The following is a 111,190-nucleotide window of genomic DNA, read 5'->3' as shown; positions in this document are numbered from 1 at the left end:
CCGGGCGGTGCGCAGGACGTCGCGGAGGCCGTCGTCCAGGTCGGACTCGTCGAGGAGTTCGGCGTCGTCCACGACCACGGCGTAGCGGTGCTCGTCGCCGATCGCCTCCTCCAGGTCGTCGGTCGTGGAGTTGGCGGTGAGCAGGCCGAGGACGCCCTGGCGCCCGGCGAGCATGCGCAGCGGGGAGCGGCGCGGCGTCACCAGGACGACCGGGACGAGCCCGCCCGCGACGGCCGGGTCCAGCAGCGACTCGACGATCGTGCGCAGCGTGGTCGAGCGGCCCGAGCGGGCCGGTCCCGCGACGACGAAGGCGGGGCCCTCGTTCAGCAGGTCGACGCCGGCCGGGGCGAGGGTGTCGCCGCCGACGCCGACCAGCGACCAGAGCGCGGACGGCGGCATGAGGTCCGGGTCGAGTTCCATCGCCTCCCGGTAGGTCACGCGCACCGGCAGCTCGTCCACGTGCAGCGGACGCCGGCCGCGCGGCAGGCGGCCGTAGCGGGTGGACGCGGCGCGCGCGATCTCCTGGAGGGCGGTGACCTGGGCCGTGCCGGACGGGTCGTCCGCGAGCAGTCCGATCTGCGACTCGCGCGGCGGGACGCCCGGCGCGACGACCTCCAGGGCGCGTCCCGGCGGCATGGACGCGGGGACCTGGCGTTCCTGCAGCCCGGCGTACCCGTAGTCGTTCGGGTCGGCCATCCGCAGCACCAGCCGCCGGTCGAAGACCGTGGAGACCTGGCCGGTCAGGCCCGTCCTGTCGCCGGTGAAGACGGCGCGCAGGCCGACCGCCGCGCCCTCGCGCAGCAGCCGCAGCGCCATGTCGATCAGGCGGCCGTAGTCATAGGTGTCGAACGCGCCGACGAACCCCTCCCAGCGGTCGAGCAGCAGCACCATCCAGGGCAGCCGGTCGGCGGCGGCGACGGTGGCGCGCTGCTCGGACAGGGACGCGAAGCCCGCCTCGGCGAGCAGCTGCTGCCGCCGCGACACCTCCGCGCCGAGCGCGGTCAGCAGCCGTTCGCAGCGGTCGAGCTGGTCGCGGGTGACGACCGCGCCGCAGTGCGGCAGTGACACCAGCGGCAGCAGCGCGCCCGCGCCGCAGTCGATCGCGTACAGGTGCGCGTCGAACGGGGAGCAGGCGGCGGCGAGCGACCCCGCGAACGTGCGCAGCGCCGTCGAGCGGCCGGACCGGGCCGTCCCCGCGAGGTACAGGTGGCCGCCCTTCACCAGGTCGGCGACCAGCGGCTCGCGCGACTGGACGGACGGCAGGTCGGTCACCCCGAACGGGATCGCCGGGACGTCCACGACCGAGCCCCCGGCGGCCGTGCGCGGCTCCAGCCGGACCCGCTCCGGGAGCGGGGTGAGCCAGGGCGACGGCTGCCGCGCGATCCCGGCGCGGCGCGCCGCGTCCTCGACCGCCCGGACGAGGACGGCCAGGTCGGTGACCGATTCGGCGGACGCGTCGTCCAGCGCCCCGCGTGGTCCGGGCAGCGGACGACCGAGGCCCTGCCAGCCGATCGTGTGAATGTCGGCGCGTCCGGCGGGGGCGCCCGGCGCGGGGCGACGGCCGCCGACGCGCGCGGTCTGCACCAGGCGCGGCTCGTCCACGCCGGACCGGACGTAGCAGCGGCCCGGCGTCGCCTTCCCGATCTGCGCCGCCTCGGGCGCGTCGATCACGTCGGTGGACTCGTCCGGGTCGGTGACGCGCAGCGCGATCCGCAGGTTGGTGTTCGCGCGGATGTCCGCCGTCACCACCCCGGCCGGACGCTGCGTCGCGAGGATCAGGTGGACGCCGAGGGACCGTCCCCGCCGTCCGATGTCCACGAGCCCGGCGACGAACTCGGGCAGCTCCGCGACCATCGCCGCGAACTCGTCGATGACCAGGACGAGGCGCGGCAGCCCGCCGCCGCCGTCGGCCTGGTAGTCGTCGATGTCCTTCGCGCCCGCGCCGAGCAGGATCTCCTCGCGGCGGCGCAGCTCCGCCGACAGCGATTCGAGGGCGCGCTCGGTGGCGTGCCCGTCCAGGTCGGTGACCATCCCGACGGTGTGCGGGAGGCGGGCGCAGTCGGAGAACGCCGCGCCGCCCTTGTAGTCGATCAGGACGAATGTCATCTCGTCCGGGCGGTTCGCGACGGCGAGCGACGCGATCAGCGACTGGAGCAGCTCGGACTTGCCCGCGCCGGTCGTCCCGGCGACGAGCCCGTGGGGGCCGTCGTAGCGCAGGTCGACCGAGAACGGGCCGTCCGCGCTGATCCCGATCGGGACGCGGGTGGCGCGGCCGTCCGTCCGCTGCCAGAAGCGCAGGACGGCGTCGGCGTCCGGTTCGGGCATCGCGAGCAGGTCGAGCAGGCGCGTGCTGACCGGGACGGCGTCCTCGGAGGCCTGCCGCGACACGTCCCGGACGGGCGCGATCGCGCGTCCGACCCGTTCGGCCCACGCCACCGGAACCCGGTCGGCCAGCACCGGGCCGATCGCGTCGAGCCCGTGCCCGCGCAGCCGGACGGTCGGGCCGTCTTCTTCCTCGAAGGCCGCCACGACGTTGCACTCTTCGGGGAGCAGCCGCTCCTCGTCGTCCAGGCAGATCGCGTGGATGCCGTACTCGGCGCCGCGCGCGAGCAGCATCGGCATGCCCGGCTGGCGGCGCAGCGCCCGCGCCCCGTCCAGGACGACGAGGATGTTGTACGGGATCGCCTCGGGCGGTTTGCCCTGCCCGAAGAAGCTCTGCGCGGCCTGCGCGGCCCGCCGCCGCTCGCTCACCCGGATCGCGAGCTCGGTAATACGGTGAGCGAGCGATTCCGGATCCGACCCGACCAGGGCCGTGCACTCCTCGCCCTCGCGCGGGCGCGTGTGCGGGAGCCACCGCACCCAGTTCCACTCCTCGCCCGCCTCGGCGTCCGCCGTGAGGACGACGATCGCCAGGTCACGCGGGCTGTGCAGGGCCGCGGCCTGCGCCACCAGCCAGCGCGCGAGCCCCCGCGTCGCGGCCCGCGGCCCGGTGATGCCGAGCACGCCGACGTCCGGCAGCGGCAGCGCGACCGGGACGAGCCGGGACATCGGGACCTCGGGCGCGGCGTCCCCGTCCGCGCCCAGGGCCCCGCCCGCGTCGGGGGCGAGGACGCGGCCCGCGCCGCTCGCCATGGGGTTCGCGCTGGTCGCGAGGCCGCCGCTGAGGCTGGAGGACGGGCGTCCCGGATGCGGTCCGTCGCTGCGGATCTCGATGAGCGAGGGCAGGTCGGCGAGGCCGAGGCGCAGGTGCAGCGCGTCCGGGTCGGTCATCCGCCGCTCCCAGAGGCGGCGGCGCGGACCGGTCGCGGTCAGCAGGATCTCGGCCGGGTCCGGGTCGGCCTCGCGGCGCTCGCGCTCGTCCTCGCGGCGCAGTTCGGCGAGGCGCGTCCCGAACGCGGCGCTCTGCGCCTCGTACTCGCGCAGCGACTTCTTGTACGACTTGCGCCCGTACATCCGGTCGCCGATCCACTCGCCGACCGTCATCACCGGCCACGCGAGCGCGAACAGCGCCCACCACCACTGGCCCATCCCGAACGCCATGACCAGGCCGAACGCCGAGAACAGCAGTGCGCCGAACAGCCGCAGCCGCTCCTTCGGATCACGCTCCGGACGCTTCGGGACGTCGATCCGCCGCTTCCGCACGGCGGGCTTGAGCCGCGGCGGACGGTTGAACGCGAGCCCGCCCTCGGCCAGCGGCTCCAGGTGCGTGTCCGGCTGCGCGCTGGCCGCCAGCATCAGGACGCTCGACCCCACGGCCAGGACGCTCCCGACCGGCCACACCTGCTTCGCTTCGAGGGGCGTCCCGGAAAGGACGGCGTGCCCGATCGTGTGCGCGGACGGCTCGACCTCCGCACCGTCCCGTCCGACCGTGACCCGCAGCGACACCTCCGGGACGGACGGGTCGTCCAGCGTGAGGTCGGCGCGCCCGCCGGACCCGACGGTGATCGTCCCGAACCCGAGCCGGTGCACCGGACCCGCCGACGGCCCGCCGACGACCCGCACCTCGACCAGCCCGGACGGCTCGGCGAGGTCCGTCGCCGCCGCCGTCCGGCGCTCGACGGCGACCACGGCGCCGTCCCGCAGCTCGCGGGCCGCCGGGGCCTGCGGATCGAGCATCCGGCCGTCCGCCCAGAGTCCGTCGCCGCCCGCCGTGAGCGCCCGCGCGACCCCGCCGACGGTGGCGCGGTCGTCCACGTCCGCCACGACGTCCCGGGGTCCCTCCTGGGTCAGCGCCGTGAACGAGATCCGCATCCCAGCCCCTCTGTCCTGCGCCATTGAACGTCGACCGCGACCTGTTCGCGCTCCGCGCGCCTGTGGGGCCACGCTCCGCGCGCCCGTGCAACATGTGCGCGCGCGTCGACCGGGCCTCACTTTAACGAGAAGGAAGGACGCGGTCCCGGCGGGCGCGGAGGTCGCCCGCCGATCGGCGGGATATCGACGGAATCCGGGCGACGTGCGCCGCCGATCCGGACGCGCCGTTCCCGCCACTCCGTCAAATTCGAACATATCGCCCTTATTGGGTGTCCGATTCGGTGGTGTCAGTGACGGGTGTGACCCAGGGTAAGCCGCGAAGTGGTCGGCGAAACGGCTGGTCACCTGCGCTTCATAGGTCACGTCCCGGGTACGTCCGGCCGAATCCGTTGACGGGGGCGCGTTCGTCCCGCGAGCATGGATCGCCCGACGATTCGGAGATCTCCACTTCCGAGATTCCGGCGGGCGTGAAAGGAGCACGTGGCTGCCCCCATGAAGAGCGACCAGCGGGCGACGAGCGGACGGGGCGGGCTCACGACGAGCCCGGCGGGCGGCGGACTCGGGTCCACAGGGCTCGGCACGGCGGGCGGCCAGCGGCTGCCGAGCGCGCCGCGCGAGCGCAGACCGGCGCTCGCGGCGCTGGCCGTGCTGCTCGTCCTGGGCGGCGCGCTGGCCAGCGCGTACCTGGTGATGGCGAGCGGGCAGCGGGTGTCGGCGATCCGGATCGCGCAGCCGGTCGCGGCCGGGCAGCGCATCCCGATGTCGGCCCTCCAGGAGGTCCAGGTCGGCGACACCGGCATCGAGTACATCGCCTGGTCCGAGCGCGCCAAGGTCGCCCAGACGTTCGCGGCGGTGCCGCTCGTGCGCGGCTCCCTCCTCACCAACTCGATGGTCAGCCGGACGAACGGCGCCGCGCAGGGACGCATGATCGTCGGCCTGTCGCTGAAGCCCGGACAGTTCCCGGCCAAGGGCCTGGAGTCCGGCAAGCACGTCAGCCTGTACGCGGTGAGCAGCGGAAACGGCGGAGCGGCGCGCGGAGGCACGGTCCTCGCCGCGGACGCGATCGTCATCGGCGTCTCGTCCGGAGGCAGCGGACGGCTCGGCAGCGACGGCCTCAGCCTGGACGTCGCCGTCCCGCCGGGCCAGGTCGCGGCGGTCACGCAGGCCGCCTCGGGCGGGCTCGTCGCGGTCGCGCTCATCCCGGACGGCACGCAGCCGCAGGCCGGCTCCGACGTCCCGCCGTCCCCGAGCGGGGACTCGCCGTCCGACGGCGCCGGCTCGCCGTCGGGGAACGCGCCGTCCGGGACGACACCGACGACCCACCCGTCGGAGCGCACCAAGAAGTCGCCCGGAACGGGCGGGGGCTGATCGTGGCTCTCATCGCGCTCGCCGCCGACAAGGGGTCCCCGGGCGTCACGACGGCCGCGGTGGCGCTCGGCGCGGTCTGGCCGCGCCCGGTGCTGGTGGCCGAGTGCGACCAGGCGGGCGGCGACCTGGTGTACCGGCTGCCCGCCGACCCCGCGACGTCCGGCGAGCCCGGCGCGTCCGGCGGGCCCACCATGCTGAACCCGTCCCGCGGCCTGCTCAGCCTCGCCGCGACCGCCCGCCGCGGCCTGCGCCCCGACCAGATCGCCGAGCACTGCCAGCGGCTCGTCGGCGGCCTGGACGTCCTGGTCGGCATCACCAGCGCCGAGCAGGCGCAGGGCATGACCTGGCTGTGGAGCCCGCTCGCGCGCGCCTTCCGCGGCCTCGGCGAGGTCGACGTCATCGCCGACTGCGGACGGCTCGGCGCGGGCAGCCCCCTGAACGAGCTGCTCCGCGAGGCCGACATGGTCGTCCTGCTCACCCGCGCCACCCTCGAACAAGTCGCCCACCTGCGGGAACGCGTCACCGCCCTGACCGGCGAGCTGCGCGGCGGACCGCCGATCGGCGTCGTCGTCCTCGCCGACCCGCGCGACTTCCGCGCGTCCGTCGCCGAGGTCGACCGCGTCCTCACCGGCACCCGGCAGCGGATGGAGGCGCGCGGCGGCGTCCCGTCCGCGCCCGTCTCCGTCCTCGGCGGCCTCGCGCTCGACCCGAAGGGCGCCGAGCTGCTGTCCGGCCAGTGGGGCGGACGCCTCGACCGCACCCTGCTCGTCCGCTCCGCCCGCGAGCTCGCGTCCACCCTGCTGACCAGGGTGAGCAGCAACCCCGCGGGGGCCGAGCCGATGCCCGCCGGGGGGCGGTACTGATGGACCACGCCCTGGTCAAGCGGCTGCGCCAGGAGGTCGGCGACCGGCTCGCGCAGCAGCGCCGGCTGGACGCCGCCAACGGCCTGCCGCCGATGTCCGGCGAGGACGAGCGGCAGTTCGCCCGCGCGCTGATCTCCCAGGTCCTGGAGGAGTTCGCGCGCGGCGAGATCACCTCCGGACGCCGTCCGCCGAACGCCGAGGAGGAGGAGGCGCTCGCGGCGGGCGTCCACGCGGCGCTGTTCGGCGTCGGCCGCCTCCAGCCGCTGCTCGAGGACCCCGAGATCGAGAACATCGACGTCAACGGCTGCGACCGCGTCTTCGTCGGCTACGCCGACGGACGCGAGGTCATGGGCGAGCCCGTCGCCGAGACCGACGAGGAGCTCGTCGAGCTCATCCAGATCCTCGCCGCCTACTCGGGCCTGTCGTCGCGTCCGTTCGACACCGCCAACCCCCAGCTCGACCTGCGCCTTCCCGACGGCTCGCGCCTGTCGGCCGTGATGGACGTGACCGTCCGGCCCGCGCTGTCGATCCGCCGCGCGCGGCTCGGCAAGGTGTTCCTGTCCGACCTCATCGGCAACGGGACGTTCACCCCCGAGGTCGGCCGGTTCCTGCGCGCGGCCGTCCTGGCCCGCAAGAACATCATGATCGCCGGGGCGACCAACGCCGGGAAGACGACCCTGCTGCGCGCCATCGCCAACGAGATCCCGACGCACGAGCGCCTCATCACCGTCGAGCGCGCCCTCGAACTCGGCCTGGACGCCTTCCCCGAGCTCCACCCGAACGCCGTCGCGTTCGAGCAGCGCCTGCCGAACTCCGAGGGCCAGGGCGCGATCACCATGGCCGAACTCGTCCGCCGCTCGCTGCGCATGAACCCGTCCCGAGTGATCGTCGGCGAGGTCCTCGGCGACGAGATCGTCACCATGTTGAACGCGATGTCGCAGGGCAACGACGGCTCCCTGTCGACGATCCACGCGAACTCGTCCATGGAGGTCTTCAACCGCATCGCGACCTACGCGATCCAGTCCGAGGAGCGCCTCCCGGTCGAGGCCACCCACATGCTCATCGCGGGCGCCATCGACTTCGTCGTCTTCATCGAGAAGCGCAACGACTACGCGACGGGCGGACGCCTGCGCCGGTACGTCGCGTCCATCCGCGAGGTCACCGGCGTCGACGGCCGCGTCCTGTCGTCGGAGGTCTTCGCCCTCGCCCCGGACGGCCAGGCCCAGCCCGCAGCCCCGATCGCCTGCGCCGCCGAACTCGCCGAGCACGGCTACGACCCCACCGCCGGAGGCTGGTGATGTTCGCCTCGGACGTCCTGCTGGCCATCGTCGCCGGCGCCATCGCCGGAGGCGGGCTGCTGCTGCTCGGCGTCGCGCTGCGCGGCCTTCCCGCTCGTCCCGGCCCGGTGAAACGCAGCCGCGCGGACATGCTCCGCACCCTCACCACCCGGACGGGCATCGCCGTGCTGAGCGCGGTCGCCGTCCTGGTCGTGACCCGCTGGGTCGTCGCCGCCGCGGGAACCGCCGCCCTCGTCCTCGCCTGGGACGGCCTGGCGGGCGGTGCCGCCGAGGAGCGCCGCGCGATGGCCCGCCTGGAGGCCCTCGCCGCCTGGACCGAGTCCCTCCGTGACACGATCGCGGGCGCCGTCGGCCTCGAACAGGCCATCCCCGCGTCCCTGCGCGCCGCCGGCCCCGCCCTGCAGCAGCCCCTCCGCGTCCTCGTGGACCGCCTGCACACCCGCGTCCCGATGCCCGAGGCCCTGCGCCGTTTCGCCGACGACCTGGACGACCCGTCCGCCGACCTGGTCGTCGCCGCCCTCATCCTGAACGCCAAGCTCCGCGGCCCCGGCCTCCGCGACATGCTCGGCGCCCTCTCCGCCTCCGCCCGCGCCGAACTCGACATGCGCCGCCGCGTCGAGGCCGACCGCCGCGCCACCCGCCGCAGCGTCCGCATCGTCGTGGGGGTCTCCGTCGGCACGGCGCTGGGGCTGGCGGTCTTCAACCACTCCTACGTGAAGCCCTATGACGGGTTCCTCGGGCAGCTCATCCTGGTGCTGATCATCGCCCTCTACGCGGGCGGCTTTCTGTGGCTCCGGCGCCTGGCCAGGTACCAGCTGCCCGACCGCTTCCTGAACTCGGCCGCGCAGACCACGCCGGGAGTGCCTCGTGAGAGGCCGTCGACGGTCTCGGACTGGAGCGGCGGCAAGCCGCGAGGCCGGCAGACGACGGACGCCGGAGGTGGTGGCGCGTGACCGGGGCCCTGCTCGCCGGAGCGGTGGTCGGCTTCGGCCTCTACCTGCTCTCCCGGGCGCTCTTCCCGTCCCGTCCGGGGCTCGCGTCCCGGCTCGCGGCGCTCGACTCCGCCCGGTTCGACGCGCAGGGAGCCCGGTCGGGACGCGTCTCCCCGACGACGGACCGCGTGGGCGCGCTGCGTGCGCGCCTGGGCAGGCAGCTCGTGCTGTGGTGCGACGCGCGCGGGTGGCAGTTGCGTTCCATCCGCGCCGACCTGGCCATCACACAACGCTCGCTGGAGGGCTTTCTCGCGTCGAAGGTCCTGCTGCCAACCGCCGCCATTGTGTTCACCCCCGTGGTGGTGGCGTACTTCGCGCTGCTGGGAGCGGGGGTCTCCTACGCCGTCCCGCTGTGGGTCTGCCTTCTCTTCGCGGCGGCGTTCTTCTTCTTCCCGGACATGCAGCTGAAGCAGGAGGCCGAGGCCCGGCGCCAGGACTTCCGCCACGTGGTGGGCGCCTTCCTGGACCTGGTCTCCATGAACCTCGCGGGGGGACGCGGCGTGCCCGAGGCTCTGATGGCCGCCGCCTCGGTGGGCGACGGCTGGACGATGCTCCGCATCCGGGACGCGCTGTCCAACGCCCGCATCACCGGCCAGACGCCGTGGGAGGCGCTGGGCGGTCTCGGCGACGAGATCGGGATCGCCGAGCTGCGCGACCTCGCCGGCGCGCTCACGCTCGTCGCCGACGACGGGGCGCAGATCCGCAAGTCCCTGACGGCGCGCGCGGCGTCCATGCGCAGCCGCGAACTGTCGGAGATCGAGGGCAGGGCCGGGGAACGCTCGCAGTCGATGCTGGTCGCCCAGCTGCTCTTCTGCGCCGCCTTCATGGTCTTCCTCATCTTCCCGGCGTTGATGCGCGTCGTCGTGTCTACGTGACCGTCCCGCCCGAAGGAGTGCACATGTTTCCGCTCAATCCCCTCGCCGACCCCCGCGTGGAGTACCTGCGGCTCATGCTCGCCGTCCGCGTCGACCGGTTGCGGTCGGGAGAGGACCGCGGTGTCGGGGCGTCCGCCATCGAGTGGGCGATCATCACCGCCCTGCTCGCCGCGATCGCCGCCGCGATCGGCATCGTCATCAAGACCCAGATCCACAAGGCGGCGGACAACATCAAGGTGGACACCCCGCAGGGGTGACGGCCCGATGTCGTCTGAGCCGCCCGCCCTGGAAGCCCACCGCGCCCGTCCCCGGCTCGTGGGCCGTGTCCGCCGGACGCGCCGGGCTGAGGGGGACAGGGGCGCGTCCGCCATGGAGTGGGCCATGCTCACCCCCATCCTGATCCTCGTCATGCTGCTGGTCGTCCAGTTCGCGATGGTCTTCTTCGCGCGGCAGGTCGCCCTCGCCGCCGCCCAGGCGGGAGCCCGGACGGCCCGGACCGATCCCGGCGGCGACTGGAACGGGTCGGCGGTGGAGCGGGCCACCGCCAACGTGGACCAGGTCGGCAGGAACCTGCTGAACCCGGTGACGGTGCAGGCCGGGCAGGAGGGCGACGAACGGTGGGTCGAGGTGCGGGGGACGGCCGTCCGGGTTATCCCGTTCATGACCTTCCACGTGGCGCAGCGCTCACGCGGCCCGATCGAGTGCTTCCGGCCGGACGTCGGCTCGGGCACCGCGTGCCAGGGCGGCACCCGATGAGGCCGTGGCGCCGGAACGACGACGGCTCCATGTCGCTGGAGATGGTCTTCGCCACGCCCGTCGTGGTCGCGTTCCTGCTGCTCCTCGCGGGAGCCGGGCGCATGGTGGACGCCAAGAGCCAGGTGGACGGCGCGGCCAGGGACGCCGCGCGCGCGGCCTCGACGGCGCGCGGAGCCGGCGAGGCCGAGCAGCTGGGGCTGCAGGCGGCCCAGGCCGACCTCCAGGGTCACCATTGGTGCGCGGGCGGGCCCCAGGTCACCACCGACACCTCCGCATGGGGCGCGGGAGGACGCGTCGGGGTCACCATCACCTGCCATGTCGACCTCTCGGACCTGGCCTTCATCGGCCTGCCGGGGACCAAGTCCATCACCGGCAAGGCCATCGCCCCCATCGACACCTACACCTACCGGGGCGAGGGCACGGCGAACGGACAGGGCGGGGCGAGCGAATGAGCCCTTCGAACCGCCCCCAGCCGACGGACCGGGGCCGCCGATTCGTCCGGTGGCGCCTGCCACGGGGGGAACGCGACCGCGGCACGATCACCCTCTACATCGTGCTGTTCACACCGATCGTCTTCATGCTGGCCGGGCTCCTGGTGGACGGCGGCCTGGCGATCCACGCCCGCCAGCACGCCGCCGACATGGCGGAGCAGGCGGCCCGCGCCGGAGCCAACCAGATCGACACCAACGCGCTCCGCGACGGCGGCAAGGTCCAGATCGACACCCAGACCGCGTGCGCGAGCGCGTACTCCCTCCTCGACGACTACAGCCAGCAGGTGGACGCGCGCAGCTGCGACCCGACGCAGGACGAGGTCCGCGTCTCCGTCGAGATCACCGTCCACCCGCAGCTGCTCGGCATCATCCCCGGCATGGGTTCGTTCCACATGAGGTCCCAGGCGTCCGCCCATCCGGTCACCGCCGACAACCCCCGCTGACCGGTCAGGACACCCGCGTCATCCAGACACCCGCCTGAGGGTGGCCGTTGACGATGTCACTGAACTGGGTGGTCCGGTGCCAGATGACGAAGGAACCGTCGTCCGGGACGTCCATGTTGATCTCGCCTTGGGACGTGACGCCGGGGAGGCCGACGGTCGAGGCGTCCGCCGCCCGGTAGACGTAGCCGTGCGTTCCGGGGGTGGTCGCTCCGAAGAGGAAGGCGTAGGCGCCGCCGTCCCGGCTCATCGCCTCCGGATAGATCCAGCCGAGGCCGTTCGCGTCCCCCATGACGGTGTTCGACTTCTGCGTCCGGGTGCCGTCGAGCCGCTTCCAGACGTCGCCGTAGTAGCCGATGGACGAGTACCGCGCCCCGATCGTGCTGCCGTCCTTGGAGAGGACCGGGTAGTTGAACCATTCGTCGGCGGTCCGGTCGATCGGGTCGGTGAGGTCGGTCGTGGATCCGCTCGTGGAGTCGTAGAGCATCATGTGGAGCTGTCCGCCCCCGGTGTCCTGGCCGTCGGACTCCGGATAGGCGATCCTCGTGCCGTCCCCGGACATGTCCAGGTAGCCCCAGGTGGCGCAGCCGGACCCGAGTGCGCACGTGTCGACCTGCTGCGCCGGATCGTCCAGATGCCTGCGCATGACCGTGTGGAGGAGCCTGTTGTCGCTCGAGAGAGCGCACCACGTGTAGGCCACGGTGCCGCCGTCGTCGCTGATGGCCAGGTCCGGATCGTCATGGCAGAACTGCGACTGCACGATGCGGGTGGTGTTGTGGACGAGGTCGGTGGCACGTATCTCGTAGTCCCCGCCTCCCGGCGGTCTCGCGATGTAGGCGACGACCGAGCCGTCCTTGTCGGCGGCGATCTCGCGCAGCACGTCCTCGGTGAAGGCATAGTCGTCGGCGGGGGCCGGGGTCACCCCGTCCGCCGCCCGTGACGCCACGATGGTCTCTCCTGTCGTCAGGTCGCGCCGAAGCAGGTACTTCGTCGTTCCGCCCGAGGTGAAGACGGACGCCGGAGCGAGGTTGCTGCCGTCGTAGGTGAAGAAGAACAGGTAGCGGCCGTCACGGGAAAGGGCGGTCTCGTTCTGGCCTGCCTGCCCGGTGCCGTCCGGCGCGCCGGAAGCGTCGACGGCCACGTCCGTCGCGGGCGGCTGGCCGTAGTAGGCGAAGACGTCGACCCAGAGGGTGACCGTCACGCTTCCGGTGTTCTTCACCGTGAACTGGCCGTTCTTACCCAGGCGTACCTGGGTGAAGCTCGCGTAGTAGTCGTTCGCGAGGTAGGACTGCGCGCCTCCCGCCGGAACACTGGCCTGGCCGTTCGGGTAGACACGGAGTTGCCCCGCGGCCGTGCTCTTCGCGGTCAGGTTCGCGCCGACGCCGGAGACGCCGGCGGAGGGGATCCCGCCCTTGCCGAGCGGGGCGATCGTGGAGGACGCGCCTGCCGCGATGTTCACCGCACTGACGATGCGGGTCGGAGTGACCGGAGTCGTCCGGGAGCCTTCGGCCAGAGCCTGGGGCGACACGTAGTAGCCCGACGAGTCCACGTAGAGCGTCGCGGCCTGGGCGCCGTCGTTGGAGACCGTCACCTTGCCGTCGGCCCCCACCGGGATCACGGCGTGGTTCGACAGAGGGGATGAGGGGCGGTAGTCCAGGTTCGCGCCCGAGGGCTGGGCGGCTCCGGAAGCGTAGGCGAAGAGGCGTCCCGAGCCGGTGCTCTTGGTGACGAGGGTCGCCGCGACGTGGGCGACGTTCGCGGTCGGGATGCCGCCCGTCCCGGCGACGGCGAAGGTGAGCGTGCCCTTGGCGGGGACGGTCAGGCCGGACACGATGCGGGCCGTGGGCAGCGGAACGTAGGTTGCCCCGGGTGTACCCGCCGTCGCCCTGGTGCAGCCGTGCACGTCGGCGTACACGGTGGCGGCGCCCGTGCCGGTGTTCTTGAGCTTGACCGAGCCGTCCGCGCCGACCTTCACCGTCAGCACCGTGTCGTCCCAGACGCCCTTGTGGAAGGGCGCGCCGGTCACGGCGGGGGCGGCGGTCAGCTCCGAAGGGTAGGGGACGACGCCGCCCGACCCCGCTGCGCCGCTGACCGCGAGGTTCAGCGTGACGGTGCCGAGTCCGGAGGCGGGCAGGTCTCCGACCCCGGCGACCTTGACGGTCTGCGTGGCGCCGGCCGCGAGGGAGGTCCCGTTGAGCAGCCGCACCCTCGTCCCGAAGTACTGCCCCGGCGCCGCGGCGAACCCGGCCGTGTACGGACGTGGGGCCGCCTGCGCCGACGCCCTGATTCCGAAACCTGTCAAGGCCATGGGCAGGACCGCGCACATCAGGAGGGCGAGTAGACGTCTCATCAGGAACTCCCGCATCGCGAGTGACCGATCGCTTCGATGATCAAACCCTTGACGTGAGGTCAGGACAAGCAGTGCGGGAGGCCGGAAACGGACGCCGGTCGAACTGGACGTCGCATTGCCGCCAGCGCCCCGTCCCGCCCGTCGCCCATGCTCGGAGCATGACGAACGAACCGGACGCCTGGGCCGTGATGCAGAAGTTCTACGAGGCTGAGGCCGCCTATGTGGCGGCGGGCGGCTACGGCAAGGCCGACTTCGCGCCCGTCGCCGCGTACCTGGACCCGGAGGTGGTGCTCTACCAGGCTCCCGGAATGCCTTTCAGTGGCACCGGTGAATGGCGGGGACACGCGGGGATGGAAGGCTTCATGGCGGCCTTCAGTGACGCCTGGGAATCGATGGAGTTCCTGGAGCAGGAGCACTGGGGCGACGCCGACACGGTCGTGGTGAGCAACCGCGTCCGCTTCCGCTCCAAAGCCACCGGACGCGGCGTCGAGACCCGGATCGTCCAGCTGGTCAAGGTCCGCGACGGCCGCATGCTCGAATGCAGCCCCTTCTACTGGAATCCGGTCGCGATCAGCGAGGCGTGCACTCCGTGACGTAGTCGCCTTATCAATTTATTACAAACGTAGACGCTCACTATGTGAGTGATGGCGTGATGTGGCCAGCGATGGTCGAATCCGCCTCTTGAAAAGAATGTCGAGGTGGCTGATGGTGACGTGAATCGGCGAATGCGGTGAAGTGATTCGATCTTCGCCGGCAAGGAAAGGGAGAGTGATGGGGCGAGGAATTCGTTTGGCGCGCCGAATAACGGCGGGTCTTGTCGGTGTCGGGAGCGTGGTCGGGCTCGCCGCCGTTCCCGCCGCGGCGGCGACGTGGACGGTCTCGGGCGGGCCGGGTGGTGCCGCACATGGAAGCACGAACTTCGTCGACACGACTTCCGGGGCGTCGATGTCGATCTGTGGCGACTCGGGCTTCACCAGCTCGTTCCCGAGTGGCACGAACCTTCCCGGGGCGGGGCTCGGGCAGGTGTCGTCGTGGGCCTTCCATGGCACGGGCGCCCCGGTCGGAGCGTGTGGGATGGGACCTACCGGAGGCACGTCGACGTCCCTGGCGACTGGACTGCCGTACCTGTTCAACGCGGCGAGCTACAACGCGCTCACGGCGACCACGACCGGGACGTTCACCGGCCTTCGGTTCACCGTCAAATTCCTCGACGGATGCTTGCTCCAGATCGGAGGCCCGGGCGGGACGACCGGGACCCTCAACTGGAGCCTTCATGGAAGTCAGCTCGCGTTCTCCGGTGGCAATCTCACCTTGAGTGCGAACTTCGCCTGCGACCCGCTCCTGTACAACTCCGGGGACTCCGTCAGCGCCAACGGGACCTACACGCTCACGGCGCCGCCGACGATCACCAGTCCGTGATCGGCCCAGGTCAACGGTCTCTCTGAGTAGTCGCTCGGCTACCTTGGGTTCATGGGGAGCGAGCGGGTCACGCCCGTGCCGTTGATGGAGATGATCACGGGGTTCTGGGTGTCGAGGACGCTGGCCACGGCCGTCGAGCTGGATCTGTTCACGCGGTTCGGCGTGGAGGGGTGCTCGGCGGCCGAGCTGGTGGACGGGCTCGGGATCGCCGAGCGGCCCGCGGAGATGCTGCTCACCGGGTGCGCGTCGCTCGGGCTGCTCGAGCTGCGGGACGGACGGTACGTCAACAGCGCGCTCGCGGCGGAGTTCCTCGTCCGCGGACGGCCGTACTACTTCGGCGGGTTCGTCGACATGCTCGACCGGCGGCTGTACGGGCCGTGGGGCGAACTCGAGCGGGCCATCCGGACGAACCGTCCGACCAGCTGGGATCCGGCTCAGGGGACGAGCATCTTCGACGGCTTCGACGCCCTGATGCTGGACACGTTCTGGGAGGCGATGCACTCGCTGTCGTCGTTCACCGCGCGAGTGGTGGGCGAGGTCGTCGACCTGTCGCGGGTGAAGCGGCTGCTGGACGTCGGCGGCGGCTCCGGCGCGTACGACATCGAGCTGTGCCGAAGGTATCCGGAGCTCACGGCGACCGTGTTCGACCTTCCGGAGGTGTCCGAGTTCGTCGAGGCGAAGGTCGAGGCGGCGGGGTTCGCGCAGCGCGTCGACGTCATGGGCGGGGACTTCCTCGGGGACGATCCGCTCCCGGACGGGCATGACGCGGCGCTGCTCTCGAACGTCCTGCACGACTGGAACGACGAGCACTGCCTGGACATCCTGCGGAAGGTCCACGCCGCGCTCCCGCCGGACGGCCTGCTCCTCGTCTGCGAGCTGTTCGTCGACGACGACAAGACCGGCCCCGCCTCGGCCGCGCTCATGAGCCTGAACATGCTGGTCGAGGCCGAGGGGCGCAACTACACCGCGGCCGAGGTCTCGGAATGGCTCACCGAGGTCGGCTTCGCGCCCGAGCCGGTCGTCCGGTTCGACGCGCCGGGGGCGAACGGAGTGATCGCCGCCCGGCGCCGCTGACGCGCCAGGGCTGACGCGCCGGACGCCGCAAGCACGCCAGACGATGCCGACGTGCCGGGCTGCGGCTCAGTCGGTCGGGGGCGTCCAGGCGGCGACGAGGGCGGCGAGGCCGGGGAAGCGGGCGTCGAGGTCGTCGGTGCGGACGTGGCTGCGCCGTTCCAGCCCGTACTGCCGCTGCCGGATCACCCCGGCCTCGCGCAGTGCGCGGAAGTGGTGGGTCAGGGACGACTTGGGACGGTCGAACCCGAACCAGCCACAGGTGTGGTCGAAGTCCTCGCGCTCCAGCAGCAGCCGCTGGACGATCTCCAGCCGCAGCGGATCGCTCAGCGCGCCGAGGACGGTCTCCAGGCGCAGATCGTCCACGTCCGGCTCGGGCAGCGGCTCGGGCGCGCCGTCCGGCACGGGGATCTCGCGGATGTCGAGCATCACACAACCTCCTTGTACGAGTTTGATCGTACTGCATGTTAAGTTCGAAAAAATTCGTACAAGGAGGACCCCCTCATGCTCCTGACCCGACCGGCCCGGCAACCCCGAACCGCCGCGACCGCCGCGACCGCCACGTCGCCCGCGACCGCCGCGACCGCCGCGACCGCCACGTCCGCCGAGGCCGCGGCCGTTCCGCCGGCGCGCTGGATGTGGCTCGCCGCCTGGCCCATCACGGCCGTGTTCGTGCTGTCGAACGCCGCGACCCCCCTCTACGTCCTCTGGCAGCACCGGATCGGGTTCTCGCGGGGCACCCTCACCGTGGTCTTCGCCTTCTACATCCTCGGGCTGCTCGGCACGCTGCCGGTGGCGGGCATCGCGTCCGACCGGCTCGGGCGCAAGCACGTCCTCCTGCCCGCGCTCGCCGCCGCGCTGGTCGCGTCCGGGCTGTTCGCGACCGCCTCGTCCGTGGTCGCGCTGATGGCCGCGCGCCTGCTCACGGGCATCGCCGTCGGCGCGGCGGTGTCCGCCGGGATGGCCGCCGTGACGGACGTGGCGGGTCCCTTCCGCCGCCACCGCGCCGCACTGCTCGCCTCGACCGCGATGGTGTTCGGCGCGGGTCTCGGGCCGCTGCTCTCGGGTCTGCTGTCCGAGGCCGGCCCCGCGTGGACGGTCTTCGCCGTCGAGGCCGTCCTCCTGCTCACCGCGATCGCCGTCGTTGTCCGCATGCCCATCGAACGCCCCGCCAAGGCGGCTCAGGGAGCGAGGTGGGTCCGGGTTCCGGGCGTCCCGCGGCCGAACCGGCGCGACCTCGCGATGGGGATCGCGGTGTTCGCGCCCGGCATCACCTCGACCTCGTTCGTCCTGTCGCTCGGGCCGTCGCTGCTCTCCGGGATGCTCGGCACCGACAACCGGATCGTCGCGGGCGCGACCGCCTTCGTGATGTTCTCCGCCGCGACCGGCGTGCAGTTCGCCGTGCGCGGCCTCGAGCGGACGAAGGTCCTGCTGATCGGGGCCGCGAGCACGCTCGCCGGCATGGCGATGCTCGTCGTGGCCGTCCAGACGAAGGAGATCGTGCCGCTGGTCGCGGCGGCCGTCCTCGCCGGGGCCGGGCAGGGGCTCGGGCAGCTCGGCGGCCTGTCGCTGCTGAACGCGAACGTGCCGCCGCAGCGTCTGGCCGAGGCCAACGCGGCGCTGAACGTCGGTGGCTACCTGCTCGCCGGGACGCTCCCGGTCGCCGCCGGGTACCTCAGCGACCCGCTCGGCCTCGCGACGGGGAGCACGCTGTTCGCGGCCGTCCTCGCGACCCTCGCGGTCATCGGCGCGGCCGTCGTCGCCGTCAGCTCACGCCGTCGCCGACCCTGACGGCCGGGCCGAGGACGCCGGTGACGATCGCGTTCGCGAGCGTGGCGGCGGTCTCGGCGGTCAGCCGATCGGACGGCCCGGTGAGCAGCCCGAACAGCGTGCTGCCGTAGAGGACGATCAGGTTCGCGACGTCGTCCGGCGAGGTGTCGAGGCCGAGCCGCCGGTGCAGCCCGACGGTCATCGTGACGGCCGCCTCGTGCATGCGGGTCAGGACCTCGCGCAGCGCCGGACGCCGGGTCGCCTCCAGCGTCAGTTCGTAGACCGCCAGGTAGCGGACGCGTTGCTCGGTCGCCGAGTACAGCAGGGACGCGCCGATGATGCCGACGAGCTCGGCGCGTCCGATCGGGGCCGTGACGAGCGATCCGGCTTCCATGTCCGCGCGGTGCAGGCCGGCGATCCGCTCCATGGCGGCGACGAGCAGCGCGTCCCGGCTGCGGAAGTAGTTGGACGCGGTGCCGGACGGCAGCCCCGCGCGTTCGTCGACGTTGCGGTGCGTGAGGCCGTGCACGCCCTCGCGGCCGAGCAGGTCGATCGCCGCGTCGGCCAGGGCGCGGCGGCGTTCGGTGTTCTGCGGGGCCATGCCGGGATTCTATCCAGGCCTATGGTCGTACAACGATCGTAGTGATAGGAAGGAGGTCATGAAGCTGATCGTGATCGGAGCGGGGGTCGGCGGGCTCGCCGCGGCCCGCGGACTGCGCGCGGCGGGCCACGAGGTCGAGGTGTACGAGCGGGCCCCGGCGCCGCGCACCGGCGGCGCGGCCGTCACCCTGTGGAGCAACGGGACCGGGATCCTGGACGAGCTCGGCGTCTCCCTGGACGGCGTCGGCGCGCCCATCGACGTGCTCGAACAGCGCACCGCGGACGGCCGCAGGACGACCCGCGTCGACGTCGCGCGCGCCGCGCGGCGCTTCGGCCGCCCGCACGTCTCCCTCCCGCGCCGCCGCCTGCTCGAACGCCTCGCCGACGGCCAGCCGGACCCGGTCTTCGGCAAGGCCGCCGTCCGGGTGTCCGGCGACGGGCGGCGCGTCGAGTTCGCCGACGGATCCACCGCGTCCGCCGACGCCGTGATCGGCGCGGACGGCCACCGGTCCGCCGTCCGCGACACGGTGTGGGGCGGCGACCCGACCGTCCCGTCCGGCTGGACGACCTGGCAGGGTCTCGCGCCGGTCCCCATCGGGGTCACGTCCGGACGCGAGGGCCTGGTGATCGTCGGACGTGAGGGCATGTGCGGCCTGATGCCCGCCGGGGAGGGCCTGCTCCAGTGGTGGTTCGACATCCGGGACGCGCCGTCCGAGCCGTCCACCGCCGAACTGCGCCGCCGCTTCGGCGACTGGGCCTCACCCGTTCCCGAGCTTCTGGACGCCGTGGCGGACGAGCCCGTCGATGCCTTCCCGCACCACCGGCAGCCCGTCCGGCGGTCCTGGGGCGCCGGTCACTGCACGCTCGTCGGCGACGCCGCGCACACCATGCCTCCCACCCAGGCCCAGGGCGCGAACCAGGCCCTCGAGGACGCCTGGGCGCTGACCGTCGCGCTCCGCGACGCGCACGGTGACGTCCCCGAGACCCTCCGCCGCTACGAACGGACGCGTTCGAAGCGCGCCAACCGCGCCGTGCGCGCCGCTGGTACCCAGCTCACCGACCGTCCCGGCTCCCTCCTGATGGGCAGGTTGACGCCGGACGGCCTGATGAGCCGCGCCTACACCCGCTGGCTCCTGACGATCAGCGACTATCTGCGAGCTGCCTGACCTCGGCCGACGCCGCGCCGGGCACCTCGCGCGCACGTCCCCGGAAGGCTTCCGGGAGGAGCATGGCCAGCCCGGCGACCGCGAGGACGGCGCCCACCCACAGCGGCGCGCGCAGCCCGTGCGCGTCGATCAGGGCTCCTCCGACGGCCGACCCGATGATGACGCCGCCCGTGATGAACGACGCGTGGACGGTGTTGACCAGCGGCCCGGTGTTCCCCGCGCGCTGGACGCGGGTCGCCATCGCCGGGTTCATCGTGACGCCGACCAGGCCGATGCCGAGCATGAACGCGACGGCCGCGACCGGGACGTCGGCGAGCAGCGCGAACCCGGTCAGGAAGCCGATGTTCAGCACCAGTCCCGCGACCTGGACGCTCATGGTGTGCCGGTCGGCGAGCCGTCCGACGACCATGTTCCCGACCACGGTCGCCGCGCCGTAGGCGATGAGCAGCAGCGGGACGGTCCCGGTCGAGAACCCGGCGACCTCGGTCAGGATCGGGTTGAAGTAGGAGAAGGCGGCGAAGGTCGCGCCGATGATGAACGTGCTGGTGACCAGCGCCAGCCACAGCCGCGGACGGCCGAACGCCGCGCGGTCGCCCTCGGTGGAGGCGCCGTCCGCCCGCTCCAGGTCGGGGAGGGCGAACCGGGTGACGGCGGCGACGAGCAGGGTGAGTGCGCTGATCGTCCAGAACGCGGCGCGCCAGCCGAACCGCTCCCCGACCAGCGTGGACAGCGGCATGCCCAGCAGCGTCCCGACCATCAGGCCGTTCAGGACGACCGCGACCGCCCGTCCGCGCCGCTCGGCCGGGACGAGCCGGACGGCGGTCGTGATCGACAGGCCGAAGAACACCTGCGACGCGACGCCCGTGATGATCCGCGCCGCGAGCATCACCGGGTAGGACGGCGCGAGCGCGGCCAGCACGTTCCCGGCCAGGAACACCGCGAACACCGAGAGCAGCGCGGAGCGCGGACGGAGCCGTCCGGCCACCAGCACCGCCGGGGGACCGCCGAGCGCCATCGCGGCGGCGAACGCGGTGATGAGGTAGCCGATGTTCGGGACCGTGGTGTGCAGCCCGCGCGCCATCTGGGGCATCAGCCCCGCGACGACGAACTCGCTGGTCACCATGGCGAAGACGCCGAGGGCGAGGAGATGGACTGCGCGTGGCATGGGGGAGGGCTCCATTCTGCATCGATCGGTGTAAAACGTGCGCATGCCAAAGCCGCGACCGGACAGGACATGGTTCAGGCTGCGCGGTTCAGGGGGCGAGCTTCAGGGCGTGAAGTTCAGAACGTGAGGGTGAGTGCGCGCGGTTCAGGGGGCGAGGGCGTCCAGTGCGGTGTCGGCGATGGCGGTCAGGGAGTCGAGGGGTGCGCCGCCCTGGCTGGAGACCCTGATCCCGGCGACGACCGCGTTCACGTAGCGGGCCAGGTCGGCCGGGTCGCGAGGGGACGTGATCGACCCGTCGCGCCGTCCGGTCTCGACCGCGGCGCGCAGGGACGCCAGGCGCCGTTCGGTGTCGCGGGCCAGGTGTGCGGCGATCTCGGGGTCGCGTCCGGCCAGTTCGACGGTCGTGTTCACCGTCATGCAGCCGACGCCGTGGCCGTCCCGGAAGGTCTCCCGCTCCTGCTCGACGATCACGTGCAGCAGGCGGCGGATCCGGTCGAGGGCCGGGACGCCCGGCTCGTCGAGGATCTCCAGCTGGCGCTCGGTCATCAGCTCCGTGTACCGGACCAGCGCGCGCCGGAACAGCTCGTGCTTGCTGGCGAAGGCGTTGTAGACGCTGCTGCGGTCGAGGCCGAGCGCCGTGCACAGGTCCCGGGTGGACGTGGCCTCGTAGCCGTTCTCCCAGAACAGCCGCATCGCGACGTCCAGGGCCCGGTCCTCGTCGAAGGTGCGCGGTCTCGCCATGGGACGTGACCCTACCCGTTTTGCATCGACTGGTGCAATATTGTCGTCGCGGGATCGTTGTCAGCGTGGGATTGCCAGTTCGGCGTGCCTGTCTACGATGGCCATGCGACCTCAGGACCCGTAGACATCCCGACTTCGAGGGGCGCCATGGCGACGAGACAGGCTGGCGGGCCGGGCCTCGGTCAGGGGCAGCGGCGGCCGACGCCACCGCGGCACCGGCGCGGCCCCGGCGACGTGCTCACCGGCATCGGGGCGCTGGTGGCGCTCGCGGCGCTGCTCATCGGCGTTCCGTACGCGCTGCTGACGCTGTTCGGGTCGCCCGTCCCGAGCCACGTCCCCGGGATGTCGGACCTCACCCAGCGGATCGGTCCGTCCGCCCTCCTCGCCATCCTCGTGGTGCTGGTCTGGCTCGCCTGGCTGCAGCTCGCCGCCTGCGTCGTGGTCGAGGTGTACGCGGGCGTCCGCGGCGTCGGCGTGCCCGCGCGCGTCCCGCTCGCCGGGGGGACGCAGTCGCTCGTCCACCGGCTCGTCGTCGCCGCGCTGCTGTTGTTCACCGCGACCAGCGCGATCATGCCCGCCTTCAGCGGCCGTGAGCTGGCGGCCAAGCCGCAGGTGACGACGCAGACCGAGCAGTACCACCGGCTGCCCGTCACCGCCGTCCCGGACCGTCCGGCCGCGCCCGCCACGACGAACGCGACCCCGGACCGCGAGGTCACCGAGACGCTCGCCGGGACCCCCGTCGAGAAGGCCGCCACCACCAAGATCTACCGCGTGAACCCGCCCGAGGGACGGCACCACGAGAGTCTCTGGGAGATCGCGGAGAAGTGCCTCGGCCAGGGCCGCCGCTACAACGAGATCTTCGATCTGAACAAGGACCACGTCCAGCCGGACGGCAGCCGCCTGCACACCGCCGGGCTGATCCGTCCCGGCTGGATCCTCGAGATGCCCGCCGACGCCAAGGGCGCGCAGGTCGTCCCCGTCCACCAGCTCCACGACTACTTCCGGCACGGCCACCCCGTCCCGCACGAACAGCCCAAGCCGGACGTCCCGAAGCCGCCCGCCAAGACCCCGCCGCCCTCGACCAACCCCGCGCCCGCGCCGAGCCAGTCCCCGAGCAAACCGGCGCCTGCGCCCAGCCAGACGCCGACCCAACCGGCCCCTGCGCCCAGTCAATCCGCGCCCGCGCCGAGTCACTCCGCACCGGCCCCCGTGCCCGCTCCGTCCAAGCCCACGCCTTCCAAGCCCGCCCCCGCGCCGTCGCAGCACACGCCCGCGCCGACGCGACCCGTGCCCGCGCCGAGCCACCAGACGCCGGGCCAGCCCGCACCCGCGCCCAGCCATCAGCTGCCGAGCCACCAGCCCGCGCCGGCCCCCGCGCCCTCGCACAGCGAGTCGGCTCCGGCGAAGGTGCCGCCCGCGCACCAGCAGACGCCGACCGAGGCCCCGGGGAAGCTGTCCCCGAGCGGCGAGGGGACGGCCGACGGCCACCACAGCCCCAAGGCCGGGGCGAACGTCCAGGACGAGGGACGGCACGAGAACGGCGTCCCGACCAGCCGGAACGTCTCCTGGCCGCAGGGCGTCGCCGCCGCGTCGCTGCTGGCCGCCGGGCTGCTCAGCGCGCTCGGCCGCCGCCGCCGGACGCAGATGTGGCACCGCGCGTTCGGGCAGATGATCGTCCGGCCGGAGGGGGAGGCCGCGGTCGCCGAGCAGGCGCTCCGCGTCGGCGCGGACGACCAGGGCACACGGCTCCTCGACCTCGGCCTGCGGATGCTGTCCCGGGCGCTCGCCGCCGCCGACCGCGCGCTGCCGACCGTCTACGCCGTCCACCTGGGCTCCGAGAGCATGGACCTGTGGATCGCGCCCGCCGATCCGGAGCCGCCCGCGCCGTGGCACGCCTTCGACGGCGGCCAGGTGTGGCGGCTGCGCGCCGCGGACGTCTCGGAGGACGGCCTCGCGGACGTCCTCGCGCCCTACCCCGGCCTGGTGTCGCTCGGCACGAACGAGACCGGCCGCATCCTCGTCGACCTGGAGGCCGCGCACGGCCTCATCGCGATCCGCGGCGACGACGCGAACCGCCGCGCCGCGCTCGCCGCGCTGGCACTGGAACTGGCCACCAACCGCTGGTCCGACCACATGCGGATCACGCTGGTCGGGTTCGGGCAGGAGCTCGCCGAGGGCCTCGCGGACGTCGCGCCGGACCGGGTCCGCGCCGTCCCGACGCTGGTCGAGGCGCTGCCCGAGCTGGAGGCGCGCAGCGCGGAGGTGCGGCAGGCGCTCGCCGCGTCCGGCGTCGGCTCGGTCCTCACCGGACGCGCGAAGGGCGTGTTCGGCGAGGCGTGGATGCCGCACTACCTGATCATGTCGGACGCCCCCACCGAGCAGGAGGCCGACCGCCTGGTCGCGCTCGCCCGCACCGGCACCCGGATGGCCGCCGGATACCTCGTCGCCGGCGACGTCCAGGGCGCGACCTGGACCTGGGACGTGGACGCCGCCGGACGCCTGCAGGCCGGCGTCCTCGGCTTCGAGGTGGACGCGCAGCTCGTCCCCGAGGAGCAGTACCGGGGCGTGTTCGAACTGTTCCGCACGGCCTCCGACCTGCGGTCCGTCCCGATGCCCGAGCCGACGGCCGAGGACGCCGCCGAACCGCCGCTCGAAGGCCGCTCGGCCGTCGACATCCGGCTGCTCGGCCGCATCGAGGTGGACGCGCCGGGCCCGATGGACGACGAGCGCCGCGACCTGTGCACCGAGGTCCTGGTCTACCTCGCGACGCACCCGAACGGCGTCCACCCGACCGTCCTCGGCGGCGCCGTCTGGCCGCGCGGGGTGAGCCAGGCCGTCCGGGACGCCAGCATCGCCCGCGTCTCCGACTGGGTCGGACGCGACGCGCGCGGCCGCCCGAACCTGTACCACGACGACAGCGGGCGGATCCGGCTCGGCTCGGAGGTCCGCGTCGACTGGTCGGTGTTCCGCTGGCTGATCTGGCGCTCGGCCGCCGAGCCGTCGTCCGAGACCGCCTACATGTCGTACGCGCTCGACCTCGTCCGCGGGCCGCTCCTGGCCGACCGCCCGCGCGGGCGTTACGGCTGGCTCGCCACCGAACCGCTCGAGTTCGAGGCCGGGGCCCGCATCGTGGACGTCGCGCACCGGCTGACCGTCCTGCGCCTGGACGGCGGCGACGTGCGCGGCGCCCTCGGCGCGTCCCGCGCGGGACTCCGCCACGCGCCCCGCGACGAGGGCCTCTGGCGCGACCTGCTCCGCGCCACCAAGGCCTCCGGCGACGACGAGGCCGTCCGGGCCGTCGTCGACGAACTCCACGCCCACGCGGGCTACGACCCCCTCCAGCCCGAGACCGAAGCCCTCCTCGAGGAACTCGTCCCGCACTGGCGGCCCGTCCCCACCCGCTGACCACCCCGGACGGACGTCTCCGCCGCGCGGGGGAGACGAGGGATCGCCGACGTCGGCGATGTGCGGGAGGGGGTGCGCGGACGAGCATTGAGGGCATGAAGAACACACGCTTCGCGCTCGTCGCCGCTCCCGCGCTGATCTCGGTCTACGGCATCGTCCGGCTGCTGGACGGCTTGAACGGGAACCGTGGACCCGGCCCGCTCTGGGTGCTCGGGCACCTCGCCTTCCTCGTCTCGCTCGTCCTGTTCGTCCCGATCCTGCTGACGCTGCGACGGGCCGCGACCGGCGGACGCGGCACGGCGAGCCGGGTCGTCGCGACCGTCGCGACCGTCCTCGGGCTCGGGGGCGCGGTGGCGGCGATGGCGCAGATCGCCATCGACATCTGGGTGGGGGCCACGGCCGCCGACAGTGCCGAGATGGCGCGGATGTTCGACGACGTCAAGTCCGTGCCGGGCGTCCCGGCCATCGTGTACGGACCGGGGCCCGCGCTGTTCTACCTGGGCCTTCTCGCGCTGCTGGTCGGCTGCGCGGTCGCCCGCTCGATCCCCGCGTGGACGCCCGTCCTCGCGTTCGCGGGCATCGTCGCGTCGCTCGCGTCCCTGGACCTGCTGCCGGTGACCGGCGTGCTCATGCTCGCCCCGCTGCTGCCGCTGTGGCGCGCGGGCGCCCAGAAGGACGCCGCGATGCTCCCGACGCGCCACCAGGCATGACAGGATGCGCCATGTGTCCGAAATGCCGGTTGTCGTGCGGCTCCGCCGCTGGTCCGGGACGTGGGCGTCGGACGCCGTCCTCGCCGCCGCGATCCTCCTCGCACAGCTCTGGCCGCTGCTGAGCATCTCGCGCCCCGGCGGCGGCCACTGGCCGTGGTGGGGGTACGCCGCCGTCACCGCGTCGGTGCTGCCGCTGGCGTTCCGCCGCCTCGCGCCGGTGCCCGTCCTCATCCTGACGGTCGGGTTCGGCACGTCCTACGACCTGGTGTCGCCGCTGGCCTGGCAGCCCATCTGGTACGGCCCGATCCTCGCCTACTACACGCTCGCGACCCACTCCGGCCGGACGGCGCGGATCGGCGTCATCACGACGCAGCTCGTGCTGACGGCGGTGCTCCGTCCGTCCCCGGACACGCTGTTCCGCGCCGTCTTCATGTGCATCACCGCCTACGCGGTCGGCCGCGCCGTCGCCCTCGGGCGAGCCCACGCGGCCGCCCTGGAGGACCGCGCCGCCCGCGCCGAGAACGAACGCCGCCTGGAAGCCGCCCGAGCCGAAGCCGAATCCGAGCGGGCGACCGCCGAGGCGGAACGCGCGGCGGCTGAGTCGAGGCGGGCGACGGCGGAGGCCGAGCGCGCGGTCGCCGAGGCGGAGCGGGCCGCGGCGGCGGAGCGGGCGCGGATCGCGCGCGACATGCACGACATCCTGGCGCACGCGGTCAGCCTCATGATCGTCCAGGCCGAGTCGGGGCCGCTGCTCATGGCGTCCGACCCGGAACGCGCGTCGGCGGCGTTCGACGCGGTCGCCGAGGCCGGACGGGACGCGATGACGCAGCTCCGGCGCGTCCTCGTGCTGCTCAAGGACGGCGAGGACGCCTCCCGCGCCCCGCAGCCCACCCTCGCCGACCTGCCCGAACTCGCCGGACGCGTCGCCGGGGCCGGGCTCGCCGTCGAGCACCAGGTGATCGGCGAGCCGCGCCCGCTCCCGCCGGACGTCGAGCTGGCCGCCTACCGGATCGCGCAGGAGGCCCTCACCAACACCGTCAAGCACGCCGGAGCGGAGCACGTCGAACTGACGCTGCGCTGGCACGCCGACGCCCTCGAACTGACCGTCCGCGACGACGGACGGGGTGCCGCCGCAGTCGCACGTCCCGGCGCACGGACGCTGCCGTCCGGCGGCAACGGCCTGATCGGTATCCGGGAGCGCGCGGCGGCCTGCGGCGGGACGGCCGAGACGGGCCCGCGCGACGACGGCCGCCCCGGCTTCACCGTCCACGCCGTCCTCCCGCTGCCTCTCGTTCCGACCACCCCCGCGCTGACCTCGGTGTCCTCCACGGCCACCCCGGTGGACGGGCCGGCGGCGGTGTCCGCGAAGATCTCCGCATGACGCTGCGCGTGGTGGTCGCCGACGACCAGGAACTCGTCCGGGCCGGGTTCGCGCTGATCCTCTCGACCCAGCCGGACATCGAGGTGGTCGCCGAGGCCGGGGACGGGTTCCAGGCGGTCGCGGCCGTCCGCGAGCACGCCCCGGACGTGGCACTGCTCGACATCCGGATGCCCGGCATGGACGGCATCGAGGCGGCCCGCACGGTCTGCGCCGAGTCGGACTGCCGGGTCGTCATGCTCACCACGTTCGACCAGGACGACTACGTGTTCGCCGCGCTGCGCGCCGGGGCCAGCGGGTTCCTGCTCAAGGACGTCCGCCGCGACGATCTCGTGCACGCCGTCCGGGTGGTCGCGGCGGGCGAGTCGCTGCTCGCGCCGTCGGTGACCCGGAGGCTGATCTCCGAGTTCACCTCCGGCGCGGTCGTCCGCGCGCCGTCCGACGACCGGCTGGCCGTCCTGACGGCGCGCGAGCGCGAGACCCTGCGGCTGCTCGGACGCGGCCTGTCCAACCCGGAGCTCGCGGCGGCCCTCGTGGTCAGCGAGCACACCGTGAAGACCCACGTCAGCAACGTGCTGAGCAAGCTCGGCCTGCGCGACCGCGTGCAGGCCGTGATCGCCGCCTACGAGACGGGCCTCGCCGTCCCCGGCGACGGCTCCTAGTCTTCGCCGCCCGCGGGAACGACCTTCTCGCCGCCCGCGGGGGCGGCGTTCTCGCCACTGGTGGCGGCGACGTGCTCGCCCTTGGCGGGGACGACCAGCGCCCACGACTTGACCGACCCGTGCCCGCCGTCCCACGGCAGGTGGTCGGCGATGTGCGCCATGGACGCGCTCGCGTCGTCGTTCAGCACCGTGACCTCGGTGACCGGGCCGTCCGGCATGTTGCCGCAGAACGTGTACGCCCAGATCGGACGGTCCGGGTACGCGTAGCCGTCGAGCAGCGTGTGGACGGCGCGCATCGTCGGCGGAAGCTCGGCGGCCGTCTCCCGGACGGCGTCGGTCATCCCGCCGAAGTCGCGCATCGCGAGCGGGCCGAAGTAGACGTCCGCGGTCTGCGTGCCGTTGCTCATCGCGTACGGGTGCACGTGGCCGGTCAGGTCGCTGCCGGGGACGTACGCGGCGGCGAACACCGGGAACACGTTGTGCAGCCAGCCGTCGAGCGCGTCCATGGCCGGGGACCGGTCGCCGCCGCCGATCCCGACGGCCTGGTCCCACGCGGCGACGCCGCCCCACTCGGGCATGACCACGCCGATCGGGACCCGGACGACCATCCCGTTCGACTGGAGGTCGGGCGCGCCCACGACCACGCGGAGCCCGTGCTCGGGCAGGTCGACCGCGTCGCCGTCGTGCTCCGCCGCGATGTGGTGCCCCTCGGCCAGCAGCCTCGCCAGAAGTCCCGCCAGACCCGTCGCGCTGATCTCGCTCATGATCGTCAACGTACCCGCGCGCAACGCCGCACGGCATCCCGGGTCGTTGCGTTTCCGCTCAGCGGTAGATGCCGGGCCCGCCGAGCGCGCGACGTCCGGGCTGCGGGAACGGGAGCGGCGCCGCCGGATGTCCGCCGAGGCGCACGGTCCGGTCCGCGGCACCGGTGCGTGTGTCGAGCGCGATGAGCATCCCGGCGGACGGGCGGGTCAGCCACAGCGTCCGCCCGTCGACCGACACCCCGCCCGCCGCGAGCGCGCCGTCCCCGGGGACCCGCCAGTGCGCCGCGACCCGCCGCGACGCCACGTCCAGCACGGTCACCTCGGACGGCCCGACCACGTACAGCGACCGCGCGTCGCGGCTCAGCACCAGCGCGGACGCTCCCGGCGACGTCCGGACGAACCGGGCGTTCCGGAAGTCGCGCGCGTCCAGCAGCCGGACGCCGCCCGAGCCCGCGTCGGCGACGGCGAACTGCGAGCCGTCCGGAAGCAGCCGGACCCCGGACGGCCGCGACCCCGCGGGGAGCGCGCGCGTCGCCTCGACCACCCCGCGCCGCGGATCCAGCAGGACGAGCCGCCGCGCCGCCGCGCACGACACGGCCAGCGACGACGCGTCGGCAGAGAAGTCCGCCGAACTCCCCGCGCAGGGCAGCGGGATCGTCGTCCACCCGCCCGACGCCGCCGACCTGACGTCCACCTGCCGGCCCCGCGCGGAAACCACCAGCGCCGCCTGCGTGTCGTCCGGCGCGAAGTACAACGTCCCCGGCTCGGGCAGCCGCCGCGTGAACGCCCGGACCTCGGCGTCCGCGTCCGCCCCCAGGAGCATGGGCGCCGCCGTGGCCGCACCGCTAGTGCCCGTGCCCAGGAGCAGGGGAGTCGCGCCGCGCATGCCTTCGCCCATGTGCGTGCCCAAGAGCACGGGTGTCGCGCCGCTCATGCCTTCGCCGGTGCCGCTCGTGCGCGTGCTCAGGAGCACGGGTGTCGCGCCGCGCATGCCTCCGCTGGTGCCGCGGGTGGACGAGCTCAGCAGGGGGCTGAGCACGCCGTCGTCCGAACGGCCGCCGCTCGGGCCCGTCCCGCCTGAGCCGGGGTCGCGCCAGGTCGGACGCGGGCGTGTGCTGTTCGGGGTGCGGGTGTCGGCGCCCTGGCGCGTGACGCGCGGGCGCACGGTGTTCAGGCTCGGGCTCGGGCTCGTCCCGCGCTTGCCGGAGTCCGGCCGGGGGCCGATCGTGCGTCCGCTCGTCCCGCTGCGTGTGCTGTGCGGACGCGTGGCGGGGACACGCCGGGGCCCGCTCGTCACATCCGGGGCGGGTGTTCTCGCCGTCTTCGGTTTCGTCGCCGGAGACGTGGACGCGGTGGGCGAGGGGCCGGCCGTCGGCAGGGGCGGGACGCCGCCGGGGCGCTCGATCTCCGGCGGCAGCGAGACGACCGCGCCGTGCGTCGTGTCGTTCAGCCAGAGTTCCCGCAGGTCGGGGGCCGCGGTCAGCTGGACGGGCCCGCGCGGCGTCGCCCGCAGCGACCCGACCGGACGCAGCGTCTGAGCGTCCAGGACGGTGACCCCGCCGGTGAGCGAGTCCGGGACGTACACGCGCTGCGGCAGGTGGCGCAGGGATTCGGCCAGCGAGGACGGACCGGTCGTCCCGGCGTACACGCCCGCCGCGTCCTGCCCCGGCCCGTCCGGAAGGCCGGCGCCCGGCGGCGTCGAGACGAAGGGGGCGGGCGCGCCGAGCGCGATGACCGGGGCGCCGGACGGCCCGTGCCCGGGACGGTAGAACGTGACCGGTGAGCGGCATCCCGCGCTCAGGAGCGCCACCGACGCCAGCAGCGCCGTCGCCCTCCGCAGGGACGCGGCGGACGGAACGGGCGCGGGGTCCGCGGTGGACGCGGAGCGCGACGGCATGGTCACGGGCGGGACACTACCGTGAGGGCACGCACGGTGTCCGAATAATCACGGGCCGGGGCTCAGTCGGAGGTGCCGATGCCGATGCCGAACTCGCGGTACACCCGCTCCCAGAAGCCGTCCCGCAGCCAGGTGCGGGCCTCCTGGTAGGGGCGCAGCGACCCGCCGAGCTCCTTCTCCGCCTCGATCAGCAGCTCCTTGTCGATGACCGGCGGCAGGATCGGGCCGGGCAGCAGGTCCCGGATGTTGTCCCGGCCCCGCTCGAAGATCCACTTCTGGGCGACGTGCTCGCCGATCTCCAGCATGTGCGCGCGGTCCGGGCCGAGCTTGCCCTCCGACAGGGACGCGGCGGCGGCGTTCAGCGCGGCGGCGACCGTGGCGGGCGTGGCCGCCGGGGCGACGTGGTTGCCGCGTCCGGCGGGCGCGGACGGCTCGCCCGCCGGAGCCGGGGCCCCGGGCGCGGGACGCACCGACGGCACCCGTCCGGCGAACACCTGCGACGGCGACGGCACGACGGGCTTCCCGGGGGCGGGCGCGGTCTCCACGACCGTGACGGCGGGGACCGGCAGCACCTTGGCCTTGGTGAAGTACGGGCGCAGGAAGTCGGCGGGCAGCACCTCGACCGTGTCGGACTCCCAGACCAGCCATTCGGCCTGGTTGGAGCCGTGGGTCGGCTCCACGCCCCACAGGTGCACGCGGACGCCGTAGCGCTGCGCCGCCTCCACCGCGGGCAGCATGTCCTCGTCGCCCGCGAGCAGCACCGCGTCGGTGATGGCGCGGTGCCGGGCGAGGGCCTCGAGGTCGGCGCGGAGCTGCGCGTCCACGCCCTTCTGCTGGCCCTGCGCGTTCAGGTTGCCGAGCCGTAGCTTGACCAGCGGCAGGTTGGCGATGACCCGCTGGTCGACGGTCGGCTGCCGCTTGGGCGCGGCGTCGAACCAGTACAGCCGGAGCAGCTCACCGACCAGCTGGTCGTCGGCGCGGTCGGTCAGGGCCTGGATCAGCTTCTCGGCGGCGACGCGGTACTCGCGCCGCGAACCGCAGCCGAGCAGCAGCGCCCCGGAGGCCGCGTAGAGGTACCCCGCGTCGACGAAGATCGCGTATCGCGCGGGCTGAGGAACGAACTCCGAGGTGGCCATCGTCACACACCTTATTCGTGCACCCCCCGCTCCTGCGGGTGAACGACGGTTACGTGTCGCGCCGGAACAATGCCCTCCAACCTCCCGAGATCACCCCATCCGAGGGCGTGTTCCGGCTCCGGATCCGGGTCACGGCAGGGCGCTCGCACGCCAGGCCCCAGGGCCCGGACGGGGCGGAGGCGGGGTGCGCGTGAGGCGGGAGCGGTCGGCCCAGTGCGAGACCGGGCCGCCGGGCGCGTCGTCCCGCGCGGCCGCGGCCGCCTGGGCGCGCGCCGTCAGCACCGCGACCAGCGCGGCGACCTCCTCGGCGGACGGGTCGCCGCGCACGATCCGCAAGAACGCCCCGCCCTCGTTCTGGCCGTCGTCCATGAACGCCCTCCTTCGGAACGCCTGAGAGTCGGATGCCCGTGAACAGGGCACCCGAAAACCGCACGATCAGTGCGGTTAGCTCAGAGCGGGATGTTGCCGTGCTTCTTCGGCGGCAGCGTGCGGCGCTTCTCGCGCAGCGAGCGCAGCGCCCGGACGACCTGCCCGCGCGTCTCGGACGGCTTGATGACCGCGTCGACGTAGCCGCGTTCGGCCGCGATGTACGGGTTGGCGAGGGTGTCCTCGTACTCGGTGACCAGCTCGGCGCGGCGCGCGTCCGGGTCGTCCGAGGCGGCCAGCTCGCGCCGGTACAGGATGTTCACCGCGCCCTGCGCGCCCATGACGGCGATCTGCGCGGTCGGCCAGGCGAGGTTCACGTCCGCGCCGAGGTGCTTGGACCCCATGACGTCGTACGCGCCGCCGTACGCCTTCCGCGTGATGACCGTGACCAGCGGGACCGTCGCCTCGGCGTAGGCGTAGAGCAGCTTGGCGCCGCGCCGGATGATGCCGTTCCACTCCTGGTCGGTGCCCGGCAGGAAGCCAGGGACGTCCACGAAGGTCAGCACGGGGACGTTGAACGCGTCGCAGGTCCGGACGAACCGGGCGGCCTTCTCCGAGGCGTCGATGTCGAGCGTCCCGGCGAACTGCATCGGCTGGTTGGCGACGACGCCGACCGGACGGCCCTCGACCCGGCCGAACCCGACGATCATGTTCGGCGCGAACAGCTGCTGGACCTCGAGGAACTCCCCGTCGTCCAGGACGTTCTCGAGCACGCGGTGCATGTCGTAGGGCTGGTTCGGGGAGTCCGGGATGAGGGTGTCGAGCTCGTCGTCCACCTCGTCCGGGTCGACCGGGACGTCGTAGGCGGGCGCCTCGGACAGGTTGTTGGACGGCAGGTACGCCAGCAGCGCCTTCACGTACTCCAGGGCGTCGTTCTCGTCGGACGCCTGGTAGTGCGCGACGCCCGACTTGGTGTTGTGCGTGTGCGCGCCGCCGAGCTCCTCGAACGTCACCTCCTCGCCCGTGACCGTCTTGATGACGTCCGGGCCGGTGATGAACATGTGCGAGGTCTGGTCCGCCATGATCACGAAGTCGGTGAGCGCGGGGGAGTACACCGCGCCGCCCGCGCACGGGCCGAGCACGACCGAGATCTGCGGGATCACGCCGGAGGCGTGCACGTTCCGCTTGAAGATCTCGGCGTACAGGCCGAGCGCGACCACGCCCTCCTGGATGCGCGCGCCGCCGGAGTCGTTGACGCCGATCACCGGGCAGCCGGTCTTCAGCGCGTGGTCCATGACCTTGGTGATCTTCTCGCCGAAGACCTCGCCGAGCGAGCCGCCCATGACGGTGAAGTCCTGGCTGAACACCGCGACCGGACGGCCGTCGACCGTGCCGTGCCCGGTGACCACGCCGTCCCCGTAGGGCCGCCGGGCCTCCAGCCCGAACTGGGTGGAGCGGTGCCGGGCATAGGTGTCGAACTCGACGAACGAACCGGGGTCGAGCAGCGCGTCGATCCGCTCCCGCGCGGTCATCTTGCCCTTGGCGTGCTGCTTCTCGACCGCGGCCGCGGACGCCGCGTGCACCGCCTCGAAGCGTCGCCGTTCCAGGTCCGCGATCTTGCCCGCCGTCGTGTGGATGTCGATGTCTTCCACCGCGGGCTCAGGAGCTTCCATCGCCATGCGGTGAAGCGTAACCGGCCGCTGACCCCCTCCCGGCGGCCGGGGGCCGGTTCCCGGCTCCGGCCGTCCGGCGCCCGGGGTCCGGCTCCCATGTCCGGTGGTCGACGATCGTCCGGCGGGCGGGGGCCGGTTCGGCGTCCGGCGGATGAAGTGCGTGGTCACGCGCGTGCTTCGCGCGCGCGTAGAGGGGGGCGCGGTGCTCAGGGCGTTCAGGGCCGCTCACTACTGTGGGCCCGTGGCTGACATGACGCGTGAAACGCTCCGGCATGACCTCCCCGACGCGCTGCGCCGGGACGTCCGGTTGCTCGGTGCCATGCTCGGGGACGGGCTCGTCGAGTACGGCGGGCCCGACCTGCTCTCCGACGTCGAGCGGCTGCGGCACGCCGTGATCGCCGCCCGGCGCGGCGAGGGCGGCGCGGACGAGCCCGCCGCGATCGTGGACGGCTGGTCGCTGGAGCGCGCCGGGCAGGTCGCCCGCGCGTTCACCGTGTACTTCCACCTCACCAACCTCGCCGAGGAGCACCACCGGATCCGGACGCTGCGCCAGCGGGACGCCCGGGGCCGCACGGTGCCCGGCTCGGTGGCCGCGGCGGTCGAGACCGTCCGGGCCGAGGCGGGCGAGCAGCGGCTCGCGGCGATGGTGGACGGCCTGGAGTTCCGCCCGGTGTTCACCGCGCACCCGACCGAGGCCCGCCGCCGCGCGGTCGTCACGTCCATCCAGCGGATCAGCGACCTGCTGTTCGCCCTGGACGACGCGCCCGAGGACGGCGAGGAGCACGCCGAGACCGAGCGCCGGATGCGCGAGGAGATCGACCTGCTCTGGCGCACCGCGCTGCGCCGGCACACCCAGATGGACCCGCTGGACGAGGTCCGCACGGCGATGGCCGCGTTCGACGAGACGATCTTCCGGGTCGTCCCGCAGGTGTACCGGACGCTGGACGCCGCGCTCGACGACGGCCGCACCGGGACGCGCCCGCCGCGCGTCCGGCCCTTCCTGCGGTTCGGGTCCTGGATCGGCGGCGACCGGGACGGCAACCCGTACGTGACCGCGCAGGTCACGCGGGAGGCCGTGATGATCCAGGCGGGGCACGTGCTGCGCGCGCTCGCCGCGATGGCGACCCGGGTCGGCCGCGAGCTGACCGTCAGCGAGGCCACCACGCCCGCCTCGCCCGCACTGCGCACCGCGCTCGGCGCCGCCCGCACCGCGAACCCCGAGCACCTCGCCGAGATCGCCAAGCGCTCCCCGGACGAGCCGCACCGCCAGTTCCTCCTGCACGTCGCCGACCGCATCACCGCGACCCTGGAGCGGAACGCCGACCTCGCCTACTCCGGCCCGGACGAGCTGCTCGCCGACCTGGGCGTCCTGCGCGACTCGCTCGCCGAGGCGGGCGCGACCCGGCAGGCGTACGGACGCGTCCAGGACCTGGTCTGGCAGGTCGAGACGTTCGGCTTCCACCTGGCCGAGCTGGAGATCCGCCAGCACTCCGAGCTGCACGAGAAGGCCCTGAACGAGGTCCGCTCGGGCGGCCCGCGCAGCGAGATGACCGACGAGATCCTCGAGACGCTCCGCGTCGTCGGGTGGATCCAGAGCCGGTTCGGCGTGGACGCCTGCCGCCGCTACGTCGTCTCGTTCACGCGCTCCGCGCAGGACATCGCGAACGTGCACGAGCTCGCCGCCTCGCTCGGCGACGACGCGCCCGTCCTCGACGTCATCCCGCTGTTCGAGACGGGCGAGGACCTCGAACGCGCCGCGTCCGTCCTCGCGGGGATGCTGGAGATCCCGGCCGTCCAGAAGCGGCTGGACGACACGGGCCGCCGCATGGAGGTCATGCTCGGCTACTCCGACTCGGCCAAGCAGCTCGGCCCGACGTCCGCGACCCTCCGCCTGTACGACACGCAGGAGGCGCTGGCGGAGTTCGCCGCCGAGCACGACATCAGGCTCACGCTCTTCCACGGGCGCGGCGGTTCGCTCGGACGCGGCGGAGGCCCGGCGCACCGCGCGATCCTGGCGCAGGCGCCCGGCTCGGTCGCGGGCCGCTTCAAGGTGACCGAGCAGGGCGAGGTGATCTTCGCCCGGTACGGCCAGCCGAAGATCGCGCACCGGCACCTGGAGCAGGTCACCAACGCGATCCTGCTGGCGTCCACCGACGCCGTGCAGGACCGCGCCCGCGACGCCGCCGCCCGGTTCCGCCCGCTGGCCGACCGGATCAGCGACGCCGCCAAGCGTTCGTTCCAGTCGCTCGTCGAGAGCGACGGCTTCGCGACCTGGTTCGGGCGGGTCAGCCCGCTGGAGGAGATCGCCGAGCTGCGCATCGGGTCCCGGCCGTCCCGGCGGAAGGCCGCGCGCGGCCTGGAGGACCTGCGGGCCATCCCGTGGGTGTTCGCCTGGACGCAGACCCGCGTGAACCTGCCCGGCTGGTACGGCCTGGGCAGCGGCCTCGCCGCGGTCTCCGACGACGGCCGTGACCTGGACGAACTCCGCGAGGCGTACGCCGAGTGGCCGCTGTTCCAGACCCTGCTGGACAACGCGGAGATGAGCCTCGCCAAGACCGACCGCGCGATCGCCGAGCGCTACCTCGCGCTGGGCGGGCGTCCCGAGACGACCTCGACGGTCCTGGAGGAGTACGACCGGACGCGCCGTCTCGTCCTCGCCGTGACCGGCCACGAACGGCTGCTGGAGGACCGGCACGTCCTGTCCCGCGCGGTCGAACTCCGCAACCCGTACGTGGACGCGCTCTCGCACCTCCAGCTCCGCGCGCTCGGCGCCCTCCGCTCCGGAACGGTCACGGACGAGTCCGAGCACGCCCACCTGGAGGACCTGCTGCTCCTGTCCGTCAACGGCGTCGCGGCGGGCCTCCAGAACACCGGCTGACGAACCGTTCGCTCCCCGAGATCGTCCAAACCGCTATGGACCGGACGACCTCGGGGAGCGATATGACAGCGCGGCTGGCGGCCACCACGACGATCATCCTGACCGGGGCGGTGGCGCTCTCGGCCTGCGGAGGCTCGGGCGGCTCGGGCGGCAAGACGAAGGCCGACCCGAGCACGCCGCCGCCGTCCGCTCCCGCCACGGCGCCCGGCGCGGCCGGATTCGCGTCGGGCGAGCCGGCGCCGACGCGCGGCGTGCCGACGCTCGGGCCGTCCGGGTTCGGCGCGCTGAAACTCGGGATGACCACGGCGCGCGCCAAGGCGACCGGGCAGATCGTCCTCAAGTCCGCGCCGCAGGGCGCGGGCTGCGGCACCTTCTCCCTGAAGGCCCACCCGGCCGGGGCGAACGCGGTCGGCGGCTACGTCTCACCGCACTACGGTGTCGCGTCCATCGCGGCTCGTCCCGGTATGCGGACGCCCCAGGGCATCGGCCTGGGCTCCACGCTCGCGCAGGTCAAGCACGCGTACCCGCACCTCCAGACGGGCGTGAACGGCTCGTCCGCGCCCGTCCCGGGGAACGCGAAGGCCGTCTACTCGTTTCTGGTGACGAATGACAAGATCAAGGAGCTGTCCCTGGACTTGAAGACCCAGGACTGTCACAACTAGGAGAACCACCGCATGCCGGACATCAGGCTCGCCGTCCCGTCCGACCGTCCCGCGATCGAGGGGGTCGTCGAGGCCGCCTACACGCCCTGGGAAGAGATCATCGGGACCCGTCCGCTGCCGATGGTCGCGGACTACGCCGCGCTGATCGACGCGGGCCGGGTCTTCGTCCTGGACGACCTGACCGGCCTGATCGTCCTCATCCCCGAGGAGGGCGTCCTGTACGTCGACAACGTCGCCGTCGACCCGTCCGCCCAGGGCGGCGGCCGCGGTCGCCGGCTGCTGGACTTCGCCGAGGACAAGGCCCGCGAGCTGGGCCTTCCCGCGCTCCGCCTGATCACCAACGAGAAGATGGCCAGCAACATCGCCCGCTACGAGCGCCGCGGCTACCTCCAGACCGGCCGCGAGACCATCGAGGGCCGCCACGCCGTCCACATGTCCAAGACCCTCTGACGGTCGTTCTTCGGGCTTCCACCTGGGCGGCTGCGTAGACTCGGTTGCATGACCGCTTCCGTCCCGGAGCCGCCCGCTCCCGTCCCTCCCGGCAGGGACCTCAAGGCCATCAGGGCCGCGCTGCTGCCGGAAGATCGCGCGGACTTCGACTCCGGGCTGCGCCGGGCGATGAACACGGCGGCGGATCACCTGGACCTTTCGCCTGTGCACGAATTCATCGAGACGTGGTGGCGTATCGCGGTGTCGTCCATGGATCCGGGACGACACCGCGCGGCCCTTCGCGCCTCCGAGGCGTTGGTGCGGGGTGAGGCGGTTCCCACGGTGGACGCCACCGAGATGATCCGGCGGCGGCTGGCCGGCGGCCGGTGATCTACCGGGTCGAGGAGACCGAGGAGGTCCTCGCCGACCTCTCCGTGCTGCCCACCGAGGCGTTGACCGCTTACCTGGAGTTGCGGTCGGCCCTGGAGCTGTCGCCCTGGAGCGGCGATCAGTACAGGCCGGACAGCCCCACCGGCGGCAACATGCGGACCGCCGCTTTCGGCGGAGGGCAGGGGCTCGCCATCTACGTCATCATCGAGCACTCCGAGATCGATGAGTACCGGGTCGTCATCACGAGGGTGACCTGGATCTGACGACCCGGCGCCGCAGGTCAGGCGGGGGTGGGCCAGTTGGGCTTGCGCTTCTCGGCGAAGGCGGCGATGCCCTCGCGGCGGTCGGGGGAGAAGGCGACCGTGCGCCAGGCGTTCTCCTCGACGTCCAGGCCGGCCTCCAGCGGGAGGTCGCCGCCGATGCGCATCGCGCGCTTGGCCGCCCGGACGGCGATCGGGGAGTTCTTCGCGATCTGGGACGCGATGGACAGGGCCTCGGCACGCGCCTCGCCCTTGGCGACACGCCGGTCGGCCAGGCCCAGCTCGGCGGCCTCGTCCGCGGTCAGGCGGCGTCCGGTGAGGACGAGGTCGGCGGCGCGGCCGGAACCGATCTTGCGCACCGCCAGCTGCGTGCCGCCACCGCCCGGGACGAGCCCGACGGTCACCTCGGGCAGCCCGAACACGGCCGTCTCGTCCGCGACGATCATGTCGCAGGACAGCGCGAACTCGCAGCCGCCGCCCAGCGCGAAGCCGTGCACCGCCGCGATCACCGGCTGCGGCAGGTTCAGCACGCCGCCGAACGCGGCGCGGAACACCGGGCGCTGCGCCAGGATCTCGTCGTCGGTCATGGCGTTGCGTTCCTTGAGGTCCGCGCCCACGCAGAACGCCTTGTCGCCCGAGGCCGACAGGACGACCGCGCGGACCGAGCCGTCCGCGGCGACCTCCGCGCACACCGCCGCCAGGCGCCGCGCCATCGCGGTCGACAGGGCGTTGAGGGCCTCCGGCCGGTCGAGCACGATCTCGGCCACATGTTCGTTCTGCTTGTCGCGCTTAAGCGTCACTCCGTCCACAGAGTGCACCTTAGATCGCGTGCTGCCGGTGGGCCATGGGGCGGGGTGAGGTTGGATGGTGGTGTGACTCGCTATGGGGACCTCGACCGGCCGCCGCTCCACGAGGCGGCGCTCTCGCGCGCGCTCATCCGGCCTGGTGGGCTGTGGCGGAGCGTCCGGGTGGTGGAGGAGACCGGTTCGACCAACGCCGACCTCGCCGCTCTCGCGCGCGCGGGGGAGGACGAGGGCGTGCTGCTCGCGACCGAGCTACAGACGTCCGGACGTGGTCGCCTCGGCCGGACATGGACCGCTCCAGCCCGCTCCGGGCTGGCGTTCTCGATGCTGCTGCGGCCGGACGTCCCGATCGACCGGCTGGCCTGGGTGACGCTGCTGACCGGCGTCGCGGTCGCGTCGGCGGTCCGGCGGCTGACCGGGTTCGGCGCGGCGGGCGACCGGTTCTTCCCCGGCGCGGACGGCGACACCGAGGTCGAGGCCGTCCTGAAGTGGCCCAACGACGTGCTGGTCAACGACCGGAAGCTCGCCGGGATCCTGGTCGAGAAGATCGACGACGCGGTCGTCGTCGGAGTCGGCCTGAACGTGTCGATGCGCGAGGACGAGCTGCCCGTCCCGACCGCGACGTCCCTGGCCATCGAGGGCGCGCCGCTGACCGACCGCGCGTCCCTGCTGCGCGCCGTCGCCCGCGAGATCGAGGGCCGGTACCGCGAGTGGGCCGCCGCGTCCGGCGATCCGGAGATCTCCGGCCTGCACGCCGACTACCGGGAGCTGTGCACGACGCTCGGCCGCGAGATCCGTGTCGAGCTGCCCGGCGGGGCCGAGCTGCACGGCCACGCCAAGGACGTCGACCTGGAAGGACGCCTCGTCGTGGCCGGCCCCGAAGGGGTGCAGCCGGTCAGTGCGGGTGATGTGGTGCATGTGCGCTGAGCGGCGCGATCCGCCACGATGTTTCGCGTGACGTTGAAAGGGGGGAAATGTCGGACGCGGGCCTGCCGGACCCCAAGGAGATCGAGGAACTGCTCCTCGGCGGCGAGCTGAAGTACAACCGGGTGGACGCCGTGCGCCTGTCCGGGGTCTCAGCCGAGTTCGCCCGGCGGCTGTGGCGGGCTTTCGGCTACCCGTCCACGCCGGAGGACGCCGTCGCCTACACCGAGGGCGACGTCGCCGCGCTCTGCCGCATCCGCCGTCTCATGGATGACGGCGTCCTGGACGAGAACGGCGGGATTCGCCTGGTCAGGGCGTTCGGCCAGACGATGACCCGGCTCGCCGAGTGGCAGGTCAACCTGCTCACCGCGATGCTCGTGACCGACCCGCAGGAGCAGCCGTCCGCCGAGGCCGTGTCGTCCATCGTCGACATCGCCGAACGGCACATCGACGAGTTCGAGCCCCTGGTCGTCCACGCCTGGCGCCGCCAGCTGGCCGCCGCCGGCACCCGCGCCATGGCCGCCGCCGCGTCCCGCGAGGCCGACGACGAGCCCCACATGCCCGGACGCCTCGTCACCACGGTCGGTTTCGCCGACATGGTCTCGTTCACCCAGATGAGCCGTGAGCTGAGTGAGATCGAGCTGGCCCGCGTGGTCGAGTGGTTCGAGGAGACGGCGGCGGACATCATCGCCACCTGCGGCGGACGCCTGGTCAAGACCCTCGGGGACGAGGTCCTGTTCGCGGGCGACACCCCCGAGATCGGCGCCGAGATCGCCCTCTCCATCGCCGCCGCCATCCAGGATGAAACCGAGATCCCGGACGTCCGGGTCGGAGTGGCCCACGGCCCGGTGCTGCCGCTCATGGGCGACGTCTTCGGCACCACGGTCAACCTCGCCGCCCGCCTGACCGCCCTGGCCAGGCCCGGGACGGTCGTCATCGACCAGTCCCTCGCCGAGGCCCTGGGCGAGGACGAGGACTACAAGATCACCGGCATGGTCCGCCGCCCCGTCCAGGGCCTCGGCATCATCGAGCCGTACGTCCTGCGCCGCGCCAAGCCCTAGTACTTGGGAGTGGGCAGTTCGAGCTTCGTCAGCAGCCTGGCCAGGCTGCGCGAGCTCTTGGCGTCGCCGCTGTCCTTGACGAAGGTGTGGAGCGCGAGGACCAACCTGCGACCGCGCTCGTAACGCTCGTCGCTCCATTCCCTCAGACGTTCCAGAGCCGCGTGGACGAGCTTGAACTCCGCGAAGAACAGGAACAACCCGAGGTCGGCGAGTGCCGGAGCACTGACCCTCTGCCGGCCGTTGGCGGACTCGAACGGCTTCCGGATCACCTCGCCCTCACTCACGCCGCGTCTCTCCATCCGGTTCTGGACGAAGTCCACGCAGGGCTGACCGGCCAGCAACTCGCCGAACCGGAGGGCGACCCAAGGGTGCAGCCCCTCGTCGCCGCCCCGCACCGGGTGGGAGCTGCGGTACGCGTGCGAGAGCACCTCACACGCCGGTTCCACCTCGTTCTGCCCCATGAGGACGTGGCTCTCGAGATGACCCGCGTAGGCCGCGAACGTGCCGTTGCACCCCTCTCGTGAGTGGCTGAGCGGTCGCAGGGCCGCGTCCTGGTCGCCGCTCTGGATGAGGAGGTTGCCGAGCAGGAACCCGGCGACGTATCCGGGCGTCGTGCCCTTGTGGGCGTCGAAGGCGGCTGCGAAGCCGTCCCGGGCGGCGTCCGTGGCACCGGTGAGCTGGGACGCGAGGCTTGCGAGGATCTGTCGTCCCACGTCCGAGGACATGGCCGACCGGAACTTCCGGTTGAGCATCACCGTGGCCAAGGGCCCGAGCCAAGGGTCCTCGCCAGCGGCGACCTGCTCCAGCCAGAGCCGATCGGAGCCGTCCAGGCCGTTCTCGCTGATCTCGATGCCCGCCAACGCCATCGCCGCATGCCCGGACGTGCTGCTACGTCCCGTCCCGGCGAGCGCGGTCAGCGCCTCCCGAGCCCGCGCGACGTCACCCGCGCGGTAGGCGGCCAGCTCGTTTTCGACCACACCCGGCACCGGGCTCAGCGGATCGGGAGGCAGCGGAAGGGGCCGTCCGTCAGAGTCGAGCAGGGATGGATCAGTCACGTCGTTCGCCTTCTTCGGGGGGCGTTCCCACGCGAGCATGCCAGGCCGGACCGACATCGATCGCGGGTGCGCTGTCTGTCCAAATTCCCGCCACGGTTGGTGTTCTCGTGACTACGCTCGTGCCCGAGACCCAGGACTGTCCGGCTTTGGTGACAGTGGAGGTGCGGTGTGATCAGTCCGTACGTGCGACGGTTGCGTCTCGCGCAGGAGCTGCGTGACCGGCGTCAGGCCGCCGGGATCACCAGCCAGGAACTCGCCAAGCGCGCTGGGGTCCACCGCCAGATGGTCTCCCGCCTGGAGAACGCGCACGTCCCACCTGACCAGGACGATGTGCTCGCGTTGCTGGACGCCCTCGGTGTGGAGGGACGCGAGTGGACCGAGCTGGTCACCATTGCCAACGAGGCCGCATCCCGTGGCTGGTGGGAGGGCAGCGCGAAACAGATGGGCGAGCGGCAGGCGCTCTTCGCCAATCTTGAAGCCGGTGCGGACACGATTCGGGACTACGCCCAAGCCCTCATCCCTGGCCTCCTGCAAACTCCCGAGTACACACGTGCCCGGATCGAGTTGAGCGATGACCGTCCCATGGCCGCCGGGGCCACACTCGACGGCGTGCTGCGCGGTCGCGCGAACCGTCAGCGTCTGGTTCGCCGTTCTGGGAGCGGGCCGGAGTACGAGTCGGTCATCGACGAGATCGCGATCCGGCGGCTGGGTGTGCCGTCGGACGTGCTGAGTGACCAGCTCATCAGCATTGCCAAGGCGTGCGAGGAGGACGAGCGAATCCGCGTCCGCGTGCTTCCCGTGGACGCGCGGTTCGACAACTACGCGGTGCCCGTGTGCGCCTTCGGCATCTACACCTACGCCAACGGTGATCCGGGCGTTGTCGCGATCGAAGCGGTGACGGCGGAGAACGTTCTGACGGAGAAGTCGGATCTCGGCGCCTACGAAAGGATCTTCGAAGGGCTGTGGAAGGGCGCCCTTTCGGCCGACGCCAGTCACGACTACCTCATCAAGACAGCCGAAGGGCTACGGCCTTGCTAGGAGGAGCGAATGTCGATCAACCGCAGCCAATTCCACGGATGGCGCAAATCATCCCGAAGTGGCACAGACAAGGACTGTGTCGAGGTTGGAACCGGTGTTGACCTGGTAGGTGTAAGTGACACCAAGCTCCATGGGGCTGGCCCAATCATCACTTTGAGCCCGACCGAATGGCGTGCACTCATGGTGGCCGTGAAGCGGGCCTGAGAAAGCCCCACCGCGCGCTGAAGGTGCAGGTGGAAGCGGGTCGCGACGTTCAGCGTCGCGGCCCGCTTCGCGTTCTCCAGTGATCAACTCATCACTGATCGTCACGAATCGCTTGCGGGGTGCCCTGGACATTCAGATACTTCGGAATGTCAGAGCAGGCGGGGATTCCTTGACTTCGATCCTCGCGGCCCTGTGCAGTCCGGAGCCGTGTGGGCCGTGGGGTTCGCAGGCAGGGGTTCGCCATGGATGTACGTCGCGACAGGGAGTGATCGAGTGATGACGCCAGCGCAGCTTGCCGCCGCCTTCCCTGGCTGGTCGGTGTTCCGCTCACAGGGCCCGGACGGCTCGTCCGCCGCCTGGTACGCGACCCGCCATCGCCGCCTGTCGGATCGCGAACTCCACCGCGGACGCGCCGCGACCCTCGTCGCGGACACCGGCGACGCGCTGGCCGAGCTCCTCGGCGACGACGCCGGAGTCCCGTCCGTCCTCCCGGACGAACTCCTCTTCTCATGCGTTGAGATCCCCGGCCAGGAATCGGGCGTACCGTGCGTCCGCCGCTGGGCGCGGAACCTCCTCGCCGACCCCCACACGCAGAACCTCGCGGGCGACGCGGAGCTCATCGTCAGCGAGTACGTCACGAACGCGATCTGGCACTCGGCGAGCGGCCTCGCGGGTGGGCGCGTCCGCGTCGAACTCCTCCTGACGGCCGCCGTCCTCCGCGTCACCGTCTACGACGACGGCCCCACCGATACCGTCGCCCCCGACGACGCCGACGAGCACGGCCGCGGCCTCCTGCTCGTCGCCGCCTGCTCCGACGACCACGGCCACCGCCACCTCCCCGACGGGCAACACCTCTCCTGGGCGTCCGTCAACCGCTAGGACCGCGGACGCGCCGACCGCCCGGCAACCTCCCACGCCGGTGGCGAACGTCGGTCGGCGCGTCCGCTCACTTCAGAGAGGGGAACCCTCATGGGCCTGGACCTCACCGCCGTCATCGTGGACTGGGCGCGCGTCCTGAACGTCGTGCCGGAGTCCCGCTACGAATTCCTGGAGAACGCCGTCTGCGCCCTCATCCCCGAGGACGCCTCGTACGACCCACCGCCCGGCCTCGTCTGGCCTGAACGTCCCGAAGTGGGCTGGTACGCCCTCTACGAGTTCCGGAACGCCGCTGGTTCGTACAAACCGCACTTCTGGGCGGGACGCTGCTGGGACTACATGCGCGACGCCGTCGACCCGTCCCTGCGCGCCGACGGCGACGCCTTCTTCGGCCGCCTCCTGGCCGGAGACACTGGCGACCACCTCGAACCCGGTGTCTTCCCGGATCAGGACGTCCGCCACGTTGCGATGCTGGTCGCCTGCGCGCCCGAAACCGTCCAAGCCCTCGCGGACGTCTGGACGCGCCTGGCCCCCCACCTGCACGAACTCCGAGAACCCTTCGACGTCCACGCTGCCCAGCCCGGACGCTGGATCGGAACGTTCGAGGAGTTCGAAGCCCTCACCCTTCAGTGGGCCCAAGTCGTCGGCGAAGCCGCCGACCGAAAATGGGCCCTGGCCGCGATCAACTTCTAGCGTCGCATCAGGGGACCAGCGGCCCGGCCAGCACTCCCAGTCCCGCCTCACGGTCCCCGGCCCAGGTCACCGACGCGGTGTCCCGAGGCTTGCGCCCCCACAGCATCAGCAGCAGGTCCTCCGCGATGCCCGAGAGCTCCGCGACCGGCTCACCGGCCCCGAAGGTCCAGGAGTGGCCGGAGTCGGTGGCGGTGATCCGCACGGCCTGCTCGGGATTGACGGCGGCGCCCCTGGAGATCATGCTCGGCGCCATGGTGTCGAAGACCTCGGCGACACCGTCGGCGGCGAGCGCCACGTTCAGCGGCGTCGTCGAGCCGAGGGCGTGCTCGGCGTCCCACCGGTGCATCAGCGTCTCCTGGCAGCGGCGCCGACGCCAGAACCCGACCGTGTGCGGTGGAGCGATCGTCCACGCGGGGGTCGAGGGATCGACCGACAAAGCCTCCACGAGCGTGTCCGCCGTCGTGGCGTACCAGGCCCTGAGGGCGGCCGGCTCACGGGGCGCGGCATCCTCGTCATAACTGTCGCCGTGTCCCTCTCGCACCGCCGTGGCGACCCACAGGTTCCCCGCTCCCATGTGCACGGCCAGGTCCACCAGCCTCCAACTGCCGCAGGTTTCGACCGGGGTCGACAAGTCACCGTCCAGTGCGGCGCCGAACGCATCCAGTTCACGCCGAAGCTCATTCAGGAAATCCACGCCGCGAAGATACCGCCCACCAGCCAAGGAGATCCGCCGCGCCAGCAGGGCGAACGTCGCCCGAGGCGGCACCGGCTCGGCTCACTCACGCGTGCTCGCCATGGGGGACCTCCCGTCCGCTGACTCCTCCTCCCGTCCGGGACCCGATCGCGTCCGCCGTCAATGCCACAGACGTTCTACTGAGCGATCTCGTGCGAGGCTCCGGTTTCAGCCGAGCGTTCGATGGTCGCGAGAAGCCGGTGGAGGCGGGTGGCGGTTTGGAAGCTCGGGGTCGGTTGGCGTCCCTCCGCGATCGCGTGGGCGACCTCCTTGTAGACGGCGGCGACGTTGGCGGCCGGGCCCTCGGACGGGTGGAATGGAACCGTCCGGTACTCGTCTGGCACCTTCACCGGTTCGCCGTCGACGCGGATGTCCCAAGCGGACCAGTGCATGTACGCGTTCGCCTCGGGCGCAGGGGAGATGGCCAGCGTGCCCCCGGAGCCGACCAGCTTGATGAGAAAATCGTCGGCGCTTCCGTTGCCGCCGTGGACGGTGACCGACGCCGTGGCCCCGTTCTGCAGGACGCCGTGGAGCAGCACATGGCTGGGCACGCGGTTGTCGACCGTCCGGTCCGTCCCCGCGACGGTGACGCGGTCGTGGAGCCGGGGCAGGCGTGCGGCGACCTCCGCGAACGGCCCGGCTACATGGTCCAGCGTCGCGAGGAAGTGGCCGGCCATGATGGTCAGGACCGTCGTCCCACCTGCGGGTTCGGTGCTCCACTCCATCCCGGCTGGAATGGTGCTGCCGCCCAGGGGAGCGCCCGAGGCGACCATGATGGCCGACTCCAGCCGCCCGATCCGGCCCTCCGCGACGAGATCCGCGACGAAACGGGAGTCGGGGGACTGGTACCCCTGAAGGGACACCGCGTGGACGACTCCGGCGGAGACGGCGAGTGCGGCGAGTTCGTCCGCCTCGTCCGGATCGACGGTCAGTGGCCACTCGGAGAGCACATGCTTGCCCGCCTCCAGTGCCGCCCGGATCACCTTCGCGTGTTCGGGCGCCTTCACCGACACCACGACCAGGTCCACGTCAGGGTGCGCGACGAGCGTCCCGGCGTCGGCGAACGCGAGCGGGACGCCGTGGGCGGCGGCCTCCTTGTCGGCGCTCTCCTGCCTGGTCGTCGCCACTGCAGTCACCTCGAACTCCGCCAGTCCCTCCAGGGCGGGGAGGTGTGACGCCCCTGCCCAGCCGCTCGCCCCGACGACTCCGACCTTGATCATGAGCGCACTCCGTCCAGTTGTGTACCGATCGGTATGAAACTAGAGCGTGACGAACCGAAAGATCAAGGGGTAACGTACCGATCGGTAAAAAACTTGGAGGTGACCCCGGCATGGCAGGTGGACGTCCGCGCGCCTTCGACGCCGACGCCGCGCTCGACCGCGCGCTCGAGGTGTTCTGGCGGCAGGGCTACGAAGGCACGTCGCTGTCCGACCTGACGACCGCGCTGGGCATCAACCGCCCCAGCCTGTACGCGGCCTTCGGCAACAAGGACGAGCTGTTCGCCAAGGCGCTGAACAGGTACATCTCCGGTCCGGGGGCCTGTGCCTCCGTGGCTCTGGAGGCCCCCACCACGCGTGAGGTCGTCGAGCGCATGGTCGACTGCGCCATCGAGCTGACCGCCGGGACGGACACGCCGTCGGGATGCCTGACCGTGAACAGCGTCCACGCCTGCGGTCCGAACTCGGCGTCCGCCCGCGACGCGGCCCTCGCTTACCGCAAAGCGGGCGAGGCGGCCCTGCGCCGACGGTTCGAGCAGGCGTCCGACCTGCCCGAAGGCTATGAACCCGGCACCCTCGCCCGGCTCGTCCACACCATCACGGACGGCATCGCGGTCCAGGCGGCGAGCGGTCGCACCCGGGACGAACTACGCCAGGTCGCAGACCTCGCGCTGAACGCCCTACTGCCCTGACCAGGGCGAACTAGGCATTCAGAGGCTCGGCGAGGACGGCGTCCTCCGGCGCCTGAGCTCGTCCACCGTCGGTCCTGAGGACGGCGAGGGCGAGCAAGACGGCGGCGAGCACCAGTCCACCGCCGATCGTCAGCGCGAGGGCGTAGCCGTTGCTCAGCGAGGACGGCGAAACGGCGTGGCCCGTCCGGTGCTGGGCGACGGTGCCGAGGGCGGCGAGGCCGAGGGATCCGCCGATCTGACGTGAGCTGTTGAGCAGGCCGGACGCCGTCCCCGCCTCGTCCGCGGCGACCCCCGCGGTGGCGATGGAGACGATCGGGCCGAGGCAGATCCCGAACCCGACCCCGAGGACGATCGAGGGCCCGAGAACGTCCACCGCGAACGAGACGTCCGGGCTGATCAGGCCGAACCAGCCCAGCCCGGCCGCCGTCACGAGCCCGCCGATCACCAGCAGGGCGCGCGGGGCCAGCCGGTAGCCGAGCTTGACCGCGACCACCGACCCGGCGACGACCGCGAGGGACAGCGGCAGGAACATGATCCCCGTCGACGCCGCCCCGTGGCCCAGGACGCGCTGCATGTAGAGCGACATGAAGTAGAACGCCGAGGTCATGGCCGCGCCGACCAGCAGGTTGTAGGCGTTGGCCCCGGCCACCGACCGGTTGGCGAACAGGCCGAGCCGGACCAGCGGCTCGCGCCGGGTCGTCCGCTCGACCAGGACGAACGCGGCGAGCAGCACGACGGCCGCCGCGAGCGTGACGAGCGTGGCGGACGACGTCCACGCGTTCCGGTCGGTCCGGACGATCCCGAACACCAGCAGCGTCATGCCCGCCGTCGCGAGGACGGCCCCGAGCGCGTCCGGACGTACCGCGCGCGACACCGCCGGGTGGGACGCGACGCCCCGCCAGGCCAGCGCCGCCGCGACGGCGACGATCGGGACGTTCACGAACATCACCCAGCGCCAGCTGGCGTACTCGGCGAGCAGGCCGCCGACCACCGCGCCGAGCGCGCCGCCGGACGCGTTCATCGCGCTCCAGATCCCGAAGGCCCGGACGCGTTCCCGCCCCGAGGGGAACGTCGCGGCCAGCAGTGCCAGCGCGGACGGAGCCAGGGCCGCGGCCCCGACCCCCTGTGCGGCGCGGGCGGCGACGAGCTGCCCGGGGCTCTGCGCGAGGCCGCCGAGCAGCGACGCGACCCCGAAGAGCCCGAGCCCGAACACCAGGACCCGCTTGCGCCCGTACCGGTCGGCCGCCTTGCCGCCGAGCAGGAGCAGCCCGCCGAAGGCGAGCGCGTACGCGTGGATCACCCAGGTCGCCCCGGACGCGCCGAACCCCAGCCCGGCGGCGATCCGGGGCAGTCCGACGTTCACCACCGACAGGTCCAGCGACACCATGAACTGCACCACGGCCACCGCCGCGAGCGTGAGTCCCGGTCTTCCGTCCCGCATGCCCGACCTCCGCGCATCGACTTTGCGAACATGTTCCGAACGCGTTCGCAAAGTAGCATCGAGATCCTCCGGCGTCCACCGGCCCCTGGCATGATGGGACCCATGTCCCGTCCCGCCGCCTCGTCTGGCCGCACCGGCCGCCCGCCCCTGACCTCCCGTGCGGAGATCCTGGAGGCGGCCCGCCGGCTCATCGGCCGCGACGGCTGGGAGACCCTGACGATCCGGCGGCTGGCCGCCGAACTCGGCATCGGCCCGACCACCCTGTACCGCCACATCAAGGACAAGGAGGACCTGCTCGTCCTCCTCCTGAACGACCACCTCGACCGCCTCGAACGGCCCGCCCTCCCTGCCGACCCGAGGGACCGCATCGTCGCCGCCGCGACCGCGATGCACGACGTCCTGGCGGACTGGCCCTGGGCCGCCGAGGTCCTCGCCGTGGACGGCTTCATCGCGCGCCTGGACGAGTCGGCGCTGTGGATGGTCGAGGCGATCCTGTCCGGGGCGTCCGAGCGCGGATGCACCCCTGACCAGGGCATCGAGCTCTTCCGCGACCTCTGGTACTACACGGTCGGCGAGATCCTCGTCCGCTCCCGCTCCGCCCGCGTGGTGACCGAGGAGGAACGCCGCACCTTCGTCCGGCGCTTCGACGCGTCCCGCACCCCGCACCTGGCCGCCGTCGGCGACCGCTGGGGGACCGTCGCCGGCCGCGACACCTACCCCGCCGCGCTCCGCACCTTCGTGGACGGCCTGCTCGCCCAGGCTGCCGCGCCCGCCGGCGACTGACGCCGGCCGCGCGGGCCCTGCGCACGCTTCGGCCACAGATCCGTCACTGTACGGATGCAAACCGTCGCGAAGCGAAGCACTCGACGGCGCGGAAAGCTGATCCTTAGGGGGTGAAAACAGAGGGGTTGGGGTCGTGGTGAGCGCGCCCCGTCATGTCGCCTGCGTGATGGACGGGAATGGCCGCTGGGCCAGGCAGAGGTATCTCCCGCGGACGGCCGGGCACCGGGCGGCGGAGGCGGCGGTCATCGACGTCATCGAGGCGGCGCGGTCGGCGGGCGTGGGCTGGCTCAGCCTGTACGCGTTCTCCACCGAGAACTGGCGGCGGCCGAGCGACGAGATCGATTTCCTGATGGGCCTGATCCGGCGGACGCTGCGCAAGCACGCGCTCTCCATGTGCGCCCGCAACATCCGCTGCCGCTTCCTCGGCGTCTCGGACCCCCGGATCCCGTCCGGGCTGGCGCAGGACATCTCCGACCTGGTGGAACTGACCCGCGACAACCGCGGCATGACGCTGACCGTGGCGTTCGACCACGGCGGACGCCGCGACATCGTCGAGGCCGCGCGGGCGCTGATCCGCGACGGGGTGCCCGCCGACCTGGTCACCGAGGAGAGCTTCGCCGAGCACCTGCCGCATCCCGACACCCCGGACGTCGACCTCGTCATCCGGACGTCGGGGGAGCAGCGCATCTCCAACTTCATGCTCTGGCAGGTCGCCTACGCCGAATGGGTCTTCCCCGAGGTCCTGTGGCCGGACTTCCGGGCCGAGCATTTCCACGAATGCCTGCGCGCCTACCGGAATCGCGAACGAAGGTTCGGTGACGTCCGGTCGCCGAATCCCATCCTGAAAGGGAGCAGATGAGCGCCGAAACCATCGCCGAACAGCCCGATATCTCGATTCTCTGCCCCGACGCGCTGCTGGCCGATTACTGCCAGGATGCACGGTGGGGGCTTGCCGTCGTCCGCGCGACGGTGCTGGAGGCGGCGCATCCGCAGATCGGCGCGGCGCTGATCGAGAACTCCACCTTCGTCACGCATCCGTGGCGGCGGGTGTTCAACACCCTGCTCAGCGTCCAGCGCATTCTGGACGCCGATCCGCGCGTCCGGGACAAGGAGGGCGCCCGCCTCAACCGGATGCACGCGCGCATCGCCGGCGTCGACCCGAAAGGCCGTCCCTATAACGCGATGGACCCGGATGCCCGCGCCTGGGTGGTCGGCTCGCTTTTCGAATCGACCGTGAACCTGAGCCGGATGAGCGGCGTCACCATGAGCGCGGGCGACATGGAGCGCCTCTACGAGGAATTCAAGGCCTTTCTGGTGCTCCTGGAAGGGACCGCCGACCATCTGCCCCCGACGGTCGACGACTTCTGGCCCTATTTCGACGAGACCATCGAGCGCGGCCTGGAGAACACCGAGGCCATGCGCATCATCCTGTTCGAACTCTTCGGACGGATGCCCGCGCCGCCCCTGCTCCGCACCCACCCCGCGCTCTGGGCCGTTGGACGCGCCATGGCCGGGCCGGTGATCGGCGAGTTCCTGAAGGGGACGCTGCCCGAGAGCGTCCGGCAGCGTGCGGGCCTCGCCGACCTGCCCGGCTCGCACATGCTGGCCCGCGGCGTCTACATGGGGACCGGCGTCGCCGCCCGCGTCCTGCCGGAGTCCTGGACGCGGACCGACACCGTCGTCGGCCTCCTCGACCCCAGCCTGGCGAACGGCGGCTCCGGATCCCACCTGCTGTCGGCGCTGCGCCGCCAGCAGACCCGCGCCGCCGCCCTGATCCGCCTGCTCTCCCCGATCTCGGGCGACGACTCGTCCTCGGCCGGAAGCGCGGCGCGGTCGGCCGACCGGTTCTTCGCCGAGGTGCTCGACCAGACCGGCGACGGCTACGTGTCCTGGCCCGACATCGCCGCGATGGCCCGCGAGGTCGCGTCCCGCCTGGACCTCGAGGCGGACGGCGAGGAGCGCCTGTTCGACGCGTTCGCCGGCTGGTGGCGCGAACTCTCGTCCGCCCTGGACACCGACGGCGACGGCCGCGTCAGCCGCGCCGAGTACGCCGCCGCGGCGTCCTCCCAGGCGAGCCCCGCCCTGGTCAGGGTCGCCGAGGTCCTCTTCGACGCGACCGACGCCGACGGCGACCAGACCATCAGCGCCGTCGAGCACCGCGCCCTGTTCCGCACCGCGTTCTCCCGCGACGTGCGGACCACCGGCCAGGACGCCCGCTACTCGCGCAGCGAGTTCATCCGCGAGTTCCTGGACTTCATGGCCGGCCGCCACGACGACTCCGCAGGCTACGACTCCCTGCTCGCCCAGGCCTGACCACTCTCCGGTTCGGCCCGCATTGAGATCAACGGGCCGAACCGGTCGGGCCGTCGACCAACGAAACCAGCAGGCCAGCCCGACGAACCAGCAGGCCAGGCCGCCGAGCCGACAGGTCCGGCCGCTGAGCCGACAGGTCCGGCCGCTGAGCCGACAGGTCCGGCCGCTGAGCCGACAGGGCTGGCCGTCGAGTCAACGGGCAGGCCGTTGAGTCGACGGGCCAGGTCGTCGGTTCGACGGGGCAGGTTGTCGAGCCGGTGGCCTGGCTGTCGAGCCGACGGGTCAGACCGTCGAACCGGCGGGTCCCGCGGTGGTGAGGTCGTCGAGCCAGCGGGTGAGGCGGGCTCCCTGCCGGGTCATGATGTCCGGGTCGTGGAGGGCGTTGCTCAGCAGCGACATGCCCTGGTAGGCGCCGACGAGCGTGAGGGCCAGGTCGTCCGGGTCGTCCAGGCCGAGTTCGCGGAACTGGCGTTCGACCCAGGTCAGCAGCAGCCGGATGACGCGCCCGGCCTCCTCGCCGAGCCCGCCGTCCTCGCGTTTGCCCAGCTCGGTGGCCAGGGTTCCGGTCGGGCAGCCGTAGCGGGCGGCGATGTCACGCTGCCCGACCCACCCGTCGACCAGGGCCTTCAGCCGGTCGAGCGGGTCCGGCAGCGCGTCGAGTTCGGCGGTGATGGCGGCCAGGTGCCCGGCGTGCTCGGACAGCGCGGCCTCGACCAGGTCGTCCTTGGTCTTGAAGTAGTAGTAGACGTTCCCGACCGGCACGTCGGCGGCCTTGGCGATGTCGGCGATCGTCGTGCGCTCCGCGCCCTGGCGGTGGACGACGTCGGCGGCCGCCGCGGTGAGGCGCCGCCGCTTGTCGGCTCCTCGCGTTCTCGTTGGTGAGTTGGTCACCTGACTCACTATAGACAAACCCCCGTCCGGTCGTGCTAACGTCTAGCCCAGCAAGTCAGTCAGTCAACTAACTAACTTTCGGAGCGGGATATGGAGATCGTGGTGACCGGGGCTACGGGCAACGTCGGTGGCGCGCTGGTGCGGATGCTCGCGGCGGACGGCGAGCAGGTGACGGCGACGTCCCGGAACATCTCGGCGGCGGACGTTCCGGACGGTGTCCGACACGTGCGAGCCGACCTGACCGACGCGGACGGCCTCCGGCCCGTCCTCGACGGCGCGGACGCGCTGTTCTTCCAGAACGGCGGGGGGAGCGCGCACCTGATCGACACGCACGCCGTTCTCGACGCGGCCAAGGCGGGCGGCGTCCGGCGCGTGGTGCTGCTGTCCTCGCAGGGCGTGGCGACCCGTCCGGACTCGGCCTCGCACGGCGTGGTGACCAAGGCCATCGAGGACGCCGTGATGGCCTCGGGCCTCGACTGGACGATCCTGCGGCCCGGCGGCTTCAACTCCAACACCTACGCTTGGATCGAGTCCGTGCGCGCGTCGCGGACCGTCGCCTCACCCTTCGGTGACGTCGGGCTGCCGACGATCGATCCGTCCGACATCGCGGCGGTCGGCGCGTCCGCGCTTCGCGAGGACGGTCACGCCGGGCAGGTCTACGTGCTCACCGGGCCCGCCATCGTCACGCCGAAGCAGCAGGCCGAGGCCATCGGTGAAGCGCTCGGGGAGCCGATCCAGTTCGTCGAGCTGACGGCCGACCAGGCCCGCGCCCACATGGCGCAGTTCATGCCCGAGCCCGTCATCGAGACGACGCTGTCGATCCTGGGCGAGCCGAACGAGGCCGAACTGCGCATCAGCCCGGACGTCGAGCGCGTCCTCGGCCGCGCCGCGCGCAGCTACGCCGACTGGGCCCGGGACAACGCCCCCGCGTTCCGCTGACCCGCGGGTGCGCGTTCGAGCGGTCAGCCGGCCGGGACGTGCCGGGTGAAGCCGATCGACTCGTAGAGGCGGCGGGCCCGCACGTTGTCCTCGGTGACGGCGAGGGACAGCACCTCGTGGCCCTGGTCGGCGAGGGCGTGCATGGACGCCGCCACCAGGCGGCGCCCGAGCCCGCGTCCGAGGTGGCCCGGCGCGGTGAACAGGTAGGCCAGCAGCGGGACGCCCTTCCACAGCGTGACCAGGGATGCGGCGGCCGGACGTCCCGCGTCGTCCTCGGCGACGAAGGACGCGGTCGGCACGAACCGGCCGTGCTCGCCCTCGAACACCAGCCCGATCTCTTGGGTCGCGGCGGTGACGTCGGCGCCCGCGTCGGCCTGGTCGGGCGTCCCCCGGTAGGCGTGCCACATCAGGTCGCCGAGCGCGGGGACGTCCGACGGCACGGGGTTCCGGAACCCGTGCTCCTCCGGCGCAGGCAGAACGTCAAGCAGCGCATCAAGCCGAAACCGCCGAGGCCCCACCTCCTCCACTACACCCGCGTCCACGCCCGTGCCTGCATCCGCGCCCGCGCCCACGTCCATGCCCGCCTCCTTCACCATGCCCGCCTCCTTCACCATGCCCGCCTCCTCCACCGTGCCCGCGCCTGCGCCCACGTCCATGCCCGCCTCCTCCACCGTGCCCGCGCCTGCGTCCGTGTCTGTGCCCGCGTCGGTGTTCGTGCCTGCGGTGGTGCCCATGCCCATGTTCGTGGTCGTGGCGGGGGACAAGGTGGCGAAGGCGCGGTCGATGAGGGCGGCGCGGTCGGCGGTGCCGTCCGTCCGGAGCCATTCGCGGGTCGCGGCGTCCAGGGCGGCGCCCGCGGCCGCCGTGAGCAGGTCGGCGGTGAAGGCGTCGAGGTCAGTGCCCGGACGTTCGCGAAGCGCGGCGGCGACCAGCGACCGCAGCTCATCGCGCTTCTGGTGGAGGCGGGCGCGTAGCGGCGGGGTCGTCTCGATCAGGCGCAGGGCGTCCAGATCGCGCTGGGCGGTGTGGATGCGCGGCTCCCACTCACGCAGGACGGCGTGCAGGCAGGCCCAGGCGCCCTCGTCGCCCGGACGCGCCCGAACCTCGTCGGCGATCTGTTCGGCGATGTCCTCGACGTCCCCGAACAGGACGTCCTCCTTAGCCGGGAAGTACCGGAAGAAGCTGCGCTTGGACAGCCCCGCCGAGGCGGCGATGTCCTCAACCGTCGTCGCCTCGTAGCCGCGTTCCACGAACATCCGGAGGGCGAGCTCGGCGAGCTCCCGCCGTACCGCGCGCCGCGTCCGCTCCCGCAGCCCCATCGTCTCCGCACCGCTCATGCACGAAGGGTACTTTATGCAACCATGTGCCTAACATGGCACTCGGTGACACTGTCGGCGTCACATGCCGACAACGCCGACGCGAGGAGGACGACATGCACGGGAAAACGGTCATGGTGACCGGCGGAACGGCGGGGATCGGCCGGGAGACCGCGCGCGGCCTGGCCCTCCTCGGCGCACGGGTGATCATCGTCGGGCGGAACCCGGACCGCGCGAAGGCCGCGGCCGCCGACCTCGCCGCCGCGACGGGCGCCGAGGTCACGCCCCTGATCGCCGACCTCGCCCGGCTGGACGGCCTGCGCGGCCTCGCCGCCCGCTTCGCCGACGACCACGACACGCTGGACGTCCTGGTCAACAACGCCGGAGGCATGAGCCCCGAACGGCGGCTCACCGAGGACGGCGTCGAGCTCACCTTCGCCGTCAACGTCCTCGCGCCCTACGCGCTCACCTGCCTGCTGCTCCCGCAACTCCGAGTGGCGGACGCGGCGCGCGTGGTCAACCTGACCGGTGGCCAACCGGACGGGACGATCGACCCCGCCAACCTCCAGGCCGAGAAGCGGTTCCTGGGCTGGACGTTCTCGCACTACAACCAGGCCAAGACGGCGCTCATGGCGATGAGCCACCGCTTCGCCACGCGCCTCGCGGACGAGAGGATCACCGTCAACGTCGCCTTTCCCGGCCACGCCTACACGCCCGGGAACCGGGCCACCCCGGTGCGCGCGTTCCCGTACCTGTTCCGGCCGGTCGCGCCGCTGATCAGGCTCGCCGGCCCGCTCCTGCTGTCGGACCTCGCGAAGTCGGCGCGTTCCAGCGTCCACCTGGCCTCGAGCCCCGAGGTCGAAGGACTCACCGGCGTCTACGTCGACGCCAAGGCACGCCGCGCCACCTGGCCCGACGGCGCCCTCGACCCGCGAGCCCAAGACGCGGTATGGACCCTCTGCGAACGCCTCACCACCCTGACCGTCTAACAACCCCCACACCCGCCCCACCCGTCAGACCCCACACCCCTCGCCCGTCAGGCTCCGTGCTCGGCCCGCGGCCGCCAGGCCCCGTGCCCGCTCCGTCCGCCAAGGCCCGTGCCCGCTCCGTCCGCCAGGCTCCGCGCCGCCCTGTCAAGCGGACCGCGTGGTGGATCATCCGGCGGGATCCGTGGCCGGCCCGTCTGGCGTGCCCCATACCCGGCCCGTCAGGCAGGTCTCGTGCCCGAATTGTCTGGCGTGACCCGTGCGGGCCGTCCGGTGGGACCTGTGCCCGGCCCGTCAGGCGGGTTCGTGCTGGACCTTCCGGTGGGCTCCGTGCCTGAGCCTGTCCGGCAGGTTCCGTAGGCCGTCGAAGGTGTGCAGGACCAGGCCCGGCGCGGACGGGGCGGTGTCGGCAGGGCCGACGACGGTCGTGGGCCGGAGCCGGTGGATCACATGTGCCCGCCCGCTCGGCGGTATCTGTTCCTGGCTCGTTTGGCGGGATCCGCGCCCGGATCGTTTTGGCAGGGCCCGCGCTCGGGCCGCCTGGTGGTTTGTGCGTCTGGCTTGGTGGCCGACGCGTCGCGCGGGCTTCCGGGTTCTGCGAGCGGGCCCGGCACGTGGGGTGATCAGGGCTCTGACGTGCCGGGACGCGTTGCGGCGGCGGGAAGGCTCAGTCGGAGCCGGTCTCCTCGGGGCCCTTGGTGAGGCGCTGGAGGTAGTTCTGCTCGCCGAGCATCTCGACCAGCCCGAGCTCGGTCTCCAGGTAGTCGATGTGGTCTTCCTCGTCATCGAGGATGTCCTCGAAGAGGCGCGCGGACGTGATGTCCCCGCGCGAGCGCATCAGCTCGGCGCCCGGACGCAGCCGTGCGACGGCCTCCAGTTCGATCTGCAGGTCGGCCCGGAGCTGCTCGACGATCGTCTGCCCGATACGGAGAGTGCCTATCTTCTGGTAGTTCGGCAGGCCCTCCAGGAACAGGATCCGTTCGGTCAGCCGCTCCGCGTGCCGCATCTCGTCGAACGACTCGTCCCGGCTCTTCTCGGCCATCCGGTCGAAGCCCCAGTCCTGCTGCATCTTGGAGTGCAGGAAGTACTGGTTGATCGCGGTCAGCTCCGCGGTGAGCTGCTCGTTGAGCAGCGCGATGATGTCCTTGTCGCCTTCCATGGCCGCCATGGTTCCATGACGCTCCGTGATCGGACAGTGTCAGGCGGCGGTGTCGCGCAGCCAACGCGAACGCACCGGCGCGAGCACCCGCTCCGGCGGAACGAGCACCTCGGACGGCACGGACCCGGTCACGCCGCACGCGGGCGTGCCGCCGGGCGCGTCCGTGGCGCACGGTGGCTGGGGCGTGGCCGTAGCCAGCGCGTTCATGATGCACGCGGGCTGGTCGGCGCCATCCGCAGGCGCGGTGGCAGTGTCGCCCAACGCGGTGCTGCCCAACGTGGCGGTGCTGACCGGCGTGGCGGTGACGCCCGACGTGGCGGTGCTGACCGGCGTGGCGGTGACGCCCGACGTGGCGGTGCTGCCTGGCGTGGCGGTGCTGTTCGGCGTGGCGGTGACGCCCGACACGGTTGTGCTGTCCGACGCGGCGGCGCCGTCTGACGCGGCGGAGGTGGCCATGGAGGCAGGTGCGGACGTGGCGGGGACGCCGAGCGGCGGGACCGGGGCGTCGGCCGGGAGGACGGGCGGAAGCGGCCCGCCGGTGATGGCGTCGACCAGGTCCACGGCCGTCTTCACCTCGCTGACCAGCGAGTACAGTCGGCGGGTGCAGGACCCGCAGCCGGGCTTCCAGCCGCAGGCGTCCTTGACCTCGCGGACCCCGCCGCAGCCGCCGTCGAGCATGCAGCCGCGCACGTCATCCTCGGTGACGGCGTTGCAGACGCAGACGTACATGCGGGCGGGAACCTCTCGGTGGTCAGGTAAGGGCAGCCTCAATTAGGTAAGGCAAGCCTAATGTAGGCGACGGATGTCCGGTATGGCCAGTCCCGTCCGGATCGGTGTGATCTAACCCTCAGCGGGAAAGGCTCCCTCCCAGCGACGGGAGGGATGGCCGGTGGCGCACGGACGGTCCGGTGAGGTCAGGCTCCAGAGCGGGCGTCCGGACGCGCCGTCCGGGACGTACCGCCTCCAGCTCCGCCCGCCCCACTTCGGCTTCGCCGAGGCGGCGGCCCTCGCGCCCTACCTCAAGGACCTCGGCGTCTCCCACGTCTACCTGTCGCCGGTGCTCCAGGCCGCGCCCGGCTCCACGCACGGCTACGACGTCGCCGATCATGGCCGGATCTCCGCCGAACTCGGCGGCGAGGACGCGTTCGCCGCGATGGTCGGCCGTTTCCGCTCCCGGGGGCTGCGGGTGCTGCTGGACATCGTCCCGAACCACATGGCGTTCCACGGACCGGCCGTCGAGTCCGTCCTTGCGGACGGCCCGAAATCCCCGTACGCGCACTGGTTCGACGTGGACTGGGACGCGGGCGGCGGACGGCTCGTCCCGCCCGGCGAGGGCGAACCCAACTACCGCCGCTTCTTCGACATCTCCGGCCTGATCGCCCTCCGCCAGGAGGATCCGGACGTGTTCGACGCCACGCACGCGCTGGTCGTCCGGCTCGTCCGGGACGGCCTGGTGGACGGCCTCCGCGTCGACCACCCCGACGGCCTCACCGACCCCCGCGCCTACCTCCGCCGCCTCTCCGACCGCATCGGCTCCGACCGCATCGGTTCGGACCGCATCGGCTCGGGCCGCATCGGCTCAGGCCGCATCGGCTCGGACGGGCACGGCCGCCGCTGGACTCTGGTCGAGAAGATCACCGCGCCCGGTGAGGAACTGCCCGCCGGATGGGTCTGCGCGGGCACCACCGGCTACGACGCGCTCGGCATGGTCGGCGGCCTGTTTCTGGACCCGGCCGGGGAAAAGCCCCTGACCGAAATCCACGCCCGCTTCACCGGACGGCCGTCCGCCTTCCCCCGGATCGAGCGCGAGTCCCGCCGGTACGTGGCCGAGAACACCCTGCGCCCGGAGATCGACCGGCTGCACCGCGTCCTCGTCAGGAAGCGTCCGGCCGACGACCCGGACGCCCTGCGCGAGGCGCTCCTCGAACTGCTCGTGGAGATCAAGGTCTACCGCGCGTACGTCGTGCCCGGCGCCGGGCCGTCCGACCAGGCGCTTCGCGTGCTGGACGAGGCGTCGAGGCGCTGCGGCGCGCCGCTCGTCCCGGTCGTCGTCCGCGAGGCCCTCTACGGCGACCAGGAGTTCGTCGTCCGGTTCCAGCAGGTCAGCGCGCCGCTGGCGGCGAAGGGCGGCGAGGACACCGCGTTCTACCGCTGGTCGCGCCTGTCCGCGCTGAACGAGGTCGGCGGCGACCCCGCCCGCTTCGCCGTCCCGCCCGCCGAGTTCCATGCGTTCTGCGGGCGCGTCGCCGCCGACTGGCCGCTGACCATGACGACCCTGTCGACGCACGACACCAAGCGCCAGGAGGACGTCCGGGCGCGGCTGGCCGTCCTCGCCGAGATCCCGGACGCCTGGGAGGCCACCGTCAGGGCCTGGCACGCGACGGCGCCCTCCCCGCTGGAGCCGGACCTCGAGTACCTGATGTGGCAGACGCTCGTCGGCGCCTGGCCGATCACCGAGGAGCGGATGCGCGGCTTCCTGATCAAGGCCATGCGTGAGGCCAAGACCGCCACCAACTGGACGGATCCGGACGAGGCGTACGAACAACAGGTTCTCGACCACCTCCACGCCGTCCTGAACTCCGGTATCGCGGACGAGATCCCCCGATTCGTCGCCCGCCTGGAGCCCCGGACCCGCGTGAACGTGCTGGGCCAGAAGATCGTCCAGCTGACCATGCCCGGCGTCCCCGATGTCTACCAGGGCTGTGAGCTGGTCGGACGTGCCCTGGTAGACCCCGACAACCGCCGTCCGGTCGACTACGGACGTCGCCGTGCCCGCCTCGCCCGCCTCGACGGCAACGGCGCCCCCGGCGGCCTCGACGACGAGAAACTGCTGGTCACAGCACGGTCGCTGCGCCTCCGCCGCGACCATCCGGACTGGTTCGCCCCACCCAGCCCGCACAAGCCGCTCACCGCCGTCGGACCCGCCGCCGATCACGTCGTCGCCTTCCGCCGCGGACGCGCCCTGACCGTCGCCACCCGCCTGCCCGCCACCCTGGAACGCCGCGGCGGCTGGGCGTCCACGCTGCTGGACGCGGGCGACGACGGCGACGACGGCAACGACGGCCTCTGGCGCGACGTCCTCACCGGCTATGTTCACCAGGGCCCGCTGCTCGACCTGGCCGCCATCCTGGACCGCCTGCCCGTCGCCCTCCTCGTCCCCGAGGGGCAGGCATGACCCGTTTCTCCGTCTGGTCCCCGTCCGCCCGGAAGGTCTCCGTCGCCGTCCTGACGCCCGACCTGCCCCGCGTCGAGCCGCTGACCCCCACCCCGGACGGCTGGTGGACGGCCGACATCCCCCACGCCGCCCATGGCACCGACTACGGCTTCCTCCTGGACGATCGCGACGACGTGCTCCCCGACCCCCGCTCCAGCTGGCAGCCGCGCGGCGTCCACGCCCCCAGCCGCGTCTACGACCACTCGCGTTTCCGCTGGTCGGACGCCGCATGGCGAGGCCGTCCACTCCCCGGATCCGTTCTGTACGAACTCCACATCGGCACGTTCACCCCAGAGGGCACGCTGGACGCCGCCACCGCGCGCCTCGACCACCTCGTCGACCTGGGCGTGGACGTCGTGGAGCTGATGCCGGTCGCCGCGTTCTCCGGCGACCGCGGCTGGGGCTACGACGGCGTGTGCCTGTGGGCCGTCCACGAGTCCTACGGAGGCCCGGACGCCCTGAAACGCTTCGTCGACACCGCGCACGCACGAGGACTCGCCGTCGTCCTGGACGTCGTCTACAACCACCTCGGACCGTCCGGAAACCACCTCAAGGACTTCGGCCCGTACTTCACCGACGCCTACGGCACCCCCTGGGGCGACGCGGTCAATTTCGACCGCGCCGGCTCAGACGGTGTTCGAGCGTTCATGGTCGAGAACGCCCTCATGTGGCTGCGCGACTTCCACCTGGACGGCCTGCGCCTGGACGCCGTCCACGCCATCCGCGACCAGCGGGCCGTCCACATTCTGGAGGAGCTGTCGGCCGCCGTGGACGCCCTGGCCGCCCGCCTCGGTCGCGGGCCGTTCCTGGTCGCCGAGTCCGACCTGAACGACCCGCGATCGATCACCCCGCGCGAGGCGGGCGGCCATGGGCTCACCGCCCAGTGGGACGACGACGTGCACCACGCGCTGCACGCCCTCCTCACCGGCGAACGCCAGGCGTACTACGTCGACTTCGGCTCCACCCGGACCCTCGCCAAGGCTCTGACCAGCGCATTCGTCCATGACGGGAGCTATTCGACCCACCGCGGCCGCAGCCACGGCCGCCCGGTCGACCGCGTCCGCACCCCGGCCCACCGCTTCGTCGTCTCCCTCCAGAACCACGACCAGATCGGCAACCGCGCCACCGGCGACCGCCTCTCGTCCCCCTGCGGTCGAGGACTCCCACTCGAACGGCTCAAGATCGGCGCGGCGCTGCTCCTGCTCGGACCGTTCACGCCGATGCTGTTCATGGGCGAGGAGTGGGGCGCGTCCACACCCTGGTGCTACTTCACCGACCACCGCGAACCGGACCTCGCCCGGGCCGTCAGCGAGGGCCGCCGCCGTGAGTTCGCGGACCACGGCTGGGACGGCGAGGTTCCCGATCCACAGGCTGTGGATACTTTCCTGCGCTCCGTCCTCGACTGGACGGAACCGGACAAGGGGCGCCATCGCGACCTGCTGGACTGGTACCGCGCGCTGATCGCCCTCCGCCGCGCGCATCCCGAGTTCACCGACCCCGACCTGACCCGCGTCCACGTCGAGACGGGCGACACCTGGCTGATCATGCGCCGGGGCCGCTTCCGCGTCGCCGCGAACCTGGGCGAGGACACCCTCGTCCTCGGCCCGGCCGAACTCCTGCTCACGTCCGGAAAGCGCACGGACGATCGAACGGTCAGCGTCGCCGGGACCGGTGTCGCGGTCGTGGCCGACGGTGGCGTTCGAGAGCAGAGGTGACGGGCGGGACGTCGAGGCGGCGATGGCGTTCCGACCAGAGCGCCCATACGGACAGAAGTGCCAGGAGTGCGCTCAGAACCGGGAGCAGACGCGCCCAGCGTCCCCATTCGCCGATGTCGCCTTCCGCCAATGGCATGCCCCAGGTCATGGCATAGGTGACTCCGAGCACATTCGCCACCCCTTCGGTAAGGGCGTACCACCACATCCGACTTCGGGTATCCGCAAGGAATCCGGCGGACCCGCCGAGGGACATCAGCATGGCAAGGATCAGGCAAACACCGACATATGACGCATGCTCGAAACCAACGGGCACCAGCAGGAACTGGATGGAGCCGAGCAGCACGAACAGCACGGCGCCGACCGGCCGCGCGACGGCCGGTTCGAGGGGCGGCACGTGCGTATACCTCCGGGGACGGGAAGATTGTCTGCATTCGAGGATGTACTACGAGTGGCAAACCGCAGGTCAAGAGCGCGGCGGTAGCCAGGAAACGTTCATGAATGGCCATACGATCGGTTCATGACCTCAGTACTGCTCGCCGAGGACGACACGTCCATCTCCGAGCCTCTCGCCCGCGCGCTGCGGCGCGAGGGGTACACCGTCGAAGTCAGCCCGGACGGCCCGCAGGCCCTGGAGCGGGCCCTCGGCGGAGGCGTCGACCTGATCGTGCTGGACCTCGGCCTGCCCGAGCTGGACGGCCTGGAGGTCGCGCGCCGGGTCCGCGCTGAGGGCCACGGTGTGCCGATCCTGATCCTGACCGCCCGTGCCGACGAGGTGGACACCGTCGTCGGTCTGGACGCCGGGGCCGACGACTACGTGACCAAGCCCTTCCGGCTCGCCGAACTCCTCGCGCGAGTCCGGGCGCTGCTGCGCCGCGGCAGCACCGAGACGCCCATCGTCCAGGGCGTCCGGATCGACGCCGAGTCCCGCCGCGCCTGGATGGGCGACCAGGAGCTCCAGCTCACCACCAAGGAGTTCGACCTGCTGCGCGTCCTCGTGCGGGACGCCGGGAAGGTCGTCACCCGGGAACAGATCATGCGCGAGGTGTGGGACACCAACTGGTGGGGTTCCACGAAGACCCTCGACATGCACATCTCCTGGCTACGCCGCAAGCTCGGCGACGACGCCGGCAGCCCCCGCTACATCACCACCGTGCGGGGCGTCGGCTTCCGGTTCGAACGCGGCGACTGACCGGCCCGCCGATCGGCGCCCGCACCAGCGGAGCCGATCGGCGGCCGCCCGGCGTCCGCGGACGCCGAGCACTCCGTGCGAGCCGGGCAGCCGTCCGCACGCCGGACGGAGCCCGCGTCCACCCACTGATCAGAATCCGGCGAACCGGCCGCCTCCGACCGCGCCACCTCCAATGGCCCCGGTCACCGGCCACGCCCAGCACCCACAGCCCGCGACCACACCCAGCGGCCGCACCCGGCGGCCACTTTCAGCAGCCACCTCTAGGGGCCGCACCCAGCGGCCACGTCCGGCGGCCACGTCTACAGGCCGCACCCAGCGGCCACGTCCAAGAGCCACGTCCGGCGGCCACGCCTAGGGGTCACAGCCAGCGGCCACGTTCAGCGGTCACTCCTAGGGGCGCAGCCAGCGGACGTGTCCAGGGGGCGCACCCGGCGGCTACGTCCAGGGGGCGCGTCGGCGGTCTCATTTCCACACGAACAACGTCCAGAGACAGAACAAGCCCGCTGAGCGACCCGCGCGCGCGGTGTGAGCCACCGCACCGGCCGCGCGGGTGCGAGCCAGGTGATTTGGGTGGAGCGCATACGCTGCGTGAAGAGCGCGGGGCGCATCCGCCGTCCTCGTGTGTCCCCTGGGGCGCACGGGGTTTCCATGTCACGCCGGCCCGTCACGCCAGACCGGCACGCGTGTCCGCTCGCCGCCCGCGCGACCCGCTCACGCGTGCCCGACACGCCGCCTTCAGGGGCGTGCGGGCTCCGTCCGTGTGGTGTGCGGACGCCGTTCGCGCACCACCGTCCGCATCGCCCGGGGGAACGGGGGTCGTCCCCTCCGGTGACGTGGATCTCGTCCAACCCGACCGGGGGCCGGGCCGTCCCGAGCGGTTCCGGCGCACCGCCTCTCCCCGAGGAGGCCCGATGAGGCGCCGACTGCTCCTGTCGACGCTCGCCGTGGCGATCGTCGCGATTCTGCTTCTCGGCATACCCCTCGCCTACGCCACGAACAAGCTGATCTACGAGGAGGCCCGGCAGTCGCTCGAACGCGAGGCGTCGTCCATCGTCGGCGGCGTCGGCTTCAGCCTGGAGTCCCGCCAGCCCATCACCCGTGACAAGATCGCTCAGGAGTACCCCGGCCGGTACATCGTGATCACCCTGCCGGACAACCGGACCATCGCCGCGGGCACGCCGCCGCGTCACCCGGCCGGCCAGCTCACCGCGACCGCGACCGTGTCCGGCGTGCACGTCCAGGTGTCCCAGCCCGCCCAGCAGGTCCGGGACGAGGCCCTCCGGCAGATGCTGCTGATCGGCAGCCTGGCCGCGCTCGGCGTCGCGGTGACCGTCGGCCTGGCGATGTTCCAGGCCCGCAAGCTCACCCTTCCCCTGGTCGACCTCGCCGAGACCGCCGACCGGCTCGGCACCGGGAACGCCCGTCCGCGCCGCCGCCGGTACGGGATCCCCGAGGTGGACCGGGTCGCCGAGGTGCTCGACAACAGCGCCGTCCGGATCGCCGACCTGCTGGCCGCCAGCCGCGAGTTCGCCTCGGACGCCAGCCACCAGCTGCGCACTCCGCTGACCGCGCTGACCATGCGGCTGGAGGAGATGATCGAGGCCGCGGAGTACCCCGACGTCGTCCGGGAGGAGGGCGCGGCGGCCATCGCGCAGGCCGAGCGCCTGGTCGCGGTGGTCGAGCAGCTGCTCGCCCGCGCCCGGCACGACCGGACGGGCGGGGCGGTCGCCGCGCCGATCGACCAGATCATCGAGCAGCAGGTCGAGGAGTGGCGGCCGATCTTCCGCCGGGACGGCCGGGACATCCGGATCGTCGGCGAGCAGGGCCTGGTCGGCATGACCACGCCCGAGGGACTCTCCCAGATCGTCGCGACCCTGCTGGACAACTCCCTGGTGCACGGCGACGGCGTCGTCACGATCAACACCAAGCAGGGCGCCGCCTCGGTCGTCGTCGAGATCGGCGACCAGGGCGCGGGCATCCCGGCGGACCTGGAGCCCCGCATCTTCGAGCGGAGCGTCAGTGGCGGCCACGGCACCGGCCTCGGCCTCTACCTGGCCCGTTCCCTGGCGGCGGTGGACGGCGGGCGGCTCGAGCTGATCCAGCCCCGTCCGGCCACCTTCGGCATCTTCCTGCGCCAGGCGTCCGAGGCGCGCCTGGCCGAGGAACGCGTGGTCATCGGCCCCGTCTGACCCCGGACCGGGCGCCCGGAAAGCGGGCCCGACGGGCCCCGGGCCCCGGGCCCCGCGTCGTGCGAGACCTCAGCGGGCGCGGGGCCGCTGATCGGCCAAGTGCGCGGCTCACGGAGTGCGGGACCTCACGGAGCGCGGGACCTCACGGGGCGCGGGACCTGCTGATGGCGTGGCTCACCGATCGGCCGAGTGCGCGGCGCACTCAGCGTGCGGCTCAGTGGTTCGGGACCTGAGCGGTGCGGGGCTCGCTGATCGGCTGAGTGCGGGACTCGGCGGGTGGTGGGACTCAGTGGCGGGTGAACTCCGCCAGGCCCTCCGGCTGCGCGCGGGACTGCTCGAGCGGCGGCGTGTGGTCGGCGGTGCCCTGGGCGTGGGCGGCGGACGGGTCCGGGAGGCCCGTGGTCGGGGTGACCGGCGGGGCGTCCTCCGGCAGGAAGACCCACTTCTTGTAGGCCCAGAAGCGGAACAGGGTCGCCACCGCGGTGCCGATGACCAGGGACGCGTTGTAGGCGATCCAGCCGCGCTGGTCGAGGGCGAACTTGGTGAACCCCTGGATGAGCCAGGTGATCAGCAGGCCGACGCCGTTGAGGACGAAGAAGGTGACGTACTCGCGTCCCATGCCGCTCTGCTCGCGGTGCCGGAACGTCCAGTAGCGGTTGGCGATGTAGGAGAAGGTCGCGGCGATCACCGTGCCGACGCCCGTGGAGGTCAGCTCGCCCACGCCCAGGCCGACGTGGAGCACGTTGCCGACGCCCGTGGTGATCACGAACGCGAGGGCGCCGATGCTGCCGAACTTCGCGAGCTCGTGCACGATGTGCGCGAACCGTCGGTAGAGACTGGCGACAAAGCTCACGTAGTGGACCCGTCCTTCCGGACCTCGGCTACAGGCGGTGCGGTCGGCGGCGACTGGGCGCTGGCTCCATGACTCCGGCCGGTGCGCGAACCGTCGAGGCATATCGAGGATAGACGCAAGCGGCGTCTGAGGCGTCAGAACATGAACGTTTCAACGTACCCGTCCAATCCACATGTATGCCCCGTGCTTGCCGGGTTCCACCGGGTTGGACGTACGGATTGCCCAAAGAGTTCGCATATGTCGATTCCGGTCCCGGTCCGAGTGCTCGCGGTGGCCGCGCCCTATACCCTTCTCTGCGTGAGAGACGCAGCTCAGAGCGGTGCCGCGGGCCGCACCCCCGTGGTCGGCATGGCCGGAGGCGGGCAGCTCGCCCGGATGACCCAGCAGGCCGCGATCGCGCTCGGCGTGTCGTTGCGGGTCCTGGCCGGTTCGGCGGACGACTCGGCGGCCCGGGTGACGCCCGGAACGGCCGTCGGGGACGACCGGTCCGAGGCCGACCTGCTGGACTTCGCCGCGGGCTGCGACGTCCTCACCTTCGACCACGAGCACGTCCCCGGCCCGCACATCGCGGCCGTCGAGGCGTCCGGGGTGCCGTGCCGTCCGGGCGCGGACGCCCTCCGGCACGCGCAGGACAAGCTGGTCATGCGGGAGCGGCTGAGCGATCTCGGCGCGCCCTGCCCGGCGTTCGCCGCGATCACCGGCGAGGCGGCCCTCAAGCGGTTCGCGGGCGACCACGGCCTGCCGCTCGTCCTGAAGGCGACCCGCGGCGGCTACGACGGCAAGGGCGTCTGGGTGATCAAGGACCTGGACGACCCCGCGGTCGCCGAGCTGCTGGGGCAGGACGTCCCGCTGATGGCCGAGGAGATGGTCTCCTTCCGGCGCGAGATCGCCGCGCTGGTCGCGCGTTCGCCCTACGGGCAGGGCGCCGCGTACCCGGTGGTCGAGACCGTCCAGGAGGACGGGATCTGCGTCGAGGTGATCGCGCCCGCGCCCGGCCTGTCCGCCGACCGCGCCGAGGAGGCGCAGCGCCTCGCGCTGGACATCGCCGAGAAGCTGGGCGTGACCGGGCTGCTCGCGGTCGAGCTGTTCGAGACCGAGGACGGCCTGCTGGTCAACGAGCTGGCGATGCGTCCGCACAACTCCGGCCACTGGACGATCGACGGAGCCCGCACCTCCCAGTTCGAGCAGCACCTGCGCGCCGTCCTGGACCTGCCGCTCGGTGCCACCGAGCCCAACGCCCGCTGGACGGTCATGGCGAACGTCCTCGGCGGCGACGACCCGGACCTGTACTCCCGCTACTTCCACGTGATGGCGCACGACCCGGGCGTCAAGGTCCACTTCTACGGCAAGCACGTCCGGCCGGGACGCAAGATCGGGCATGTGACCGTCCTCGGTGACGACCTGGCCGACCTGCGGGAACGCGCCCGTCACGCCGCCGACTTCCTACGCTGGGGGCCCGCCATGGGCCCCGCGACGACGACCGCTGAGGAGATCGCCGAATGAGCAACCCCGTCGTCGGCGTCGTGATGGGCAGCGACTCCGACTGGCCCGTCATGAGGCTCGCCGCCGAGGCACTGGACGAGTTCGGCATCCCGTTCGAGGCGGACGTGGTGTCCGCGCACCGGATGCCGCACGAGATGATCGCCTACGGCGCGGACGCGGCGTCCCGCGGCCTGAAGGTGATCATCGCCGGGGCGGGCGGCGCGGCCCACCTGCCCGGCATGCTGGCGTCGGTCACGCCGCTGCCGGTGATCGGCGTCCCGGTGCCGCTGAAGTACCTGGACGGCATGGACTCGCTGCTGTCGATCGTCCAGATGCCCGCGGGCGTCCCGGTGGCGACCGTCGCCGTCGGCGCGGCCCGCAACGCGGGGCTCCTGGCCGCCCGCATCCTCGCCGCGAACGACGAGGGCCTGCGGGCGAGGATGGAGTCGTTCCAGCAGGAGCTCAAGGCTCAGGCGCAGGCCAAGGGCGCCCGCCTCCGCGAATCCCTCTGACGCCAAGCCACCGGCGCCTGCGGACTCCGCGGGCGCCGGCCGCCGATCAGCGCTTCAGGAGGTCGATCACGCCGGTGGTGCCCTCGTCGGGGTGGCCGTCCGCGAGGCGGCGTTCCATCAGCGTCATGAACGGGGCGATGAGCTCGGCGCTGACGCCCTGGTCCTCGGCCGTCCGCAGCAGCGTCTCGTTGGCCTGCACCATCATCGCCAGGTTGGACGTCACGCCGAGCGTGTAGTCGCCGCTCTCGAGGTGCGCGGCGACGCCGTGCGCGTACCCGGTCATGCCGGTCAGGAACTCGACCAGCAGCGGTGCGAACTCCGTCGGAGGGACGCCGGTGTCGCGCATGAGGGCGAACGCGTGCGAGACACCGGCGAACATTCCGGTCATCGCGCTCAGCAGCGCCACGTCGTGCAGGGAGGCCGAGCCGGGGTCCTCGCCCACGTACCGCGTCCCCGCCGGGACGGCCAGCGCCTCGGCGTGCTCCTCGAACAGCGCGCCGGAGCCGCTGTAGAACACGTACGCGCCGGACTCCGGGACGCCGATCATCGGCGGGACGGCCATGATCCCGCCGTCCAGGTAGCGGGCGCCCCGCCCGATGGCCCACGTGGCGCGTCCCCGGGCCTGCTCGGGGGTGCCGGTGGTGATGTTGACCAGGTCCCTTCCCTTGAGGTCGGCGTCCGCGAGGGCCTCCTCGACGGACGCGTCGTCCAGCAGGCAGGCGACGACGAGCGGGCTCGCGGCGACGGCCTCGGCGGCGGACGCCGCGACCTTCGCGCCCTCGGCGGCGAGCGGCTCGGTGCGGCTCGCGGTGCGGTTCCAGACGGTGAGCTCGTGTCCGGCGGCGAGCCACGCGCGGGCGATGGCCGTCCCCATCGCGCCGAGGCCCAGCAGAGTGATCTTCTTGGTGTCGTTGCTCATGCCGTCCAGCGTGGCCGTTGGTTCGTGGTGCGAACAGTACGCACTTCAAGGTGCGTGGTTACCCTGGCGTTAGTGACCAGATAGGGGGGTGGCGGGATGCGGGTACTGCGGCGGCCGGGGGCCTTTCACTGCGGGGTGGACGCGGCGATGGACGTCGTCGGCGGCAAGTGGAAGGTGTCCATCCTGTGGGCGCTGGGCGAGCGCGTGCACCGCTTCGGCGAGCTGCGCCGCGCGCTGCCGGGCGTGACCGAGAAGGTGCTGGCCGCGCAGCTGCGCGAACTCGTCGAGGACGGCATCGTGCACCGCGAGGTCCTGGACGAGGTGCCGCCGCGCGTCGAGTACTCCCTGACCCCGCGCGGCGCCGCCCTCAACGCGGCCCTGGCCCCCTTGGGCGACTGGGGGAGCGAGCACGTCCTCGGCCGGCGGCCGGAGCCGGCGGTTAGCGGAGGTTAGCGGCGGCGGAAGAGGCCGCGCCGCTTGTTGGTCGAGGGCTTGGCCTCGCCGCCCGCCAGCACGAGGGCGGCGGTCGCCCGCAGGAAGTCGCCCGGATCGGTGGACATGTCCGTCAGGTGCAGGTGATGGCCCTCGGACGTCCACTCGCCGAGGATCGCGCCGGGCTCGTGCGTGATCGGGTCGACCGCGTACTCGAGGGTGAAGAAGCGCGTGGACGCCGAGCCGGACGGCCGGACCATCGCCGCGAAGTACGCCTCGGCCGCCGCGACCGGCTCGGGCAGCGTGACCAGCATCAGCCGGTCGCCGTTCAACTCGATCAGGTTTCCGCGCAGGCCGTCGGATGGCAGGCGCTCGCCGGCGGGCAGGTCCTCGCCGACGTCCCGCCAGGTCTTCGCCAGCATGTCGGTGACGTCCCCGGCCGGGGTGGTGTCGATGAGCGTCGGTCCGTACTCCTCCGACACCTGCCGCAGCACCGTGTGGACGAAGTGGTAGTGATGCCTGCGGTAGCCGACCGGATCGTCCACGGGCTCGGGGATGTCGCCGAGCATCGCGCGGAACCCGTCCGGGAAGTCGAAGGTCAGCGACCGTCCGTTGATCTCGGTGAGCTGCGCGGTCTCGCCGCCGTGCCACCAGTAGACGTGCGGGCTGAGCCGCGTCTCGGACGCGCCGAACAGCGCGGCGGTGTCCTCGGCCATCGCGGCGAGCGCGGTCAGGACCGTCCCGCCGCTGATCGGGTGCAGCAGGATGTGGAACTTGTCCGGAATGCTGAACAGCGCGCCGTCGTCCGGGATCGGCTGGCCGGTCAGCTGCCGCGCCACGTCGTCCAGCACCAGGACGCGGCTCGCGGTGAACGCGTTGGGCCCGGTCAGGACGTGATACGTGCCGCCCTTGTCGGCGTGGACGACCTCGTGCTTGCCGACCGGCATCGCCCTCAGGTTGCGGAACGCGAGTTCGAGCTGCTCCTCGGGCCCGCCGAGAGCGTTCAGGGACGCCTCGTCCAGCCCCTCGTCACCGTCCACCGCGATGACCATGTGCAGGCCTGGCAGCACCTCGGGGACGCTCTCGGGCGGGTCGTACAGCTCCTCGGCCGGGAGCAGAAGCCCGTAGAGCCTGCCGCGCAGCCCGTCCTCCGCCATCCCGGCCCCGCCTTCCGTCGCCTCCACCGGTGATCAGTATGCGCCCATTATCTGGCTGATCACTCGGGTTTCTCCCGACGGGACGGGGCCGTCCGCGAGGGTCAGCGGCGCAGCGCCCACTCGACGCCGGGGCAACGGTTCATGACCACGTCGAGCCCGGCCTCCTTGGCCCGGCGCGCGGCGTCCTCGTCGACCACGTCCAGCGGCATCCACACCGCCTTCGCGCCGGCAGCGATCGCCTCGTCCACGACCGCCCCGGCCTGCTCGGCGCGCCGGTAGATCCCGACCACGTCGATCTCACCCGGCACCTCGGCGAGCGACGCGTACCCGGGCTCCCCGAGCACCTCCTCGGCCGCCGGATGCACCGGCACGATCCGCTTGCCGCGCCCCTGCAGCAACCGGGCCTGGCTGTACGCGTCCCGCTCCGGGTTGTCCCCGAGTCCCACGAACACCCACGTCCGCGAGTCGTGCAACAGCCTCTTGATCACCTGCTGGTCAGCGAACTCCGCACTCATGCCACCCACAACCCCGCCCGGCCCTCCGCACTTCCCGCACGGCCCCACCGATTCCGCCGGATATGGCCTTTGGCGGCGCCCCATTTATAAACAAACACCAGCGTCTTTCAGGTGTACGGTCGCGGGAGAGGGGACCTCTCGGGGAAGGCGTGCGATGTATCGCAGACTCCTGGTCACCGTTGTGGCGGTGCTGGCGTTCAGGGTGGGGCAGAACGTGCCGTTGCCGGGTGTCCGGGCGCGGGAGGCCCGGATGGCCGCGGACGCTTGGGCGCGGCATGGCGATCTGCATCGGCTGGTCGATCTGCTCTCCGGGGGAGCGCTGCTGCGGCTCACGGTCCTGGGTCTCGGCGTGTGGCCGGTGGCCGCCGGATTCCTGGGGATCTCGCTGCTGTCGGCGCTCGTCCCGCGGCTCGCCGAGCTTCGGCGGGCCGGACGACCCGGGCGCGAGAGGCTGGCGCGCCATGCGGTCGTTCTGGGACTCGTCCTGGCGTTCGCCGCCTCGTGCTTCGTCGCGGCCAAGGCCGGGCATCTGCGCGACCGGAGCGGGCTGACCCTGGTCGCGCTGGCCTGCTGCCTGACGGCGGGCGCGGCGCTGACCCTGCTGCTCATGGAGTGGATCACCGAGCGCGGGCTGGGCGACGGTTTCACGGTTCTGCTGCTCACTCAGGTGTCCGCGGATCTGCCCCGGCAGCTTCACCACCTGGGCTGGACGCACGCGGTGACCGCGGTGGTGTGCGCTCTGGTCGCGCTCGCCGTCCTGGTCCCGCTTCGCCGGACGGCGCGGATGGTGCCCGTCCAGCACGCCAGGCAGCGTGGCGTCCTGAAAACGAAACACACGTACGTGCCGGTCAGAGTCGTGCCGTCCACGTTCGTCCCGATGCTCGCCGCCGGGGTCGCTCTGCTGGGCCTGCGTGCGTGGACGGGCCTCAGTGCGCCCTGGTACCTCGCGGTGGTGTTCGGCGTCGCGCTCGTGTTCGCCGTCCTGGCCGCGCCGACGGGCTTCAGCCCCGAGCGGACGGCCACAGAGTTGGCCCGCGCGAGGACGTTCGTGCCGGGCATTCGTCCGGGCCGTCCGACCCAGGAGTTCTTCGCCTACCTCAGCTCGCGCGTCACGCTGGTGGGGACGCTGGCCGTGCCCGTGCTGACGCTCCTGGTCATCGCGCCCGCGCCGTCCGCCGGGGCGCTCATGCTGATCGTCCTGATCGTCGCGCTACGGACTTTCGAGCAGGCACTCCTCGAGGTCCGCACCGCGACCGCCCACGTCAACGCCCCGCTGTCCGGACGCTGAGCAGCGAGGATGCTCCTATGGATGTCAAGCGGCGAGTTCAAGGTCGTTTGATGTTGTGATGAGTTGGTAGAGCTCGCGGGCGATGTAGCGTTTGAGGCAGCGGATGATCTCTTTCTTGGAGAGGCCGTCTTTGGTGCGTCGTTCGGCGTAGGCGCGGGTGCGTGGGTCCCAGCGCAGGCGGCAGAGGACGACGCGGTAGAGGGCTGCGTTGGCTTGCCGGTCGCCGCCGCGATTGAGGCGGTGCCGGTTGGTCTTGCCGGATGATGCGGGGATCGGGGCAGCGCCGCAGAGCATGGCGAACGCGGACTCCGACCGCAGCCGGTCGTGGTTTTGGCCGGCGGTGACCAGCAGCTGGCCGGCGACGTCGGTGCCGACTCCGTTGGCGGCGACCAGGCGGGGGTTGATCGCCGCGACCAAGGGCTTCAGGAGCTGGTCCAGGTCGGTGATCTCTTCGCTGAGCCGCTGGTGGCGGCGGGCCAGTGAACGCAGGGCGATCTTGGTGGCGGTGGTCGGTGACGCGGCGTCGGTCCGGTCGGGCCGCAGGCTCGCGCAGCGGGCGATCAGTTTCTTGGTGGCCAGCCCGCGCAGGTGTTCACGCAGGTCGTCGGGTGCGGTGATGATCAGTGCCTTGATCTGGCGTTGGGTGTCGGCGCGCTGATCGACCGCGGAACGACGTGCCGTCCGCAGATTGCGGAGCGCTTCGATGTGGCCGTCGCGTCGTTTGGGGACGCCGGTCCGGGCTCCGGCCAGCGCGGTCCTGGCGGCCTGGACGGCGTCGATCGGGTCGGACTTGCCCTGGAACCGGCGGGTCTTGCGGTCGGGGCGGTCGACCTCCACGACGTGGACGCCTTCGTCGCGCAGGAGGCGGGCCAGTCCCGCGCCGTAGGCGCCGGTGCCCTCGACCCCGACCTGCCCCAGCCGCCCGAACGCCCGCATCCAGGCCAGCAAAGCGGCGTATCCGGCCGGGTCGGCGGGGAACTGCTCGGTGCCCAGCACCCGCCCCACCTGGTCGACCACCGCGGCGGTGTGGGTGTCTCGATGAGTGTCGACACCACCAGCGACCTCGCTGATCGCGGTGTTCTCAGGTGTAATGGAGGGCATCGTCGTCCTGTCGTCCTTGACCGAGGGGCAGGGCGGCACGCACCAGCCGAGCGGACGGACAAGACAGTGATGGGGCCTCTGGCCAGGCTCCTATAAGGTCACCCCGCCACGTCCGGTGACGTGCACACGAGCACCTCCCGACCAGGGCCGACAGATCCCATTGAAGACCCAAAGTCAGTCAGCCGATGGGTCAGACCCCGGGCGGGAGGTGCTCATCTACATCATCACTGTCAGCCGGCGACCCGGGCAGGTGAGAAGGAGACGCTCATCGGCTCGTCCAGCTTGGCGATCTCGTCGCCCTTGATGTGCAGTACCTGCTTGTACTCACGGCCCGCGAGCCGGTAGGCGGTCAGCGCCGGGACGTCCTTCAGGTTGATGATCCAGTAATGCTCGACGCCGGCCAACGCATAGTCGCGCACCTTGGTGAAGTGGACGGTGTTGCGGCTACCGCTCTCGGGGTGCTGAACCTCGATCGCCAGCAGGACGTCCAGACCGATGATCGCCCTGCGGTCCTCCTGTCGGGCCTCCTTCACCGCCTCGACGTCGACGACCGCGAGGTCGGGCTTGTAGATCGACCCGTCCGGCATCTGGACGTCATAGGGGCTGCGCAGGACGAATCCGTCCGGCACCACGGGCGCGAGGATCGCCCGGAGATCCTCCACGGCCTCGTCGTGAACGACGCTGGGGCTCAAGGGGATCAGCCAGCCGTGGATGAGTTCGTACCCTTTGCCCTCATCGGGCAGTCTGTCCAGGTCAGCGATGGTGTTCGGTCCACGGTCGTAACCGTAATCATGCGCGGCGCTCATGAAGGTCCCTTTCGCCTGACCCGCTGGGCGGAGCGGCTGCACCTCACCACCGGTGCATATGCACAGCCTCCCATGCTGGGAAGTCGGATGAGGGCAGCGCTCCGCCAAATCGCCACTAGCTCATCGCTAGTGGCGATCCCCTCGTCAGGGGCGGCCGAGGGCCCGGTAGTTCCAGCCGGCGGCGCGCCAGTGGTCGGGGTCGAGGGCGTTGCGGCCGTCGACGATGTTCTTCTCGGCGACGACCTCGCCCAGGGCGTGCGGGTCCATCTCGCGGAACTCCGCCCACTCGGTGAGCAGCAGGACGACGTGGGCGCCGCGGGCGGCGTCCAGCGCGGACGGGCCGAAGTCCAGCGTGGGCTGGGCGCGGCGGGCGTTCGGCATGGCCTGCGGATCGTAGACGGTGACGCGCGCGCCTTGACCGCGGATGGACGCGGCGACGTCCAGGGCGGGGGAGTCGCGGACGTCGTCGGAGTTCGGCTTGAACGCCGCGCCGAGGACGCCGACCGTCCGGCCGATGAAGGAGCCGCCGAGCAGCTCGCGGGCCAGGTCCACCATGCGGATCCGGCGGCGGATGTTGATCTCGTCGACCTCGCGCAGGAACGTGAGCGCCTGGTCGGCGCCCAGCTCGCCGGCGCGGGCCATGAAGGCGCGGATGTCCTTGGGCAGGCAGCCGCCGCCGAAGCCGAGGCCCGGGCCGAGGAACTTGCCGCCGATGCGGTCGTCGTGGGACAGCGCCTCGGAGAGTTTGGTCACGTCGGCGTGGGACGCCTCGCAGACCTCGGCCATCGCGTTGATGAACGAGATCTTGGTCGCGAGGAACGCGTTCGCGGCGACCTTGACCAGCTCGGACGTCGGGTAGTCGGCGACGATGAACGGGGTGCCCTCGGAGATCATCGAGGCGTAGACCTCGCGCAGCGTCTTCTCCGCCAGCGTCGCGGCCTCGGCGTCGGACGGCAGCCCGACCACGATCCGGTCCGGGTGCAGGGTGTCCTTGACGGCGAAGCCCTCGCGCAGGAACTCGGGGTTCCAGGCGAGCGAGGCGTCCCGGCCGACGGGCGCGGTGCCCGCCAGCCGCCGGGCGAGTCGCGCGGCCGTCCCCACCGGGACGGTCGATTTGCCTACTACCAGGCATGGACGATCGAGGTGTGGCGCGAGCGCGTCGATGGCGGCGTCCACATAGGCCAGGTCGGCCGCGTACTCACCCTGCTTCTGCGGGGTGCCGACGCAGATGAAGTGGACGTCCCCGAACTCGGCCGCCTCCTCGAACGACGTCGTGAAGCGCAGCCGTCCGGATTCCAGGTTGCGCCGCAGGACGGGCTCCAGCCCCGGTTCGTAGAAGGGCAGGTCCCCGGCGGCGAGCCGGGCGATCTTCTCCCGGTCCACGTCCAGCCCGAGCACCTCGAATCCGAGGTCGGCCATACAGGCCGCGTGCGTCGCGCCCAGGTAGCCCGTCCCGATCACGGTCAGGCGGTGCGTCAAAGCCCTTCCTCCTGTCTAGTCCATCCCCCGGAGGTCTTGCCGCCTCCCTGCGGGACCCTCCCACGCCCGGGGTCCCGCCACCGGACGGGCAGTGTACCGGCGGGTAGCATTCGCGCTATGAGTGCCGACTTTCCCGCGTACGCGCCGTCGGAGGAGCATGACATGCTCCGGCAGACGGTCCGCGAACTCGCCGATGCCAAGATCGCCCCGTTCGCCGCGGCGGTCGACGAGGAGTCCCGCTTCCCCCAGGAGGCCCTGGACGCACTGGTGCAGAACGATCTGCACGCCGTGCACGTCCCGGAGAACTACGGGGGCGCCGGGGCCGACGCCCTGGCCACCGTGATCGTCATCGAGGAGGTCGCACGCGCGTGTGCCTCTTCCTCGCTGATCCCGGCGGTGAACAAGCTCGGCACGGTTCCGGTGCTGCTGTCCGGCTCCGAAGAGCTGAAGAAAAAGTATCTGACTCCGGTGGCCAAGGGCGAGGCCATGTTCTCCTACGCCCTGTCGGAGGCGGACGCGGGCTCGGACGCGGCGGGCATGAAGACCCGCGCGGTGCGTGACGGCGACCACTACGTCCTCAACGGCGCCAAGATGTGGATCACCAACGCCGGGGTGTCGGAGTACTACACGGTCATGGCCGTGACCGACCCCGGGAAGGGCGCCAAGGGCATCTCGGCGTTCGTCGTGGAGAAGTCGGACGAGGGCGTCTCCTTCGGGCCGAAGGAGAAGAAGCTCGGCATCAAGGGCTCCCCGACCCGCCAGGTCATCCTGGAGGACGTCCGGATCCCGGCGGACCGCATGATCGGCGCCGAGGGCACCGGCTTCAAGACCGCCCTGGCCACCCTGGACCACACCCGCATCACCATCGCGGCCCAGGCCCTCGGCATCGCCCAGGGCGCGCTCGACTACGCCGTCGGCTACGTCAAGGAGCGCAAGCAGTTCGGCAAGCCGATCGGTGACTTCCAGGGCGTCCAGTTCATGCTGGCCGACATGGCGATGCGCCTCGAGGGCGCCCGCCAGCTCACCTACCACGCGGCGATCAAGTCCGAGCGCGCCATGCACGGCGAGAAGATCCCGGACCTGACCTTCGTCTCGTCCGCGTGCAAGTGCCTCGCCTCGGACGTCGCGATGGACATCACCGTCGACGCCGTCCAGCTCCTCGGCGGCTACGGCTACACCCGCGAGTTCCCGGCCGAGCGCATGATGCGCGACGCCAAGATCACGCAGATCTACGAGGGCACCAACCAGATCCAGCGCATGGTCATGGCCCGCCAGCTCCTCAAGTAGGCCTCTGACCAGACAGAACGCGCCCCCGCTCCTGCCGGAGCCGGGGCGCTTCTGTGTTCTCTGGTGCCGGACGATGCTGCGCCCGCCATGGCGCGCCGTCCGGCTACTTGCAGAGCTTGTCGCTGGCGGTCTTCGCCTCCACGTGCGCGTCGGACCCGGACGGCGAGCCAGTCGCGGACGGCTCGGACGACGGCGTGACGTGGACCTTCTTCGCCCCGCTCCAGTCGTCGCCCACCAGGACCTGCACGCGCGAGCCCAGCCCGCTGACCTGCTTCAACTTCGCCCCCGGGATGGCCGCGGCGAGCGTCTTGGCGGAGTCGGCCTTGCCGGGCCCGTACTGGATCAGCGTGGTGGAGCGGCCGCGTTCGGCGATGCCCGGGACGACCGTGACCTGGAAGCCGACGTCGCGCAGGTCGCCGCCCGCGCGCGCGGCGAGACGCGGGGTGCCGACCGCGTTCAGGACGCGGACGTCGATGTCCTTCGGCGCGACGGTCGGCGCGTTCGGATCAGAGGTCGGGGACGCGGGCGGCGCCGTCGCCGACGGCTTCGGCGACGGCTCGCTCAGCGGCTGGTCGTGCCGGATCCGGGAGAAGAGGTCGCCCGCGGACGACTTGTCCCACTGGACGGTCGACTGCAGCTGCGGCGAGTTCCACAGGACGGTGTTGAACCCCGGGTTCGACAGCGGGACCTTCGCGAACGTGACGTGGTCGGTGGACACGCCCTTCATCTGGTCGGCGAGCTTCGGCAGGTCCTTGGCCAGCTTCTTGTCGACGCGCAGCGAGTGCAGGGCCGCGTTCAGGAACTTCGTCGACTTCACCGGGTCGCTCAGCGTCTTGCTGCTGAGGGCCTGCTTCATCAGGGACGAGACGAACGCCTGCTGCCGGTCGATGCGGCCGAGGTCGGTGCCGTCCCCGAGCGTGTAGCGGGCCCGCGAGTACGCCAGCGCCTTCAGGCCGTCCACGTGGGACTTCCCGGCGGCCAGCTGGAGTCCGGACTTCGGGTCGTCGATGGCCTGCTCGGTGCAGACGTCCACGCCGCCGAGCGAGTCGACCATGTTCACGAAGCCGTAGAAGTTGACCTCGACGTAGTGGTCGATCGGCACCCCGGTGGCCTCCTTGATCGTCGCCACCGTGAGGTCCGGGCCGCCGAACTGGTACGCCCAGGTCAGCTTGCCGAACCGGCCCGGGACCTCCGCGCCCTTGGCGCCCTCCGAGCCGTTCGACTTGTGCGAGGGGATCAGCACGTAGGAGTCGCGCGGCAGGCTGATCACGCTGACCTTGTCGTGGTCACGGTTCACGTGGACGAGCATCATCGTGTCCGACCGCTCGCCCGGCTCGTGGCCGAGCTTGGCCTTGCGCTGCTGCTCCCGGGTCAGGCCCTCACGCCGGTCGACGCCCGCCACCAGGATGGTCATCGCGCCCTTCGGCGCGTCCTTGCCGCCGCCGAGCCCGCCGACCGACACCTTGTCGATGGTCCCGGTCACGTAGTTCTGGAACGCCCACGCCCCACCGGCCGTGAGCATCACGAACGCCGACATCGTCCCGGTGATCGCCAGGAACCGCCGCTGCCGCCGCGCGCTCATCACCGCGCGCGGGCCGAGCCCGGGATTGGCCCCCCGGTCCGGACGGCGCGGGCCGCGCGGCGTGTCCACGGTCACCCTCGGCGCGGGCACCCCGTCCACGGTGACCCCGTCGATCTCCCCGTCCTCGGCGGCCGGGGATCCGCCGGGGACCCCGCCCGGCCGTGGCCGGAAGTACCGCTCCAGGGGGTCGTCGCCCCCCCGGGAGCCACCGTTCGAGCCGTGCCCGTCCGTCATGCTGGCCGCCGCCTCCTGAACACCCCGTGCCGACGCGAGTCCGCACCACTCTAAAGTGGACGGCGCCTGTTCGTCGGCTACCTGGACCTCGTGTCCGTGCAGTAACGTGGCGCCGACTTGACCCGCCTTGAACCCAGGATCAGATGAACCCGCCTTCGCATACCCAGAGCGACCTGCAGGACGTCCGTTCCGCCCAGAACGCCGAGCGGACCTGGCCCGCGGTGTCGGTGGTCATGCCGGTGCTGAACGAGGAACGCCACCTCGACGACGCCGTCCGGCACACGCTGACCCAGGACTACCCCGGTGAGCTGGAGCTGGTGCTCGCGATCGGGCCGTCCCGCGACCGGACCGAGCAGATCGCGCGTGACCTCGCGACCTCCGACCAGCGGATCCGGGTCGTGGCGAACCCGACCGGACGGACGCCCCAGGGCCTGAACATCGCGATCCGCGCGTCGCAGTACTCGATCATCGTCCGCGTGGACGGGCACTCGCTGCTGCCGCCGGACTACGTCCGGGCCGCCGTCGAGACGATGGAGCAGACCGGGGCGGACAACGTCGGCGGGATCATGGCCGCCGAGGGCGTCACGCCGTTCGAGCAGGCCGTGGCGCGGGCGATGACCTCCAAGCTGGGGGTCGGGAACGCGCGGTTCCACACCGGCGGCGAGCCGGGCGAGGTCGAGACCGTGTACCTCGGGACGTTCCGGCGCAGCGCGCTGGAGCGGGTGGGGTTCTACGACGAGACGTTCGTCCGGGCGCAGGACTGGGAGATGAACCACCGGATCCGGCAGACCGGCGGGAAGATCTTCTTCACCCCGCGGATGAAGGTCACCTACCGGCCGCGTCCGAACCTGCGCGCGCTGGCCAAGCAGTACTACCACACGGGCCGCTGGCGCCGGGTGGTCGGCCGTGAGCACCAGGGCACGCTGAACCTGCGCTACCTCGCGCCGCCGCTGGCCGTCGTGGCGATGGTCGTGGGCGTGGTGGCCGGGGCCTTCGGGTTCTGGCCCGGCTGGATCCTGCCCGGCGGGTACGCGCTGGCGATGATCGCCGGGGCGGCCGTCGAGGGCCGCGGGATGCCGTTCGCCGCCTGGCTCCGGCTGCCGCTGGTGTTCGCGACGATGCACGTCTCGTGGGGCGTGGGCTTCCTCACCAGCCCGCCCGGCCTGGGACAGCCCAAACCGAACAAAAGCTGACAATTTCCACTAGCTGGACTGTGATCATGCACCTCCGGGGGCTAGGTTGACCGACCAAGCTTCGCTCCCCCGGAGGTGTTCATGTCCAACGGAGCCCGGCACGGCCTCGGTGTGCTGGCGGGGATCCTGGCGATCCCCGCACTGCTCGCACTCCTGATATTCGGTGCTCACCGGATCAACCGGCAGCAGCACGTGATCGCCGTGACCTACAAGGACGGATCCGTCACCGACGGGCTGTTCGTCCTGGGACTGCTGGTCGCGGGCGGTCTGGTGATCGCGCTGCTGTGCGGATCCCGGTTGTCGCCCCTCGCCTCGCTCATCGCCGGCGCGCCCCTGGCCGGCTACGGCGCCTACTGGGCGCTGCGTCCGATGCAGGCGCTCACGAAGATGACCGAAGTGCCCGGAGGCAAGGGCCAGTACGCCCTCGACGCCGCCATGGCCGCGCGCAGCGGCCTGCTGCTCGTGATCGGCGCGACCCTGGTGCTCGCGTCCTTCCCGCCCTCGCGCTGGCGTTCCCGCGCGGCGGACGACTCCCTCCCGTTCTCCGGCGACGCCGGTGAGCGCCCGGTCGCCGCCGCGTCCTGGACCCCGCCCGGCGACATCCCCGTGGCCGCCCGCCAGGAGGCCCCGCCCCTCTTCGACCGCCCGCCCGCGCCCGATCCCGGACACCCCGTCGCGGGCGCCTCGTAATCCGAACAAGCGCCTCGCGACCCGAACAAGCCCCTCGCGACCTGAGCGGGTGCCTCGTGGTCTGAGCGGTCGCCTTGTGGCCTGAGTGGACGCTTCGTGGTTCGGGTGGACGCCCTGTGACCTGGGCGGACGCCTCGTGGCCGAGCCCGGTCGCGTTTCTCGGCGGCGGCTCGTTCCATCGTTTCCTGTCTGATCTGACATTTCCGACTAATGGAACGGGACGCCGTCGAGTCGCGTCCGAACGGTCGTCCCCGCCGCACGGGGTCCGCTCATCCGGAGGTGGTTCATGAGCAACGGTGCCCGGCACGGGCTCGGCGTCCTCGTGGGGCTCGTCGCGTCCGTGGTGCTCCCCGCCTGGTTCCTCCTGTTGGCGAACAGGTTCTTCCACTGGCGGATGGCCATGAGCCAGTACATAACGCAGGGGACCGGAGGGAAGGGGGTCGTCCTCGTCCTGTTGCTGCTGGTCTCGGGGGTGCTGATCGCCGCGCTGTGCGCGCCGCGCCTGTCGCCCCTGGCGTCACTGATCCCCGGTGTTGTCCTGGTCGTGGTGAACACGCTCTGGCTCGTCCAGCCGCTGTTCGTCAGGGACCACATCGCGCGGCCCCTCGAGGATCGCTGGGTGATGGACTACCTGGACATGCTCTCCAGCGGGATAGTGCTGCTCGCGGGCGCTGTGCTGATCGCGATGTCGGTCCCGCCGTCCCGCTGGCGGGGCCGGACCAGGCCGGTGTTCGCGGGGGCGCCCGAGGCGTTCTCGGGCATCGCGGGGCCGGGGATGCCGGGCCCCGTGCCGCACGGGCACCCCGGGCCGGGAATGGGCGGGCACGGGATGCCGGGGTCCGGGATGGCCGGGCCGGGGGCGGCGGGCCCCGGGGCTTCGCCGGGGCCGTTCGGGCAGCCGCCCGCGTACCCGCCCGCGCCGCAAGCGCCGGGCACCCCGCCCGCCGCGCCGCCGCCCGCCTAGCCACCGGACGGCCGCGCCGCCGCCCGCTTGGTCGCCGGACGGCGCCAGGATGCCCGCCTGATTGCCGGACGGCCGCCGCGCCGCCCGGCTGGTTGGCGGACGGTTGCCAGGACGCCCGGCTGGTTGGCGGACGGCTGCCAGGACGCCCGGCTGCTTAGCGGACGGCTGCCAGGACGCCCGGGACGTCGTTGACGACCATGGCGTCCACCCCGGCCGCCGCGTAGGACGGCGCGGCCTCGGCGGACGGGCACCACGCCATGAAGGTCAGGCCCGCCTTGTGCGCCGTGTCGACGATCCGGTCGAGCGGCCGCAGGCGGGTGTCGGGGTGTTCGAAACCGCAGGACGCGGTGTGCACGGCGACGGCCTGGAAGCCGAGCCCGGCGGCGGCCGGGACGCCGTGCCACAGCGGGAACCGCAGCCAGGTCAGCAGGCCCAGCGGGACGTCCGGGACCTCGTCCTTCAGGTACGTCAGCAGGGACGGGTCGAACGAGGTCACCAGCAGCGGACGCCGCCGGGCCTCGCGGCGCAGGACCGGCGCGAGGAGCGCGCCGGTGCGCCGGGACGGGGCGTCCACGGCGTCCTCGAGGATGGTCTTGACGTCCACGTCGACCGCGACCTCGGGCGGGAGCTCCGCGAGGATCTCCTCCAGCCGGGGCAGCCCGGTCTCCTCGGCGGTCTGGTCGACGATGAACGCGCCGTCCGGGGTCGTCGGGTCGTGCCGCAGGACGAGCGCGTCGTCGGCGGTCCGGGTGACGTCGATCTCCACCCAGGGCGTGCCCGCGCGGACGGCGGCGAGGATCGAGTCCAGCGTGTTCTCCGCGACGGAGGCGCCGTCCGGGCCCGGGAGCGTGCCCGCGCCGAGGCCGCGGTGGCCGATGACGGTGGGGGGACTGTCGAAGATCATGAATCCTCCGCGGCGAGGTGCTCGGCGATGACGATGTCGAGCGGGTGGGTGACCTTGAGGTTGCGCTCGTCGCCCAGGACGACGGTGATCGGGACGTCCGGCAGGTACCGGTGCACGATCCCGCAGTCGTCGGTGGCGCGCAGCGCCGGGTCGGCGAGGGCCAGCTCGTAGGCCGCGCGGGCGGTCCCGAGCCGGAACCCCTGCGGCGTCTGGAACCGCACGAGCGACTCGCGCGGCGGCATCGCGGCGACCATCCCGCCGCTGACCTCGACGATCGTGTCGGACGACGGGACCCCGACCGCGACCGCGTCGTAGCCGTCCAGCCCGGCGAGCACGCGGTCGATGACGGCCCGGCCGACGAACGGGCGGGCCGCGTCGTGGAACAGCACGCGGGTGCCGTCCGGACGGTCCGCCAGGGCGCGCAGCGCGGCGGCGGACGAGGCCGTCCGGCTGTCGCCGCCCTCGATGATCCCGGTGACCTTGCGGAACGGCGCGACCATCGCGGCGGCGTCGCGCAGGTGCCCGGCGGCCATCACCACCAGCACCTCGTCCACGCCGGGATGCCCGTCGAACGCGGCCACCGACAGGGCGAGGATCGGCCGTCCGCCGACCTCGATGAGCTGCTTGGGGCGGCCCGCGCCCATCCGCTGCCCGATGCCGCCCGCGAGCACCACCGCGACCGTCGTCATGCACTTCCCTTCCGCACCGCAGCGCCGCGCCGTCCTCCGGGACGCGCGGCTCGACCCGTTCCGGATCTTTTCTACCGGACACGCCGCTGCGACGCGGACGGTCGCCGAATCACTACGCTCGGTCACCTACAGTGTTCCGACCCGGCCGGAGGCGCCGATGACCCTCGCCGTGATCATCGCGACCGGGCGGGCTCCCGGCCCGGACCCGATCCCGGCGGCCGCGGTGCCCGTCCCGCCGCCGGGCGCGTCCGGGGACGCCTCCGAGAGTCCGTCCCGCAGCGTGCTGAGCAGGCTGCTCGGCCAGCTCGACCGGCTCGGCGTGGCCGAGCGCCGCCTGATCACCCGGCCCGACCTCGCGCCGCCGCTCCGCAAGGACGGCCACGACCCGGTCGAGTGCGAGGACACCGCCGCCGACCTGCGGGAGATCTCCCGCCTGGCGTACGGCGCGCGCACCTCGGTGGTGCTGCTGCCCGGTGACCTGGTGATCAGCGACGAGCAGCTCGCCCGCCTCGTCCTGGACGCCGCGGAGCAGCCCGCCACCGCCGTGACCGTGCGCCGGGTCGGCGGCCGGGCCCGTCCCGTCCGGGCGGACGCCGCCGGACGCGTCGCCGCCGCGGGCTCGGCGTTCCACCGGGTGTCCGCCCCCACGGCCGACTCCCCGGGGCCCCTCCACATCGGCGAGCAGCGCACCGTCCAGGCCGCCGGTGTCGCCGACGACCTCGCCGGTCTGCTCGAACTCCCGGGCGCCCTTCCGCCCTCCATGGCGCTCCCCGCGTCCCCTGCGGGAGACGACGATTACGACGCTCTCGAACTGATGCTGGTCGGCCTCGTGCGCGCGGGGATGCCGGTCACGGCGCAGGCGGCCGTCCCGGAGCTGGTGTGCCGCCGGGTGGCCACCCCGGAGGAGGCCCGCGCGGCCGTGGAGGCGGCGGAGAGGGCCAACGAGCGACGGGTCCGGCTCCGGGCAGCGGTCAAGGGCAACGACGGCTGGTTCGCGACCTACGCGGTCAGCTCCTGGTCGCCGCTCCTGGTGAGGCTGGCCGCGTGGTTCGGGCTCACACCGAACAAGGTGACCCTCGCCTCGGCCGGACTCGCGGCGCTCGCCGCGTTCTGGTTCGGGAACGGCACCCGGAGCGGCATGGTCACCGGGGCCGTCGTGTTCTACTTCGCGTTCGTGCTGGACTGCGTGGACGGCCAGCTCGCCCGCTACACCAGGCAGTACAGCCGGCTCGGGGCCTGGCTGGACTCGATGTTCGACCGTGCCAAGGAGTACGTGGTGTTCGCGGGCCTGGCGGTCGGGGCGTCCGCGGCGGCCCTGGGCGGCGGCCTGCACGTCGCGAACGTGTGGGCGCTCGCCGTCGCCGCGCTCATCCTGCAGACCGTCCGGCACATGATCGATTTCTCGTTCCGCGACCGTCCCCGGCCGCCCGCGCCGGACGCCCCGGCCGCGCCGCTGACCGTCGCGGACGACCCGAACGCCGCCGCCGGGACCTCCGGCGCGGCGTCCGCCGGGACGGTCGAACGGCTGTCCCGGGCCACCGCGGGCATCCCGGCCGTGCACTGGGCGAAGAAGATCATCGTGCTGCCGATCGGGGAGCGGTTCGCGGTGATCTCGCTGACCGCCGCCCTCGGCAACGCGCGGCTGACCTTCGCCGTGCTGCTCGTCTGGGGCTGGATCGCGGGCTGCTACTCCCTGACCGGACGAGTGATGAGGGCTCTGCACGGATGACCGCGACCGACCCGCCCGCCGAGGCGCCCAAGACCACGACCCCTTCCGCCGGCACGGCCCTGCCCGACGCGACGGCCCGGCCCACGGCGACCTACCAGGCCGGCAGGCCGTTCGCGCCGGGGACGCCGATCACCGGGACGGCCCGGTTGCGCGCCTACCGGGACGACGGCCCGATCTGCGTGGCCCTCGGGACGCTCCCGCGCGGCCACCTGCCGCCGCTGCCGGGGGCGCTGGTCGCGCTCGCGGTTTCGGCCGTGCTGCTCGCGACCGGTGTGGGGGAGCAGCACTCGCTCGCGCTGTTCGCCCCGGTGGCCGTCCTCCTGCTGACCGGGCTGGCCTCGGGGCACGCGCATACCGGACGTCTCGACTGGCTCGTTCCGCCTACCATCCGCGCCATCGAGTATGGTTACCTGGCCGTACTGGGGTTCGCTCAGAGCGTGCCCGCGCCGCTGATCTTCGTGCTGCTCGGCGTGCTGGCGTTCCACCACTACGACACCGTGTACCGCACCCGCCAGGGATTCTGGCCGGCGGATTGGCTGTTCCCGGCCGGGCTCGGCTGGGAGGGGCGGATGCTCGTGGTCGCCCTCTTCGGGCTCTCCGGGTTTCTTCCGTTCGCGTACGCCGCGCTCGCCGCCTACCTTGGCGTGTTGTTCGCGTGCGAGAGCGTCCTCAGCTGGACGTGGCTCGTGCGCGGCGGCGGAGTGATGGACGACCTGGAGGAAGAGGGAACATGATCGGGATGGTGCTGGCTGCGGGAGCGGGCCGAAGGCTGCGCCCCTACACCGACACGCTGCCGAAGGCCCTGGTGCCCGTGGACGGCGAGACCACCATCCTGGACATCGCCCTGTCCAACCTGGCCGAGGTCGGGCTGACCGACGTCGTGATCGTCGTCGGCTACCGCGCCTCCGCCGTCGAGGAGCGCAAGGACGAGCTGGAGAAGAAGTACGGCGTCTCCATCACCCTCGTCCACAACGACAAGGCCGAGGAGTGGAACAACGCCTACTCGCTCTGGCTGGCCCGTGAGCACTTCGCCAAGGGCGTCCTCCTCGTCAACGGCGACACCGTCCACCCGGTGAGCGTGGAGAAGACGCTACTGGCGAACCGCGGCCCGCAGATCCTCCTCGCCGTGGACAACGTGAAAACTCTCGCGGACGAGGAGATGAAGGTCATCCTCGACGGCGAGGGGAACCTGCAGAGGATCACCAAGCTGATGGACCCGGCGACCGCGAACGGCGAGTACATCGGGGCCACCCTGATCGAGGCCGAGGCCGCCGCGGCGCTGGCCGACTCGCTCCAGGCCACCTGGGAGCGCGACCCCGACCTCTACTACGAGGACGGTTACCAGGAGCTCGTGAACCGCGGCGGAAAGATCGGCGTCGCGCCGATCGGCGAGGTCGCCTGGGTCGAGGTCGACAACCACGACGACCTGGCCAAGGCCCGCGAGATCGCCAAGACCTACTAGCCGTCCCGTCGCCGCCGCACGACCCGCGTCCGGGGTGCGGCGGCGACGCCGTATCGCACGGCGCGCCCGTCAGGACGGCACACCCGCCCCAGGCGGCGCGCCGTTCCCGCCGGAGGCGCACCGCACCGAGGTCCGCCCCCGGACACCGCCCCGACCCGGGCTCTTCGACCCCCCGCCCGAGGAAGAAGGCTTCATGCCACTGCTGACGCGGATGCTGAACGCGCCGCTGTCCATCGACGTCCGGCGCGGCGCGGTCGCGAGCCTGGGCGACCTGCTCGCCGACGGGCGGATCGCCACCGAGGGCCGCGTCGCGATCGCGGTCGGCCCGGGGCAGGGCGTCAAGATCGCCGAACACGTCCGCACGTCCCTGGCGGCCTGCGAGGTCTTCCAGGTGGACGGCGGGACGGTCGACGCGGCGGTCGAGCTCGGCGGGAAGCTGCGCGCCGGGCAGTACGAGGCGGTCGTCGGGATCGGTGGCGGCAAGACCATCGACGCGACCAAGTACGCCGCGACGCTGTCGGGGATCCCGATGGTGTCGGTCGCGACGAACCTGTCCCACGACGGCATCTGCTCGCCCGTGGCGTCCCTGGAGCACGACAGCGGCAAGGGCTCGTTCGGCGTCGTCATGCCGCTGGCGATGATCGTCGACCTGGACTACGTCCGGTCCGCGCCGGACCGGCTCGTCCGGGCCGGGATCGGCGACGTCGTCTCGAACTTCTCCGCCGTGGACGACTGGCTGCTGGCCGCCGACGCGGTCGGCGAGCGGGTCGACCGGATGGCGCTCACCGTCGCCCGCACCGCCGCCGAGGCGCTGCTGCACCAGCCCAAGTCGGTCGAGTCGGACGAGTTCCTGACCGTCCTCGCCGAGGGCCTGGTGCTGTCCGGGATGGCGATGGCGTTCGCGGGCGACTCGCGGCCCGCGTCCGGCGGCGACCACGAGATCATGCACGCCATCGACCGGCTGTTCCCCGGCACCGCCAACCACGGGGAGCTCGCGGGGCTCGGCGCCGCGTTCTGCTACCACCTGCGCGCGACCCACCTCGGGGCGGGCGAGGAGCGGCTGGCGGAGATCCTGACCTGCCTGGAGCGGCACGGCCTGCCGCGCACTCCGGGCGATGTCGGCCTGTCGGCGGAGCAGTTCGCCGCGGCCGTGAAGTTCGCGCCGGAGACCCGTCCCGGCCGCTATACGATCTTGGAACACCTCGACCTCGACGCCGCCGCGACCCGCGCGGCGGTCGACGACTATGTCCGGGCCTACGGAGGCTGACGTGACCGTTCCGACCGAGGGGGGACGCCCCCCCACACCCCCCGGTCCGACCGAGCCGGAGGCCGCGTTCGCGCCGCCTCTGGACGACCGCCCGTCGCGGAAGGCGGCGAAGGTCCGGGACGTCCGGCGTTATGGCCAGCCCCCTGGCCTGAAGGACCGGCGCAACGAGGAGCACTGGGCCGGCCGCTACTACATGCGGTCGCTGTCGCCCTACGTCTCCTGGATGGCGCTGCGGCTCGGGTTCAGCCCGAACCAGCTGACCTACATGATGATGGCCTGCGGCGTGCTCGCCGGAGCGGTCGTGTCGATCCCGGCGACGGGGACGGCCGCGATCTGGCCCGCGCTCGGCGGTGCCGTCCTCATCCAGGTCTACCTGCTGCTCGACTGCATCGACGGCGAGGTCGCCCGGTACCTGCGGCGCACCTCGGTCGCCGGCGTCTTCCTCGACCGGATCGGGCACTACCTGTCCGAGGTCGCGCTGCTGACCGGGCTCGGCTTCGCCGCCCAGGGCGGCTGGGGCAACGGCGGCTACGTCGAGCTGGGCCTGCTGGCCGCGCTCGGCGCGGCGCTGATCAAGGCCGAGACCGACAACGTGGTGGTCGCGCGGGCCAAGTCCGGCATGCAGGCCGACCCGTCCGGCGGCGACCGGGCGCTGCGGCCCCGGTCCACCAAGATCGCGCTGGCCCGGCAGGCCGCGTCCATGCTCGGCTTCCACCGGATCATCGGCGCCGTCGAGCTGTCCCTGTTCATCCTGGGCGCCGCGGTTCTGGACGCCGTGCTCAAGACCGACACCCCGGCCGCGATGCGGGTCCTGTGCGTCGCCGTCGCCGCGATCGCCGTCGTGCAGACCCTGCTGCACCTGATCAGCATCCTGGCCTCGCGGAGGCTCAAGTGAAACTCAGCGTCGTCGTCCTCACCATGGGCAACCGGCCGGTCGAGCTCGCCCGGTCCGTCCAGAGCGCGCTCGACCAGGAGCACGTGGACGTCGAGGTCGTCCTCGTCGGCAACGGCGTCGACCCGGTCGGCGAACGCGCCGGCGAGGCGCCGTTCAACGACCCGCGCGTCAAGACGCTCGGCCTGCCCAGCAACCTCGGCATCCCCGGCGGCCGCAACCGCGGCGTCGAGGCGTCCAGCGGGGACGTGATCCTCTTCCTGGACGACGACGGCTGGTACGGCTCGACCCGGCTCGGCGCCCACCTGCGCGACCGGTTCTCCGCCGACCCGTCCCTGGGGATCGTCTCGTTCCGCGTCCGCGACCCCGAGGGCGGGCCCGGCGAGCGCCGCCACGTGCCCCGGCTCCGCGCCGGCGACCCGGAGCGGTCGTCCGCGGTCACCACGTTCCTCGGCGGCGCCTGCGCCGTCCGCCGCGCCGCGTTCGACGCGGGCGGCGGCCTGCCCGAGGACTTCTTCTACGCGCACGAGGAGACCGACCTCGCCTGGCAGGTCCTCAACGCGGGCTACCACATCGTGTACGACGCGTCCGCGGTGATGTTCCACCCGGCCGTCCTGCCGACGCGGCACCAGATGTTCTACCGGTACAACGCCCGCAACCGGGTCTGGCTGGCGCGCCGCAACCTGCCGTGGCTGCTGGCCCTGACCTACCTGGGCGTCTGGGTCGGCATGACCGTCCTGCGCGAGCGCAAGCCGAGCGCGCTGAAGCCCTGGTTCCAGGGCTTCGTGGAGGGCTGGCGCAAGCCCGCGGGCCGGCGCCGTCCGATCTCCTGGAAGACCGCCTGGCGGATGACCCGCACGGGCCGTCCGCCGATCATCTAGCCCGCCGTCCGCCCGGCCCGGATCAACCTCCGGGCCCGGTGCAGCCGGACGGGCGGCAGCGCGCCCCGGTGCTCGTCGGTCTCGCCCTCGACGTCGCGTTCGAGGCCGCCGCCGTAGATGGCGGTCCAGCCGACGAGCCGGTGCTCCTTGACGTGGACGTCCATCCGCTCGAACGCCTCCGTCACGGGCAGCGCGTCGTGCACGCGCGCGGAGAGGATCAGCCCGAGCAGCCGGCCGGGCTCGGTGAGCCTGTCCTTGAGCAGCGGGGCGTCCAGGAGGCGTGAGGCGGCGATGACGGAGTCGCCGAAGGCCCCGCGCTCGTCCACGGCGGCGCGTCCCGCGTCGAGCGAGACCCGGAGCCGCAGGTCGAGGCCGGGCCCGGCGGCCCGGTCGTGCTGGCGCAGCTCGTCCAGCATCGCCGGGACGGCCCCCGTGACCAGCCGCTCGACCGGCACGCCGTCCGGCAGGAGCAGCAGCGCGCCGTCCCCGCGGTCCTCGCGGTACCAGACGGACGGGCCGGCGCCGACACCGTCGAGCGCGTCCTGGACGAGCGTGTAGGCGACGTCCCGGAGCGTCCGGCGGTCGCGCTCGGTGCGCCGCGCCGCGCCGAACCCGGCGATGTCGACGAACATGATCGAGCACTCCCGTGCCCCCCGCCAGAGCCCGCCGCCCGTGGGCGCGCCGGCCTGGGCCGCCCGATCACCCGGACGGTCCGCCGTCCGGGCGACGATCAGCGGCGGCCTTGCCGGAAGGTGCTCTCCGGCGTCGGCCGGCGGAGCGAGCAGGGCGCTCGCCGTGGTCCGCTCCTTCACCAGGAACATGGCCCGGCCGCCCTTGTCCGGGACGGTCCAGTGCCGTTCGTTCTCGGCCGGGGCACGGCGGTCGTCCCTTCCCCGGCCGTCCTGGCCGCGCAGCAACTTGAGCACGGTCAGCTGCGTCGCCGTGAACATCAGGGCCATGGTGACCAGCGCGGTGGCCATGACCAGCACGATCGTCTCGGGCATCTGGCGCCCCCGATCTCGCGACGTGTCCCGCCCAGTGCGGGCCACTCTCATGAGAGTAGGCTGTGATGTGAGCGATGTACATACGTTGCGCACACATCACATGCATAGCGTGGAAGTAAGAAGAGTAGAACCGTGACAAACCGGGTAAGCCCTTCCTCACCCTCGTTGACCGGCGTACGGCCGGGGCGCATACTGGCCGCACACGGCGGCGGCCACTGTGATCGCCCCGGGCGTGGCGGCCGGCCGCGCGGACGTGCCGACGGGCCGCGAGCGGGGCGAGGAGCCGTCCCGGTGGAGGAGACCCGCTGATGAACAAGTCCGAAGCCCCCTCGGCGGACCAGAGCCGCGACCAGGTCCCCCACCCCGAGGGCCCCGGCGCGCGCGAACGGGTCACCGTCAACCTCACCGCCAAGGGCGCCGCCGCCCTCACCGAGCTCATGCACCTCACCGGCGACACCAAGACCGACGTCATCAACCGCGCCCTCGGCGTCTACGCCTACCTGGAGAACGTCATCCAGCAGGACGGCAAGGTCTACGTCCGCGAAAACGACAACGCCGACCTCGAACGCGTCCGCTTCCTCTGACCTCAGCCCCCTCGGGCGTCCTGGAGTCAGCTCGCCTCGGCGCGCTGGACGGTGCCGTTGCACGCGCCGTGCGGCGTTCCGTTCGCCCGGCGGCCGTTCCGGCGCTCAGGCGCGGCCTCGACTGTGAAGGGCGGCCGTTCGGGATCGAGGAGGATGGCGCCGGTGTCCTTCTGGAACAGCGCTCCGGCGGGGTAGTCCGCGATCGCCGTCGACTGGCGGAGGAAGACGAACCCCTGCTCGCGGTAGTAGTCGTGCAGGTTCCAGTTGTCGGCCCAGACGTCGATCCTGATCCACTGGGAGCCGTGCTCGCGGCGCGCCGTGGCGCCGATCCAGTCCAGCAGGGCCGCGCCGAGGCCCCGGCCCGCGCACTGCCGCCGCACGACGAGGCGGTGCAGGTAGATCGCGGGTTCCTGGTGCTCCCACGGGGTCCACAGATGCTCGTCCGGGACCGGGGTGGCCGACACCGTCGCCACCGGTTCGGGGCCGTCCCACAGGAGCCAGGTCTCACCCCCCGCCAGGGCGGAGCGGACGCGGGCGTCGCGTTCCGCCTCGTTCGGGTAAGGATCGTTCCACTGTCTGATCCCCCGTCCGCGCAACCATCCGGCGGCGTCCTCGATGAGCCTGAGGACGATGGGCTGGTCGCTGGTGGAGGCCGGACGGAGTCGCAAGCCAGATCCCACGTTCAGTCCCGTTCGCGCGGTGTCCCGGGGCCCGGTGTCGGATCGCCGGTACGGCGCCGGGCCGTGAATTCTGCCCTTTACGGACAAAAATCACCGTAACTCACGCAAAGGAGACGAACGAGGGTGTCGGGGACGCAAGATTCCCGTACGCGGTCCGCGGGCCGGATCACGGGCTGGGTCACAGGCCGGATCACGGGCTGGAACGCGGTGCGGATCGCGCACGCTTCCCTCGTCCGCCGTGCCGCCCCCGGACGATCCGTCCGGCGACACGGCGGCGCTCGGTATCTCCCGGACCGGTCGCTCGTTTAGTCATCCCCGGTCCAGGGGTGCCGCCGTCCTCAGGCGAACCTGGCGCGCACCTCCGCGTCCAGGCCCTCCGGGTCGTCCTCGTGCGAACGGAACCTGCGGTACGGCTCCGACGTGCCCGCCGACATGCGCTCGGCCACCTCGGTGGGCTCGATCAGCACGCCGCCGCCCAGGTAGCGCGCGTCCTCGAGCCGCGTCCGGACGCCCGGCTCGCCGCTGACGTAGTCACCCACGCGCCAGCCGGACTCCTCGTCCCAGACCAGCGCGCGGCTGCCCATGACGATGGTGGCGTCACGCGGACCGGACGGGTCGAGCCACGCCTGCGTCGGCTCGACGCCGGCCGCCTCCAGCGCGCGGACGGACTCGGTCAGATACGGCCGGAAGACGTCGAGCTTGACGTCCTCGTGCGGCTTCACCACGACATTCTCTGCCACGGTTCTCTCCATCTCTGGTTGAGGCGGTCCCTGCCGGTCCGCCCATAGCTGTGAAGGGAGTGGGTCGTCGGTCTCGGTGCTCTGGTGGTCGCTCAAACGGGCGAAGGGTCGGCGATCAAGATCGTCTCACCGTCAAATTGCCGCCCTGGCGGCTGTGCTACTTCGATTTGCGCGCGGAATCGCCTCCAGAAGTGTCAATATCGCCAAGGGGAAGTTCGGACTCGATCACGAACACGTTGCGGTCGGTGGGATAGACCGTAAGGGTGTACCGGCACGGATTTCCCTCGGTGTCGGTCACCACCCGGCGGTGCACGAAAACCGGAACGGTCCCTTCGGAGGGCATGTCGAAGAACCGGATCTCGACCTCGTTCGGGGTGCGCACCCAGATCTGGTCGCGGTAGCTCGCCTGCCGGATTCCGAGGGTCTCCTCCAGGTACTTGACCGTCCCCTCCGCGATGTCCTCGGGACGCTGCAGGCGCATGGCGCCGCGGTCGACCAGCTCGATCGGGTAGAAGGACGTCTGGAGCGACCAGGGCACGTCCGCGCCGTCGTCGTCGGTGATGAAGCGCTGCTGGTGGCGCACCACCAGCATGTCTCCGACCTCGATGTCCAGTTCGCGCGCCTGCGGCTCGTCCGCCTGCTTGATCTCCACCGTCGGCACGGACGTCTTGGCCTGACGCTGCTGCTTGGCGACCTCGTCGACCCACGCCCTGCCCTCGCCGCCGCTGAAGCCGGTGTCCTCCGACGGCGTGAGCGTGATCGAGAACTTCACCGGCGGCTCGACCACGAAGGTGCCGAGGCCCGGCCTGGACTCCACGAGTCGCTGGACCTTCAACCGCTGCACGGCCTCCCGGACGGTGTTGCGAGCGGCGCCGTACTCGTTGGCGAGTTCCGCCTCGGTCTTGAGCTGCTCACCGGGGGCGAGATCTCCGTCGTGGATCTTCTGTCGAAGGTCGGCGGCGATCTCCTCATAGCGGGCGGTCATGGCACCTCCACGACTTCTCGACGCGAGACATCCCAACAACTTGGACAGTTCCTGACAGGTGGATGAGTCTCCTGGCTGGGTTCATCCTCGAAAACCCCATGATCGCATGTTTGCACCCGGTTATCCGTGGAAATGGGTTAGTTCAAGTGGTTGGGATGACCTGAACGAGTTACCTCGGTGGGTTGAGAGTACCCGTTCAGGTCGCTCAATACAGCAGAGCAGCACGGATATTCCGAGAAGTTCGGAACACCTGGCGGTCGTGGACCCTCTCTCCCCGGGGCGGGTGGCGATCAATGGCATCGAAAGGGACGAAAGAGACAAAGAGGAGGTCATTGTGATGATCGACATCGTCTATCTTCTGGTGGTGCTGGCGGTGACGGGGCTGCTGGCCAGCGTCGTCTTCCTGCTGCGGTTCGCCGTCATGAGCCGCCGGGCCCAGTTCTGGCGGCCGGACCTGGACGGTTCCGGACCGGCCAGCTACAGCACGCCCTTCATCTGGGCTCGCCGCTCGGCCGACGCGCCCGCCCCGGCGGAGCCGCACCGGCGCGTCCCGGAGGCGGGTGCTCCGGAGGTTCGCCCTCTGGACGGGCGCATCGCGGAGGAAGCGGCCACCGACCCCGCCCTGGTCGGGTTGAACATCGGCTGACCAGGCGGGACGCACAGAAAGAAGCCACCTGTGAGGCCCGATGTGAACCACACCGACCTCAGCTCGCAGGAGCCCTCGAGACGAGCTGACCCCGTGATCGTCAAGGAGCCCGGTTCGCTGGGCTCACCCCACGGCGGACCCGACCTGCCGCCTCCTGGAGACCGCCCCCGGGCGGACTAGCAGGCCGCAGGGCGGTGAACCCGCCTTCTGGACCAGGCGCCGACGTCGTCGCCGACATCCACCCCGACGACCCTGCCGACGAGATGGCCCCGACTCTCGTCGACTGACCGTGAAGGCCGGACGGCCCACCTCCTCACCGTCCCGGCCGGAGCGGCTCTCTCTTTCGTGGTCCGGACCGAAGGCGGTCCGGACGATCGTGTTTTGTGGGGCGACTCGTCAGTGGCCCAGGAGCAGGTTCTGCCAGTCCTGGTCGGCGGTGAGGACCGTGAGGCGCTGGGTGGCCCGGGAGACCGCCACGTACAGGACGCGCAGGCCGCGCGGGGACTGGGTCGCGACCGTCTCCGGGGCGATGATGGCGGCGGCGTCGAACTCCAGGCCCTTGGCCTCCAGGACGTCCAGGACCTGGACGCGTTCGGGCAGGCCGTCGGCGAGGCGGTCGCGGTCGGCGGCGGACCAGGCGTCGGCCGTCGGCATCGGGACGATCAGGCCGATCGTGCCGTCCACCTGGGTGAGCAGCTCCTCGGTGGCGGCGCGGGCGGCGGTGAGGTGGTCCTCCGCCGGGACGACCCGGACGACCGGGTCGAGGCCGGACTCGCGGACGGCGCGGGCGGGGCGGGCCTCGGGCAGGGCCTTGGCGAGCACGCGGGCCGAGACGGCGGCGATCTCGATGGAGTTGCGGTAGTTCGTGGTGAGCTCGTACTCGTGCCGGACGGTCCGGGCCGAGCGGGGGGCGGGCCGGCCGCGGCCGCGTCCGCGGCGGTTGCGGGAGGGCTGCTCGCCGCCGAGGGCGGCGTCCATGGCGGCGCGGGCGGCGGGGAGGTCCTCCCAGGCGGACTGGGCCGGGTCCTCGACGATCGTCCAGCTGGCCTGGCGGCCGCGGCGGCCGAGCATGCGCCACTGCATGGGGGAGAGGTCCTGCGCCTCGTCGACGACGATGTGCGCGTACTCGGGGCGCTCCTCGACGACGCCGTCGTCCACGCGGCGGGCGCGCTCCATGCGCTCGATCGAGGTGGTCAGCTCGTCCATGCCGGGCTCCCAGTCCTCGTCGGCGACGGCCTCGCCGGTCAGGACGTTCACGCCGTCCACGACGAAGGGGTCGCCGTCGGCGGGGGCGCGGCGGCGCGGCGGACGGGGCGGGGTGCCGAGCAGGGCGTCGATCTCGTCCAGCAGCGCGACGTCCTGGTAGGTGAGGACGCCGGAGCCCCAGGACGCGGCGAGGGCGGGAAGGGCGGAGCGGTCCACGTCGCGGGCGGCGGCACGGCGCAGCCGGGACGCGTCGGACAGCGCGGACAGCACGTCCAGCGGGGTGCGGATCGGCCACCAGGCCTGCAGGAAGTCGGTGAACGCGCGCTGCTCGCGGATCCGGACGCCGAACTCCTCGCGGCTGCCCAGGCGCGGCGCGGGACGGCCGCCGGTGTCCAGTTCACCGAGGCCGTCGGCGGCGAGGATCGAGTTCCAGAGGGCCAGTTCGCCCTGGCCGCCGGAGTCCTCCTCGACGGCCTGGGGGCCGCCGAGGTGGCCGAACGCGTCCCACAGGGCGTCCAGGAGGACGTCGGCGGCGCGTCCGCGGGCGGTGTTGACCGAGCCGCGGGCGCGGCGGTGCACCTCGGCGCGGGCCTTGTCGAGGCGGCCGCGGTCGAGGCGGAGCACCACGCCGCGGTAGACGACGCGCAGCTCGTCCGGCGCGTCCGGGGCGTGGTCGGCCACGGCGCGGCGCAGGACGTGGACCATCGCCTCCGCGCCCTTGATCCGGGCCAGGTCCGGGGTGTCGTGCGCGGTCGCGGTCGCGCCCGGGACGAGGTCGCCGAGCGAGCGCAGCGTCGCCGAGCCCTCGCCCAGGGACGGCAGGACGCGCTCGATGTAGGACGTGAAGCGCGCGTTCGGCCCGACGACCAGGACGCCGCGCGACCCGAACCGGCGGCGGTGCCTGAAGAGCAGATACGCGACGCGGTGCAGGGCGACGGCCGTCTTGCCCGTGCCGGGGGCCCCGCGCACGAGGACGGTCCCGTCGACGGGGGCGCGGATGACCTCGTCCTGTTCGCGCTGGATGGTGGCGACGATGTCGCGCATCGTGCCTTCGCGCGTGCGCGCGAGGGACGCCAGGAACGCGCCGTCGCCGACCACGGCCAGGCCGTCCGAGGCGTCCGGGTCGAGCAGGTCGTCCTCGATGTCGACGACCTTGTGCCCGCGCGAGTGCAGGACCCGGCGGCGGATCACGCCGCGCGGCTCCTCGGGGGTCGCGCGGTAGAAGTCCTCGGCGGCGGGCGCGCGCCAGTCGATGACCAGGGAGTCGTGCTCGCGGGTGCGCACGCCGATGCGGCCCACGTAGCGGACCTCGCGGCCGTTGATGATCCGCCCGGACGGCTGCGCGTCGTCGGCGTACTCGCGCGGGGCCAGGTCGAGGCGGCCGAACACCAGGCCGTCGTCGGCGATGTCCAGCGCGTGCGCGCGCTGCGCCGCCTGGTGGACCATCGCGTCCCGGTCGACCAGGGAGCCCTTGGTGCCGGCGAGGGACTGCCGGAATCCCTCGCGGAGCATGGCCCGGGCGTCCTCGCGCATCTCGCCCAGGCGGACGTACGCCTCGTCCACGAAACGCTGCTCGGAGGCGATCTCGCGGTCCTTCAGCGGGGCCGTCTCCGCCGTCCCGGCATCGGCGCCCCCACCCGTCGCGCTGCCGGGCGGACGGTCGGTGACCTCGGACGACATGGCTGCGGCTCCTCGCGGCTTCGGGCGGCGTCCCGGGACGGCCCCGGGAATGCGAAAGAGACAGCTTACGCGGTCCAAGGTCCACTCAGCGTGACGCCGTGACGCGTCCCACAAGGCGCGCGGTGGGGCCGGGGAACCAGCGCCGCGCGCGGGCCACGACCCTGGTCAGCGGGTCGGGGAGGACGTACAGGTCGTGCGCGGGGCGCGCGGCGAGCGAGCGGTCCACGGCGTCCAGGACTACGCCCGGCGGGATGCCGCGCATACGGCCGGTAGCGGCCGGATCGGCGGACGAGGCGGACCGGAACCCAGGGGTGTCGACCTGGCGCGGGCAGACGCAGCGGATCACGACGCCGCTGCCCGCGTGCTCGGCCGCGACCGCCTCCGCGTAGGCGTTCACCGCGGCCTTCGCCGCCGCGTACGCCGAGGTCTTCGCGACGGGCAGGAGCGCCGCGAGCGACGAGAAGAGGATCAGCTCGCCGCGGCCCCGCTCCAGCATCCCCGGCAGCGTCGCCCGGACGACGTGGACCGTGCCGAGGAAGTCCGTCCGGAGCACGTGCTCGACGTCCTGGAGGGGCTGCTCCAGCGCCGGGACCATCGGCCCGACGGCCGCCGCGTGGACCACCCGGTGCACCGCTCCGACCTCTCTGACCAGGGCGTTCACGGACTCGGCGTCGGCCACGTCGCAGTGGCGGACGTGCGTGTTGGGGGACCGGCGGGCGGTCTCGGCGAGGCCGCCGGCGTCCAGGTCGGCCGCGACGACGTCCCAGCCGGCGGCGGCGAGACGGCGGGCGGCGAGGGCTCCGAGCCCGCTCGCGGCGCCGGTGACCAGGGCCGTCCGGACGGTCGTCATGGCCGCACCTCCACGGCTTCCTGGAAGGTCATCCGCAGCCGGTCCACGGTGGCGGCGGACAGCGGGCGGGCACGGTCGAGGCCGAGCGCGCGCAACTCGTGCGCCACGGGATGATCGCCCAGCTTGAGGTAGGCGCCGCCGCCCAGGCGCATTCGGACGCCGCCGGGGGAGACCGTCCAGGGCGTCCGGCGGGTGACGCCGTTCATGGAGCTGTAGGCGTCCACGCTTGGGACGCCCCTACCGGGCGGCATCGGAATGCCGGGCTGGACGTGCATCTCTATGGCGGTCCTCCCGTCCACGCGCACGAGGCAGCGCTTGGTGCGGGTGGCGAGGTCCATGCGAATGTCGGCCATCTCTTTGGGGAAGCCCCAGATCGTCCGTCCGGCCTCGAGCGTGAACGTCTGGTTCACCGGCAGCCAGTGGATGAACGCGCCGACCCGTTCCGCCCCTCTGACCAGGAACGCGACCGCGAACTCGTGGTACGGGCCGAGATCGCCGTCCGCGTACCGGACGAACGCCAGCGAGCAGATCGCCCGTCCGGGCAGCGGGCGCGCGACCTCCAGCCCGGAGTAGGCGATCACGGCCTGCGCGGCGGCGGCCGGGACGGGGAACATCGCCGACGCGACGGCGGCGTCCCGGATCTCGACCGGGAGCGTGACGCGGTCGCCCTGGATCAGGTGGGTCGCCGGGGCGGGCGCGGCATCGGGGGGCACGCCATTAGTAGAACAGGTTCCTGTTTTCGGCTCAAGACCGTCTCGCGGAGTCCGTTCAGGCTTCGATGGCGGCGCGGACGCGGCTCAGCGTCGCGCGCATGCCGCGCCGGTTCAGCTCGGCGCGGTCCTCGGCGCGGACGCCGGTGAAGACCCGTCCGAGCAGCGAGGCGAACCCGGCGGTGCGCGAGTCGCGGCGCAGGTCCTGCCAGTACTCGGCGAGGCGGGAGGACGCGCCGTCCCCGATGCCCTCGACCCGGTAGCCCCACAGCGCGACCGGCATGCCGAACGTCGTCACCCGGAACGCCAGCGCCCGGCCCGGGATCGCGGCCGTGACCTCGCAGGTCGTGAACCAGAGGCGCCAGCCGAGGCGGTTGAACCCGACGAAGCGGGTGCCCTCCTCGATCTCGCCGCCGTCCCGGATCCACACCCGGAACAGCTCCGGGCTCCACTCGGGCATCCGGCGCAGATCGGCCACCGCCGCGTACACCTCGTCCGGGGACGCCGCGATCGGCACCGACTCCTCGACCGTCCACTCCCGTTCCATGGGGGCCATTACAGCAGGGGCCGCTGGAGCGCGTCAGAGCAGGTGGGCGTAGGCCCGGCGCCACTCCTCGAACCACTCGGCGAACCACGGCGACCGCGCGGCCAGCGGCAGGATGTAGGTGATCGTCTCGGCGTAGTAGCGGCGCTGGAAGTCCGGCGGCATGTTCTCCAGCGTCTGCACGTTGCTCGCCCGGTCGGCCAGCTTCACCAGGACGGCCTTGTCCGGTGCGTCGCCGAGTCTGCGCAGGTAGGTGGCCTTCGCGGCGCGCTTCTCCTTGCGCCCGAGGCCGCCGGTGGGCGGCTTGGTCACCCAGTCGACCAGCTCGGCGACCTCCTCCCCGAACTCCGTCTCGATCTCGGCGACGGTGGCGGGGGTGTCCTCGACGACGTCGTGCAGCAGGACCGCCGCGAGGGTGGCAGGATCGGAGACGCCGGCCCCCCGCACGAGGACCTCGAGCGCCTCCAGCAGATGCTCGGCGTAGGGTGCCCCGGTGGGCCGGGTCTGGTCGCCGTGCCGGCGGAGCGCGGCCTCCGCGGCGCGCGTGAGGACGGGCAGCGCCGGGTGGCCGGCCAGGTCCGCCCGGGCGTCGTCCCAGGTCCGCCAGCTGGTGAAGGTCCGCACGTCGGGTCCGTTTCCGCCGGGCGCGGTCCGGCCGCGCGTGAGGATCGCGCGGTGTGGCCGCGCGGGTGGCGCGGTGGGTCCGCGCTTGAGAGTCGTGACGTCAGACAACCTAGGGGAGTGACCGGCGGTGGTCCGCATCCGGAGGCGTGGGACACGCGTCCGGTGGCGCGGGACACGCGTCCGGTGGCGCGGGGTTCGTGTCCGCCTCCTCGGCCGGCGGCGCGTGGTCGCCGCCGCGACGGCGGTCGTGCTGGCCGTCTCCGCCGCGGCCGCCGTCCGCTACCTGCTGACGGACGGCTGGGTGCGGCACACCGTCACCGCCGACCCGGTCGACGACCTGCCCCATCTCGGCCCGCCGCCCGGCCCCCTCACCACCAGCTGGACCAAGACCGTCGCGCTGCGCCGCGGCGCCGTCGCCGGGCACGACACGGTCGCGCACGAGGTCGCGGACGGCCAGGTCGTCACGGCCGCCGGCGCCGGCCTGTCGGTCCGCGACGCCCGCACCGGCGCGCGCCGCTGGGAGTACCGCCGCTCCGGCTGGAGCCTGCTCGGCTGGACGGCCACGGGCGGCCGCCTCGTCGCGTTCCTCCAGCGGGACGGCCGTCCGGGCGAGCACGAGTTCCTCGGCTTCGACGCGCTGTCAGGCGGGCTGCTCTGGCGCAGCCCGGACGGCCGTCCGGCGACCGTCGCGCGCGCCACACTGCACTGGCCGTCCGGTTCCGACATCGTCCTCACCGCCTCGACCGACCGGCGCGAGCTGTACGGCCGGTCCACGGTGAACGGCGCGCAGCGCTGGAAGCGGCGGCTGCCCGAAGGGTGCCGCCTCTACGAGGACGCGCCCGAACCGTCCGGAGCCTCGGCCGACCTGGCCGCGCTCGCGCTCGACTGCGTCGGCCGCAGCCACCTGTTCGCCGTCCAGCCCGCCACCGGAGCCTTCCTCTGGGACCGCGTGCTCGGCTCGGAGGAGGCGCCCGAGGTCACGGTGCGCGGACGGGCCGTCCTCGCCGCCGACGGCGAGGCCCTGCGCGTCTTCGACGGGGACGGCGACCAGACGGCCGTCTGGAACGACCCGGACGCCTGCGGCGCGGGCATGTGCCCGAGCGCCCTGTCCGGCGACCTGCTCGTCGTCGTCCGCTCCGCCGAGCCCGACGACTCCGCGCGCATGACCGCGATCGACCTGCGGAAAGGCCGCGTCGCCTGGGACCGCGAGGCGCCGGCCTACGCGGCCCTCACCGAGGCGGGCGGACGCCTCTACGCCCTGCGCCCGCGCCTCGCCGACAGCCTGCTCCCCGCCGGCGTCGACACCGTCACCCCCGCGAACGGCGCCGCCGTCACCGCGCCCGTCCCGTTCGCCGTCGACCCGGACCTCGTCGGCGTCCACCCGTGGATGGCCGCCGCGGGCGGCCTCCTCTACGTCTCGGTGCCCGAGGCCGCGCCCCGCCCGTCCGGCGCGGCCCACCTGATCGCGCTGCGCGGCGGACCGTCCGGCCGCGGCCCGGCCGAACTGGACGGCGTCCCCACCTCGTCCTGGCCGGACGCCTGCACCCTGCTGAAACCCGCCGACCTGGTCGCGGCCCGCCTCCAGGCCCGTCCGGGCTCCCCGGTCCGCGCCCGGATCGCCGGCGTCCGCCTGCCGAAGCCGGTCGCCTGCCAGTACGACCTCCAGGACGCCTTCACCCCGAAGCCCCCGCCCGCCACACCGCCGCCCGGCGTCGCCGGGGTCATGCGTCCTACCCCGGACGGCGCGACGGTCTCCGTCCGCTGGGTCGCCCCCACCCCGTCCGCCGCCGCCGACCTGCTGAGGTCCCTCCAGTCCACCCAGGCCCAGGCCCGCCGCCGCACCGACCTCGCCGCCGACGACGCCTACGAACTCGGCCCGTCCGCCGGCACCATCGCCCTCCGCGTCAAGCGCTACATCGTCGTCGTCGACGCCAGCCGCCCCCCAGGCGCCGCCGCCCGCCTGGCCCGCTCCGTAGCCCAGAACCTCCGCACCCTTCCGTAGAAGATTCACCCACATGCCCGGCTTGGGCTGCCTAGCATGTGGGGCACGCTGGGAAACGAGGAGACCATGGCCGGAGCCAGGTACCGGGACATCGCCGACGATCTCGCGCGCCGGATCGAAGTGGGCGAGTTCGCCGCGGGTGACCGACTGCCCACCGAAGAGCAGCTGATGGTCGACTACGGCAACGCCTCACGTAACACCATCCGCGAGGCGGTGAAGATCCTCAAGTCCCGCGGCCTCGTCGAGACGACGCAGGGGCGCGGCACCTTCGTCCTGGAGGGAACCGTCCCGTTCGCGGTCACCCTGGCGGCCATCCCGGTGCCGCCTCCCCCTGGCCCTGGCGGTGAGGGGGCGGCCTACCGGTTCGACGCGGAGCTCCAGGGCCGCCAGTTTGAGAACAAGGACCCGAAGGTCGAGATCCAGCGGGCCAACCCCGAGGTGGCCAAGGCGCTTGCCCTCGAGGAGGGGGCCCGGGTCGTGCTGCGTCACCAGGACCGGTTCATCGAGGGCCGGCCCTGGTCGTTGCAGACCGCCTACTACCCCATGGAGTACGTGAGGCAGGGCGCCGATCGGCTGCTGGACGACGAGGACATCGAGCCGGGTGTGATCACCTACCTCAACGAGGTCCTCGGCGTCGAGCAGGTCGCCTACCGCGACCGCATCACGGGCCGCGCCCCGGATACCAGCGAGAGCAACTTCTTCACGCTGCGCGACGTCGGCAGCGTCGTGATCGTCCACGAGCGGGTCGGGTACGACCTGGACAAGCGGCCCATCCGCTTCATCCGCACCGTGTACCCGGCCGACCGCAATCAGTTCGACCTCGTCGTCGGCGCGGTTCCGGCCTCACCCTGGGCGTACAGCAAGGCAGCGTCGAAGAACAGAGGGGCATCCTGAGCGATCACGTCCTTGGGCTCAGGCCGGTCGGCGACTGGGTTCCGGGGGCATCTGCCGAGTAGGCGCGTCCGGGACCGGGGGCTGCTCGGTGTCCGCTGCCGTGACACCGGAGGTGCCGGTGGACCAGAGTTCTAGTTGGTGGACGAAGGGGACGGCCTGGGTGGGCCAGTGGAAGCGGGCCCGGGCCGTGGTGTGGCCGCGTTCGGCCATGGCGGCGCGGTGGGCGGGGGCGGCGCGGAGGCGGAGGATCGCGGCGGCGGCGGACGCGGGGTCGGCGAAGGGGACGACCTCGCCGCAGCCGGACGGCTCGACGATGGCGACGGCGGGCGGGTTCGGGGTGGTGATGACCGGGATGCCGCGGGCCATGTACTCGACGACCTTGGTCGGCATGGAGTGCCGGTAGTTGGGTTCGTCGTGGAGGAGGGCGAGGCCGGCCATGGCGCCCTCGGCGATGCGCAGGGCGCGGTCGTTCGGGACGAAGCCGTACCAGCGCAGGACGCCCTCGAGCTGGGCGTCGCGGAGCGCCTGGCGGATCTCGGGGTCGGCGGAGCCGATCAGTTCGACCAGGACGCCCTCGGGGGCGACCAGGCGGGCCGTCTCGATCATGTCGAGGGCGCCGCGGGCGACCGACAGGTGGCCGACGTAGACGACGCGGCGGTCGTCGGGGGCGGCGGGAGGCCGCTCGTCCACGTAGGTGGTGTTCGGGACGACCGGGTGCCGCTCGCGGAAGCGGTCCTGGTAGCCGTCCTCGGCGAGCAGCAGGTGGTGGCGGCGCTCGGTGCGGCGTTCGAGGCGGCGGACGAGCGGCCGCAGCAGCGGGGCGAGGGGGCCGGGGAGCCAGCCCTTGGCGGCGAGGGCGGCGGCGGTGTCCTCGTGGACGTCCCAGACGACCGTCGCGCGGCGGACCGCGCGGGGCAGGCCGACCAGTAGTTCCGGGTCGTGCAGGAGGACCACGTCCGCGTAGGCGGCGTGCTGGGCCAGCGCGCGGTGCGCGGCGCGCAGGGCGTGCAGCCGGCGGCGGCCGGTGGCGCGCGGCACGTCGACCGGCGACACCTCCCGCCACGGCGTCGAGTTGGTCGCCCGAAATGGGGCGATATAGGTGACCTCGTGCCCGGCATCCAGAAGGGCGCGGATCTGCCGGTGCAGAATCCGCGCGTCCTCCGGATGGTGAACGACCGTGCAGACGCAGATCCGCATTCCACTCACTCCGGATGGGAGACGCTTTTCCTCCGGGGATTCTGCGCGCGCCTTGGAAATTGCCGATGAATTCCGGGCGGCGGTCAGATGGAGTTCGCTCATAGAAGCTCGGCGCCCGCTCCGGAGAAGGCGCGGGTGCGGCCCCGGGTGTCGAAAAGGAGCCGGGCGTGCCGGGTCAGCAGGGCGGGATCGTAGGCGGCGTGGTCGGCGAGGACGATCGTCAGGTCGGCGCTCGCCAGGGCGGCGGCCAGATCGTCCTCGGACGGGACGTCGGCGCCGTCCACCTGCCAGGACGTGACGTACGGGTCGTGGAAGGCGACGTCCGCGCCGAGCCGGATCAGGCGGCGCGCGACCGGACGGGCCGGGGACTCGCGCTGGTCGGCGATGTCGGCCTTGTAGGTGACGCCGAGCAGCAGGACGCGGGCGTCCTTCAGCGCGCGGCCCTCGCGGTTGAGCAGCTGCTGGGCGCGCTCGGCGACGTACCGGGGCATCCGGTCGTTGATCTCCTGCGCCAGCTCGACGAACCGGAACGGGTAGCCCAGCGACCTGACCTTGTAGGACAGGTAGTTCGGGTCGATCGGGATGCAGTGCCCGCCGACCCCGGGGCCGGGGCGGAACGCCTGGAACCCGAACGGCTTGGTCGCCGCGCAGTCGATCGCGTCCCACAGGTCGATGCCGAGCTCGTGACAGAACACCGCCATCTCGTTGACCAGGGCGATGTTCACGTGCCGGTAGGTGTTCTCCAGCAGCTTGGCCATCTCCGCCTCGCGGGTGCCCTTGGCCTGGACGACCCGCTCGACGAACTTGCCGTAGAACGCGGCGGCCGCGGTCGCGCACGCCGGGGTCAGCCCGCCGACGATCTTCGGGGTGTTCCGGACGCCGTAGACCGGGTTGCCCGGGTCGATCCGCTCCGGGGAGAACGCCAGGTGGAAGTCCACCCCCGCGACCAGCCCGGACTCCTCCAGGATCGGCCGGACGACCTCCTCGGTCGTGCCCGGGTACGTCGTGGACTCCAGCACCACGAGCGTCTCGCGCGACAGGTGCGCCGCGATCGTCCACGCCGCGCCGCGCACGGCGGTGAGGTCCGGCCCGCCCTCGTCCGAGAGCGGGGTCGGGACGCAGATCACCACCGCGCCGGCGCCGTCCAGCACCTCCTCCGACAGGGACGGCGTGAACCCGGCCGCGAGCATCTCCGCGACCTCGGCGTCGGACACGTCGTCCACGTGCGATGTTCCGGCCGACAGGCCCGCGACGACGCGTTCGTCCCGGTCGTATCCGCCGACCCGGAGGCCGGCCCGGCACGCCTCGCGCACCAGCGGCAGCCCGACATAGCCGAGCCCGATGACCACCAGATCCACGCCGGTGGCTCCCTTCGCTTCAGGAGTTCAGGGGCGGTGGGCGGCCCGGTAGCGCGCGGTCACCGCTCGCCATGTGCGTTCGTCCCGAACCCATTCCCGGGCGGCCCGCCCCAATTTCATTCTCAGTTCCGGACTGTAAATGAGTTCTCCCAGGGAATTGGCCCATGCCTCCGCGTCTTCCGGAAGAGTTAACGTGCCGGTCACGCCCGGTTCCACGATTTCGCGCAGGGCACTGACATCACTTGCTATTACAGGGATTCCCCCTGCCATCGCCTCGAGCGGTTTCAGGGGCGTGACCAATTGGCAGACCCGGTCCGCCCGGCGGGGGACCGCGAACACATCGAGGAGAGCGTGGAAACGACGGACGTCCGACGGCGGGACCCGGCCGGGGAACACGGCGCGCACGCCGCGTTCGGCGGCGCGGCGTTCCAGCGCCGTCCGCTCCGGGCCGTCCCCGACGAGCAGGAGCGTGACGTCGTCGCCCCCGGCCCGCAGCAGCGCGGCGGCGTCGATGAGGGTGTCGATGCCCTCGTAGCCGTAGAAGGACGAGGTCAGCCCGATGACCGGGACGCCGTCCGGCAGGTCGAGCGCGGCGCGCAGGTCGGCGGCGTCCGGCAGGGGCTCGAGGAAGCCGTCGTCCACGGCGTTCGGCACGACGGTGATCTTCGCCGGGTCCACGCCGCGTCCGGCGATCTCGGCGCGCATCGTCTCGCCCAGCGTGACCAGCGCGTCCGCCTCGTGCATGCGACGCGTCTCCAGCTCGCGGGTGAGCCTGTAGAAGTCGTCGGTCCGGCGGTGCGACGGCGACCGCGACAGCCAGGAGTCCTCCAGGAACCCGCGCACCTCGTAGGTGACCGGCAGTCCGTGCCGCTTCCCGAGTTCCAGCGCGACGGCGGCGTTCCGGTGGTCGCTGACCGCGTGCAGGACGTCCGGCCGCAGGTCCCGGACGAGCCGTCCGGCCAGGTCGGCGGCCTTCTCCACGGCCCGCCCCGGATCGGACGGCGGGCCCCACGGCAGCAGCCGGTGGTAGGGGACCCCGTCGACGTCCACGCGCGCCCGCGCGTCGCCGACGCCCTGCGCGAGCGGGTGTCCGAGGCGCGTCACCACGTGCGTGTCCCAGCCGAGCGACTCGCGCTGCGCGACCGCGATCCGGTGCGTCCGGATGGTGTAGCCGGCGTTCGTGACCGGCAGCGAGTTCGTGACGAACATCAGCACGCCGCGCACGTCCTCGGTGCCTTTCGGGCGTGCCGGATAGGGCGGGGCCGCGAGGAGTTCACGCAGGTCGGCGACCTCGTGACGCGGTGCCCGGGGCTTGGGTTTCGCCAGTTGCGTGCGGCCCAGGCGCGGGGCGGCGCGGGCGGCCAGCCGGACGGCCAGCCGGCCGGCGCGGGACGGGTCGTCGCGCAGCTGCCGGACGGCCAGCGCCGACATGTACACGGAGCGTTTCAACACGGCGGGCGAGCGTAGGCGCGTCCGATGAACGGAAGGGAAAGCGCAGGTGGGCGAACAGGTGAGGGAAACGGTGGGTGAACTCCCGGATGGGGGCGCGGCGGCGCCGCCCGTGACGGGGGAACTGGTGCACGTCCTCGGGGCGCGGCCGAACTTCGTGAAGGCGGCGCCGGTCATCGCCGCTCTCGCGGGACGCGGCGTGCGGCAGGCCGTCCTGCACACCGGCCAGCACTACGACCGGCGGATGTCGGAGGTGTTCTTCGACGAGCTCGGCCTGCCCGAGCCGGACGTCAACCTCGGCGTCGGGTCGGGGTCGCACGCCGGTCAGACGGCCGCGCTGCTGGTCGGGCTGGAGGAGGAGTTCACGCGTCGTTCACCGGCCCTGGTCATCGTGTACGGCGACGTGAACTCGACGATCGCCGCCGCCCTCGTCGCGGCCAAGCTCGGCGTCCCGGTCGCCCATGTGGAGGCCGGGCTGCGCAGCTTCGACATGACCATGCCCGAGGAGGTCAACCGGCGGCTGACCGACCAGCTGTCCGACCTGTGCCTGGTCACGAGCCCGGAGGCGGTCGGGCACCTGGCCGCCGAGGGGATCCCGGTGGGCCGGGCGCACCTGGTCGGCAACCCGATGATCGACACGCTGCTCGGCAACCTGGACCGGTTCGACACCGCGCGGGTGCGCCGCGAGCACGACCTGCCGGAGCGGTACGTCCTGGCGACGATGCACCGGCCCGCCAACGTGGACGACCCGGCGAAGGCGACCGCGCTGGTCAAGCGGCTGCACGGCGTCGCCGACCTGGCGGACCTGGTCATCCCCGTGCACCCGCGCGGGCGCGTGAACCTCATGGCGGCCGGGCTGGACGACCATCCGCGCGTGCGCGTCCTGGACCCGCTCGGCTACGTCGACTTCGTCGCGGCCGTGCGCGGAGCGGCGGCCGTCGTGACCGACTCGGGCGGCATCCAGGAGGAGACGACCGTCCTCGGGGTGCCGTGCCTGACCGTCCGGCCGAACACCGAGCGGCCGATCACCATCACCCACGGCACCAACCGGCTGGTGTCGCTGGAGGAGCTCGTCCCGGCCGCGCGCAAGGTCCTGGAGGGCGAGCGTCCGCCCGCGGGCCGGGTGCCGCCGCTGTGGGACGGGCACGCCGGGCCCCGCATCGCCGACGTGATCCTGGAGTTCCTCCGTGCCTGACCGACCCGTGCCTGACCGACCCGTGCCTGACCGACCCGTGCCTGACCGACCCGTGCGTGACCGACCCGTGCGTGACCGATCCGTGCGTGACCGATCCGTGCGTGACCGATCCGTGCGTGACCGATCAGCGCGCCTGCGGGCGGCGCTGCGCGAGAGCGACGCCCGCGTCGAGGAGCTGGAGCGGCGGCTCGCCGCGCTGGAGACCTCGACGACCGTCCAGTTCGGACGGATCGTCGCCGGGGCCGCGCGCAACCCGCGCCGCCGCGCCGCGCGGCTGCCCCGCGAGCTGTACAAGCTGTGGAAGAAGCGCGACCGGCCGACGGAGTCGGCGACGCTGCGGGAGAGCGCGGCCAGGCGGCTCGACCGGTTCGACCGTCCCGAGGACCGGCTGCTCGTGCAGCGCCCGTCGGACCGTCCGGTGGTCGCGGGCATCCTCGGCCGGGCCGCCGCGGCGGAGCTGTCCGACAAGTACGAAGTTGTGGCGGTCCACCCGCACGACGTGCGGACGGTCCTGGAGACCGCGGACGTGGACGCCCTGGTCGTGGACGCGCGCGCGGGCGAGCCTGGAGGGCCGTGGGCGTACCTCGGCGTCCCCGGCATGTTCGACCGGGACCGCGACCTGGACGAGGCGCGCGGCATCGCGCGCGTACGAGAGATCCCCGTCGTCCTCTGGGGCGATAACCCGCCGCCGACCCTGGCCGTCCTGGACTGGGACCCGGTGGCCACGCTGAAGGAGCTTTCTTGACCCGCGCCCTCGTCTACGGAGACGTGGACCTGAATCTGATCGACGGCTCGGCCATCTGGGCTCAGGGCATGGTCCAGACGCTCGCGCGCGCGGGCTGCGACGTCACGCTCGTCCTGAAGGCGCCCGTCCGGACCGGACGGCTCGTCGACCCCCTGCGCGCGCTCCCGCGCGTGACCGTCCTCTCCCCACACGAGGACGGCCTGACCGGCGAGGGGCCGATGCGTCCGGCGGAGGCCGCGGCCGTCATCGCGCGGATCGACGCGCAGCAGCCGTTCGACCTGGCCGTCGTACGCGGGCGCGCGTTGGCGACGCAGCTGGCGGCGGGTCCGCTCAAGGGCCGCCTGTGGACGTACCTGACCGACGTCCCGCAGTCGGCGGCCGAGTTCGACGGCAAGGCAAAGGGGGATCTGCGGCGCATCGCGGACGCGTCGCGCGTGCTCCTCTGCCAGACCGAGGAACTGCGCGGCTTCATGGAAGCGGCCGTCCCCGCGACGGCGGGCAAGAGCGTGCTGTTCCCGCCCGTGGTCGTCCTGCCGGACGACCTGGAACCGCGTGCGGAGGGTGCCCCCGACGGGAAACTGCGTCTCGTCTACACGGGCAAGTTCGCCCCCCGCTGGAACACGCTGGAGATGACCCGCCTGCCCGCCCTCCTGCGCGCGCGAGGCGTGGACGCCGAGCTGCACATGGTCGGCGACAAGATCCATCAGGAGGCGGGATTCGCCGCTCCGATGAAGGCCGCCCTGGAGAGCGGGGACGGCGTCGTCTGGCACGGCGGGCACCCGCGTGCCGAGGCCATGCGCCTCACGGCGAGCGGTGACGTGGCCCTGTCGTGGCGCGACCTCTCCATGGACACCAGCCTCGAGCTGTCCACCAAGGTGCTGGAGAGCGGTGCGCTGGGTGTTCCGGTCGTGCTGAACCGCAATCCCATGCACGAGCGGCTGTTCGGCGAGGACTACCCGCTTTTCGCCTCGTCCGAGAGCGATGTCGTCGACGCGCTCACTCTCATAGGCAAGAACCCCGACCTGTACGAGCAGGCCGCGGAGCGCTGCCGGGCCGCCGCGGCCGATTACAGCCTGGACGCCGCCGTCCGCCGTATGCGGGGCTACCTGGAGACGACGTTCCCCGAGCCGCGGCGCAACGGCAAGCTGAAGGTCGTCGTCGCCGGGCACGACCTCAAGTTCTTCACCAAGCTGCTGGACCACCTTCGCGACCGTCCGGACATGGAGGTCCGCCTGGACAAGTGGCCCGCGCTGAAGACGCACGACCCGGAGCGCAGTCTGGAACTCGTCCAGTGGGCGGACGTCGTCATCTGCGAATGGTGCGGCCCGAACGCCCTCTGGTACGCGCGGAACAAGCAACCTGGGCAGAAGCTGCTCGTCCGGCTGCACCGGTTCGAGCTGTACTCGGGCTGGCCCATGAAGCTCGACATCGACGCCGTGGACAAGGTCGTCTGCGTCAGCCCCCACTACGCCGACCTGACGCTGCAGATGACCGGATGGCCCAAGCACAAGGTTCAAGTCATCCCCAACTGGGTGGACGACGAGCAGTTCGACCGTGTCAAGCTGCCCGGTGCCAAGCACCACCTCGGGATCATCGGGATCGCGCCGTCCCGTAAGCGTTTTGACCTGGCGCTGGACGTCCTGGAGGAACTGCGTCGCGACGACCCGCGCTACACGCTCTTCGTCAAGTCCAAGCTTCCTTGGGAGTACTGGTGGATCTGGGAGCGCCCGGAGGAGCGAGAGCACTATGAGGAGGTGTTCCGGCGCGTCCGGCGTTCCAGGACGCTCGCGGACGGTGTCGTCTTCGACGCCTACGGACGGGACGTCCCCGCGTGGCTGCGCCGGATCGGGTTCGTCCTGTCCACGAGCGACGACGAGAGCTTCCACCTCGCGCCCGCCGAGGGCATGGCGTCCGGCGCGATCCCGGCGCTGCTGCCGTGGCCGGGTTCGGACACCGTCTACGACACCCGCTGGATCCACCGGACCCCGCAGGACATGGCCGCCGCCATCGCCGCGACCGTCTCCGGGGGCCGCTGGGAGGACGAGCGGGAGTTCGCCCGCGCGCAGGTCCGCACGTCGTACGGCCTCCGGGTCGTCGAGGACGCCTGGGTGGATCTTGTTTT

At 72.4% G+C, this 111,190-nt stretch carries 103 protein-coding genes (2 of these 103 only partly in view); 60 read left to right on the top strand and 43 right to left on the bottom strand.

Features of this window, described 5'->3' with window-relative positions:
• Positions 1–4,251, bottom strand: partial view of a type VII secretion EssC family protein gene (locus AB0L06_RS04165; protein WP_500229453.1) — the 5' portion only. The gene continues 255 nt to the left of window position 1, outside the view; 4,251 of the gene's 4,506 nt are visible here — the first part of the coding sequence; it begins with the start codon at positions 4,249–4,251; the stop codon falls past the left edge of the window.
• 480 nt (positions 4,252–4,731) lie between these two features.
• On the opposite strand from AB0L06_RS04165, the gene AB0L06_RS04160 reads away from it, so the two are divergent.
• The 9 genes from AB0L06_RS04160 to AB0L06_RS04120 are packed head-to-tail and all read left to right on the top strand — an operon-like array spanning position 4,732 to position 11,337.
• Positions 4,732–5,619 (top strand): hypothetical protein, encoded by an 888-nt coding sequence (locus AB0L06_RS04160; protein ID WP_500229452.1) that lies wholly within the window; start codon positions 4,732–4,734, stop codon positions 5,617–5,619.
• Between the two features lie 2 nt (positions 5,620–5,621).
• Positions 5,622–6,482: a CpaE/TadZ family protein gene (locus AB0L06_RS04155; RefSeq protein WP_500229451.1), complete on the top strand. Its 861-nt coding sequence runs from the start codon at positions 5,622–5,624 to the stop codon at positions 6,480–6,482.
• The gene (locus AB0L06_RS04150; protein ID WP_500229450.1) at positions 6,482–7,780 is read left to right on the top strand and encodes a TadA family conjugal transfer-associated ATPase; all 1,299 of its coding nucleotides are present in this window, start codon (positions 6,482–6,484) and stop codon (positions 7,778–7,780) included. Before AB0L06_RS04155 ends, AB0L06_RS04150 begins: the two co-directional genes overlap by 1 nt.
• The gene (locus AB0L06_RS04145) at positions 7,780–8,733 is read left to right on the top strand and encodes a type II secretion system F family protein (RefSeq protein WP_500229449.1); all 954 of its coding nucleotides are present in this window, start codon (positions 7,780–7,782) and stop codon (positions 8,731–8,733) included. The genes AB0L06_RS04150 and AB0L06_RS04145 overlap by 1 nt, the downstream gene beginning before the upstream one ends.
• Positions 8,730–9,647 carry a type II secretion system F family protein gene (locus tag AB0L06_RS04140; RefSeq protein WP_500229448.1) on the top strand — a complete coding sequence of 306 codons (918 nt, stop codon included), beginning with the start codon at positions 8,730–8,732 and terminating at the stop codon, positions 9,645–9,647. The genes AB0L06_RS04145 and AB0L06_RS04140 overlap by 4 nt, the downstream gene beginning before the upstream one ends.
• 23 nt (positions 9,648–9,670) lie before the next feature.
• Positions 9,671–9,904 carry a hypothetical protein gene (locus tag AB0L06_RS04135; protein ID WP_500229447.1) on the top strand — a complete coding sequence of 78 codons (234 nt, stop codon included), beginning with the start codon at positions 9,671–9,673 and terminating at the stop codon, positions 9,902–9,904.
• A 7-nt stretch (positions 9,905–9,911) separates the two neighbouring features.
• Positions 9,912–10,403, top strand: coding sequence for a TadE family protein (locus AB0L06_RS04130; RefSeq protein WP_500229446.1), 492 nt, complete (start codon positions 9,912–9,914; stop codon positions 10,401–10,403).
• Positions 10,400–10,855 (top strand): TadE/TadG family type IV pilus assembly protein, encoded by a 456-nt coding sequence (locus tag AB0L06_RS04125; RefSeq protein WP_500229445.1) that lies wholly within the window; start codon positions 10,400–10,402, stop codon positions 10,853–10,855. Before AB0L06_RS04130 ends, AB0L06_RS04125 begins: the two co-directional genes overlap by 4 nt.
• Positions 10,852–11,337, top strand: coding sequence for a TadE/TadG family type IV pilus assembly protein (locus AB0L06_RS04120; RefSeq protein WP_500229444.1), 486 nt, complete (start codon positions 10,852–10,854; stop codon positions 11,335–11,337). The genes AB0L06_RS04125 and AB0L06_RS04120 overlap by 4 nt, the downstream gene beginning before the upstream one ends.
• A 4-nt stretch (positions 11,338–11,341) precedes the next feature.
• Here the strand turns inward: AB0L06_RS04120 and AB0L06_RS04115 are convergent, their stop codons facing one another.
• Positions 11,342–13,684, bottom strand: coding sequence for a hypothetical protein (locus AB0L06_RS04115; RefSeq protein WP_500229443.1), 2,343 nt, complete (start codon positions 13,682–13,684; stop codon positions 11,342–11,344).
• Between the two features lie 158 nt (positions 13,685–13,842).
• Between AB0L06_RS04115 and AB0L06_RS04110 the strand changes: the two genes are divergently transcribed.
• From AB0L06_RS04110 to AB0L06_RS04100, 3 genes are all read left to right on the top strand, one after another.
• Complete coding sequence (locus AB0L06_RS04110; RefSeq protein ID WP_500229442.1) at positions 13,843–14,277, top strand: nuclear transport factor 2 family protein; 435 nt, start codon at positions 13,843–13,845, stop codon at positions 14,275–14,277.
• Positions 14,278–14,758: 481 nt separating this feature from the next.
• Positions 14,759–15,103 (top strand): hypothetical protein, encoded by a 345-nt coding sequence (locus AB0L06_RS04105; protein ID WP_500229441.1) that lies wholly within the window; start codon positions 14,759–14,761, stop codon positions 15,101–15,103.
• A 51-nt stretch (positions 15,104–15,154) separates the two neighbouring features.
• The gene (locus AB0L06_RS04100) at positions 15,155–16,177 is read left to right on the top strand and encodes a methyltransferase (RefSeq protein ID WP_500229440.1); all 1,023 of its coding nucleotides are present in this window, start codon (positions 15,155–15,157) and stop codon (positions 16,175–16,177) included.
• A 66-nt stretch (positions 16,178–16,243) separates the two neighbouring features.
• Here the strand turns inward: AB0L06_RS04100 and AB0L06_RS04095 are convergent, their stop codons facing one another.
• Entirely contained in the window at positions 16,244–16,603 is a 360-nt protein-coding gene (locus tag AB0L06_RS04095; protein WP_500229865.1) for an ArsR/SmtB family transcription factor, read from the bottom strand.
• A gap of 75 nt (positions 16,604–16,678) precedes the next feature.
• Between AB0L06_RS04095 and AB0L06_RS04090 the strand changes: the two genes are divergently transcribed.
• Positions 16,679–17,965, top strand: coding sequence for an MFS transporter (locus AB0L06_RS04090; protein ID WP_500229439.1), 1,287 nt, complete (start codon positions 16,679–16,681; stop codon positions 17,963–17,965).
• Here AB0L06_RS04090 and AB0L06_RS04085 read toward each other — a convergent pair.
• Complete coding sequence (locus tag AB0L06_RS04085) at positions 17,940–18,545, bottom strand: TetR/AcrR family transcriptional regulator (RefSeq protein ID WP_500229438.1); 606 nt, start codon at positions 18,543–18,545, stop codon at positions 17,940–17,942. The genes AB0L06_RS04090 and AB0L06_RS04085 overlap by 26 nt on opposite strands.
• 58 nt (positions 18,546–18,603) lie before the next feature.
• On the opposite strand from AB0L06_RS04085, the gene AB0L06_RS04080 reads away from it, so the two are divergent.
• Positions 18,604–19,710: an FAD-dependent oxidoreductase gene (locus AB0L06_RS04080; RefSeq protein ID WP_500229437.1), complete on the top strand. Its 1,107-nt coding sequence runs from the start codon at positions 18,604–18,606 to the stop codon at positions 19,708–19,710.
• On the opposite strand, the gene AB0L06_RS04075 is transcribed toward AB0L06_RS04080, so the two are convergent.
• Positions 19,685–20,875, bottom strand: coding sequence for an MFS transporter (locus tag AB0L06_RS04075; RefSeq protein WP_500229436.1), 1,191 nt, complete (start codon positions 20,873–20,875; stop codon positions 19,685–19,687). The genes AB0L06_RS04080 and AB0L06_RS04075 overlap by 26 nt on opposite strands.
• 144 nt (positions 20,876–21,019) lie before the next feature.
• A complete protein-coding gene (locus tag AB0L06_RS04070; protein ID WP_500229435.1) occupies positions 21,020–21,616 on the bottom strand; it encodes a TetR/AcrR family transcriptional regulator in 597 nt (198 codons plus the stop codon).
• 147 nt (positions 21,617–21,763) lie between these two features.
• Between AB0L06_RS04070 and AB0L06_RS04065 the strand changes: the two genes are divergently transcribed.
• The 4 genes from AB0L06_RS04065 to AB0L06_RS04050 all read left to right on the top strand — a co-directional run bounded on the left by AB0L06_RS04065 (position 21,764) and on the right by AB0L06_RS04050 (position 27,771).
• Positions 21,764–25,021 carry a hypothetical protein gene (locus tag AB0L06_RS04065; protein WP_500229434.1) on the top strand — a complete coding sequence of 1,086 codons (3,258 nt, stop codon included), beginning with the start codon at positions 21,764–21,766 and terminating at the stop codon, positions 25,019–25,021.
• 95 nt (positions 25,022–25,116) lie between these two features.
• The gene (locus tag AB0L06_RS04060; RefSeq protein ID WP_500229433.1) at positions 25,117–25,731 is read left to right on the top strand and encodes a hypothetical protein; all 615 of its coding nucleotides are present in this window, start codon (positions 25,117–25,119) and stop codon (positions 25,729–25,731) included.
• Between the two features lie 22 nt (positions 25,732–25,753).
• Positions 25,754–27,112: a sensor histidine kinase gene (locus tag AB0L06_RS04055; RefSeq protein ID WP_500229432.1), complete on the top strand. Its 1,359-nt coding sequence runs from the start codon at positions 25,754–25,756 to the stop codon at positions 27,110–27,112.
• Entirely contained in the window at positions 27,109–27,771 is a 663-nt protein-coding gene (locus AB0L06_RS04050; protein WP_500229431.1) for a response regulator, read from the top strand. The genes AB0L06_RS04055 and AB0L06_RS04050 overlap by 4 nt, the downstream gene beginning before the upstream one ends.
• On the opposite strand, the gene AB0L06_RS04045 is transcribed toward AB0L06_RS04050, so the two are convergent.
• The 5 genes from AB0L06_RS04045 to AB0L06_RS04025 all read right to left on the bottom strand — a co-directional run bounded on the left by AB0L06_RS04045 (position 27,768) and on the right by AB0L06_RS04025 (position 33,613).
• Positions 27,768–28,535: a DUF6348 family protein gene (locus AB0L06_RS04045; protein WP_500229430.1), complete on the bottom strand. Its 768-nt coding sequence runs from the start codon at positions 28,533–28,535 to the stop codon at positions 27,768–27,770. The two genes, AB0L06_RS04050 and AB0L06_RS04045, sit on opposite strands and share 4 nt — an antisense overlap.
• A gap of 58 nt (positions 28,536–28,593) precedes the next feature.
• Positions 28,594–30,438 (bottom strand): YncE family protein, encoded by a 1,845-nt coding sequence (locus tag AB0L06_RS04040; protein WP_500229429.1) that lies wholly within the window; start codon positions 30,436–30,438, stop codon positions 28,594–28,596.
• A gap of 56 nt (positions 30,439–30,494) precedes the next feature.
• On the bottom strand, positions 30,495–31,568 hold the full coding sequence (locus tag AB0L06_RS04035; protein WP_500229428.1) for an NYN domain-containing protein: 1,074 nt from the start codon (positions 31,566–31,568) through the stop codon (positions 30,495–30,497).
• A 129-nt stretch (positions 31,569–31,697) separates the two neighbouring features.
• Positions 31,698–31,937 carry an acyl-CoA carboxylase subunit epsilon gene (locus AB0L06_RS04030; protein WP_500229427.1) on the bottom strand — a complete coding sequence of 80 codons (240 nt, stop codon included), beginning with the start codon at positions 31,935–31,937 and terminating at the stop codon, positions 31,698–31,700.
• Between the two features lie 80 nt (positions 31,938–32,017).
• Complete coding sequence (locus tag AB0L06_RS04025) at positions 32,018–33,613, bottom strand: acyl-CoA carboxylase subunit beta (protein ID WP_500229426.1); 1,596 nt, start codon at positions 33,611–33,613, stop codon at positions 32,018–32,020.
• A gap of 244 nt (positions 33,614–33,857) precedes the next feature.
• Between AB0L06_RS04025 and AB0L06_RS04020 the strand changes: the two genes are divergently transcribed.
• The 5 genes from AB0L06_RS04020 (at position 33,858) to AB0L06_RS04000 (ending at position 38,229) form a co-directional block, all read left to right on the top strand.
• Positions 33,858–36,485, top strand: a complete 2,628-nt coding sequence (locus AB0L06_RS04020; RefSeq protein WP_500229864.1) for a phosphoenolpyruvate carboxylase — start codon at positions 33,858–33,860, stop codon at positions 36,483–36,485.
• 62 nt (positions 36,486–36,547) lie between these two features.
• Positions 36,548–37,147: a hypothetical protein gene (locus tag AB0L06_RS04015; RefSeq protein WP_500229425.1), complete on the top strand. Its 600-nt coding sequence runs from the start codon at positions 36,548–36,550 to the stop codon at positions 37,145–37,147.
• A gap of 12 nt (positions 37,148–37,159) precedes the next feature.
• On the top strand, positions 37,160–37,597 hold the full coding sequence (locus AB0L06_RS04010; protein WP_500229424.1) for a GNAT family N-acetyltransferase: 438 nt from the start codon (positions 37,160–37,162) through the stop codon (positions 37,595–37,597).
• 48 nt (positions 37,598–37,645) lie between these two features.
• Complete coding sequence (locus tag AB0L06_RS04005; protein ID WP_500229423.1) at positions 37,646–37,966, top strand: DUF6247 family protein; 321 nt, start codon at positions 37,646–37,648, stop codon at positions 37,964–37,966.
• On the top strand, positions 37,963–38,229 hold the full coding sequence (locus AB0L06_RS04000; RefSeq protein ID WP_500229422.1) for a hypothetical protein: 267 nt from the start codon (positions 37,963–37,965) through the stop codon (positions 38,227–38,229). Before AB0L06_RS04005 ends, AB0L06_RS04000 begins: the two co-directional genes overlap by 4 nt.
• Positions 38,230–38,246: 17 nt before the next feature.
• Here the strand turns inward: AB0L06_RS04000 and AB0L06_RS03995 are convergent, their stop codons facing one another.
• Positions 38,247–39,035 carry an enoyl-CoA hydratase/isomerase family protein gene (locus AB0L06_RS03995; protein WP_500229421.1) on the bottom strand — a complete coding sequence of 263 codons (789 nt, stop codon included), beginning with the start codon at positions 39,033–39,035 and terminating at the stop codon, positions 38,247–38,249.
• A gap of 63 nt (positions 39,036–39,098) precedes the next feature.
• Here AB0L06_RS03995 and AB0L06_RS03990 point away from each other — a divergent pair, with 63 nt between their 5' ends.
• Entirely contained in the window at positions 39,099–39,956 is an 858-nt protein-coding gene (locus AB0L06_RS03990) for a biotin--[acetyl-CoA-carboxylase] ligase (RefSeq protein WP_500229420.1), read from the top strand.
• A 47-nt stretch (positions 39,957–40,003) separates the two neighbouring features.
• The gene (locus AB0L06_RS03985) at positions 40,004–41,014 is read left to right on the top strand and encodes an adenylate/guanylate cyclase domain-containing protein (protein ID WP_500229419.1); all 1,011 of its coding nucleotides are present in this window, start codon (positions 40,004–40,006) and stop codon (positions 41,012–41,014) included.
• Here the strand turns inward: AB0L06_RS03985 and AB0L06_RS03980 are convergent.
• Positions 41,011–42,069 (bottom strand): hypothetical protein, encoded by a 1,059-nt coding sequence (locus AB0L06_RS03980; RefSeq protein WP_500229418.1) that lies wholly within the window; start codon positions 42,067–42,069, stop codon positions 41,011–41,013. The genes AB0L06_RS03985 and AB0L06_RS03980 overlap by 4 nt on opposite strands.
• Positions 42,070–42,237: 168 nt before the next feature.
• Here AB0L06_RS03980 and AB0L06_RS03975 point away from each other — a divergent pair, with 168 nt between their 5' ends.
• From AB0L06_RS03975 to AB0L06_RS03960, 4 genes are all read left to right on the top strand, one after another.
• Positions 42,238–43,107: a helix-turn-helix domain-containing protein gene (locus tag AB0L06_RS03975; RefSeq protein ID WP_500229417.1), complete on the top strand. Its 870-nt coding sequence runs from the start codon at positions 42,238–42,240 to the stop codon at positions 43,105–43,107.
• Between the two features lie 9 nt (positions 43,108–43,116).
• Complete coding sequence (locus tag AB0L06_RS03970) at positions 43,117–43,311, top strand: DUF397 domain-containing protein (protein ID WP_500229416.1); 195 nt, start codon at positions 43,117–43,119, stop codon at positions 43,309–43,311.
• Between the two features lie 276 nt (positions 43,312–43,587).
• The gene (locus tag AB0L06_RS03965; protein ID WP_500229415.1) at positions 43,588–44,190 is read left to right on the top strand and encodes an ATP-binding protein; all 603 of its coding nucleotides are present in this window, start codon (positions 43,588–43,590) and stop codon (positions 44,188–44,190) included.
• Positions 44,191–44,280: 90 nt separating this feature from the next.
• Complete coding sequence (locus tag AB0L06_RS03960; protein ID WP_500229414.1) at positions 44,281–44,880, top strand: hypothetical protein; 600 nt, start codon at positions 44,281–44,283, stop codon at positions 44,878–44,880.
• Between the two features lie 7 nt (positions 44,881–44,887).
• On the opposite strand, the gene AB0L06_RS03955 is transcribed toward AB0L06_RS03960, so the two are convergent.
• Positions 44,888–45,574, bottom strand: a complete 687-nt coding sequence (locus tag AB0L06_RS03955; RefSeq protein ID WP_500229413.1) for a maleylpyruvate isomerase family mycothiol-dependent enzyme — start codon at positions 45,572–45,574, stop codon at positions 44,888–44,890.
• A gap of 176 nt (positions 45,575–45,750) precedes the next feature.
• Positions 45,751–46,833 (bottom strand): Gfo/Idh/MocA family protein, encoded by a 1,083-nt coding sequence (locus tag AB0L06_RS03950; RefSeq protein WP_500229412.1) that lies wholly within the window; start codon positions 46,831–46,833, stop codon positions 45,751–45,753.
• Positions 46,834–46,943: 110 nt separating this feature from the next.
• Between AB0L06_RS03950 and AB0L06_RS03945 the strand changes: the two genes are divergently transcribed.
• Positions 46,944–47,522: a TetR/AcrR family transcriptional regulator gene (locus tag AB0L06_RS03945; protein ID WP_500229411.1), complete on the top strand. Its 579-nt coding sequence runs from the start codon at positions 46,944–46,946 to the stop codon at positions 47,520–47,522.
• A gap of 10 nt (positions 47,523–47,532) precedes the next feature.
• Here AB0L06_RS03945 and AB0L06_RS03940 read toward each other — a convergent pair whose 3' ends face one another.
• Positions 47,533–48,963 (bottom strand): DHA2 family efflux MFS transporter permease subunit, encoded by a 1,431-nt coding sequence (locus tag AB0L06_RS03940; protein ID WP_500229410.1) that lies wholly within the window; start codon positions 48,961–48,963, stop codon positions 47,533–47,535.
• A gap of 102 nt (positions 48,964–49,065) precedes the next feature.
• Here AB0L06_RS03940 and AB0L06_RS03935 point away from each other — a divergent pair, with 102 nt between their 5' ends.
• The 3 genes from AB0L06_RS03935 (at position 49,066) to AB0L06_RS03925 (ending at position 52,059) form a co-directional block, all read left to right on the top strand.
• The gene (locus AB0L06_RS03935) at positions 49,066–49,746 is read left to right on the top strand and encodes a TetR/AcrR family transcriptional regulator (protein WP_500229409.1); all 681 of its coding nucleotides are present in this window, start codon (positions 49,066–49,068) and stop codon (positions 49,744–49,746) included.
• Between the two features lie 133 nt (positions 49,747–49,879).
• Positions 49,880–50,605, top strand: coding sequence for a polyprenyl diphosphate synthase (uppS, locus tag AB0L06_RS03930; protein WP_500229408.1), 726 nt, complete (start codon positions 49,880–49,882; stop codon positions 50,603–50,605).
• Entirely contained in the window at positions 50,602–52,059 is a 1,458-nt protein-coding gene (locus AB0L06_RS03925; protein ID WP_500229407.1) for an oxygenase MpaB family protein, read from the top strand. The genes uppS and AB0L06_RS03925 overlap by 4 nt, the downstream gene beginning before the upstream one ends.
• Positions 52,060–52,341: 282 nt before the next feature.
• Here AB0L06_RS03925 and AB0L06_RS03920 read toward each other — a convergent pair whose 3' ends face one another.
• Complete coding sequence (locus tag AB0L06_RS03920; protein ID WP_500229406.1) at positions 52,342–52,950, bottom strand: TetR/AcrR family transcriptional regulator; 609 nt, start codon at positions 52,948–52,950, stop codon at positions 52,342–52,344.
• A gap of 102 nt (positions 52,951–53,052) precedes the next feature.
• Between AB0L06_RS03920 and AB0L06_RS03915 the strand changes: the two genes are divergently transcribed.
• The gene (locus tag AB0L06_RS03915; RefSeq protein WP_500229405.1) at positions 53,053–53,889 is read left to right on the top strand and encodes an NAD(P)H-binding protein; all 837 of its coding nucleotides are present in this window, start codon (positions 53,053–53,055) and stop codon (positions 53,887–53,889) included.
• 23 nt (positions 53,890–53,912) lie between these two features.
• On the opposite strand, the gene AB0L06_RS03910 is transcribed toward AB0L06_RS03915, so the two are convergent.
• Positions 53,913–55,226 carry a GNAT family N-acetyltransferase gene (locus AB0L06_RS03910; protein ID WP_500229404.1) on the bottom strand — a complete coding sequence of 438 codons (1,314 nt, stop codon included), beginning with the start codon at positions 55,224–55,226 and terminating at the stop codon, positions 53,913–53,915.
• Between the two features lie 95 nt (positions 55,227–55,321).
• Here AB0L06_RS03910 and AB0L06_RS03905 point away from each other — a divergent pair, with 95 nt between their 5' ends.
• On the top strand, positions 55,322–56,194 hold the full coding sequence (locus AB0L06_RS03905; RefSeq protein ID WP_500229403.1) for an SDR family NAD(P)-dependent oxidoreductase: 873 nt from the start codon (positions 55,322–55,324) through the stop codon (positions 56,192–56,194).
• Positions 56,195–56,858: 664 nt separating this feature from the next.
• Here AB0L06_RS03905 and bfr read toward each other — a convergent pair.
• Positions 56,859–57,350: a bacterioferritin gene (gene bfr, locus AB0L06_RS03900; RefSeq protein ID WP_500229402.1), complete on the bottom strand. Its 492-nt coding sequence runs from the start codon at positions 57,348–57,350 to the stop codon at positions 56,859–56,861.
• 39 nt (positions 57,351–57,389) lie between these two features.
• Positions 57,390–58,079 carry a (2Fe-2S)-binding protein gene (locus AB0L06_RS03895; protein ID WP_500229401.1) on the bottom strand — a complete coding sequence of 230 codons (690 nt, stop codon included), beginning with the start codon at positions 58,077–58,079 and terminating at the stop codon, positions 57,390–57,392.
• A gap of 160 nt (positions 58,080–58,239) precedes the next feature.
• On the opposite strand from AB0L06_RS03895, the gene treY reads away from it, so the two are divergent.
• A complete protein-coding gene (gene treY, locus AB0L06_RS03890; RefSeq protein ID WP_500229400.1) occupies positions 58,240–60,525 on the top strand; it encodes a malto-oligosyltrehalose synthase in 2,286 nt (761 codons plus the stop codon).
• Positions 60,522–62,279: a malto-oligosyltrehalose trehalohydrolase gene (gene treZ, locus AB0L06_RS03885; protein WP_500229399.1), complete on the top strand. Its 1,758-nt coding sequence runs from the start codon at positions 60,522–60,524 to the stop codon at positions 62,277–62,279. The genes treY and treZ overlap by 4 nt, the downstream gene beginning before the upstream one ends.
• On the opposite strand, the gene AB0L06_RS03880 is transcribed toward treZ, so the two are convergent.
• Positions 62,218–62,673 carry a hypothetical protein gene (locus AB0L06_RS03880; RefSeq protein WP_500229398.1) on the bottom strand — a complete coding sequence of 152 codons (456 nt, stop codon included), beginning with the start codon at positions 62,671–62,673 and terminating at the stop codon, positions 62,218–62,220. The two genes, treZ and AB0L06_RS03880, sit on opposite strands and share 62 nt — an antisense overlap.
• A gap of 123 nt (positions 62,674–62,796) precedes the next feature.
• On the opposite strand from AB0L06_RS03880, the gene AB0L06_RS03875 reads away from it, so the two are divergent.
• Both AB0L06_RS03875 and AB0L06_RS03870 read left to right on the top strand, forming a co-directional pair.
• On the top strand, positions 62,797–63,468 hold the full coding sequence (locus tag AB0L06_RS03875) for a response regulator transcription factor (protein WP_019629095.1): 672 nt from the start codon (positions 62,797–62,799) through the stop codon (positions 63,466–63,468).
• A 911-nt stretch (positions 63,469–64,379) separates the two neighbouring features.
• The gene (locus tag AB0L06_RS03870; protein WP_500229397.1) at positions 64,380–65,657 is read left to right on the top strand and encodes a sensor histidine kinase; all 1,278 of its coding nucleotides are present in this window, start codon (positions 64,380–64,382) and stop codon (positions 65,655–65,657) included.
• Between the two features lie 286 nt (positions 65,658–65,943).
• Here the strand turns inward: AB0L06_RS03870 and AB0L06_RS03865 are convergent, their stop codons facing one another.
• On the bottom strand, positions 65,944–66,510 hold the full coding sequence (locus tag AB0L06_RS03865) for a GtrA family protein (protein WP_500229396.1): 567 nt from the start codon (positions 66,508–66,510) through the stop codon (positions 65,944–65,946).
• Positions 66,511–66,807: 297 nt separating this feature from the next.
• On the opposite strand from AB0L06_RS03865, the gene AB0L06_RS03860 reads away from it, so the two are divergent.
• Together AB0L06_RS03860 and purE are read left to right on the top strand one after the other, a co-directional pair.
• The gene (locus AB0L06_RS03860) at positions 66,808–68,013 is read left to right on the top strand and encodes a 5-(carboxyamino)imidazole ribonucleotide synthase (RefSeq protein ID WP_500229395.1); all 1,206 of its coding nucleotides are present in this window, start codon (positions 66,808–66,810) and stop codon (positions 68,011–68,013) included.
• Complete coding sequence (gene purE, locus AB0L06_RS03855; protein WP_500229394.1) at positions 68,010–68,504, top strand: 5-(carboxyamino)imidazole ribonucleotide mutase; 495 nt, start codon at positions 68,010–68,012, stop codon at positions 68,502–68,504. The genes AB0L06_RS03860 and purE overlap by 4 nt, the downstream gene beginning before the upstream one ends.
• Positions 68,505–68,550: 46 nt before the next feature.
• Here purE and AB0L06_RS03850 read toward each other — a convergent pair whose 3' ends face one another.
• Positions 68,551–69,423, bottom strand: a complete 873-nt coding sequence (locus AB0L06_RS03850) for an NAD(P)-dependent oxidoreductase (RefSeq protein ID WP_500229393.1) — start codon at positions 69,421–69,423, stop codon at positions 68,551–68,553.
• A 96-nt stretch (positions 69,424–69,519) separates the two neighbouring features.
• On the opposite strand from AB0L06_RS03850, the gene AB0L06_RS03845 reads away from it, so the two are divergent.
• On the top strand, positions 69,520–69,876 hold the full coding sequence (locus AB0L06_RS03845; RefSeq protein ID WP_500229392.1) for a winged helix-turn-helix transcriptional regulator: 357 nt from the start codon (positions 69,520–69,522) through the stop codon (positions 69,874–69,876).
• Here the strand turns inward: AB0L06_RS03845 and AB0L06_RS03840 are convergent.
• Together AB0L06_RS03840 and AB0L06_RS03835 are read right to left on the bottom strand one after the other, a co-directional pair.
• Complete coding sequence (locus AB0L06_RS03840) at positions 69,873–71,039, bottom strand: DUF1444 domain-containing protein (protein WP_500229391.1); 1,167 nt, start codon at positions 71,037–71,039, stop codon at positions 69,873–69,875. The two genes, AB0L06_RS03845 and AB0L06_RS03840, sit on opposite strands and share 4 nt — an antisense overlap.
• Positions 71,040–71,113: 74 nt before the next feature.
• Entirely contained in the window at positions 71,114–71,527 is a 414-nt protein-coding gene (locus tag AB0L06_RS03835) for a CoA-binding protein (protein ID WP_500229390.1), read from the bottom strand.
• 154 nt (positions 71,528–71,681) lie between these two features.
• Between AB0L06_RS03835 and AB0L06_RS03830 the strand changes: the two genes are divergently transcribed.
• Positions 71,682–72,815 carry a hypothetical protein gene (locus AB0L06_RS03830; protein ID WP_500229389.1) on the top strand — a complete coding sequence of 378 codons (1,134 nt, stop codon included), beginning with the start codon at positions 71,682–71,684 and terminating at the stop codon, positions 72,813–72,815.
• A 24-nt stretch (positions 72,816–72,839) separates the two neighbouring features.
• Here AB0L06_RS03830 and AB0L06_RS03825 read toward each other — a convergent pair whose 3' ends face one another.
• The 3 genes from AB0L06_RS03825 to AB0L06_RS03815 form a co-directional block, all read right to left on the bottom strand.
• Positions 72,840–73,916, bottom strand: a complete 1,077-nt coding sequence (locus AB0L06_RS03825; RefSeq protein ID WP_500229388.1) for an IS110 family RNA-guided transposase — start codon at positions 73,914–73,916, stop codon at positions 72,840–72,842.
• A 230-nt stretch (positions 73,917–74,146) separates the two neighbouring features.
• Complete coding sequence (locus AB0L06_RS03820; protein ID WP_500229387.1) at positions 74,147–74,722, bottom strand: Uma2 family endonuclease; 576 nt, start codon at positions 74,720–74,722, stop codon at positions 74,147–74,149.
• Between the two features lie 144 nt (positions 74,723–74,866).
• Positions 74,867–76,141 (bottom strand): UDP-glucose dehydrogenase family protein, encoded by a 1,275-nt coding sequence (locus AB0L06_RS03815; RefSeq protein ID WP_500229863.1) that lies wholly within the window; start codon positions 76,139–76,141, stop codon positions 74,867–74,869.
• A 177-nt stretch (positions 76,142–76,318) separates the two neighbouring features.
• On the opposite strand from AB0L06_RS03815, the gene AB0L06_RS03810 reads away from it, so the two are divergent.
• A complete protein-coding gene (locus AB0L06_RS03810; protein WP_500229386.1) occupies positions 76,319–77,488 on the top strand; it encodes an acyl-CoA dehydrogenase in 1,170 nt (389 codons plus the stop codon).
• Between the two features lie 103 nt (positions 77,489–77,591).
• On the opposite strand, the gene AB0L06_RS03805 is transcribed toward AB0L06_RS03810, so the two are convergent.
• Positions 77,592–79,304, bottom strand: a complete 1,713-nt coding sequence (locus AB0L06_RS03805; protein ID WP_500229385.1) for an LCP family protein — start codon at positions 79,302–79,304, stop codon at positions 77,592–77,594.
• 143 nt (positions 79,305–79,447) lie between these two features.
• Here AB0L06_RS03805 and AB0L06_RS03800 point away from each other — a divergent pair, with 143 nt between their 5' ends.
• The 3 genes from AB0L06_RS03800 (at position 79,448) to AB0L06_RS03790 (ending at position 82,151) form a co-directional block, all read left to right on the top strand.
• Entirely contained in the window at positions 79,448–80,497 is a 1,050-nt protein-coding gene (locus AB0L06_RS03800) for a glycosyltransferase family 2 protein (RefSeq protein ID WP_500229384.1), read from the top strand.
• A gap of 81 nt (positions 80,498–80,578) precedes the next feature.
• On the top strand, positions 80,579–81,187 hold the full coding sequence (locus AB0L06_RS03795) for a hypothetical protein (RefSeq protein WP_500229383.1): 609 nt from the start codon (positions 80,579–80,581) through the stop codon (positions 81,185–81,187).
• A 286-nt stretch (positions 81,188–81,473) separates the two neighbouring features.
• A complete protein-coding gene (locus AB0L06_RS03790; protein ID WP_500229382.1) occupies positions 81,474–82,151 on the top strand; it encodes a hypothetical protein in 678 nt (225 codons plus the stop codon).
• A gap of 154 nt (positions 82,152–82,305) precedes the next feature.
• On the opposite strand, the gene AB0L06_RS03785 is transcribed toward AB0L06_RS03790, so the two are convergent.
• Entirely contained in the window at positions 82,306–83,055 is a 750-nt protein-coding gene (locus AB0L06_RS03785) for a glycerophosphodiester phosphodiesterase (RefSeq protein WP_500229381.1), read from the bottom strand.
• Positions 83,052–83,744 (bottom strand): IspD/TarI family cytidylyltransferase, encoded by a 693-nt coding sequence (locus tag AB0L06_RS03780; protein WP_500229380.1) that lies wholly within the window; start codon positions 83,742–83,744, stop codon positions 83,052–83,054. The genes AB0L06_RS03785 and AB0L06_RS03780 overlap by 4 nt, the downstream gene beginning before the upstream one ends.
• Here AB0L06_RS03780 and AB0L06_RS03775 point away from each other — a divergent pair.
• The 6 genes from AB0L06_RS03775 (at position 83,710) to AB0L06_RS03750 (ending at position 89,975) form a co-directional block, all read left to right on the top strand.
• A complete protein-coding gene (locus tag AB0L06_RS03775; RefSeq protein WP_500229379.1) occupies positions 83,710–85,473 on the top strand; it encodes a CDP-alcohol phosphatidyltransferase family protein in 1,764 nt (587 codons plus the stop codon). The genes AB0L06_RS03780 and AB0L06_RS03775 overlap by 35 nt on opposite strands.
• Positions 85,470–86,207, top strand: a complete 738-nt coding sequence (locus tag AB0L06_RS03770; RefSeq protein WP_500229378.1) for a DUF5941 domain-containing protein — start codon at positions 85,470–85,472, stop codon at positions 86,205–86,207. Before AB0L06_RS03775 ends, AB0L06_RS03770 begins: the two co-directional genes overlap by 4 nt.
• Positions 86,204–86,935 carry a phosphocholine cytidylyltransferase family protein gene (locus AB0L06_RS03765; RefSeq protein ID WP_500229377.1) on the top strand — a complete coding sequence of 244 codons (732 nt, stop codon included), beginning with the start codon at positions 86,204–86,206 and terminating at the stop codon, positions 86,933–86,935. Before AB0L06_RS03770 ends, AB0L06_RS03765 begins: the two co-directional genes overlap by 4 nt.
• Positions 86,936–87,128: 193 nt before the next feature.
• Positions 87,129–88,202: an iron-containing alcohol dehydrogenase family protein gene (locus tag AB0L06_RS03760; protein WP_500229376.1), complete on the top strand. Its 1,074-nt coding sequence runs from the start codon at positions 87,129–87,131 to the stop codon at positions 88,200–88,202.
• Between the two features lies 1 nt (position 88,203).
• Positions 88,204–89,097, top strand: a complete 894-nt coding sequence (locus AB0L06_RS03755) for a CDP-alcohol phosphatidyltransferase family protein (RefSeq protein ID WP_500229375.1) — start codon at positions 88,204–88,206, stop codon at positions 89,095–89,097.
• Entirely contained in the window at positions 89,094–89,975 is an 882-nt protein-coding gene (locus AB0L06_RS03750; RefSeq protein ID WP_500229374.1) for a glycosyltransferase family 2 protein, read from the top strand. Before AB0L06_RS03755 ends, AB0L06_RS03750 begins: the two co-directional genes overlap by 4 nt.
• Here AB0L06_RS03750 and AB0L06_RS03745 read toward each other — a convergent pair.
• Entirely contained in the window at positions 89,972–90,979 is a 1,008-nt protein-coding gene (locus AB0L06_RS03745; protein ID WP_500229373.1) for a nucleotidyl cyclase domain-containing protein, read from the bottom strand. The genes AB0L06_RS03750 and AB0L06_RS03745 overlap by 4 nt on opposite strands.
• A gap of 308 nt (positions 90,980–91,287) precedes the next feature.
• On the opposite strand from AB0L06_RS03745, the gene AB0L06_RS03740 reads away from it, so the two are divergent.
• Positions 91,288–91,563, top strand: coding sequence for a ribbon-helix-helix domain-containing protein (locus tag AB0L06_RS03740; protein ID WP_500229372.1), 276 nt, complete (start codon positions 91,288–91,290; stop codon positions 91,561–91,563).
• Positions 91,564–91,589: 26 nt separating this feature from the next.
• Here AB0L06_RS03740 and AB0L06_RS03735 read toward each other — a convergent pair whose 3' ends face one another.
• From AB0L06_RS03735 to AB0L06_RS03725, 3 genes are all read right to left on the bottom strand, one after another.
• The gene (locus AB0L06_RS03735; protein WP_500229371.1) at positions 91,590–92,231 is read right to left on the bottom strand and encodes a GNAT family N-acetyltransferase; all 642 of its coding nucleotides are present in this window, start codon (positions 92,229–92,231) and stop codon (positions 91,590–91,592) included.
• Between the two features lie 350 nt (positions 92,232–92,581).
• On the bottom strand, positions 92,582–92,983 hold the full coding sequence (locus AB0L06_RS03730; RefSeq protein ID WP_500229370.1) for a DUF6292 family protein: 402 nt from the start codon (positions 92,981–92,983) through the stop codon (positions 92,582–92,584).
• A 157-nt stretch (positions 92,984–93,140) separates the two neighbouring features.
• A complete protein-coding gene (locus AB0L06_RS03725) occupies positions 93,141–93,968 on the bottom strand; it encodes a GntR family transcriptional regulator (protein WP_500229369.1) in 828 nt (275 codons plus the stop codon).
• A gap of 337 nt (positions 93,969–94,305) precedes the next feature.
• On the opposite strand from AB0L06_RS03725, the gene AB0L06_RS03720 reads away from it, so the two are divergent.
• Complete coding sequence (locus AB0L06_RS03720) at positions 94,306–94,614, top strand: hypothetical protein (RefSeq protein WP_500229368.1); 309 nt, start codon at positions 94,306–94,308, stop codon at positions 94,612–94,614.
• A gap of 396 nt (positions 94,615–95,010) precedes the next feature.
• Here AB0L06_RS03720 and AB0L06_RS03715 read toward each other — a convergent pair whose 3' ends face one another.
• From AB0L06_RS03715 to AB0L06_RS03695, 5 genes are all read right to left on the bottom strand, one after another.
• Positions 95,011–97,500: a HelD family protein gene (locus tag AB0L06_RS03715; protein ID WP_500229367.1), complete on the bottom strand. Its 2,490-nt coding sequence runs from the start codon at positions 97,498–97,500 to the stop codon at positions 95,011–95,013.
• Positions 97,501–97,585: 85 nt separating this feature from the next.
• Positions 97,586–98,350 (bottom strand): SDR family NAD(P)-dependent oxidoreductase, encoded by a 765-nt coding sequence (locus AB0L06_RS03710; protein ID WP_500229366.1) that lies wholly within the window; start codon positions 98,348–98,350, stop codon positions 97,586–97,588.
• The gene (locus AB0L06_RS03705; protein ID WP_500229365.1) at positions 98,347–99,063 is read right to left on the bottom strand and encodes an acetoacetate decarboxylase family protein; all 717 of its coding nucleotides are present in this window, start codon (positions 99,061–99,063) and stop codon (positions 98,347–98,349) included. Before AB0L06_RS03705 ends, AB0L06_RS03710 begins: the two co-directional genes overlap by 4 nt.
• 55 nt (positions 99,064–99,118) lie before the next feature.
• On the bottom strand, positions 99,119–99,607 hold the full coding sequence (locus AB0L06_RS03700; protein ID WP_500229364.1) for an SRPBCC family protein: 489 nt from the start codon (positions 99,605–99,607) through the stop codon (positions 99,119–99,121).
• A gap of 33 nt (positions 99,608–99,640) precedes the next feature.
• Positions 99,641–100,228 (bottom strand): HD domain-containing protein, encoded by a 588-nt coding sequence (locus tag AB0L06_RS03695; protein ID WP_500229363.1) that lies wholly within the window; start codon positions 100,226–100,228, stop codon positions 99,641–99,643.
• A 127-nt stretch (positions 100,229–100,355) separates the two neighbouring features.
• Here AB0L06_RS03695 and AB0L06_RS03690 point away from each other — a divergent pair, with 127 nt between their 5' ends.
• Positions 100,356–102,230 carry an outer membrane protein assembly factor BamB family protein gene (locus AB0L06_RS03690; RefSeq protein ID WP_500229362.1) on the top strand — a complete coding sequence of 625 codons (1,875 nt, stop codon included), beginning with the start codon at positions 100,356–100,358 and terminating at the stop codon, positions 102,228–102,230.
• A 66-nt stretch (positions 102,231–102,296) separates the two neighbouring features.
• A complete protein-coding gene (locus AB0L06_RS03685; protein WP_500229361.1) occupies positions 102,297–103,124 on the top strand; it encodes a GntR family transcriptional regulator in 828 nt (275 codons plus the stop codon).
• 18 nt (positions 103,125–103,142) lie between these two features.
• Here the strand turns inward: AB0L06_RS03685 and AB0L06_RS03680 are convergent, their stop codons facing one another.
• From AB0L06_RS03680 to AB0L06_RS03670, 3 genes are all read right to left on the bottom strand, one after another.
• On the bottom strand, positions 103,143–104,321 hold the full coding sequence (locus AB0L06_RS03680) for a glycosyltransferase (protein ID WP_500229360.1): 1,179 nt from the start codon (positions 104,319–104,321) through the stop codon (positions 103,143–103,145).
• Between the two features lie 98 nt (positions 104,322–104,419).
• On the bottom strand, positions 104,420–105,679 hold the full coding sequence (locus AB0L06_RS03675; RefSeq protein WP_500229359.1) for a nucleotide sugar dehydrogenase: 1,260 nt from the start codon (positions 105,677–105,679) through the stop codon (positions 104,420–104,422).
• A gap of 27 nt (positions 105,680–105,706) precedes the next feature.
• The gene (locus tag AB0L06_RS03670; RefSeq protein WP_500229358.1) at positions 105,707–107,131 is read right to left on the bottom strand and encodes a glycosyltransferase family 4 protein; all 1,425 of its coding nucleotides are present in this window, start codon (positions 107,129–107,131) and stop codon (positions 105,707–105,709) included.
• Between the two features lie 124 nt (positions 107,132–107,255).
• Between AB0L06_RS03670 and wecB the strand changes: the two genes are divergently transcribed.
• From wecB to AB0L06_RS03655, 3 genes are all read left to right on the top strand, one after another.
• Entirely contained in the window at positions 107,256–108,323 is a 1,068-nt protein-coding gene (gene wecB, locus AB0L06_RS03665; RefSeq protein WP_500229862.1) for a non-hydrolyzing UDP-N-acetylglucosamine 2-epimerase, read from the top strand.
• Positions 108,324–108,435: 112 nt separating this feature from the next.
• Positions 108,436–109,068, top strand: a complete 633-nt coding sequence (locus AB0L06_RS03660; RefSeq protein ID WP_500229357.1) for a hypothetical protein — start codon at positions 108,436–108,438, stop codon at positions 109,066–109,068.
• 68 nt (positions 109,069–109,136) lie between these two features.
• A protein-coding gene (locus tag AB0L06_RS03655) for a glycosyltransferase (protein ID WP_500229861.1) crosses the window boundary here: on the top strand, positions 109,137–111,190 show its 5' portion. Its footprint extends 73 nt past the window's final position; the window shows 2,054 of its 2,127 coding nt (coding positions 1–2,054); its start codon is at positions 109,137–109,139; the stop codon falls past the right edge of the window.

This window comes from Spirillospora sp. NPDC052269 (assembly GCF_040679435.1).
Classification (GTDB): domain Bacteria; phylum Actinomycetota; class Actinomycetes; order Streptosporangiales; family Streptosporangiaceae; genus Spirillospora.
This window is presented reverse-complemented; position numbering and strand designations above follow the sequence as displayed.

What these genes read in the sequence shown, in the direction of transcription:
- AB0L06_RS03720 (WP_500229368.1), top strand. Translation starts at nt 94,306, where the DNA reads ATGATCGACATCGTCTATCTTCTGGTGGTGCTGGCGGTGACGGGGCTG.
- AB0L06_RS03770 (WP_500229378.1), top strand. Translation starts at nt 85,470, where the DNA reads ATGACCGCGACCGACCCGCCCGCCGAGGCGCCCAAGACCACGACCCCT.
- AB0L06_RS03725 (WP_500229369.1), bottom strand. Translation starts at nt 93,968, where the DNA reads ATGACCGCCCGCTATGAGGAGATCGCCGCCGACCTTCGACAGAAGATC.
- AB0L06_RS03820 (WP_500229387.1), bottom strand. Translation starts at nt 74,722, where the DNA reads ATGAGCGCCGCGCATGATTACGGTTACGACCGTGGACCGAACACCATC.
- AB0L06_RS04095 (WP_500229865.1), bottom strand. Translation starts at nt 16,603, where the DNA reads ATGCTCGACATCCGCGAGATCCCCGTGCCGGACGGCGCGCCCGAGCCG.
- AB0L06_RS03685 (WP_500229361.1), top strand. Translation starts at nt 102,297, where the DNA reads ATGGCCGGAGCCAGGTACCGGGACATCGCCGACGATCTCGCGCGCCGG.
- AB0L06_RS03905 (WP_500229403.1), top strand. Translation starts at nt 55,322, where the DNA reads ATGCACGGGAAAACGGTCATGGTGACCGGCGGAACGGCGGGGATCGGC.
- AB0L06_RS04145 (WP_500229449.1), top strand. Translation starts at nt 7,780, where the DNA reads ATGTTCGCCTCGGACGTCCTGCTGGCCATCGTCGCCGGCGCCATCGCC.
- AB0L06_RS04120 (WP_500229444.1), top strand. Translation starts at nt 10,852, where the DNA reads ATGAGCCCTTCGAACCGCCCCCAGCCGACGGACCGGGGCCGCCGATTC.
- AB0L06_RS04085 (WP_500229438.1), bottom strand. Translation starts at nt 18,545, where the DNA reads ATGGCCCCGCAGAACACCGAACGCCGCCGCGCCCTGGCCGACGCGGCG.
- AB0L06_RS04115 (WP_500229443.1), bottom strand. Translation starts at nt 13,684, where the DNA reads ATGAGACGTCTACTCGCCCTCCTGATGTGCGCGGTCCTGCCCATGGCC.
- AB0L06_RS03875 (WP_019629095.1), top strand. Translation starts at nt 62,797, where the DNA reads ATGACCTCAGTACTGCTCGCCGAGGACGACACGTCCATCTCCGAGCCT.
- AB0L06_RS03850 (WP_500229393.1), bottom strand. Translation starts at nt 69,423, where the DNA reads ATGAGCAACGACACCAAGAAGATCACTCTGCTGGGCCTCGGCGCGATG.
- AB0L06_RS04030 (WP_500229427.1), bottom strand. Translation starts at nt 31,937, where the DNA reads ATGGACGACGGCCAGAACGAGGGCGGGGCGTTCTTGCGGATCGTGCGC.
- AB0L06_RS03960 (WP_500229414.1), top strand. Translation starts at nt 44,281, where the DNA reads ATGGGCCTGGACCTCACCGCCGTCATCGTGGACTGGGCGCGCGTCCTG.
- AB0L06_RS04015 (WP_500229425.1), top strand. Translation starts at nt 36,548, where the DNA reads ATGACAGCGCGGCTGGCGGCCACCACGACGATCATCCTGACCGGGGCG.
- AB0L06_RS03965 (WP_500229415.1), top strand. Translation starts at nt 43,588, where the DNA reads ATGACGCCAGCGCAGCTTGCCGCCGCCTTCCCTGGCTGGTCGGTGTTC.
- AB0L06_RS04025 (WP_500229426.1), bottom strand. Translation starts at nt 33,613, where the DNA reads ATGGCGATGGAAGCTCCTGAGCCCGCGGTGGAAGACATCGACATCCAC.
- AB0L06_RS03775 (WP_500229379.1), top strand. Translation starts at nt 83,710, where the DNA reads ATGCCGCCCGCGAGCACCACCGCGACCGTCGTCATGCACTTCCCTTCC.
- AB0L06_RS03710 (WP_500229366.1), bottom strand. Translation starts at nt 98,350, where the DNA reads ATGACGACCGTCCGGACGGCCCTGGTCACCGGCGCCGCGAGCGGGCTC.
- bfr (WP_500229402.1), bottom strand. Translation starts at nt 57,350, where the DNA reads ATGGAAGGCGACAAGGACATCATCGCGCTGCTCAACGAGCAGCTCACC.
- AB0L06_RS03760 (WP_500229376.1), top strand. Translation starts at nt 87,129, where the DNA reads ATGCCACTGCTGACGCGGATGCTGAACGCGCCGCTGTCCATCGACGTC.
- AB0L06_RS03800 (WP_500229384.1), top strand. Translation starts at nt 79,448, where the DNA reads ATGAACCCGCCTTCGCATACCCAGAGCGACCTGCAGGACGTCCGTTCC.
- AB0L06_RS03700 (WP_500229364.1), bottom strand. Translation starts at nt 99,607, where the DNA reads ATGGAACGGGAGTGGACGGTCGAGGAGTCGGTGCCGATCGCGGCGTCC.
- AB0L06_RS04050 (WP_500229431.1), top strand. Translation starts at nt 27,109, where the DNA reads ATGACGCTGCGCGTGGTGGTCGCCGACGACCAGGAACTCGTCCGGGCC.
- AB0L06_RS03870 (WP_500229397.1), top strand. Translation starts at nt 64,380, where the DNA reads ATGAGGCGCCGACTGCTCCTGTCGACGCTCGCCGTGGCGATCGTCGCG.
- AB0L06_RS04100 (WP_500229440.1), top strand. Translation starts at nt 15,155, where the DNA reads ATGGGGAGCGAGCGGGTCACGCCCGTGCCGTTGATGGAGATGATCACG.
- AB0L06_RS04135 (WP_500229447.1), top strand. Translation starts at nt 9,671, where the DNA reads ATGTTTCCGCTCAATCCCCTCGCCGACCCCCGCGTGGAGTACCTGCGG.
- AB0L06_RS03910 (WP_500229404.1), bottom strand. Translation starts at nt 55,226, where the DNA reads ATGAGCGGTGCGGAGACGATGGGGCTGCGGGAGCGGACGCGGCGCGCG.
- AB0L06_RS03845 (WP_500229392.1), top strand. Translation starts at nt 69,520, where the DNA reads ATGCGGGTACTGCGGCGGCCGGGGGCCTTTCACTGCGGGGTGGACGCG.
- AB0L06_RS03935 (WP_500229409.1), top strand. Translation starts at nt 49,066, where the DNA reads ATGTCCCGTCCCGCCGCCTCGTCTGGCCGCACCGGCCGCCCGCCCCTG.
- AB0L06_RS03745 (WP_500229373.1), bottom strand. Translation starts at nt 90,979, where the DNA reads ATGCCCGAGACGATCGTGCTGGTCATGGCCACCGCGCTGGTCACCATG.
- AB0L06_RS03785 (WP_500229381.1), bottom strand. Translation starts at nt 83,055, where the DNA reads ATGATCTTCGACAGTCCCCCCACCGTCATCGGCCACCGCGGCCTCGGC.
- purE (WP_500229394.1), top strand. Translation starts at nt 68,010, where the DNA reads ATGAGCAACCCCGTCGTCGGCGTCGTGATGGGCAGCGACTCCGACTGG.
- AB0L06_RS04150 (WP_500229450.1), top strand. Translation starts at nt 6,482, where the DNA reads ATGGACCACGCCCTGGTCAAGCGGCTGCGCCAGGAGGTCGGCGACCGG.
- AB0L06_RS03940 (WP_500229410.1), bottom strand. Translation starts at nt 48,963, where the DNA reads ATGCGGGACGGAAGACCGGGACTCACGCTCGCGGCGGTGGCCGTGGTG.
- AB0L06_RS03740 (WP_500229372.1), top strand. Translation starts at nt 91,288, where the DNA reads ATGAACAAGTCCGAAGCCCCCTCGGCGGACCAGAGCCGCGACCAGGTC.
- AB0L06_RS03985 (WP_500229419.1), top strand. Translation starts at nt 40,004, where the DNA reads ATGTCGGACGCGGGCCTGCCGGACCCCAAGGAGATCGAGGAACTGCTC.
- AB0L06_RS03970 (WP_500229416.1), top strand. Translation starts at nt 43,117, where the DNA reads ATGTCGATCAACCGCAGCCAATTCCACGGATGGCGCAAATCATCCCGA.
- AB0L06_RS04045 (WP_500229430.1), bottom strand. Translation starts at nt 28,535, where the DNA reads ATGAGCGAGATCAGCGCGACGGGTCTGGCGGGACTTCTGGCGAGGCTG.
- AB0L06_RS04110 (WP_500229442.1), top strand. Translation starts at nt 13,843, where the DNA reads ATGACGAACGAACCGGACGCCTGGGCCGTGATGCAGAAGTTCTACGAG.
- AB0L06_RS04090 (WP_500229439.1), top strand. Translation starts at nt 16,679, where the DNA reads ATGCTCCTGACCCGACCGGCCCGGCAACCCCGAACCGCCGCGACCGCC.
- AB0L06_RS04035 (WP_500229428.1), bottom strand. Translation starts at nt 31,568, where the DNA reads ATGGCCACCTCGGAGTTCGTTCCTCAGCCCGCGCGATACGCGATCTTC.
- AB0L06_RS03680 (WP_500229360.1), bottom strand. Translation starts at nt 104,321, where the DNA reads ATGCGGATCTGCGTCTGCACGGTCGTTCACCATCCGGAGGACGCGCGG.
- AB0L06_RS03825 (WP_500229388.1), bottom strand. Translation starts at nt 73,916, where the DNA reads ATGCCCTCCATTACACCTGAGAACACCGCGATCAGCGAGGTCGCTGGT.
- AB0L06_RS03795 (WP_500229383.1), top strand. Translation starts at nt 80,579, where the DNA reads ATGTCCAACGGAGCCCGGCACGGCCTCGGTGTGCTGGCGGGGATCCTG.
- AB0L06_RS04005 (WP_500229423.1), top strand. Translation starts at nt 37,646, where the DNA reads ATGACCGCTTCCGTCCCGGAGCCGCCCGCTCCCGTCCCTCCCGGCAGG.
- AB0L06_RS04020 (WP_500229864.1), top strand. Translation starts at nt 33,858, where the DNA reads ATGACGCGTGAAACGCTCCGGCATGACCTCCCCGACGCGCTGCGCCGG.
- AB0L06_RS04080 (WP_500229437.1), top strand. Translation starts at nt 18,604, where the DNA reads ATGAAGCTGATCGTGATCGGAGCGGGGGTCGGCGGGCTCGCCGCGGCC.
- AB0L06_RS03765 (WP_500229377.1), top strand. Translation starts at nt 86,204, where the DNA reads ATGATCGGGATGGTGCTGGCTGCGGGAGCGGGCCGAAGGCTGCGCCCC.
- AB0L06_RS03810 (WP_500229386.1), top strand. Translation starts at nt 76,319, where the DNA reads ATGAGTGCCGACTTTCCCGCGTACGCGCCGTCGGAGGAGCATGACATG.
- AB0L06_RS04060 (WP_500229433.1), top strand. Translation starts at nt 25,117, where the DNA reads ATGAAGAACACACGCTTCGCGCTCGTCGCCGCTCCCGCGCTGATCTCG.
- AB0L06_RS03790 (WP_500229382.1), top strand. Translation starts at nt 81,474, where the DNA reads ATGAGCAACGGTGCCCGGCACGGGCTCGGCGTCCTCGTGGGGCTCGTC.
- AB0L06_RS04055 (WP_500229432.1), top strand. Translation starts at nt 25,754, where the DNA reads ATGCCGGTTGTCGTGCGGCTCCGCCGCTGGTCCGGGACGTGGGCGTCG.
- AB0L06_RS03805 (WP_500229385.1), bottom strand. Translation starts at nt 79,304, where the DNA reads ATGACGGACGGGCACGGCTCGAACGGTGGCTCCCGGGGGGGCGACGAC.
- AB0L06_RS03830 (WP_500229389.1), top strand. Translation starts at nt 71,682, where the DNA reads ATGTATCGCAGACTCCTGGTCACCGTTGTGGCGGTGCTGGCGTTCAGG.
- AB0L06_RS04125 (WP_500229445.1), top strand. Translation starts at nt 10,400, where the DNA reads ATGAGGCCGTGGCGCCGGAACGACGACGGCTCCATGTCGCTGGAGATG.
- AB0L06_RS03715 (WP_500229367.1), bottom strand. Translation starts at nt 97,500, where the DNA reads ATGTCGTCCGAGGTCACCGACCGTCCGCCCGGCAGCGCGACGGGTGGG.
- AB0L06_RS04075 (WP_500229436.1), bottom strand. Translation starts at nt 20,875, where the DNA reads ATGCCACGCGCAGTCCATCTCCTCGCCCTCGGCGTCTTCGCCATGGTG.
- treZ (WP_500229399.1), top strand. Translation starts at nt 60,522, where the DNA reads ATGACCCGTTTCTCCGTCTGGTCCCCGTCCGCCCGGAAGGTCTCCGTC.
- AB0L06_RS03950 (WP_500229412.1), bottom strand. Translation starts at nt 46,833, where the DNA reads ATGATCAAGGTCGGAGTCGTCGGGGCGAGCGGCTGGGCAGGGGCGTCA.
- AB0L06_RS03835 (WP_500229390.1), bottom strand. Translation starts at nt 71,527, where the DNA reads ATGAGTGCGGAGTTCGCTGACCAGCAGGTGATCAAGAGGCTGTTGCAC.
- AB0L06_RS03925 (WP_500229407.1), top strand. Translation starts at nt 50,602, where the DNA reads ATGAGCGCCGAAACCATCGCCGAACAGCCCGATATCTCGATTCTCTGC.
- AB0L06_RS04105 (WP_500229441.1), top strand. Translation starts at nt 14,759, where the DNA reads ATGGGACCTACCGGAGGCACGTCGACGTCCCTGGCGACTGGACTGCCG.
- AB0L06_RS04065 (WP_500229434.1), top strand. Translation starts at nt 21,764, where the DNA reads ATGGCGACGAGACAGGCTGGCGGGCCGGGCCTCGGTCAGGGGCAGCGG.
- AB0L06_RS03815 (WP_500229863.1), bottom strand. Translation starts at nt 76,141, where the DNA reads ATGGCCGACCTCGGATTCGAGGTGCTCGGGCTGGACGTGGACCGGGAG.
- AB0L06_RS04070 (WP_500229435.1), bottom strand. Translation starts at nt 21,616, where the DNA reads ATGGCGAGACCGCGCACCTTCGACGAGGACCGGGCCCTGGACGTCGCG.
- AB0L06_RS04010 (WP_500229424.1), top strand. Translation starts at nt 37,160, where the DNA reads ATGCCGGACATCAGGCTCGCCGTCCCGTCCGACCGTCCCGCGATCGAG.
- AB0L06_RS04130 (WP_500229446.1), top strand. Translation starts at nt 9,912, where the DNA reads ATGTCGTCTGAGCCGCCCGCCCTGGAAGCCCACCGCGCCCGTCCCCGG.
- AB0L06_RS03895 (WP_500229401.1), bottom strand. Translation starts at nt 58,079, where the DNA reads ATGTACGTCTGCGTCTGCAACGCCGTCACCGAGGATGACGTGCGCGGC.
- AB0L06_RS03945 (WP_500229411.1), top strand. Translation starts at nt 46,944, where the DNA reads ATGGCAGGTGGACGTCCGCGCGCCTTCGACGCCGACGCCGCGCTCGAC.
- AB0L06_RS03780 (WP_500229380.1), bottom strand. Translation starts at nt 83,744, where the DNA reads ATGACGACGGTCGCGGTGGTGCTCGCGGGCGGCATCGGGCAGCGGATG.